The organism is Paracoccus haematequi, assembly GCF_900631945.1.
GTDB classification, from domain to species: domain Bacteria; phylum Pseudomonadota; class Alphaproteobacteria; order Rhodobacterales; family Rhodobacteraceae; genus Paracoccus; species Paracoccus haematequi_A.
In genome coordinates this window covers 1-113,176 of the sequence record NZ_UZWE01000024.1, presented here as the reverse complement: position 1 = coordinate 113,176, position 113,176 = coordinate 1, and the positions used below count along the sequence as shown (strand labels likewise).

The following is a 113,176-nucleotide window of genomic DNA, read 5'->3' as shown; positions in this document are numbered from 1 at the left end:
CTCCATGTTGTGCGAGATCAGGATGACGCCCAGACCCCGGTCGCGCACGCGTTCGATCAGGTTCAGCACCTCGGCGGTCTGGGCCACGCCCAGGGCGGCGGTCGGCTCGTCCAGCATGACGATGCGCGGATCCAGCAGAAGCGAGCGGGCGATGGCGACCGTCTGGCGCTGCCCGCCCGACAGCGAGGCGACGGGTTCGCGCACCGAGGGGATGCGGGCGGAAAGCTCGCGCAGCAGGGTCCAGGCCTGGACCTCCATCTGCACCTCGTCAAGGTTCCAGGGCGACAGCTCGTGGCCCAGGAACAGGTTCGCGACCACGTCCAGATTCTCGCAAAGGGCCAGATCCTGGAACACCGTGGCGATGCCCAGTTCCAGCGCCGCGCCGGGGCTGTCCATCGTCACCGGGCGGCCCATGAACTGGATCGTGCCCTCGGTCGGCTGGTGGACGCCCGCCAGCACCTTGACCAGGGTGGACTTGCCCGCGCCGTTGTCGCCGACAAGGGCGACGACCTCGCCCGGATGGATGTCAAGCTGGATGTCCTTCAGGGCCTGCACGGCGCCGAACTGCTTGGAAATGCCGCGCAGGCTCAGGATCGGCTGCGACGGGCTTTGGTTTTGGGTCATGACGTGCCTCCTTCCGTGGCGCGCGCCGCAAAGGGCGCGCGCTGCGTGGATCATTCGAGGATGCCCAGTTCGCGGCAGGCCTCGGCATAGTCTGCGGTGCAGATCTCCTCGGGCGTCTGGATACCCTTGTCGAAGATCTCGGCCTTGATGTTTTCGCGCGTGACCACGTCTGGCACGAACAGTTCCGACGGGGTGTCGTACAGCGTGGTCTTCGCCTCGGGCGTCTCGCCCTTGAGGAAGGCCACGGCGACCTCGGCCGCGGCACGGGCCACGATCTCGGACGGCTTCGAGATGGTGTTGTACTGGTCGCCCGCGATGATCAGTTGCAACGCGGCGATGGTGGCGTCGTTGCCCGTCACCGGCGGCAGCGGATCGACGCCCGCCGCCTTCAACGCCGCGATGGCCCCGCCCGCCGTGCCGTCATTGGCCGCGACGATGCCCTTGATGTCGGCGCCGAAGCGGTTGATCTGGCCTGCCGTGAATTCCTGCGCCTTGGGCGGCGCCCAGTCGGGCGTGTCGTATTCGGCCAGCGTCTTGTATTCGGACGCGTCGAGCGCGGCGTCGATGCCGTCGCGGATCAGCCCGGCCGCCGCGTCGGTGGGCGATCCGTTGATCTGCAACACGCCCGCGCCGGCCTCGATCCCCTCGGCCTTCATGTGATCGACCAGCGACTGTGCGATGGCCTGGCCGATGCCCTTGTTGTCGAACGAGACATAGTAATCCGCCGGAACGTCCGGGATCGGCCGGTCATAGGCGATGACCTTCACGCCCTGGGACTGCGCCATCTGCACCAGCCCGGCGGCCGCAGCCGAATCGACCGGATCCAGCACCACGATCTTCGCCCCCTGCGCGATGACCGAGTTGAACTGCTGCTGTTGCAGCGACACGTCGGCATTGGCGTTCTGATAGATCACCGTGCAGTCCGGGCACAGTTCCTCCAGCGCGGCCTTGAAGCCGGGAAAATCGTGCTGTTCGTATCGGGTCGATGCCTGGTCGGGCATCAGAAAGGCGATGGTCGCGGCCTCTTGGGCCAGGACCGCGCCGCCCAGCAGGGTCGTCAGGGCCAGCGACGATGCCGCAAGGGTGAATCTTGTCATGCTGTCTTCCTCCTCATGTCGGGCACGCCCGCAGGCCGCACGGCGCCGTGGATCACGGCACCCGCAGCAGGCCGGCCAGCCGCCCCCCCAAATGTCACGGCGCCCTCCCCCGGATTGCGCCATCGATGCAGCGTCCATGCTCAATCGATGAAGCGAGATTGCGCCAGCTTCGGATTCGTGTCAAGATCGCTGTCACGGCCGGTCATGCTGCGCCCTTCTTCTTCAGTCGGGGAACCATGGCGGAAATCGGCGACAATCCAGCAAGACGGCCCACGATCTATGATCTGGCGCAGATCGTCGGGACCAGCCCCAGCGCAGTCAGCGCGGTCCTGAACGGCACCTGGAAAAAGCGCCGGATCAGCGCCCGGCTTGCCGAACGCGTGACCCGCATTGCCGAGGAACAGGGCTATGCCGTCAACCTTCAGGCCAGCCTGCTGCGCCGCGAAAGGTCGCGCATCATCGGCATGATCATTCCGAAATACGACAACCGCTATTTCGGCGCCATCGCCGAAGGATTCGAGGCGATGGCCCGCGAACGCGGCCTGTTCCCGATCATCACCTGCACGCAGCGCGACCCCGCGCTGGAGGTCGAGGCCGCGCGCGAAATGATTTCCTATCAGGCGGAATGCCTGATCGCGACGGGTGCGACCGATCCCGACCGCATCGCCGGGGTCTGCGCGCCATCGGGGGTGCGGACCATCAACCTGGACCTGCCAGGAACCGCCATGCCGTCAGTCGTGTCGGACAATTTCGGGGGCGCGCGGGATCTGACGCGGCAGATCCTGGATCGAGTGAGGGACGAATTCGGCGTTCTGGCGCCGCTGTGGTTCATCGGCGGGCGGGCGCAGGACCACAACACCCGCGAACGCCTGCGCGGCTTCATGGCGGCCCATGCCGATCTTGGCCTGGGGGTTCCGCCGGACCGCTGCATCATGCGCGGATATTCCGCCACCAAGACCGAAGCGGCCCTGGCCGGGGCCCAGATCGCCGAACACAGCGGCATCTTCGTCAATTCGACCATCGCGCTGGAAGGGGTGGTGCGGTGGATCTATGACCATCCCCGGCTGCCCGCGTTGCGCTTTGGCTGCTTCGACTGGGACCCCTTCGCCCGCTTCCTGCCCCAGAACATCGGCATGATGCGCCAGGACACCGGCGCCATGCTGGCAAAGGTCTTCGACTTCGTCGAACACCCGCCCCCAGGCGCCCCCAGGGTCGAGACGCCCTGCATCTTCGAACCGGCGAATTGAGAGGAGATCTGCCAAGAACGGATCGTCGATGGACCACGAGGTCAAAGAAAAAGGTGACATCGCTGTCCTTGGGGGAACCGCGCCGCCGCGCCCGCGTTCACAACCCGAAGCCCAGTGGCCGGAGGATGCGGCCACACTCTCCTCCCTCCTCTCTCTGATGCCCCGGCGTTTTCCCGCGCCGGGGCTTCGTTCATCCCCGGCCGTGAGGCGCGGTCCAGTCCAGATCCGGGCCGATGGGGATGATCCGGTGGGGGTTCACCGTGTCGTGGCTGAAATAATAATGGCGCACGACATGATCGGGGCGCACCGTCTCGGCCACGCCGGGCCATTGATACAGTTCGCGCGCCCAGGCCCACAGGTTCGGGTAATCGACGATCCGCCGCCGGTTGCATTTGAAATGCGTGTGATAGACCGCATCGAAGCGCGCGATGGTGGTGAACAGGCGCCAGTCGGCCTCGGTGATGCGGTCGCCCAGAAGATAGCGGCTCTCGGCCAGGATGCCCTCGATCCAGTCCAGGCTGTCGAACAGCGGGTGGACGGCCTTGTCATAGGCCTCTTGGGTGGTGGCGAAGCCCGCCTTGTAGACGCCGTTGTTCACGGTGTCGTAGACGCGCTTGTTCACGGTCTCGATCCGGTCGCGCAAGGATTCCGGCCAATAGTCGTCGCGGTTGCCCGTCACCCCGTCGAAGGCCGAATTGAACATGCGGATGATGTCGGCGCTTTCGTTCGATACGATCCGGTCGCCGTCGCGGTCCCACAGCACCGGCACCGTCACCCGCCCCGAGGCACGGGGATCGGCGCGCAGATAGATGTCGCGCAGATAGGGCAGGCCGAACAGCCGGTCGCCGGTCGCGCCGTCGAAATCGGTGCGGAATTCCCAGCCGTTCCACAGCATGTCGGGATGAACGGCGGACACGTCGACATGATCCGCCAGCCCCTTCAACGCCCGGAAGATCAGCGTCCGATGCGCCCAGGGACAGGCATAGGAGACATACAGGTGATAGCGCCCGCTTTCCGCCTTGAAGCCGCCCTGTCCCGTGGGGCCGGGGCCGCCGTCCGCCGTCACCCAGTTGCGGTGACGCGAGGTGTCGCGGACGAATTCGCCGCCGCTGGCCTCGGTGTCATACCATTCGTCCTTCCAGACGCCCTCGACCAGCTGGCCCATCGTCCTGTCCTCCGTCTTGGCTGCCGAAGGCAACGGGCCAGCGGGTCGCCGGGTTTCAGGCGATGGCCTGGTCGCGGGTCTCGGACCTGATCAGCAGCAGCGCCAGCGCGCCCAGCAGCAGCAGGCCCGCGAAGGCGCCGATGGCCACGCCGAACCCCTTGGCAAAGACCACCGCCAGCAGGCTGGGCGCGAGGATCCCGCCAAGCCGCGCCACGGCGCTGGCCGTGCCCATGCCGGTGCCGCGCAGATGCGTGGGATAGAGCTCGGGCGTAAAGGCATAGAGCGCGCCCCAGGTGCCCAGCAGCGCAAAGCTCATCAGGATCAGCGCGGTCGCGACCATCGCGGTCCCGGTTGCCACGGCGAACAGCGCGCAGCCCGCGGCGCTGAGCAGCAGGAAGGCCAGCAGCGTCGCGCGCCGCCCCACCGCCTCGACCCCCCAGGCGGCCAGGGCGTATCCCGGCACCTGCGCCAAGGCCAGGATCACCAGGAAGCCATAGCCGCGCACGAAGCCGAAGCCCTCGGTCGCAAGCTGGCCCGGCACCCAGACGAAGACGCCGTAATAGGACAGGGACACCAGAAACCACACCGCCAGCACACCGATGGTCCGCGCCCGCAGCAGGTCCGAAAAGATCGAGCTCTCGGATCCCGTCGGCACCTGCGCCGGCACCAGTTCCGCGTCCGACGGCAGCGCCTGGACGCCGTTGGCGACCAGCACCCGGTCCACGACCGCCCGCGCGCCCAGCTGATCGCCCTTGCGGATCAGGAACATCGGCGATTCGGGCAGCCACAGCCGCAGGAAGATGCCGATCACGGCGGGAACCGCCGCCACCGCGAAAATCCACCGCCACGGCGCCGCAGCCCCCTGCGCGGTGGCGATCCAGGCGGTCAGGGCCACGATGATGGTGCCGATGGCCCAGAACCCCTCCAGCCAGACCAGCCAGCGGCCCCGGTTCCGGGGCGGCAGGAATTCGGCCATCATCGCGTAATCGACCGGCAAGGTGCCGCCCACCGCCACGCCGGTCAGGAAGCGCAGCACCAGAAGCAGCGTGAAATCCTGCGCAAAGACCGAGGCCAGGCCGAAGATCGCATCCATTCCCACAGTCAGCACCAGAATGTTGCGCCGCCCGATCCGGTCGGCCACCCGGCCAAAGACGAAGGCGCCCAGGAACATGCCCAGGAAGAACACCGTGCCGATCTGGAAGGCGGTCACACGCTCGACCCCGAAGGTCGCGGCGACCGAGGGCGCGGCAAAGCCCACCGCGATCACCTGCATCGCATCGGCGGCCCAGACCAGCCCGAAAATCCCCAGAAGCCGCCACTGGAACCGCCCGGCCCCGCCGCGCGCCAAAGCCTCGTCCACCGTCAACCGCATCGCTGTCCCCCTGGCCGTGCCGGATGGCGCTGCATAGCCGCAGTTTTCCCGATCACCAAGCGCGTATTGATCTTTCAAGACAATTTCCTGCCGCAGCGTCAACTCGACAGCGCCCGGCCGCGCCGCTAGGGTCCGCGGCAAAGGAGCCCGCCATGTTCACCATCGCCACCTGGAACATCAACTCGGTCCGCCTGCGCGAGGGGCTGGTCGCACGCCTGCTGCGCGAGGAGGCGCCCGACATCCTGTGCCTCCAGGAATGCAAGTCGCCGGTGGACAAGATCCCGCTGGACCAGTTCCGGGCGCTTGGATATCGCTGGATCGTCGCGCGGGGCCAAAAGGGCTATAACGGCGTGGCGATCCTGTCGCGGCTGCCGCTGACGGACGCGGGCGACCGCGATTATGCCCGTCTTGGCCATGCCCGCCATGTCGCGGCGCGACTGGAAAACGGCGTGACCATCCACAACATGTACGTGCCCGCGGGCGGCGACATCCCCGACCGCACGGTGAACGAGAAATTCGGCCAGAAACTGGATTTCGTGGCAGAAATGCGCGACGTGTTCCATGCTGACAATCCGCAGCGCTCGATCCTGGTGGGCGACCTGAACATCGCCCCGCGCGAGGATGACGTCTGGTCCCACAAGCAGCTGCTGAAGATCGTCAGCCACACCCCGATCGAGGTCGACCACCTTCTGTCCGCCCAGGACGCGGGCCGATGGGTGGACGTGACGCGCCAGGACATCCCGTCCGGGCTGCTCTATTCCTGGTGGAGCTATCGCGCCAGGGACTGGGACGCCGCCGACAAGGGCCGCCGCCTGGATCACATCTGGGCCAGCCCCGACATCGCAAACGCCGCCCACAACAGCCGCATCCTGCGCCCGGTGCGCGGCTGGGACCAGCCCAGCGACCATGTGCCGGTGCTGGCCAGCTTCGATCTCTGACCCTTTCACCTTTGCGCAAATATCCACGGGGCTTCCGAGCGCCCGGAAAAAGGTCCGGTGGACCTTTTTCAGCGAGGAAGGGGCCGGCAGGCCCGAGGGGGGACGTGAAGTCCCCCAGCGGTGCCGCCCCAAACAACCCTTCCCCTTCCGCGTCCCAGCCCCCATATTGCCGCCAACCGTTCCGAACCATTCCGGGGACATCATGACCATGCTTTTCGACGGCGCCCCCGCCGCGCCCAAGACCGCCGATTTCATCAAGGACGTGACCGAGGCCGACTTCATGGCCGAGGTGGTCCAGGCCTCGATGCAGGTGCCGGTGATCGTGGATTTCTGGGCGCCCTGGTGCGGCCCCTGCAAGACCCTCGGGCCGCAATTGGAAGCCGAGGTGGCGCGCCACAAGGGCCGGGTCCGCATGGCCAAGGTCAATGTGGACGAAAACCAGATGATCGCCGCGCAGCTTCGCGTCCAGTCGATCCCAACCGTCTATGCCTTCTTCCAGGGCCAGCCGGTCGATGCCTTCCAGGGCGCCATCCCGCAAAGCCAGATCAAGCAGTTCGTGGACAAGCTGGCGGGGCTGTCGGGCGATGACGGCGGGCTGGCCGAGGCGCTTGCCGCCGCAGAACAGATGCTGGAGGAAGGCGCCTTCTCTGATGCCGCGGAAACCTTCGCCGCCATTGCCGAGGAAGACCCGTCCAGCACCGAAGCCTGGGCCGGCGTGGTGCGCGCCCATCTGGCGGCGGGCGACGCGGACGCTGCCCAGACCGCGCTTGACGCCATCCCCGCCCCCGCCGCGACCAGCGCCCCGGTCGAGGCCGCGCGCGCGCAGCTGCACCTGGCCCGCCAGGCGGCCAAGGCCGGTCCGCTGGCCGACCTGCAAGCCCGTGTCGACGCCGCCCCCGACGACCAGCAGGCGCGGCTGGAATATGCCCAGGCGCTGCACGCGGCGGGCCGGGTGGAGGAGGCCATCGACATCCTTCTCGACAGCTTCCGCCGCGACCGCGACTGGAACGAGGGGGCGGCCAAGGCGCAACTGCTGACCATCTTCGACAGCCTCAAGCCCAACGATCCGCTGGCCCAGAAGGGACGCCGCCGCCTGTCGTCCCTGATCTTCGCCTGATCCCGGCCATGCGGTTCCGCTTCGACCTGCCCGCGCGCATTCCGCTGTTTCCCCTGACCGGGGCGGTGCTGATGCCGCGCGGGCGGATTCCCCTGCATGTATTCGAACCGCGCTATCTGCAAATGCTGGACGATGCGCTGAGGACCGACCATCGCCTGATCGGCCTGATCCAGCCCGAGGGCGAGGGATTGGCCGCGATCGGCTGCGCCGGCCGGGTGGTGGCCTTTTCCGAAACCGACGACGGACGGCAGATGATTTCCCTGCTGGCCGTGTCGCGTTTCCGCCTGACCGAGGTGCAGGAGGGCTTCACCCCCTATCTGACGGCCGAGGTGGACTGGTCGTCCTTCGCCCGCGACCTGAAGGGCCCCGAGGACGACCCCGGCCTGGATCGCGACACGCTGTTTCCGCTGTTGCGGCGCTATATGGACGCGCATGAGCTTTCGACCGACTGGGACGCCGCCGCCGAGGCCCAGGACGAGGCGCTGATCAATTCCCTGTCGATGGTGCTGCCCTTTTCGTCCGGCGACAGGCAAGCGCTGCTGGAAAGCCCCACCCTGGCGGACCGGCGCGAACTGTTGCAGGGCCTGATCGAATTCGCCCTGCATGGCGGCGATACCGAGGACCGACTGCAATGACCCAAAGCCCCCCGCCCGCCTTCGACCGTCCCATGATCGAGGCGCTTGTCTGCCCCGTCACCCATACCGCCCTGTCCTATGACGCGGCGCGCCAGGAACTGGTTTCCAAGGCGGCGGGGCTGGCCTTCCCGATCCGCGCCGGCATCCCGATCATGCTGGTGGCCGAGGCCCGCCAGATCAAGGCGGATTGATGGTGGCCCAGTCCGGTCCCATCGCCGAAATCCGACGCGAGATCCGGCCGCTGCTGCCCCTGTGGGTCAAGGTCGTGATCGGGCTGTGCTGCGCGATCGAGGCGCTGCTGCTGGTCAGCGACCTGCTGAACTGGCGCCTGACCTTCGTCATCGCCCAGCAGCCCGGCATCCTGTCCTATTTCACCCAGCAGCGCATCGGCGTCCCGATCCGGCAGATAGTCGACTATCTGTTCGGCTTCTGGTCGGCGCAGATCCATGCGGGCCACGGTCTCTATCCCGGCCAGCCCGCAGCGATGTTCGCGACCTATGGATTTCTGCACGCCGGGCCGATCCACCTGGGCATGAACATGCTGTCGCTGGTGGCCATCGCGCGGGAACTGAACCGCCTGATCGGCGCCGCGCGCATGGCCCTGGTCTATGCCGTCACGCAGGTCGCGGCCGCGCTGCTGTTCGCGCTGATGACGCCGCAGGGCGGGCCGATGATCGGCGCTTCGGGGGCGATCTTCGGGCTGGCAGGCGCGCTGATCGGCTTCGCCGCCGTGACCGGCTGGCGCCACCGCCGTCCGTTGGGGCAATTGTGGCGCGGGGTCGCGATGATGGTGGTGCTGAACGTCGCGCTGACCGTGCTGATGCCCTCGATCGCGTGGGAGGCGCATCTGGGCGGCACGCTGGCGGGCCTGGTGATGGGCGCCTGGATGGCGATGATCCGCAGCCCTCGCACCTCAGCCTTCTGAGGGGGCCTCCGCCTCGGCCTGCCCCTCGGCCGCGGCGATCCGGCGCAGGGTCTGGCGGAACGGCTCGGACGCCGCCGTGGCCATCCCGGCGGCGCTGTCGCCGGGATGCTGCGCCAGGTGATCGGCGATGATCCGGTGGCCCAGGCTGTTGCCCGTGCCCTTGCGCAGGTCGCCCTTGCCGCCGAACCAGCGGCCATGGTCGTAATCGCGCCGCGCCCATTCGTTCATCGCCTGCCGCATGGCCCCTGCCGCGGGGCGGACGGTATCGATCGCATCCGGCTTTCCGCCCATCACCTGCAGCACGAAATGCCCGGCCAGCCCTTCGCTGACCAGAGCCTCGCCCAGCGAACGGCCATAGCCCGGCCCGTCCCAGCGGATCAGATGCGCCATCTGCCGGACCAGGGCGCGGGTGAAGTGCAGGGGATCGAAGCGGTCGGGGGTCAGCGCGATCTCGATCACGCCGGGCGTGCGGCAGCGGCCCTGGATCGCGCCATCGGCAGAACGGTCCGCCTGCGCGCGCACCACCAGATCGAAATCCGGCAGATCGGCATGGTCCGAGGCCCGCGCCACCGCCTGGCGGCTGGCCTGCCGGACTTCAGACAGGACCGGCGTCAGGGCGTGGCGCGCATTCAGAAGATGAAGGGTCCAGAGCGTCATGGGGTCTGGATATAGCGCCTTGCGAAGGGGCGCGCCAGCGGCGGGAACAGGGTTTGCGGCAGACCATGCGGAAGGCGCGGGGCGCGGGCTTCGTCGGAGCGTTGGAACAGATGCGGCCGGTCCCCAGGAACGCGCGAACATACGGGAACCGGCCTCTTTCGCGCGGGCTTTGCCCCCACGAAAGTCCGAGGCGCCAGGGCATCGCCAAGGGCGACGGCCTGCGCTATGGTTTGAAGACCGGCCCCCAGGAACGCGCGAACAGGACGGGGGCCGGTCTCTTTCGCGGGGCGCGGGCGCCGCTGCGAAAGCTCGGGTGGTCCGGGCGGGGTTATTCCCCGCCGCCCAGACCGTGGACATAGGTGGCGACGGCGCGGATCTCGGCCTCGGACAGGCGCGCGGACCAGGACGGCATCACGCCATAGGGGCCTTCGCTGACGATCCGGGTGAGGGTCGCGTGGTCATTGCCGTACAGCCAGACCGCATCGGCCAGGTTCGGGGCACCCTGGCTGCGGTCGCCGGTGCCGTCCTCCATGTGGCAGGCCGAGCAGTTGTCGGCATAGACCTGCGCGCCCTCGGCCGCCTTGGCCGGGTCATGGGGCAGATCGGACAGCGACAGGACGTGGTTGACCACCTGGTCGATCTGCGTGCGGTCCAGGATGCCGTCGCTGCCGAAATGCGGCATTTCCGAATAGCGGGTGTCGCCGTCCTGAGGATCGCGGATGCCGTGCTGCACGGTCAGGTGAATATCCTCCAGCGTGCCGCCCCACAGCCAGTCGTTGTCCAGCAGGTTGGGATAGCCCCGCGCCCCGCCCGCGCCCGAACCGTGGCACTGCGCGCACCAGGTGCGGAACACGGCGCCCCCGGCATTGGTCGCATAGCTGAGCAGTTCCGGGTCGGCCGGGATCGCGGCCAGCTCGACCTCGGCCAAGCGGGTCTGGATGGCGGCGTTGGCTTGGTCGAAGCGGTCGATCTCGGCCGCGACTTCCTGGCGATAGTCGGTGCCCAGCAGGCCTTGGGTCGCGCGGTTGACCAGCGGGATGGCCGGATAGGCCACGACATAGCCCACCGCCCAGATGATCGTGGCATAGAAGGTCCACAGCCACCAGCGGGGCATCGGGTTGTCGTATTCGGTGATCCCGTCCCATTGATGGCCGGTGGACCCGACCTCTTTCACCAGGCGGCCGCGGCGTGCCGGCTTGCGCATCTTGGGCGCGACCGGCTGGTCGGGCCTGGGACGCTCGGGGATTTCGCCCGCGATCTTGGCGGCGTGTTCGCTGTCGGCCGCGTGGCGTTCCAGCGACACCCGGTTGTCGGGATTGGCGGGGTCGATATGCGGATCGACCGGCTTGTCCTTGTCTTCGGCCATCACCGGCCCTCCTTCTCATCCGTCCGGGCGGGACGGTTCTCGTGCCGGAAAATGCTTTCGGCGGCGTCTTTCTGGGCCTTCCTGGCGCCGGGGCGGAACACGAACAGGATCACGCCCACGAAGAACAGCACCAGGAGCAGCAGCGCCCAGCTGTCGGCCAGACCGCGCAGGAAGCTGTAGGTTTCCATGCCCGCCCCCTTACCGCGTCGGATCCGGTTCGAAGGTCGAGAAGTCGACCATCGTGCCCAGCACTTGCAGATAGGCGACCAGGGCGTCCATCTCCGTCAGCTGCGGCTGGCGGTCGAAGTTGCGCTGCTGCGCGCCCGGATAGCGTTCCTGAAGGCCCGAGGCATCGGCGTTGGGATCGGCCTGCGCCCGGAAATCCTCGGCCGCGGCGGCGATCATGTCCTCGGAATAGGGCACGCCGACCAGGGCATCGGTTTCCACGCGGTCCCGGATGTATTCGGGGCCGATGATCCGGTTCATCAGGTGGCCATAGCTGGGCATGATCGATTCCGGCACCACCGATTGCGGGTCGCGCAGGTGATCCAGGTGCCATTCGTCCGAATAGCGCCCGCCGACGCGCGCCAGATCCGGCCCGGTGCGCTTCGATCCCCACTGGAACGGGTGGTCGTACATCGATTCCGCCGCCAGCGAGTAATGGCCATAGCGTTCGACCTCGTCCCGCATCGGACGGATCATCTGGCTGTGGCAGACATAGCAGCCCTCGCGGACGTAAACGTCGCGCCCGGTCAGTTCCAGCGGGGTGTAGGGGCGGACCCCCTCGACCTTCTCGATGGTGTTTTCCAGGTAGAACAGCGGCGTGATCTGCACCAGGCCGCCGATGGTGACGACCAGGAAGGAAAAGATCAGCAGCAGCGTCGCGTTCTTTTCAAGGATCTTGTGCTTTTCAAGGATTTGCATGGCTGGCTTCCCCCTATTCGGCCGGCACGGCGATGGCCGTCGAATGGGCTTTGGGCTGGCGGGCCACGGTGGCCCAGAGGTTGTAGGCCATGATGATCCCGCCGGTGAGGTACAGAACCCCGCCCAGGGCGCGCACCACGTTCATCGCGAACTTGGCCTGGACCGCATCGGCGAAGGCGTTGACCAGGAAGCCCTGGCTGTCGACCTCGCGCCACATCAGGCCCTCCATGATGCCCGACACCCACATGGACGCCGCGTAAAGGACCAGACCGATGGTCGCCAACCAGAAGTGCCAGCTGACCAGCGACAGCGAGTACAGGCGTTCCCGGCCCCACAGGCGCGGCGTCAGGTAATACAGCGCGCCGAAGGTGATCATGCCGTTCCAGCCAAGCGCGCCGGAATGGACGTGGCCGATGGTCCAGTCGGTATAGTGGCTGAGCGAATTGACGGCCTTGATCGACATCATCGGCCCTTCGAAGGTCGCCATGCCGTAGAAGCCGACGGCCACCACCATCATCCGCAGGATCGGGTCGGTGCGCAGCTTGTCCCAGGCCCCCGAGAGCGTCATCAGCCCGTTGATCATCCCGCCCCAGGACGGCATCCACAGCATGATCGAGAACACCATCCCCAGGGTCGAGGCCCAGTCGGGCAGCGCGGTATAATGCAGGTGGTGCGGACCGGCCCAGATGTACAGGAAGATCAGCGCCCAGAAGTGGATGATCGACAACTTGTAGCTATAGACCGGACGCTCGGCCTGTTTCGGGATGAAGTAGTACATCATCCCCAGGAAGCCCGCCGTCAGGAAGAAGCCTACGGCGTTGTGGCCGTACCACCACTGCACCATCGCGTCCTGCACGCCCGAGAACACCTGGACCGACTTCGATCCGAAGATGCTGACCGGCACCGACAGGTTGTTGACGATATGCAGCATCGCGATGGTGACGATGAAGGCCAGGTAGAACCAGTTGGCGACGTAGATATGGGGTTCCTTGCGCTTGATCACGGTGCCCAGGAACACGGCCAGATAGGCCACCCAGACGACCGTCAGCCACCAGTCCACATACCATTCGGGTTCGGCGTATTCCTTGGACTGCGTGGCGCCCGCGATATAGCCGGTCGCGGCCAGCACGATGAACAGGTTGTAGCCCCAGAACACGAACCAGGCCAGGTTCCCGCCCCACAGCCGCGCCGCGCTGGTGCGCTGCACGACATAGAAGGACGTGGCGATCAGCGCGTTGCCGCCAAAGGCGAAGATCACCGCACTGGTGTGCAGCGGGCGCAGCTTGCCGAAGTTGGTATAGCCATGGGTCAGGTCCGACAGGTTCAGCACCGGGAAGGCCAGCTGGAAGGCGATGACCACCCCCACCAGGAAGCCCACCACGCCCCAGAACGCCGTGGCGATCACCCCGAACCGGACCACGTCGTCCATGTATTGCGAGGTATCGACCGCCCGCACCGGCTCGTCCACCCGGCGCAGCGCCCAGACGAACATTCCCGCCGCCACCAGCATGACGACGATCGCATTGACCATATAGGCCGGATCGCGCGCCATGTTGGCGCCGATGGCGGCCAACAGCGCGATCGTGCCCAGCAAGATCAGCTTTACATAATTCCACATGGCTTCCACCTGCGTCCCTTGGTCGGAATGACCGGCGGCACGAATCGCCGCCGGACAGATTCCTTCGTCACCGACCGCAATAAGGCGGCGGCGACACACGAAACCTTGATCTGCATCAAGTTCGGCGGTTTGATTCCGGTCAAGGCTGCGGCGTGGCAAATCCGCCATCCTGCGCCCCGACATGATCAAGGAGACCGAGATGGGTTACAAAAGCATCCTGACCGTCCTGTCCGACGCCCGCCAGCTGCCCCAGCTTGACGCGGCGGCGGCCCTGGCCGCGCGCGAGGACGGGCATCTGTCGGTCCTCAGCCTGGGGCTGGATCACACGCAGGTGGGCTATTACTTTCCGAACGGGATGCCTTATGCGTTCCAGGACGCCATCGACATGGCGATGGACCAGGCCGGGACGCTGGATCAGACGGTCCGGCAGCACCTGGCCCGCTTCGGCGATCTTCGCTGGTCGTCCGAGGCCGCAGTGGCCCAGATCGGCGGCATCGCCAACCTGGTGGGAATGCGCGCGCGGTTTTCCGACCTGACCGTCCTGTCCCGCCCCTATGGCGAGGACGCCCCCGGAGAGGCCGAGGCCGTGGTCGAGGCCGCGCTGTTCGAGGGCTGCTGCCCGGTCCTGGTCCTGCCCGGCACCGAGCTGCCCGCCGATCCGCCGGGCAAGGTGCTGATCGCCTGGAACCAGTCGACCGAGGCCCTGGCCGCCGTGCGCCGCGCCCTGCCCCTGCTGAAGGCCGCCGGCTCGGTCGAGATCACGGTGATCGACCCGCGCGCCGGCACCGACGGTTCCGAACCCGGCGCGCCCCTGGCGCAGATGCTGAACCGCCACGGCGTCCATGCCGACATCGCCGTGCTGGCCCGCACCTCGGGCACCGTCAGCGAGGAACTGAACCGCCGCGCGACCGAAATCGCCGCCGACCTGGTGGTGATGGGCGCCTATGGCCATTCGCGCTTCCGCCAGGCGATCCTGGGCGGGGCCACGCGCAACATGCTGGAAAAGGCCAAGGTGCCGGTGTTCATGGCGCGGTGAGGATCTGCGCCAAGGGGCCGCAGGCGGGATCAGGAAACGCCCTGGGTTTCCCCCCGCCAGCTTACGCCACCAGCCGCGCCCCGTCATGACCGGCGATGCGCAGGTCCATCAGCGCGCCTTCCGGCTGGTCGCTGGCAAAGGCCACCTCGGTGAACTGTTCCGTGCGGCCCAGCCGCGGGCCTTCGGTCAACACGCGATGGGTCCGGCCCACCTGCCCGTCCAGATGGCGGCGCAACGCGGCCTCGCCCGCCTCGCGCAGTCGGGCGGCGCGGTCGCGGATCACCGGCCCCTTCACGGCGGGCATCCGCGCGGCGGGCGTCCCCTTGCGGGCCGAGAATGGAAAGACATGCAGGAAGGTCAGCCCGCAATCGCCGACCAGCCTGACGCTGTTTTCGAACATCGCATCGGTTTCGGTCGGGAAACCGGCGATGATATCGGCCCCGAAGACGATATCCGGGCGCAGCCGCCGCGCGTCCTCGCAGAAACGGATCGCGTCGTCACGCAGGTGGCGGCGCTTCATCCGCTTCAGGATCATGTCGTCGCCGGCCTGCAGGGACAGGTGCAGATGCGGCATCAGCCGGGGTTCCGAGGCGATGGCCAGCATCAGGTTCTCGTCCGCCTCGATGCTGTCGATGCTGCTGATGCGCAGGCGCGGCAGGTCGGGCACCAGCCGCAGGATCCGCATGACCAGATCGCCCAGCCGCGGCGTGCCCGGCAGGTCGGCGCCCCAACTGGTCAGGTCGACGCCGGTCAGCACGACCTCGTTGAAGCCGCGCCCGACCAGCCGCTTGATCTGCTCGACCACCACGCCCGCCGGAACCGACCGCGAATTGCCGCGCCCATAGGGAATGATGCAGAAGGTGCAGCGGTGATCGCAGCCGTTCTGGACCTGGACATAGGCGCGGTGCCGCCCGAAGCCGTCGATCAGATGGCCCGCCGTTTCGCGCACCGACATGATGTCGTCGACGCGGATCTTCTCGGTGTCGCCGATCAGGTCGGGGGCGCGCAGGCCTTGCCACGTCTCGGGCTGCATCTTCTCGTGATTGCCGATGACGCGGGTGACCTCGGGCATGGCCGCGAAGGTGTCGGGTTCGGTCTGGGCCGCGCAGCCGGTGACGATCACCGGCGCGCCCGGATTCTCGCGCGCCAGGCGGCGGATTTCCTGGCGAGCCTTGCGCACCGCCTCGGCCGTGACGGCGCAGGTATTGACCACGACCGCGCCCGACAGGCCCGCCGCCTCGGCCATCTCGCGCATCGCCTCGGTCTCATAGGCGTTCAGGCGGCAGCCCAGCGTGGAAAAGACCGGCGCGGTCATGACGCCAGCCATTCGGGCGTCAGCACGCCGGAAAAGACATGGGCGGCTGGCCCCTGCATCCAGACGCCATCGTCCCGCCAGTCGATCAGCAGCGCACCGCCCGGCACGTTCACGGTGACGCGCCGCCCGGTCAGCCCGCGCCGCGCCGCCGCCACCACCGCCGCGCAGGAACACGACCCCGAGGCCAGCGTCGGCCCCGTCCCGCGTTCCCAGATGCGCAGGATGATCTCGTCCCGAGAGACGACCTGCACGACTTCGACGTTCGTGCGCTGCGGATACAGCGGGTGATGCTCCATCGCGGGGCCGAAGGTTGCCAGATCGACCGAGGCCGCGTCCTCGACGAAGAAGGTCGCATGGGGATTGCCCATCCCGGTTGCCACGGGATCGCCGTCGATCGGCAGGCGGTCGATGTCCACCGCGCGCGCCAGGGGAATCGCCCGCCAGTCCAGCACCGGCGGCCCCATGTTCACCCGCGTCAGCCCGTTCCCCGCATTCTCGGCCAGCAGGATGGCGTGATCGGTGCGCAGGCTCAGCCGGTCGCGGCCGGTCTGATCCATCACATAGCGGGCGACGCAGCGCGTGGCATTCCCGCAGGCCGAGCTGACCGAGCCGTCGGCGTTCCAGAACCGCAGCCGCAAATCCGCCCGGTCGTCCGCCTGGATCGTCGCAAGCTGGTCAAAGCCCACGCCCCGGTTGCGGTCGGCGATGCGCGCGACCAGCCCTGCCGCAGGCGGATCGCCACCGGCACGCAGATCCAGGACGACGAAATCGTTGCCGAGCCCATGCATCTTCATGAAGGGCAGGCCGGAGGCGGGGTTGCTGTTCATGAGAGGCCGTATAATCCCTGCGGGAAATTTCCGCCAGTGGGCGCGACTTTTCCGCTTGACGCCCCCGGCAGCCCCCCCTAGTAAGCGCCGGTGTTGGGCCCGTAGCTCAGTTGGTAGAGCAACTGACTTTTAATCAGTGGGTCACAGGTTCGAATCCTGTCGGGCTCACCATATTTTCGTTTAATATCAGACAGTTGCGGCTTTAATGCAGTTGCAACTGTCCGATGAAAATGGTCGTCCGACAGCGTCCAATGTCGGACGGTCGCGCGGCGAAATGTGCGCCTGGCAAAAACCGCTGGCGATTTGCGCGGCCCTGTGTCTATCTGACCAGGACGGGCAACCCGGTTCACTCCGGGTCCAGACGACAGCAGGAAAGACCGCCGGGTAGGCCCCCGATAAAAGCCAGGGCAGGTCCGGTGCCGGGCAACCTCTCCGAAAACTCACGCATCATGTCAGTTTTCAGCGGAGCGGCTTATGCCTGCACATACCGTGTCCCGAGAGTGGACAGCCCCCCTTGAGCTTGCCGCAGGGGACATCCTGCAAAATCGCGGCGTGAACAAGATCCTGATATCCCGCAGCGATCCGGCATCCGAGCTGGACGCCTTGTCGCTGGCCCCGGGCGAAGCGTTCCGTCTGCGGTCCGCAATGTCGGTGCGCGCCTCGACCGCTGGCCCGACGATCAGCCGCCTGGTGGTCGTGCGCGGCCTGGCCCTGACGGATTGAGGGGACGATCATGCCTGCATACCTGACCAGCCTTGCCTGGACCGGCCCGATCGCTGTCGCCGCCGGAGACGTTCTTCAAAATAGCGGCACGCGGTCCATCCTCGTCTGTGCCGAGGATGATCCCGATGCCGATGACAGCCTGCTGATCCGACCGCGGTCCTGGTATACCTGCGCGGCCGCGATGACGATCCGCGCCGCAACCCACGGGGTCGGCATCGGCTGCCTGTCCATCGCATCCGGCCTGGGCGAGGATGACGGCGTCGAGCCGGTCGAGCCGACAGCCCCCGGCACTTTCGCGCCGCATCAGTGGACGGTTTCGACGGGCGCCGCGCCTGGCGCCGTCATTATGGACATTTCCGGCCGACCCAGCACCGGCGGCGCGGCTTTGATCGCCCTGGAATATACGGTCCAGGATGGCGAGGATGCGCCGGGCACCGCCCTTGCCGGCCTGGGGACAGGTCAGCGTGTCCTGACCATGCCGGATGAGGACACGGAATATTCCTTTAGGGTCCGTGGGCGGAACAGCGTTGGACCAGGCCCATGGAGCGAACCCAAGGCCGCTGTCAGTGGCGAGGCGGCTGAACTTCCCTCGCTTGAAGCCACCATCACCCCCAACCCTCTGGTGGCGGGCGATGATTTCGAGATCCTGTTCAGCGCCGCCCCCGACAGCGTATCGCCCCTGACCCTGGTGCGGGACGCGAACGATCCGCGCAGATATACCGGCACCGCACCGGCCAGCGGCATCGTCACCATCGGCGCGACAAAGGCGGGTTATACGGCCTACAGCGCGACCTTCGAAGCCAGCCCGGCGCTGCCCGACCTGATCGTCAGCCCTGCCGGCATCTTCGCCATCGCCAACGCGACAGCAGCGTCTGAACCCGAAACCATCAACCTGTCCAGCCCCACGGCGCCTGCGGAGATGATGGGCGAGTGGGAGATCGACTTCGCACCCCTGGCATCAGGCCCGGTCCTGCTGCGCGATCCCTACATCACCGGCACCCCGGCTGTGGGCCAGACGATGACGCTGCACCTGCCGCCGCCGCTGAGCCTGATCGCCGGGTCCGATCCTACTTTCGATTGGTCCTGGCCGGATGGGTCGAAAGGCAAGACCTATGTCATCCGGGCCGAAGACGCAGGTGTGCCTTACGACGTGGAAGTAACCCTGACTGACGGGAACGGCGCGCGCAGCTATACGACCAATGCCGTGTCGGTCCCGGCTGCGGCCGGGTGGTATGCGCCGACCTGGAAGCGCAATGGAGAGGTTGCATCGCGCGGCACGATCACTGGGCCGGATGGCAATGGCGACCTGACCATTGGATCGGACGGCATCGCGGGCGGCAATACACAGGGCAACCCACGCGTCTATTTCGACGTGGTGCCGGGCGACACCTATGAGTTGGAAACTCACATCGAGTGGGGCAATGCGACCCGCGTGATCGGCCGCTTGTCAGACATGACCAGCTACAATACCGCGATACACGTCAATGTTTTCGACGTGACCAAGCCCGCGGGCGACACGACCCTTTCTCGCACCGACACCTTCACCCCCGCCGCTGGTCGGGTGGCGATGTATTATATCTTCACCATGGACGTCAGCGGCACGGCCAAGATCCTTTCCAACACTCGCGTGAGGCAAACAGCATGACCGCATATCTTTACCCCGGCGACCTGGCCGACCATCAGATCACCGCGACCCTGCGCGGCAAGTCTCTGACCATTGAGAAGTATGGGGATGTGCCGGATGTGGTCGAACTGTCTGCGTTCGGCGGACGGGTTAATGAATTCCCTGATCTCGCCTCTGTCTCGCCGGATTATGCACCCCTGTTGGTGCAGCAAGCCGACGGCAGCGCAACCCTTGACCTTAAAACGGTGCATCAGCCTGTCGTGATCCCCGGCACGTTGCAAGACGGCCGTGTCTGCTCCGTATCGGTGTCTCGGATGTCCAGCAAGAACGGCTGGGGCCGGGCCGAGTATTACATGCTGGAAACGGATGATAATGGCGATCTCGTTTTGGAGCCGGGGGACTATCATCGGGAAATCTGGGTTAGTGGCGATCCTTCGGCATGGACGCGCGCCAGTATTGCTGCTGCGCAAACACCCCCCATCGCTGAAGCGTCCGTCACGGGTGCCTGGCTGCTACAGCGGCCGTTCTACGGTAGCACGGAAGCCCAAAAAGTATCCGGTGCCGTTGCGCAGCTTATCATCGAGGCCATGCACGCCGCAGTTGCGAGTGACCGCATTCACCCCTCATGGTGGCTTTATGTGGAGCGGGGCTACGACTACACGGGACTTGATATCAAGATCAATTTGCACGGCGAAAGCCCGCTCCATCCGCGAGTAATCCGGGCGTTCGGAACCGGCTCTGTCCCCAAGGGTATAAAATACGGAAACAGCGGGGCTTATTGGCCCGCCAATCTCGTGTCCATTGGTGTTGATTTGGACATCACCTTAATGCGCACCTTCGAGAATTGGCTTACTGCCGACACTGACTTCATAGGACGGCATCGGGAGTTTTCGGGCGATAAGTCGAGGGGGCTGACACTTTACCGAACCAAAACCTTTGATGGTGCGAGGCAAGTTCCGGTTAATGGCTCGACCTGGACGGCTCATCCGGATCGGTCATCCGGGATTTATTTTTCGGATGTTCTTGGTAGCCTCTTTCTCGACACTTTTTGGGACAAAAACGGATGGGTCCAAGATCAGGTTGTCGATGGCACATGGAATAATGGCCAATACGGACAACCGCCGTCGATCTATAGTCACAACGTCTATACGTCAGAGGGGCAGGTCGATATGTCCTGGCATGGGATGTTGACCATGCGCGGCGCGTCTTTGGGCGGGCAAATGCGCATCGGCGGTTGGCAGATTGACTGCACAGCCATTGACAACATGCTGGGCCTGCAAAACTCAGGTCTGCGGTGGAGTGATGTCGAGGGCAACCTAGCCACGCAGACCGGGTTCTTCCCGATCAATATCCGCACCGTTGCAACTTCAGGTCGCGACGGAAATTACATTACCTCCGCCGGGGCCAAGAAAACGGGACTGGACTTTCTGGGCGTTCAGAGTGTGGACGTTGACTGCTTGGTCTTGCACGTCTCGAACCCGGATGACGCTGCGGAAGTGGCCGCTAAGAACAATCATCAATTCAGCCCGAACAACTCTTATTACGCTTATAAACACGGTCGCGGGTCACTCTGGTCCAATCTTGTTGTCCGTCGCTGGAACGGCGACCTGAACCTCGCAGGTCTTGTCACCAGTTTCATAGATACGATCACGATCCAGCGGTGGGCAGGGCAAAAACTGGGTAAGGCATCGGCTACAATTGCCGAATACGCCACCTACTGCCGAGGTCTTTCGCCTCGCCAGTTGCAGTTGGAAATCAAGGCGGTGAACCGCTACCTGCTTTCTGCCCGCGAACCCAACTTGGAACTGCCGATGGAGGACCGCACAACACCGCAGGTTCTGACGTTCAAGCCCGACTTCCGGGGCGAAGGCTTCCGGTCGGACAACCCGCTTAATTGGTCGAGCAAGGACACCCCGATCAATGGCGACAGCTTGGAGATCGGAGACAACATCGTGAAGTGGGTTAAGGACAGCCGATCCCTGGAGGCGCTGTCTATGGGGGAGCAGGGCATCTTCCAAGCATCGTCGGGCAAGGTCAGTTTCGAGGCGGTGGATGCTGGCTCTCATATCGAAGTGGGGGAATACGGTAAGTTCTACGCTGACAGCTTCGACGGGTTTGCGACGGTGCGCGGGGGGCGCTTTGCTGTTAACGGGCCTTCTGCTGGCGATTTCGAGGCCAGCGGTCAGGGCCAATTGATCCTCGGGCCGGATTGCCGGATCCGTGACGGGGAAACCTTGCGGATTGTGGGAGACATGGGCAAGGTCGGATGGGATGCGATCAGCCCGTCCAGTGTCCTGACGGTGGAGGCTGGAGGCACGCTGGAATTCCATGCGACTGCCTTGATGCGTTTTGACGCCTTCAACCTGACTGCCTGGGATAAGGCTCTGTATGATTTCCTAGGGCAAACCAGTGGCGCATCGGGAAAATTTGATAGCTGGCGGCGCATCGAGCGTAACGGCTTTGTTCGGATTCGCGATCTGATCGGCACACCGATTGTCGGGGAAAAGACCACGGAAGGCGGCTTCTTCAAGCCTGCGAACGGCACCATCTCCGCAATCCTGGGTGCCACTATTGGCAAGATCGAGTCGAGCTGGCGGGGCCGGGCCGGGACTGCTGTATCAGGCGCAAACCATAACATCATCTTGAAGCCCGGTTCTTTCCTTCGCCTGACAGGAAGCCCGCTTACGCCCGGTCCCACGCGCGACCTGACTGGCGTTGGAATTGTTGTCACCGACGAAGGGGCGATCAAAGACACCGGCCTCTCCGTCACAGGCGACAAGTTGGTCCTGGCGGTTTAAGCTGAACGGCGGCGCCTCCGCATCAGTGCGAGGGCGCCCATCCCGAGCGGCAGAAGGGCGACGGTAGCGGGAAGCGGGATGGGGGCTATGATAGAAAACTCTGCCGTTGGATCACGGTAGTATACCTCGCCAAATTCTAGCTTATAATAATCGCCAGCATATCCACCTTCGGTCTGGAAAATAGTGTCTCCGTCTTTCATGATCAGAAACAGATTCCAGATATTATAAAGGTTGAGGCCAGGTTCAGCACCCTTTACGAAAGCCGAGCAGTTAAAGCTTCCGATAAGACAAACCGGCGCCCGACCGCCATTGCCCTCGCTGTCATAGATGGGATTGTGCGGTATTTCCGCTCGTATATGGAGATTGACATAATCTCCGACGGCTAGGTCGGAAAACCGATGCGGAAGCCCAAAGGGATCTGCCGAACTATGGACAGTACCATACTCGGTTCGTGTTTGAGTTTCATACTCGCTGTAGGCCACTGATCCGAAGGTCGTCCCTTCATACCGCAGGCGGTAGTCATATTGTTCGATCGTAGCCGCCTCTGCCGCTGACCCCACCCCGACCATCACGGCAGCCGCCGCGCACAATGCCCTGATACCCAATGCAACCTCCTAAATCGCGAATCATCACCGTCGCGTGACCATCGGATCATCGCAGCGCGCTTGAGTCTCGGGGAAAAGCTTTCGCCTCGATCAACCGCCGCGATAGCGGCGTTGCGATATTTTGTCTGGTGCCATGAGCGGCTTTGTGTATAGCTGACCAGGACGGGCAACCCCTTGCATGAGGGGTCCAGACGACCGCGGGAAAGACCGCCGGGTAGGCCCCCGTCTAAAAGCCAGGGCAGGTCCGGTTGCCGGGCAACCTCTCCGAAAACTCACACATCATGTCAGTTTTTAGGAGCGGGTCACACCTGCCGGGATAGATGCCTGAAATCGAGAAACGTATCACAACCGGGAACATCTGGTCGATCATCGGCACGATCGGCAGCACGTTGGTCATCATTGCCGGTCTGTTCGTCTGGGGCGGGCGGCAAAGCCAGCGTCTGGACACGTTGCAGGCCAACGATGCCGTCATGCAGACGACCCTGGTCACCCACGAAACCCGTATCCGCGCGATCGAGACCAGTTCAGCCCGCCAGGATGAACGGCTGCTGCTGATCCTGGACAGCGTGCGCAAGATCGAAGCCAAGCTGGAAAGGGATCCCAAATGAAGAAGCCCTGGATCGGCGCGGCGCGGCGCCTTTCGAGCGACGCTTTCGCGGTCGCCGCGCAGGAACTGGATCTTGATCCGTCCATCATCACGGCCGTGTTCGAGGTCGAGAGCAGCGGCCAGTCGTTCCGGCCCGACGGATCGCTGGAGCGGCGCTTCGAGCCGCATCATTTTCCCGCAAGGCACTGGCCCCGACTGGGGTTCACGGTCCCGAAAGGCCAGGAGCCGTGGCGCGCATCCCTGAAGCTGAAGGCGGCCGCGCGCGAAGCGATGTTCCTGGCGGCCTTCGAGATCGACCCCGAGGCCGCCCTGGCCGCCACCAGCTGGGGCGGTCTTCAGGTCATGGGCTTCAACGCCGCCGCCGCAGGCTATGCCAGCGCCTGGGATATGGTTGTTGCCCTTGCCAACGATGAATGGGCGCACCTGGGCGCCTTTCTGAACCTGGTGGGTTCCTGGGGCCTTGTGACGGTGCTGCGTGCCCATGATTGGGCGCGCTTTGCGGCACGATACAACGGCAGCGGCCAGGCCAGGGCCTATGCCGCCAAGATCGAAAGCGCCTATCGCCGCCACAGCGGCCGAGCGTCGCCGGTTGTCCTGCGCCTGGGCCGCGCCAACGATCCAGAAGCCGTCGAACAGTTGCAGGCCGCCCTTGGCATTCGCGAGGACCGGGTTTTCGGCCCCGAGACGGACAAGGCCGTCAGGGCGTTCCAGGAACGGGAGGGCCTGGCTGTCGATGGCGTGGTGGGTGCCGAGACCTGGGCGCGTTTGCGCGCCAAGCGTGATGCCGCGCCGCCCGCCCAGGCGGCGCAGTCGGACCGCATCGCCCATATCGGTGCCGTCAGCGGCGCCGTGACGGCTGGCACCGGCGCTGTGGCGGCCTTGGGCGACGCGCTGCCCGATGGCGCGATGACGATCCTGGTGGGTGGCGCGACCGTGGCGGGGCTGATGGCCTTGGCCGCGATCATCTATACCCGCCTGCGCAGCGGCCGGGCTTTGGTCTGATGCTGACCGCGCTGACCGGACGCTGGCTGCTGCCCCTGGGGGCCGTGCTGGCGGCCTGTCTGTGCATCTGGTGGCTGATCGACAGTCGCGCCGATCTTTCGGCCGAGAACGACGCGCTGCGCGCGCGGATCGAGGCACAGGAAAGGATGGATCATGTGGAAGATGATTTGCGCGGCCGCGACAATGACGGCATTCGCGACTGGCTGCACCGTCGCAGCCAGTGATGCGGCGATCTGCGCGGGCACGGCAGGGGATCGCACCGCCCATGCCCGCGCCCTGGTCCAGGACGGCGGGCCGCAGTCGCGCAGGACCGGGGCGCTGCTGATCGCCAAGGTGGATGCAGGCTGCGCCAGCTGATCAGGGCAGCGGGTCATCCGGCGCGGTCATCGTGGCCCTGGCAATCGCCGTCGCCTGCCGTCGGGCATCGGACATGACGTGGTCGGCCGCCCGGATCAGGCCTTGGGCGACATCGAGGGTATCCAGTAGCGCCTCGGCACGGTCGTAAATGGCCTGCAAGCAATCATCACATTTGGACATCTGGTCTGTTCCTCCTTCCAGGAGCATCAGACCAAACCGCAGGCATTTTAGTCTATATGTCTGTAAATACAGAACAACCGGAAGAGTGTTTGTGCGTTCCGGTCGCGACCGGCAAACTGGCGCCTTGCCATGATGTTCCTGTTGTGTTCTTTCTGGCCCGTTCAGGAACCGAGGGATCGCCATGGCCTATCGAATACATACTCCCGACTTCCCTGAGGATTTCGCGCTGTACATCATCTGGGCAGAGCGGCCCGGCAGGCGTCAAACCACCGTCGCGGCCGGATGCCTGGCTGCGATGGACGCGGCCTGGTCTGCAATTCAGGACAGATATCCCGACGAAGAACTGCGCCTTCAGCAGGGGGCGCTTGTGATGCAGCGCCGTGCGCCGATCAGGTAGGGTCGCATCAGGCGGTCTTCTTCGGCCTGACCGGGCGCTTGATCGCTTCGACCGCGCGGCTGGCGGTGTCGAGTTGGCTGGGCATGTAGGTGTCGGCCAGCTGCGGGTTGGTCGCGGCGCTGTTGCCCAGCACGTCGGCCGCGTCGTCCTTGGTCGCGCCGCCCGACCGGGACAGGATCCCGAAGGTGCGCCGCAGGTCGCGAAATTGCAGTGTGGCGAGGCCCTGCAACCGACCGAACCTGTCCGCCTGGACCGCAGCGTCGCGCACCTTGCGCCAGCGGCGGACGAACAAGTCGTCGTCGTAGTCCGCGCCGGTTTCCTCGTCGCGCAGCAGGCGGCGGTGTGGATCGGTGGAGCCGTCGATCAGGGCATCGACGCGGCCCTGAACTTCGTCATGGAGCCACATGGCGCCGGTGTTGCCGCGCTTGGACCGCGTGACCGTCCACTGGATGCGCTGCACCAGCTGGCCGCCGCGGTGAACCAGGTGGTCAGAGAAGTCACCGACCCGCGCCATGAACACGTCGGTCTGGCGCTGCCCTTGCAGCAGCGACAGCAGGATCGCGGTGCCGATCGAGGGCAGGCCGATGCGATCGGCCGTGGCGACCAGCAGATCGACCTCGGCCCAGCTGGCCGACCGCTTGCGCGGCGTCGGCGTCTTCATTTTCAGGCGGTGGCACGGGTTGGTGCCCTCGGGCCGCCAGCCGATCATTTCGGCATAGGACATCAGCAGCGACATGGCGCGCAGCTGCGCGATGGCCATGGATGGTCCCTTGCTGTCCAGCAGTGTTTCATACCAGGCGCGCATCACGGGCTTCGTGAATTCGCGGGTCTGGTGGCTACCCCATTTACCGATGATCAGGCGGAAATGGCCTTCGTAGCTTTTGCGCGTCTTCGGCGCCAATTCGGTGTAGAGGCGGGATTTGCGATAGGCTTCGATTAGCGCCTCGATCGAGCGGCCACCGGCCGAGGGAAGCGGCCGGGGCTTGCCCGACTTCTGCGCGGCCGCCAGTTCGCGGTTCAGCCGTTCCGCCTCTCGCCGCGACCAGGTCAGGCGGCGTTCGTCCAGCTCCACGCCGGTAAAGCCCAGCTTGCGCGCGGCTGCGGACGGTTCCCACCAGATGCGGACGGTGCCGTCGGCGCGGGGCCGTTCGCGCAGGCCCTGGGGTGCGTCAGGAATGAGGCGGGCGGGGCGTTTCATCGCTGTCCTGTTCGGGCTGGCGTTTGCGGTCTTCGGCCGTGTCGTAGACATCGACCGTCATCATTTCCCAGATGGCAGCGCGCAGGCGCCGCCAAGCGCGGACCAGTAGGGACATCACGCCCTCCGGGCTTCGGCCAGCAGGATCACCTGCCGGGATCTTATCAGGGCGGGATCGATCCGTTCCTCGACATCGCGGGGCAGGCCCTGCATGTCGATCCAGGCATCGACCTGGTCGGCGCGCCACAGCATCGGGTGGCGCGTGTGCGGCATCGGCTGGGGAAAGCCGTGCTGGTCTTCCAGCAGCTGGCGCTTGGCGCGGAAGGTTTCCGTGCTGATCGAAAGGCGCTGGGCGATGTCCCCGGATCGGATGAAGGTCGCGGTCATGCCGACCCCCCGGCTTGCAGCCGTGCGCGCAGGGTCAGTTCCGCCCGCGCCAGGGCAAGCTGTTCGGCCTTCATCGCGGCGACGAAGGCTTCGGGATCTTCGATGCCGCCGGTCAGGTGCTGGCCGATCGCGCAGCACATCCGTCCGGCCGCAGCCTTGTCCAGACCGGACAGCCTGTCGGCCGTGCCCTGCATCATGGCGGACAGGACGGTCGAGATCGACGGATGCTGTCCGGCGGGCATGGATGTCGCCAGCACCTCGGTCATGACGGTAATCATCAGGTCGATGACCGTCCCGACATGGTCAGCCTGATCGTCGCCGATCGGAGAATGCTCGATCGTGATTTCGCGGATGCGGGTCATTCCCAGTCCCCCTGGATGGCAGCGCGGACCAGGTCGCCCAGGGCGATCAGCATCAGGAATTCGCCGATGAAGGTGAAGAAGGCCATGGGGTATCCCTGTGGCTTGGCCGGTCGCGCCGCCCTGCGACGGGCTTGGTGGCGGGGGCGGGCGAGCAGTGCCCGCGGGCGGCCCCCGGGCAGTCAGTTCGGCAATGCTGGGCGGATCGGCGCAGGCAGCTGGTGTTCGACCTGGTCAACGCAGAGGGCGACGCTGGTCGCGCAGAGGCGCAGAATGTCGTGGCGCGGCATCTGGACCGGCGCCGGGGTCTGATCCGCCGGGTCGGCGTTGGACAGATGCTGCGCATAGCGCATCATCCGCGCGCCTTCCTGGCGGATCATCTGACAGGCGGCTTGGAAACCAGCCCGTTCGGCTGCTGTCATCAGCTGGACGGGAAACGGGGTAACGAACATGAAACGCTCCTAACTCGCAGGGTGGTCCCTGTTAGTTAGGAGTTAGAACGCCTCACTGTCAACTCACAATGTGAGAATTATTTCTGGTGGGCTTTGAACGGCCAGCGGTGTTTGAGCCATTGCTCAATTCCCTCACGGCCTGCCACTAACGCAGTCTGCACGATGACGACCATGCCGGCGGCAATGTCCGGCCCCATCCAGTCAGTAAGCCATCCCCAGATCGGCCAGAATATAGCCCCAGGCAAAACAAAGATTGCCAGGATAATTGCCCAAAATTCAGCGGTGCTAAGTTCAGAGAAGAACAGCCTTTTTTGCGATCTTTTTCGGGTCATGTGGCCCTCCAACTCGCAATCACCCGGCCCACGATGACGACATTGGCGCCATCCACCACGTGCACCCGCCGTTCGCCCGGTTGGGCTGATGCCGTGATCAGGACAGGCGGCTCGTAGCGGCGCATGATGGTCGTCGCTGACCCTCGCGAATTCTCGTAAACCTGCGCAAGAACCACATCGCCAGCAGCAGCAGAAGCGGCTGCATGCCCATCGACCAGAATGAAATCACCGGGAAGATAGCCTTCGGCGATCATGGCCCCCGTGGAAACACGCCAGATGTCTATGCCCGGCCGATTGTCGACGACTTCCTTTGCGGCCGCGGCGAGCTGATCCGCCATGTTCATCGATCTGGACCGGTTGCTGCCCACCTCGCTGAAACCCTGCCAAGGGTGGACATCGCCTTCGGCAAAACCAGGCACCAGCATGTCTATGGTCTGATCGTCCGCAACCCCAGCACGGCGCAGGACCTCGTCGATGGGAACCTTCAGAACCGAAGCAAAGGCCTTGGCCCAGGCAAGGCTCATCTTCTGGCGGCCGGTGTAGATGTGGGAGACGGCAGTTCGATCGCGGCCCATCCGGCGCGCAATGTCCTCGGTAGTCACCCCGACCTTGCGCTGCTGCGCCTTGAACCATTTGTCGTCGATCATGGGCCGCAAGTAAGGTTTTCTAACCTCACATACGAGTTAGTTTTGCTCACTTAATGATGGACTGCCTCACAATGATCGGTTAATTGTGAGGCATGACCGAGCAAATAGCCCTTGAAGAGACTGCCTGTCAGCACCTCCCGCCATTGGAGGTCGCGGAAAAGTTGTTGGGTGGTCTTGCCGCAGTGTCTCGCATCGCGGGCCGCAGTGAAAAGGTCGGCTACCAGTGGCGGCACAAGAATTACACACGCCAGCCCGGTGATCTGCCGAGCGCCGACGTGATGCGAAAGCTGCTGGCCTATTCGGACCGGCACGGGCGCGGCCTGAAACCCGAACACCTGATCTGGGGCGCCCCTGCGGCCGAGATCGAGGCGCTGCTGGAACAGATGCGAGCGCGACCCGCCCCCGGCATCGAGGCGGCCGAATGATGGCGCCCTTATCCCGCTTTGGTGATTTTGCGGTCCTCGCGCGCCTTCACGGCCCGCGCGATCCGCGCCGGCAGCTCGTATGTATAGACGAGATAGAGCCGAACGAAGTCGCGGCCGTTGGCCACGTCTTCCATGTCGGGGTCATCCTCGTCATGGGCGCCGTCGTTCCCGAGGAAGCGGACCTGATTGGCCATATCGATGATGGCGTCGGGAAGGGTGCCCTCGAGAGCCTTGATCCTGTCGGCGAGATTGCCCTTGAGGTCCGGATGTTCCTTGCGGAGCGACCGCTCCATCACGCGGCGATAGGCCATGGCCGCGGTTCCCGCATGACCATTGTCGAAGCTATGTTCCGCTTCGATCCATGGTCCGCGAACATTCTCCGGCATTGCTTCGATAATCGTTGGCGCCGGCATTTCGGGTGCGGTGCCAACGAGGGTGAAAAAATTTCGAAAGGTCTGCAGTTCCACATTCGCCGGTTGGAGACCCAACCTTTCCGAGTCCAAGAAGTACGCAACCGTTCCGCCCTGACAGTCTCGACACTGCAGATACAGGTTCCAGATCTGGCCTTCAGGCTGCGGCACAGCCTGAGAAACAGCCAGCACGCTATGGGTCATGTTCTTGGCCCTGCAAGTCTTGTGAACGCAATCGAGGGTAATGAAATCCATGGATATCGCCGCTCGTTCCAATCGGTATCAGCACGTTGTCAACAATGCCTTGGCTGCAAGTTCAGATCCAGTCGAAAGGTCGCGGCACCTGACCGGCGTGCTTCTTTCCCTGGAAGGCGACGAACTCCTGGCCTTCGCCTATGTGCTGCTTCGCGAAGTGTCTCTGACACCTCCGCGCTGAACCTTCCTCGAGTTCGGTCCTACCCGATCGGCAGCCTGCAGGCTGCCGAGTGAATACGCCTGCGCGGGCCACGACATCTGCGCAAGCCTGCTGCCCCTGCCTCGGGGCCACCTGACCGGCGGCGGTTCCCCCCCCCTCGACCCACCGTCGCCGGTCTTTTTCCATCAACCCGGAGACGGCCCATGAACACCCCGATCCGCCTTACCCCCGCAGACCATGTGCTGATCCATGGCTGCGGGACGCTGCTTGTCGATCATTTCGTGACCGAGGAGCGGGAACGCGACAACGCCATGATCCAGACGATCCTGCGCCGCGTCCTGGACGACACCAACCAGGACAACCTGGCGCTGGCGCATTTCCATCGGATCGCGCCCGAGCTGGTCGAGGCCAGCGAACGGCATCTGCACATCCTGCGGTCCCGCCACGCCCCGCTTATCCGCGATTACCACCGCGCCAAGATGGCCGCCGCCTGGGACATGATCCGCGAGAGGTATCCCCATGCGTGAGCCGGTCGTTTCGCTGTCCGACATCGAGCGCGTGGCGGCCATCGCCCCCGATATGCCCGCGCACCAGGTCGCGGAGATGATGCGCTGGATCACCGAGCTGCAAACCGGCTGGCCCAATGAGGTGCCGATCCAACTTTCCGAGCCGAAAGTTGGAAGTTCTCAGAAGCCTGAAACTTGCGTTGGGTCGGTCCCGGCCCCGACCGAGGTCCACACGCTCGACATGGGCGATGGACGCGTCCTGGTCAGCCCCGGCCCGATCCCCCAGCCCATCATGCCGCATCCCGCGTCGCCGCCGGAAGCCGCGCCCGTCCCGGAACCTGCTCCTGCGGCCGTGGAAACACCGGCCGCACCCCCCCCTGCCGTCCCGGATCGCGCCGGGCTGCCCTGGGAGGATTATGAGGTGCAGATCGCGCTGGACATGCACCACAAAGGCGAAACGGGATCGGCCATCGCCCGCCGTCTGAACCGGCCGGTCCCGGCGGTCTATACCGCGCTGCGGAAATTCAGGACCGGCTGGCGCCCGAAGGCGCTGCCCCCTGCGCCGCCCGTCGAACCGCCCATCACCGTGATCCCGACGGTCACGCCGGTCCCTCTGCCCTCGCAGGCATTGACCGGCGCGCAGCGCGAGCTGATGACCCGGATCATCCAGCTGCCCGACGATTTCACGCCGGCGGACGATCTGTATCTGGCCGAGCAGATCATCGCCCGCACCGGGCTGGAACTGATCGCCGACCAGCTGGGCTGCGACCGGCAGGCGGTCCTGGCCCGTTGGGCCGCGCTGCTGGGTATGGATCCGGCCGATCTGCGCCGCGGGGTGCCGCTGCAAGTGCAGACCGACCTGATGCTGGTGCTGCGCCAGCTGGCAGGGGAGGCCGCGGCATGATCCCCGCCGCCACCGTTCCGGGCGTCGGCCTGGCGCCCTGCACCCCCGCTGCGCCCTGCTGGATCGCGGGCACCGGCTTTCGCGCGGTGGTCGACAACGCCGAGGCCTGCGCCATCGACGATGCGCCCCTGGCGGGCAAGGTGCCGCCCGGATCGATGCTGACGGCGCTGCCGGTCGATCCGCTGGCGGTGCTGCCCGCCGCTGTCCTGGGCGCGGCCTCGACCCCCAGTCCGGCCATTGCCGGTGTCCTGGGCCTGCCGCCGCTGATCGGCGGCGATGGCCCGTGCTGCATCATCCGCGAGCCTGCCGAGCCGATGCCGCCACTGGCCCCGGTGCCGGTCATGGCGGGCGGCGCGACGCTGCTGATCGCCGCGCTGGCGCTGCTGGCCCTGCTGCGGGGGCGGCGATGACCCGCCAGACCTACAGCCTGGACGAAATCAAGGGCCTGCTGCTGGCCCAGCGTCATGCCGTCGCGCGGCATTATGCGCCCGCCGCGCCCGGCAGCTATACCGATGGCGGGCAATACTGGACGCTGAACCCCGGCCGCGCCGACAACAGCGTGGGCAGTTTCGTTGTCACGCTGGAGGGGGCCAAGGCGGGCCGGTGGAACGACTATGCCACCGGGGACCACGGCGACCTGATCGACCTGATCGCACTGTCGCTGGGCTGCACCCTGTCCGAGGCGGTGCGCGAGGCGCGGTCCTGGCTGGGCCTGGCCCATGACAGCCCCGAGGATGCCGCCCGCCGCAAGGCCGCCGCAGAACGCGCGCTGCGCCTGGCGGCCGAGGCCAGGGCCAAGGATGCCGAGGCCAAGGAGCGGCGGCGCAGGGGCGCCCTGGCGCTGTGGCTGTCGGGCGAAGAAAAGATCCGGGGCACGCCGGTCGAATTCTACCTGCGCGACACCCGCTGCATCGACCTGGCGCGGCTGGGCCGCCAGCCAGGCGCGCTGCGCTATCACCCCGCCGTCCGATACCGGCACCTGGACCGCAAGACGGGCGAGGTCTGGGACGGCGAGTATCCGGCCATGCTGGCGATCGTCAATGACGGCCAGGGCCGCGCCGTCGCCTGCCACCGGACCTGGCTGGCGCCGGATGGCCGGGGCGGCTGGGACAAGGCCCCGGTGCCCAAGCCCAAGAAGGTGCTGGGCGATTATGCGGGCGGGTCGATCCACCTGTGGCGCGGCATCGGCCCGCGCGGCGGGGCGGGCAAGCCGCTGTCCGACGCGCCGGACGGCAGCGCTGTCTGGATCAGCGAGGGCATCGAGGACGCGCTGTCAGCCGCCATCCTGCTGCCCGAGGCGCGGGTGATCGCCGCCATCAGCCTGACCAACTTCGGGGGCGTCGCGCTGCCCCCGGCGATCGCCGAGGTGACGCTGATCGCCGACAACGACCCCAAGCCCGAGCAGCAGGCGGCACTGGCCCAGGCGGTCGCCGCCCACAGCCGCGCCGGGCGCACGGTGCGGGTCTGGCAAAACCACGAGGGCGGCAAGGATCTGAACGACGCGCTGCGCGCGCGCATACTGCGAGAAAGGGACAATCATGCTGTTGCGTGAGGCAAACCGGCTGCGGGCCGGTGTATCGATGTTTGCCGACCGGCTGCCCTGCCTGATCTGGGGCGGCCTGGGACTGTGGATCGTCGCGTTCTGGGTCCTGGCCGGCATCGGCGCCGCGACCGTGCTGGGGTGGGTGCTGGGATGATCGATTTTTGCAAGCTGTATTGCATCGATGGCATTGGACAGGTTCTCGCATCGATCGAGGACAATGATAAGGGACAGGCCTCCCTGCGCTTTCGCATTCCCGATCATGACGGCATCGGGTTTTCGATGTCGCTTTGCCTTGGATCGGAAGACGAGGATGAAAACGAAGCCTTTGCGCACCGCTGCCTTGGTGAACTGAACGAAGAGACTGCGCTGAAGGCCATCCGTCCGCTGCTCGATGCCAAACGGCGGTTAATGTCATGACCGAGTGGCGGACCATCCCCATGCGGGACATAAACTGGGCCGCGCTGAAGCCGTCCTTCGGCCACTGCGTCTATCGCCTGCGCAAGTTGTCGGAACCCAACAGCCTGCCCTACCGCCCCTATTGCAGCGGGTGCTGGGCCGACATGACGCTGGGCCAGGTGGCCGATCTGGGCCGCGCCGAACTGCTGCGCCACGACGGCATGGGCGAAGGCACGATCGCGATCCTGGAGCAGGTCATGGAGCTGGCCGCAGCCGGTCATTCGCTGACGCGGCCCCGGCCGGTGCGGGCGGACTGACCATGGCAGACCCGATCCACGACCTGGGCCAGCAGCTGGCCCACGCCCCCGTCGCCGCCGAGGCCCATGCGGCCCCTGAAACCGCCGCCCAGCCGCCGCAGGACGGCCCCCCGCCCCCGGATGCGGGCGATCCCGGCCCCCAGCCCGGCGAAATCTGGCCCGACTGTCCGGTGCGGGCGCTGGGGGTCAATGGCGATCTATATTTCTACCTGGACCGCCTGGGCCAGATGCGGATCGTCAAAAAACACGAGGGGCAGACGATGATGTCGCTGTTCCAGGACCGCATCGAGCTGCTGTGCCGTCATTACCCGGCCTATGCCAGGGGGGATGGCCAAACGATCATCCAGGGCAAATTTAATCAGATGCAGGCCAGCACGGCGATGATGACCGCCTGTGCCGAAAGGGGTCTGTTCAACCCCGACGGCACGGTGCGCGGCGTCGGAGCCTGGAAGGATGACGACGGCCGCCTGATCTATCACTGCGGCAAGGTGCTGCTCACGGCCGAGGGCGAGCGTCCGCCCGACGACATCGACGGCAAGATTTACCCGGCCTATCCGCCGATCCCGGCCCCCGCGCCCCCGGACAGCAAGGGCGATCCCGCGCCGGACATCATCGCCATGCTGTCCACCTGGTCCTGGCAGCGCCCCGACAGCGATCCGATGCTGTCGCTGGGCATGATCTGCGTTCTGATCCTGTGCGGCGCCCTGGACTGGCGCCCGGCATACTGGCTGACCGGCGACAAGGCGTCCGGCAAATCGACGTTTCAGGATTTCATCGCCTGGCTGCTGGGCGGCGACAAGGGCATGGTCAAGTCCACCGACGCCACCAAGAGCGGCATCACCAGCCGCCTGGGCCATTCGTCGCTGCCCGTGCTGCTGGACGAGCTGGAGCCGGGCGACGAGGGGTCAAGCAAAGAGCGCGACATCATCCTGCTGGCCCGCGTCGCGTCGTCGGGCGGGCAGTGGGTGCGCGGTTCGGCCGACCAGAAGGGCGCGTCGGGCAACGTGTATTCGGCGTTCCTGTTCAGCTCGATCCTGATCCCCGGCAGCATGGGGCCCCAGGATCGGTCCAGGCTGATCATCCTGAACCTGGACACGCTGCCGGCCGACGCGCCCAAGCCCGCGATGGACGCGCGCACCTGGCGCGCGCGAGGCGCCCGGCTGAAGCGGATCCTGATCGACCGATGGCCGACCTGGGAAGAACGGCTGTCCCTGTGGCGCGTGGCGCTGGCAGAAGCCGGTCTGGGCGGGCGGAACGGCGATAACTACGCCACCACCTTGGCCATGGCCGACATGGCCCTGTCCGAGGCGCTGCCCACACCCGACACGCTGCAAGGCTGGGCCGCCAAGATCGCCAAGGCCGCCAGGCGCGACACGGACGAGATCGGTTCGGACGCCGAGGACATGATCCAGCACCTGCTGGGCCAGCCCTATGACGTGTATCGGCGCGGCGAGATGTTCACGGTCGCCCACTGGATCATGGCGGCCGCCGCGCTGCCCTCGGCGCCCAGGGAGCTGATCAGGACGGGCGACAGCGGCCTGACCGAGATCGACGACCAGGAGCGGCGCGACGCCGCCAAACGGGCCAACGAAAAGCTCGCCAAGGCCGGTTTGCGGGTCAAGGGCGCCGGCGACACGGCCGAGCTGTTCATCGCCAACAAGCCGTTGCCCGGCCTGTGTAAGCTGTTCGAACACAGCCGATGGGCGAACGGCGTATGGTCGCAGTCATCCAGACGTGTGCCGGAGGCCCACCCGGTCGAACAGCCCCTGACCCTGGCAGGCCAGCGCGTGCGCGGCGTCTACATCCCGCTGCGCTCGATCGGCGGGCTTCTGGCCTTCCCGATGGATCGCGCGCCGGTTGTTCATGCCCCGATGGGCGACATGCCCTCAACCCCCAAGGATTTCGAGGACTACATCTGACATGCGCCCCCCACCCGTTTTCAGGCCCTTGAAATCCCGCCGTTCTTTCCCGTGGCCCGCACCCCGCAGATATGCCATAATTCGCCAGACGGTCCTGCGCGATACAACCCTTCCGCGCATGGGTCAGGGGTCCGAAGGCCACAACGGCACAACGGTCCGACCACCCTGCCGTTGTGCCCACCGTTGTGGGTTTTCTTCAAGCGAAATCAAAGGGTTGACCGTTGCCCACAACGGCACAACGGTGTTTTCCCCCGCGCGCGATTTATGCGCGCGCGCGCGCACACACACATGTGAGGGATATGAAAATATACCGTTGTGCCGTTGTGACTTAGATAAAATCCTTTCTGACCAATGGATTAACCCACAACGGCACCCACAACGGAAGGATTTTTACCGTTGTGCCCCCCTGAATTATGCAGCGTCGTCAATGGCTTGGCCCACAACGGCACTGAAAAATAAGGGGTTTTTGCTGTGACCAAGCCGAATGACCAATTCGAGGCCCTGGCCCGCGATGCCGCCGAGCGGATCGAGGCCAGCCGCGCGATGCAGCAGCAGCTGACCCTGCTGCCCGACGAACAGGCCGACCAGGGCGGCGAGGTGCGGCGCGGCCGTGGCGCGGGCCGCGCCATGTCGCAGATGCGCGAATGGCTGGCCTCGCGCGGGCTGCGGCTGCCCGAGGAAGTCCTGGCCGAGATGGCAGGCCTCCAGCACCGCGACGAGGTGATCCTGGCGACCATGGCCGATGCCGAGCGGATCGTTGCCTGGGCCGAAAGCGGCGCGGGCAGCGTCAAGGGCGCGCCAGCCGTCCAGACGCTGACGCAGCGCGTCAACGTGTTCATGCAGCTGTTGGCGATGCGCCTGCGCGCGGCGGACGCCCTGATGCCCTATGGCGCGCCCAAGGCCACGCCTGACGCCGCGCCGGTCAATGTGACCCAGATCGTCGTTGCAGGCGGCCAGCAGGCGGCCCAGCGGCCCGCCCAGGTGATCGACCAGGCGCGCGACGTGACGCCTGATGCGCGTCGGATCGGCCCGCCGCCGATGCCCCATCAAATCCAGCAATATCAAACACTTGGCGATCAGCCATCCGAAGCGCCCCGCACGGATCGTCGGACGGACGATGGAGACCTTTGAAATGATTGGAAAAAATCGCCACCCGCAATTGATTGAAAATCAACTGCCGACCGCCTCGACCCCCCGGGGGGTGGTCGCGCGCGCAGTCCTTCCGCCCCTGGCTGTGAGGCCATCCCCCATTTCGGGGCCAATCGGAAAAAATTCGAACCCAGGATGCCAGCAGGCGGGGTCGGGGGGGCGTGCCCATGTCTGAACCCAGGGCGACCGAAAACGGGGTCGGGGGGGCGGATCACCTGGATCCCGATCAGCTGGCCGCGATGACCGCAGCCGAGGCGATTTCCTTGCTATCGCCCCCGGTCACGGGTGGCAAGTTAGAACTTCACACGCCTGCCTTCCCCGGCCCGATCGCCGAGGCGGCCTATTGGGACGACAGCGCCGTGGTCGGCGTCCAGGGGCCGGTGGGCAGCGGCAAGACCACCACCATCCTGAAATCGCGCACCAGGCGCGCCATGTCGATTCCGCGTTCGGTGATCGACGGGATGCGGCATTACAAGCTGCTGGTGGTGCGCGAAACCTATCGCCAGCTGTGGTCGACCACGATCCCCGACTTCCTGAAGGTCTATCCCAAGCACCTGGGCGACTGGTCCGGCGGCAAGGGCGGGCCGGTCAGCTTCGTGATGCGGTTCAACGACGGCACCCACGTCCCGCCGCCGCCCGGACACCAGGGCACCTGGTCCGACGACATCGTCATGACGGTCGAGTTCATGGCCTTCGGCGACGACATCGAAGGATCCATGCGCGGTCTGCAAACGACCGACATCTGGCTGCACGAGATGGACACCAACCCGATCGAGGTGATCCTGAACGGCATCACCCGGATCAACCGTCATCCGGGGATGGAGCATTTCGCGGGCTATCCCAAGGAACTGCTGGATTTCGGGCAGATCGTCGGGGACTTCAACGCGCCCGAGCCGGATAACTGGCTGGCCGAGCTGATCCTGAAGCCCGAGAAGATGGACGAGATCGTCAAGACGATGAACGCCGATCTTCCGGCGGGCGCGCGGCCGATCCTGTTCCGGTTCCACTTCCAGCCCGGCTATGGCGAAGACGGGGCCGAGAACCTGCAAAACCTGTCGCCGGGGTATTATTCCAAGCAGATCGCCCTGCTGCGCGCCCTGGGGCGCGGCGACAAGGTGGACCGCCTGGTCTTCAACAAGATCGTCCATGCCCGCGCCGGTGAACCCGTCTTCCAACGGGAATTCCGCCGCCGCCTGCATGTCGCCGACGAAACCCTGAAACCCTGGCCGGGGGTGCCGCTGCGCATCGGCCTGGACCAGGGCTTCAAGGGCGCGGCCGTCATCGGCCAGGTGGTGGTCGAAGGCACGGGCCTGCATCGCCGGATCATGTGGCAAATCCTGGGCGAGCTGCATTTCCCAAAGGAACGGCTGATGGCGCAGGTGTTCGGCACCCGCCTGGCCGAGGCGCTGGAAACCCGCTGGCCGGGCGCGCGCATCGAGGGCGGGTGGGCGGACATGGCGGGCGAACACGGATCCTCGCAGGCCGCGGACGAAAACGACACCTGGAACCTGCTGGTCGGACGCGCCTGCGGGTTCCGCGTCCGCCCCCAGCGGATCGGCACCAACCGCATCCAGCCCCGCCTGGAGGCCGTGCGCGCCGCGCTGGAGGCCCCGATCCATGCCGGGCGCGTGGGCCTGCTGATCGACCCGTCCTGCGCCTTCCTGATCGCGGGGTTCGAAGCCCGCTATGTCTGGACGGACGAGGTCAACGCCCAGGGCGACAAGCGCAAGGTGCCTGACAAATCGCTGACCGAGGCGAACGTCATGGACGCCCTGCAATACCTGCTGCTGTCGGAACACAAGGCCGACGGCACCAGCGTCGGAAGCTTCCCCGGACAACCCACCGGCCTGATCGGCCACAACGGCGGCCCGCCCCTGTCCGGGGGCGATGGCGGGCTGCGCACCGGGTTCGACGTGCTGAACCCCTATGGAGGACGATGACCATGGATAGCCTGAAACTCGGGGACGCCGCCGCAGCTGCGGTTTCGAAAACCGATAACCGCGTCACGCTGGACAGCATGATCGCGAAGGTCGAGGCAACGGAATACCTCTGGCCTGACGTGATGCCGCACATGACGATCTGCGTCATCAGGCTGAAGAACGGCTTTTCGCTCGTCGGGAAGTCGGCCCCGGCCGACCCGGAGAACTTCGACCTCGATCTGGGTCAGAAGTTCGCGTTCGAAGATGCCGTTCGGCAGATGTGGCCGCTGGAGGGCTACGCCCTGCGTGAGCGCATGGCCGGGGAGGCCTGACCCATGACCACGAAAACCGAACTGGACGCCGCCAAACTGCGCAGCCTCGCGGCCGAGATCGAGGAAAAGCACAAGGGCCAGTTCCTGGACCTGCGCGCCCGGTTGGAGCGGGAAGAGGGCATGAAGCTGACCCCGATCCGCAACGGCGCGGGCGGCAGCACCTGTCGCATGGCCGGGATCACCGCCACCAGCACCAGCGGCGCCCACGGTGCCGTCACCAACTGGGCCAACGCCGCCCGCCGCAAGGTTCTGGCGCTGGATGCTGAACTGCCGCTGGAGGCTTCGGCCGAATGATCAGCCTTCGCCCCTTCGACGATTTCGCGGCCATGGAGGTGATCCGTCACCTGGACCCGTTCGACCAGCTGGAGGCCGAGGCCACGCGCGGGGCCAGATCCTCGCACCTGGCGATTTGGGCCGACTGGCGCGCGATGCAGGGGGCGACGGTGAAAAGCTGGGTCGTCAACACCGGGGCGGGCACGCCGTTCGCCCTGGTCGCCCTTGGCCATACCGGCCAGGGGGGCGTGGCCCAGGCGGCGATGCTGGCCCGCGATCATCGCCGCTTCCGGCGCGAGCTGGTGGCGGTGGCCGTGGCGATCCGCACCAACATGCCGGGGCTGTGCGACGATCTGGGCATCCACCGGATCGAGGCCCGCGCCTGGGCGGGCCACCCGCGCGCCAGCACCTTCCTACGGCTGGTGGGCTTTCAGCATGAAACCGACATGCCGGGCTTTGGCCCGGACGGAACCGAAACCTTCCGCCAGTTCGCCTATGTGGCGGGGGCGGTCCCTGATCTGGAGATCGAATGATGCCCTTGGATTACACGGTCGAATGCCGTTGCGGGTGGACTGGAACACGCCGAACTTTGGCCAACGTCAATACCGAAGACGTGTGCTGCCCGAAGTGCAGACAGTGCGAAGGCCTGCGCGATGGTCCGAATGCTCGGGAAGAGGCAAAACGTTCTCTCGAAAACGAAAGGATCTGACACATGTGCCTCATGAAAACCCCGAAAACCCCGGCCCCGGCGCCCATCGCGGCTTTCGACAACACCGAAAGCATCCGCAGCGCCGATCTTGAGGCGCGGTTGCGCCGCCGCCGTGCCGGGGCGGCCGCCAACGTGCTGACCAGTGCGTCGGGCATCCCGCACACGCCCACGCTGGGCGGGGTGGCGCAGTGATGGACAGCCACCGCAAGAACCATCCTGCGGCCAAGGATGCCATCGACCGCTGGTCCGAACTGAAGGCCCTGCGCGGCGGTCACGAAAGCGATTGGGAAGACATCGCCCGGCTGATCCGTCCGCAGCGCGGCGGCTTCGCCCAGGACAATCCGACCAATCGCGATCACGTCAAGGCTTTGTCCAGCCAGCCCATCCTGGCCGCCAGCAGCTTCGCCGCCGGGATTTATTCCGGCCTGACCAACCCGGCCAACCGCTGGTTCGGGCTGGAAACGCCGGACGAGGATCTGAACGCCTGGCAGCCCATGGCCGAATGGAACGACATCGCCACCGCGCGGGTGCTGTCGTCCTTCAAGCCCGCCATGTCGTCGTTCTATTCCAGCACCTTCCAGTGCTATTCCGACATCGCGGCCTTCGGCAACGCCGCCGCCTATGACGAGCTGGACGAACGCGAACAGAAGTTCATGGACGTGTCGCTGTCCCTGTCCGAGCTGGTCTGGGACATCGACGCCTGGGGCCGGGTCAGCGAGGTGGTGCGCAAGTTCCACCTGACGCCCCGCCGCGCCCTGGCCTTCTTCCGCGATCGGGGCGAACTGCCCCCCCGGATCCACGACCTGGCCGAGAAGAACGACCAGACGAAGCTGCCCTTCTATCACCACGTCTTCAACAACGCGGATTGGCGGCCGGGGCGGCTGTCGAACCAGAAGCCCTGGAAATCCATGTATGTCTGCGACGAAAACGCCTGGCTGGTCAGCGAACGCGGATACGAGGAAATGCCCTATTACGTCCCCCGCTGGGACGTGGACAGCGGCCACACCATCGGCACCGGGCCGGGTTTCATCGCGCTCGCCTCGGCCCGCGTGGTGCAGCAGATGGAACATGCCACCATCAAGGCCGCGCAATGGGCGTCCGACCCCACCCTGATGGCCCCGTCGCGAGAGGACTGGCCTCTGCACGGCCATATCCGGCCCGGCGCCATCGTCTATGGCGGCATGGACATCCGCGGCCGTCAGATGATCGCGCCGTTGCAGATGGGCGGCGGGATCGGCCTGACCGATGCCGAAAAGCAGAAGAAGGTCGAGGAGGTGAAGGAAGCCTTCCACTATGCCCTGATGACCGTGCAGGGCCGCACCGGCCTGACGCCGCAGGAAACGCTGATCATCGAAGAAGCGAAGATGCGGAACTGGGCGCCCCATTCTGACCGCATCATGGAGGAATACGCCGCAAAGAAGGTCGAGCGGCGGTTTCGTATGCTGTGGCGGGCCGGGCAAATCCCGCCGCCGCCCAAGGAAGCCACCGGCCTGCCGCTGGGGATGCGGTATCAGTCCGCCGCCAGCATGGCGATGAAGGCGCGCGAGGGCATGGCGATCGTGCAGTTCCTGGGCAACCTGGCGCCGCTGGCCCAGACCGATCCCCGGTATTTGCAGCGCCTGGACCCCGATGCCGTCATCGAGGCCCTGCACGAGGCAAGCCCGTCCCTGCCCGCGCGGATGCTGCGGTCGCGGGAGGAGGCCGACGCCATCGCCCAGGCGCAGGCGCAGGCCCAGCAGCAGGCCGCGCTGCTGGAGAATGCCGGACCGCTGGCCGGGGCGGTGAAGGATCTGGCCGGCGCCGGGGCCGAGATGCAGGGCGGGGGGATGGTGCAGTGAGATCTAACCTGATCGACCTGGAGGCCCGGCTTATCCGGGAGACAGAAAAGGCCCGCTGTTTCGATTTCGGGCTCGACGCCAACGTCTGGTTGCCGAAGAGCCAGCACGAATGGGACGCCGGTGGCAATGTCGTCACACTTCCTGAACCAGTAGCGGTCGAAAAGGGGATCGTATGATCTGGGACCGCTTCACCGTCATCCGGGCACTGATCCCGCACAAGCCCTCGACGGGCGACACCGCCCGCCGATGGCGCAATGCCCGGGCCGTCGCGCCCGAGCTTGCCGCCGATGTCATCAGGTTTTCCGGCCTGCTGACCATGCAGCCCGCCCGCTTCGTGGACGGGTTTTCGACACCTGAACTGGACCCGGCGCGGCTGGCCTATGAGGCCGGACGCCGCGATCTGGGTCTGCAACTGCTGGCGCTGATGGGCGTCAGCCAAACAGAGCTTAATGCCATGATGGAGGACAGATGATGTTCATGCGGAACCTGGGACATGTGACCCGATATTTCTCGGCCGAGGGCGCGGACGGCGGCGCCGGTGGCGATGGTGGCGCTGCGGCCGATGCCGCAGCCGCCGCGGCGGCAGCCGGTGCCGAAGCTGGCGCGGGCGATGGCGGTGCCAAGTGGTTCGAAGACGCCCGGATCCCCGAGGATGCCCGGACCTGGATGACGGCCAAGGGCGTGACGGCCGCCGCCGATCCGTCCGAGGCGATCCTGAAGATGGTCGGCATGGGCCAGGCCGCCGACCGCCGGTTCGGCCGCCCCATCGACCAGGTGATCGACAAGCCCGGCAAGGATCAGTCCCTGGCCGAATGGCGCCGCGCCCATGCCGACGCCTTCGACCTGCCCGCCGACGCCTCGGGATACGAGATCACGCGCCCCGAGGGCCTGACCGACGACATCGCCTGGAACGACGACCTGGCCGGGAAATTCCGCGAAAAGGCCTTCGAGCTGGGCCTGTCGCCGCAAGACGCCCAGGAGGTCGCGAACATGTATGCCGGCCATATCGCCGAGCTGAACGGCAGTATCGAGCGCGACATGCGCGAGGCGGAAGCCAAGCTGTCGGCCGAGCTTGACCGCGAATGGGGCAAGGATGCCGAGGTCAAGACGACCCGCGCCCGCCAGGCCGCCGCCGCGCTGGCCGAACAGGCAGGCCTGGACGCCGAGGGCATCAAGGCGGTGGTCGGCCTACTGTCCAGCGGCGCGCCGGGTCAGACCCTGGCGATCAAGATGTTCGCCGCCCTGGGCGAGGGCATGGCCGAGGACAAGGGCATCGGCCTGCGCGCCGGGGCCAGCGGCTTCGGCATGTCGAAAGAGGAGGCGACGGCCGAGTTCAACAAGTTCATGGCCCCGGACGGCGAATGGGCCAAGGCCAGCGCCGCCCGCGACAGCGAGGCCATCGCCCGCCTGCGGCCCCAGTTCGACCGGCTGGCGAAAATGGCGGCGGGGGCCAAGTGAGCCAGGGCCACGATCTTCTGGGCCAGATCGCCCATGCCCGCGCGCAGCTGATGATGCGCGGGCATGAGGCCGTCACGGTCATCATCGGCCGCGCCACCCTGGACCGGCTGAAGCGCGAGGCCTGGCCCTATGCCCCGCATGAGGATCAGATCATCGACATGTCGTATGAGGTTCGCGAGGATCTTGAGGGGTGGGTCGTTCGATCGAATTCAGGGTTGGAAAGGTAACCGATACTTAACCGGGGCTGAAACAGTCTTTCCTTTACCCAAGTCGTAAGTTTCGTTCAGGCGGCACTTTTTGAGCCGCCCTTTCTGGATTTCAAGAAGAGGTTTGAGTGAGCGCGATCGAGCAAAGCGACCAGGTGGGGCAATAACATCGACTTGCTTTGTACCGCTGAGTTGTCGCGCCATGTCGATCGCGCTGCACATGTCGGTATCTGCGGAGATGATGATCGCCCTGTCATAACTGTCTTGCAGAGTGTCCCGGACAAGATGAATCGCGATGTTTACGTCTGTCTCCTTTTCCTCGTGTGTCCAGTACTGGGAGGAACAGGTGCGACACTTGAGCGACTTCTTCTTGAAATTGCCTTCGACGAACTTCACGCCTTCGGCCATCAGAGCTTGCACATAGTCGCGATGCCGAGCGTGCGCATCGGGCATCCAAGTCGCGTAGGCAGAGAAATACTTTACCTGCTTCAGTTCCTCATCGTGCCTAAGAAACGACTCTGACAGGCGTCGCAGGCAGAGCCATTTCAGGCTGTCGTCCCGCAGTTCGTCAAGAGCATGATAGAGGTTAAAACCGTCAACATAGACAATTGTACGCTTAGGCATCTAGTTGTTCCACAACAGAAAAGAGCCGCATCCAGTCCTAGGATGCGGCTCTCTATCTTACAGGATATACCTGCAAGGTGGATGAACAGAATCTAGGTCGTGCAGTGTGCATAGTCAAGCGGGGTAAGCAGTGCGAACTGCCAACTTCCCTAAATTTAAGTGCAGCACCCCAGTAACGCTAGGCTTTTCAGTCTCATTTTTTTCTGGCGCAACGCCCTGACCTGTGGCTATTTCTGATCCTTGACGGGCAACCCCTTGTTTGAGGGGTCCAGACGACAGCGGGAAAGACTGCCGGGTAGGCCCCCGACAAAAGCCAGGGCGGGTCCGGTTGCCGGGCAACCCCTCCGAAAAACCATCATTCAGTTTTTCAGGAGGGGGCTATGCCTCAAGAAATGCTCGTTGAGCAGCATCACAAGATCCAATACGCGGCCAGCGTGCAGATGGTCGCGCAGCAGACCAAGAACCCGCTGGACGGCGCCGTCAACGAAATCCCCGCCTCGGGCGAGGCGATGGCGGTTTCGGACCTGATCGGCGAGGCCGAGTATCAGCGCGGCGAACAGCACAGCCGCCGCAACCCGGAAAACCCGATCGGCAAGACCCGCCGCTGGGTGGTGTTTCAGGATCCCATCGAGTCGGGCCAGTACATCGAGAAGGAAGAAAAATTCAAAACCGCGATGGACCCCACGTCCAATTACGTCACTGCGCATACCAATGCGGTGCGGCGCGGCAAGATGGACCTGATCCTGGGCGTCAGCAAGGGCGACGATGGCAACTTCTATGTCACCGAGGGCGGGATCCTGGGGCGCGCGCGCGAGGGCAAGACCCCCGGTGTCGCCACCCCGCTGCCCTCGACCCAGTTCATCACTCACAACAGCCAGGGCCTGACCATCGAAAAGCTCCGGGCCGCGCGCCTGCAACTGAAGACGGATGAATTCGGGCTGGAAGACAACGATGCCCTGTATGGCCTGATCACGCCGCAGCAGGAAGACGATCTGCTGGCCATCGCCCAGCAGAGCGGTCCGTCCCTGAACGCCTTCACCATTGAGCAGCTGAAATCCGGCAAGGCCACGTCGCTGCTGGGCATCAACTGGATCGTCACCAACCGCGCCCCGATGAAGTCGAAGACGGATGATGACATCCGCCTGTGCCCGATCTGGTCGAAGAACAACATCATCGCCGCCCGGTGGCAGGGCATCGAGGGCAAGATCTGGAACGACCCCCACGCCAAGAACCTGCCCTATGTCCTGGTCGATGCGTATTACGATGCGGTCCGGGCGCAGGACAAGGCGGTCATCGTGATCGAATGCAAGGAACCGACCTGACGGTCAGATGACGGCCGGGTCCGCCCGGCCGTGTCCTTTCCCCCTGAAATCTGGAGAACATTATGGCTATCGTGAAAGGCCAATCCGATCTGATCAGCGACCCGGCGACCCTGTATTCCGGCGCCGATCCCGAAATCGCCCGCGGCCGCCCCATCGTGTCGGCGGGGCGTGTGACCAATGCCGCCAGCGACAGCGCCGGGTCGAGCTATCACCTGGTGGACCTGCCGGCCGACGCGCTGCTGGACGCGCTGACCTGCTTCAAGGTCGATACCTGGGGCTTTGCCACCGTGTCGATCGGCACGGAAACCGACATCGACGCCCTGGTCACCGTCGCCAAAAGTGCGGGCGCCACGGTCACGCCGATCACCCGGCTGGGCGCAACGCACCAGAAACGGCTGTGGGAAATCCTCGGCCTGGCTGCCGCCCCGAAATCCGGGGTCATCAGCCTGTATGCGCATGGCCCCGCCAATGCCACGGCAGCGGGGTCGATGCTGTTCGAAATCCATTACCGCTTCCGCTGACGCGGGCGCGAGGGGTCAGCCGCCATGTCCACATCAATGGCCATCGCCACCATCGGCGCCGCCGCCTTCCAGGCGATGGAGCTGGCCCCGTTTTCGTCTTTCGCAGACGATACACCGCAGGCACAGGATGCCGCCTCCCAGTATCCTGTCGCGCGACGCATGTGCCTGGAGGCCTGCGACTGGTCCTTCGCTTCGACCGTGGTCAACCTGCCGCAGGTGGCAGTCAGCGGCCAGCTGGTCGATCCATCCCTGGTCCATGCCTTCGCCCTGCCGGGCGATTGCGTGATCTTCCGTCACCCGCTGGATCTGGACACCGGCTGGCGCCTGGACGGTCGCACCCTGCGCACGGATCGGCCTGGCCCGCTGGCAGTCCGATACACCCGCGACGTGGACAACGAGAACCTGATGCCGGCCAGCTTTCAGACCGCCCTGGCGCTGCGGCTGGCAGCCATGCTGTCGCCCCGCTGGGTTGGTTCCGACAGCAAGACGCAATCCCTGGATGCCCGCGCCGAAATGGCGCTGAAGACCGCGATGCGCATCGACGCCCGGTCCGCCAGCCTGGAACGCTATGACGGCGAAGATTACGGCGTCACCGACTGGGTCGGATGGGCAACGCGATGAGCAGGGTTTCCCGCGACCAGCTGTCCTTTTCGTCGGGCGAGGTTTCGCCGCTGCTGTATGGCCGGCCCGATTACCAGCGGTATCAGACCGGCCTGAAATCCTGCGTCGGCTTCCTGCCCCTGCGGCAGGGCGGCGTGACCCGCGCGCCGGGCACGATCTTCCGAGGCTATACCCGGAACAACGCCAAGGCCCGCCTGATCGCCTTCGAGTTCGCGAAGAACGACAGTTTGATCCTGGAACTGACGCCGGGCTGGATGCGCGTTTGGCGCTATGGCCAGCTGGTTCCGGCGGCTGGCGGCGGCGTCTATGAACGGACGCATCCCTATACCGCGGACGATCTGGACACCTTGCAATGGGTCCAGTCGGCGGATGTGATCTATCTGGCGGGCGGCGGCAAGCCGATCCAGCGGCTGGCGCGGATGGCATTGAACAATTGGTCGATCGGTGCGGCCAATATCCGCAATGGCCCCTTCAGGGTGCAGAACCTGGACAAGGCCCGCACCATCCAGGCCAGCGGGATCACGGGCAGCGTCACCCTGACCGCCAGCCAGTCGCTGTTCACGGCACAGCATGTCGGCAGCCTGATGCGCATCGAGGTCCGCGATTACGCGAACATCCCGCTGTGGACCGGCAACACCGATGCCAGCGTCGGACAGAAAATGCGTTATGACGGCCGCATCTATGAGCTGGTGACGGGCAGCAACACGGGACCGAATGCCCCCACGCACGACGAGGGGACAGAACAGGCCAGTCTGGATCCGGTCGTCAGGTGGCGATATCTGTCCGACGGCGTCGGCGTTGTGCGCATCACGGCAGTTGCCAGCGGCACTTCGGCCACGGCCCAGGTGTTGCGCGCCTTGCCGGACGCGATCGTCGATACCCCCAGCTATCGGTGGTCCGAGGGGGCCTGGTCGAACGTCTATGGCTGGCCGACCAGCCTGGAAATCCATGATCAGCGCCTTGTCGCGGCCGCCACGCCGTCCGAGCCGCGCACCCTGTGGTTTTCCGTGATCGGCGATTACCTGGACTTCGAACCCGGCACCGATGCCGACAGCAGCTTCGCCTATTCCATCGCGGGCGGCAGCAGCCAGAACCGGGTGATCTGGCTGAAGACTGGTCGATCTGGCCTGCATATCGGCGCCTTGGGCGAGGAATATTCGGCACGGGCCGAACGGTCCGAGGCGATGAATGCGACCAATGCCTATTTCGGGTTCGACAGTTCGATCGGGTCCAAGGAAGGCATCCGGCCGATCAGCCCTGACGGTCGGCCGATCTTTATCAGCAAGGATGGCGCGCGCGTCATCGAAATCGCCTATGACTTGCAATCGGACGCCAACAAGGTGGTCGAGCTGTCCATGCCCGCCGAACACCTGGGTGCGGCTGGCTTTAACGAAATCGTCTGGCAGTCAGCCCCCTTGCGATTTGCTTGGCTTCGGACCGGCGATGGCCAGCTGGTCGCGATGGTCTATGACCCCAGCGAGGACGTGCTAGGCTGGGCGCAATGCCCCGTCGCGGGCGGCTTCGTCGAAGCCCTTGCGGTCAGCACGGATGCGACGGGCAGCACCGACACGCTGACCATGGTGACGCGCCGCACGGTCAACGGCCAGGTTGTCCGCATGGTCGAGGACCAGGCCCAGAATTGGGGCGTGGTCAGCGGCAGCGCGGATATCGCGGATGCCGTCCATCTGTTCGCGTCTAAGATCTTCACCGGCGCCGGATCCAGCGCCTTCTCTGTGCCCCACCTTGCAGGCGAGACGGTCAGTATCTGGACCGACGCCGGCGAGTTCGGCCCCCTTATCGTTCCGTTGGACGGCACCGTCACCATCCCGGCGGAGGTGACGCGCGCGGTGATCGGCCTGTTCGAGGCTGGGGCCGTGGTGGAAACCCTGCCGTTGCAGCCGATCGCGAACGACGGTGCCGCGCGCGGGCGGCGGAAGCGGCTGGGACCGCAATCAGGGGTCACCCTGCACCGGACCGCAGCCATGCGCGCCGCAGCTGTCGAATGCGACCTGGGTCAGGCGGACAGGACATGGCCGGCCATGAACCTTTTGCCCAGGCCGGTCGCGGCCGATCTGTCCCAGGCATTTTCGGGGACGGTTCGGTCGCAGCTGACATCGGGCTGGGCGCAGGATGTCACGCTGCGCTTCTGGCCGGTCGGCGGGGCGCCCGCCACGCTGCTGGCGATCACGCCGATCTTGCATGAGGGGGGTCTGTAATGTGCGTCATCGCCGGATTGGCGGCCATCGGGAACATGGTCGGGAGCCTGGGCGCGACAGCGGCCGGGGCGACGGCCGGGGCCACCACGGCCGCCGCGTCGGGCCTTCAGGCGGTCGGCACCGCGATGGCCGTGGGCGGATCCCTGGTCCAGGGCATCAATGCGAACCGCATGGGCAAGGCGCAGGCGCGTGCCCTGGAACAGCAGGCCCGCGATGAACGCAGCCTTGCCGCCGTTCAGGAAAGCCGCACCCGCCAGCAGTTCCGAACCGCCATGCGCCAGCAAATGGCCCAGCTGGCGGCGCGCGGCGTATCGCTGGACAGCCCCACGTCGATCCTGCTGGGCAGGACAGCGGCCCAGGAAATGTCCTTTGAAAGCCAAGCGATCCGATCTGGGGGGCAGGCCAGATCCACCGAACTGACCGGCGCGGCCCGGATCGCGCGCGGTCAGGCGCAAAGCAGCCTGCTGAAAGGCGGGTTCGACGCGGCAGGATCGTTCCTGACCGCCGCACCCAAGCTGTGGCCGGGGCTGCTGTCATGACCCTGACCGTTCCAAAGGCCGGCGTCATCGGTGGCGCCACCGCATCGCCCCGGTTCGAAGCGGACCAGACCGGCGACATGGTCGCCCAGTTCGGGCAACGGATGCTGGAAATCGGCAGCCAGATCAAAGCAGACAGGCTGGACCGACAGATGAACAGGGTGCAGGTCGACATGACCCGCGACCTGGGCGAGGCGCGCAACGAATTCGACCAGATGGGCGACCCGGACGAGATCGACAGGCTTTGGCCGCAACGCGTCGACGAAATCCGCGAAAAGCACCGTCAGTCCTTGGATCCCGAAAATGCCGATCGGTTCGATTTGGCCTATGATGATCTGGCCAACCGCCAGGCTTTTGCCATCGGGCGAAGGTCCATTGATCTGCGGCAAAGCCAGCGGATGGCGACCTGGAGCGATTATCGCGCCGTGGCTGGGCAGCAGGCGGTTGCGGTAGACGCTGACACCCGCGAAGCCCTGTATCAACAATTCGATGCGCAGACGGACAGCCTGGTCAGCAACGGCATCATGACGCCGGAAAAGGCCGCCGAGGAAAAGCGCCTGTTTCGAGAGCAGACCCAGAACACCCATGTCATCGGCCAGATTTCGGATGATCCGCAAGGTTTCCTCGACCGCGCAGATGCGGGGGAATATGGCTACCTGCCGCCAGAGCAGGTAGCCCGGTATCGTGCCCAGGCCACCAGCAACATCGCGGCCGCCGAGGCGAGAGCCATTAGGCAAGCCGACCTGGACGCCAAGGAGCAAAGCGCGCTGATCGGGCGCCGTCTGGTTGAAATCGCCCAGATCGCCGACGCGGATCGCATTGCTGTCGATGAAAGCTTCCTGGCCTTGCCCGAGGTCCAGGCGCATCCAGACTTTCCCAAGGCCAAGGCTGCGATCGATCTGCGCACCGAAAGGGCCGACCTGCCGTTCATGACCCCGGCGCAGATGGATGCCCTGATCGCACAAGAGGAAAGCAAACCGATCGACGCCCCCTTTCGGGCCGCGCGGCTGAAGGTTCTTGAGGAACGTCGGGACGCCGCGCTGGAAGGCTGGGCTCGCGATGCCATCGCCTTTGCCGAAAAGTCGGGTTTTCGCGTGCCGGAGATGCCCGATATCGAAGCGGCCCCCGTGGCCGAGATCGAGGCTGCGATCCAGAAACGCGCTGCTTTCGCAGAAGGCTTGCTAGAGGGTGGTTTCACCAAGGGTGTGCAAGCCTTGACGTTGGATGAACGCGAGGCCCTGAAATCCGCCCTATCGGTCGATGCCGATCCCGCGCGTAGGGCCGAGCTGGCATCGGCCCTGGCCCGCAACAACGCCGCCCATCTGATCGAAGACCCCGTCGCGCAGCATGTCGGAGGCCTGTTGGTCAGCGGCGGCAGCGAGGCACTGGGCCGTTCCATTCTGCGCGGCCAACAGGTTCTGGCCCAGGACAACATTGTTCTGCCGGCCCTGAAGGATCGGCTGGACCCGGCCTTCGACCAGATCGGCGCCCTGTTCGCGGATGCACAGGGGGGCGAAGCAACGCAAGCCAGCATCGTCGCCGCAACGGATGCGCTGTATGCCGCCCGGCAGCGTCGAGTCGATCCGGCGGCGCCGATCAACGAAACCGTCTACAAGCAGGCCCTGCACGAGGTGATGGGCGGGACGGGAACATTCGACAGCGATGAGGCGACGGGAGGGGTCGCGCGGGTTGCCGGTCGTCTGACCGTGATACCTATGGGTGTCAGCGCAACATCCGCCGAACGTGCGCGAAAGCTGCTTTACCGTGACTTGATCGGCGTCGGCGCCGGGGGTGGGCCGACCGCAGACCCCTCGGCGAAGATGAGGCAAGGCCAGGACAGTATGCGCCAGGTGTCCCTCTCTGGCGGGGTGCCCACGATCGGCGGCGAGGTCATCGGCGCGGACGATTGGGATGATGCAGAGTTCGTGGCCACAGGACCGGACGAGTATCAGCTTGTGATCCCCACCCAGGACGGCGTGATCACCGCTTTGGACAGCGACAGCAAAGAACCCTTCGTGTTCAGCCTGACGCGTCTGATCCGGAGGTACGATCAGTGAACTGGTTCGTCAAACCCGCTGATCCCGACAGTTTCCGCCCGGCCAAAGATCCGGTCCCCACCTTTTCCGAACGTCGCCGTGCCGCAACGCGGATGCAGCGGATCGAGGATGACAGCTGGGGAGACAGCGCACGGTTCAGCGAACGACTGGTTGATGACATGGCGCGGCAGATGGGCCTGTCCTTCGACCCGAAGCAGCACCGCAATGTGGGGGCCAAGCGGGACTTCCTGTTCGGGGAAATAGCCAGGGCCCGCGATATGTCGGCTGACGCTTGGCCCGATCTTCCGACCAACACCGACGAATTCAATCAGCGGGCGCTGGATCTTCAGAAGGCGGATCATGCCGCCAACCAGCAGGTCTTGCAGAACGCACCGGCGGGCAGTTGGGGCGCCGAGGTTCTTGGGCGGACATGGGGCGGACTAACCGATGCGTCGTCTGTTGCCACCTTGCCGCTGGGCGCGGCCGGTGGTGCGCGGATCGGAGCCACGATCCTTGCCGAGGGCGCGGCTGCGGCTGCGGGCGAGGCGATGATCGCCGATCAGCGGCGCGAACAGGCGGATCGGCTGGGGTTGCCCCAGCCGTCGGTCGTAAGCGATGTTGCCGGGGCTGCCGCTACTGGCGCAGTTCTGGGTGGTGTCATCGGCGGCGCGGGTCAACTGATCGGCCGTGGTATCGACGCCCGCGCAGCCGGTCGCCGCAAGGCCGCAGGCGATGCCGCATCCGCCGAAAGCTTGGGGGTTTCGACAGAGGAACTGGCCGAAGCCAGGATCGCGGGGCTGTCGCCAGGACGACAAGAGGCCGCCCTGGCTGCCACACGCCACGCGATGGAAAACGGCTATGACATCCCCGCGCCCCCAGGCCCACATGGCTATAACGAGGCCGCGACGCTGCGGGCCATTATCGGCGCTGAAAGCGGGGGAACCCGCGACCCTGCACGCGCCCAGAACCCGAACAGCAGCGCGCGCGGATTGGGCCAGTTCACGACGGATACGTGGTTTGAAACCCTGTCACGTCATCGCCCAGATTTGACGCAGGGCAAAGATAAGTACCAGGTCGCCCCGTTGCGGGATGATCCGGCGCTGAACGCTGAAATGACGCGCCTGCACATGCGCGACAATGCGGAACACCTTCAACGTAACGGGATTTCCACCGGGCCGGGCGAAATCTATCTGGCCCATTTCATGGGGCGCGGCGGCGCCGTGCGGGCGCTGCGCGCCCCCCTGAACACGCCAATCTCCAGCCTGATGACGCGCCGGGAAATCGCCGCCAATGCCGGCATACGCCATCGCGGCAAATCCTTCGCCCAGTTCACGGCAGGCGATCTGGCCGATTGGGCGCGCCACAAGATGCGGTCAGCCTATGATCCGAACGCCAGCACCGACATGCCCCAATGGGACGGTTACACCACGTCGCGCGGCTATACCGGCAGCGGCCAGGTCACGGCGGGCGACAACTTCCGCCTGGATGCGGATTACGAGGTTGTGGACGCCCGGCTGCTCACCAGGGCTTCCGGCCCTTATCAGCCCCGTGATCGCGGCCGCATCAGTTCGGATGCCTGGGTTGCCGACACGGCCGCGAGGCTCGATCCGGCGCAGTTGATGCCCGCGCCGACCGCCGACCGTGGCACGCCGCTGGTGGGGCCGGACGGAATGATCGAAAGCGGCAATGGCCGGTTTTCCGCCATCGAACGGGCCTATGACCGGCACCCTGATCGGGCAGCAGCATATCGCCAGCAGATCGAGGCGGCAGGCTATACCATACCCGAAGGGGTAGAACGTCCGGTGCTGATCGCCAGACGCAGAACCGAACTGGATGACGCGCAGCGCCAGGCGCTGACGGTCGATGCCCAGGACAGCGGCGTCGCACGCATGACGCCCACCGAAATCGCGCAGACCAGCTCGCGCGCCATGACCGCGCAGCGTTTGGCCGGATTTGTTCCGACCGCGCGGATCGCTGATCCTGACAATCAGGGCTTCGTGCGCCAGATCCTGTCGGCACTGCCGCGTTCTGAACGCAACGCCCTGCTGGACAAGGCCGGTGCGCTGAACGCCGAGGGCGAACGGCGGTTGCGCCAGGCATTCTTCGCGCGCGCATGGGACGACCCCGATCTGGTTTCGCGCTATGCCGAGGCCGAGGACGCAGGCGATCTGAAATCGCTGATGGATGCGCTTGAGGATGCTGCGCCCGAATGGGCCACGCTGCGGGCCGAGATCGAGGCCGGCAATGTGCGGGCGGAATTCGACATCACCGGCCACGTCCTTGAAGCGATGCGGCTGATCGGCCGCGCCCGATCCGAGGCCGCTGCCGGGCGCGGCCAGATGGCCCGCATCCTTGCCGATATCCTGGACGAGATCGATCTGCTGGATGGGGCGCTTAGCCCGCTGACCGTTCGCCTGGTCCAGAAATTCTGGCGCGATGGCCGGGCGGCGCCCGCTTCCGAGGTCGGATCGTTCCTGTCTCGTTATGCCGCCGAAGCGCGGAAGGCGGGCCGGACTGGCGACCTGCTGGGCATCAGCCCCACTGATGCACTGCGCACGATCGACGACAAGACGTTCGGCGATCTGCCGCAGGAATTCGGCAGGGTGCGCGGACATCCTGCGCCGACGGTCCAGGATGCCGCCATGCCGGAAGATGCCTATGCCAAAGGTGCTGATAGCCCCGAGGCCATTGATGCCGATCAGGTCGCGGCCGAGGAGATGGCTGCCGATCTGGAGGCCGCGCGGGGCGAATATTCCGACATGACATGGCGGGCCGATCCGAACGGCCCGGAAATCACGGCGCGCGATCTGCTGGACGATATCGGCGACGATATCGAGCTGGCCGAGGTTCTGCGCCTGTGCAACGCAGGGGCGGCGGCATGACCAATATCCACGACTGCATCCAGCGTGCGGTGGACGCCAAGGAATTGAACCCCGTGCGCGGCCGCGCGGCGCAAGGGCAGTATGACCAGCTGGTCGCGCGGTATCGATCCGTCATGTCCGAGGACCAGGCGCAGCTTGCCGCCGCGGCCGACCTGAAGGAGGCCACGCGCCGTGCGGCGCGGTCCCGGTACCACGCGGTGATCAACCAACTTCAGGCATTGCGGCGCATCAAGGCCCTGATCGAAACCGCCCCCGATCCGGCGCGGGCCGTGAAATACCTGATTGAGTACTCGGACGGACCGGGCTTTTCCGGGGAAAGCGTCAGGTCTCTGACCGATGCCTATCACAGCTCGATCGCCGCCGGACTTTACGAGATGCTGACCAAGGTCGGGCTGAACGTGTTGGGCAACAGCCGCGACAGGATCCTGCTGGAAAACCTGATGGATGAGCTGCACGGCATCGCCACCGGCAATGCCGATGCTGCCAAGCTTGCCGAACTGGTCCGGTATCAGCAGAACCGGATGCGGCAGCTGTTCAACGCCCATGGCGGCGACATCGGCGAGTTGGCGGATTACGGCGTGCCCCATGCCCATTCAGTCGAAATGCTGCGCACGCGCGGTTTCGACGCCTGGGCCAACACCATCGAAACCCGCTTGGCCTGGGACAAGATCATCGACCTGGGCACCGGCAAGCCCTATGCGGCGCAGCCAGGAACGATCCCCGACCGCGCGCTGACCGACCGTTTCCTGCGCGAGGTGTATGAGAACATCACCACAAGAGGCTGGAATACTCGCGACCCCAGCCTGACCACCGGCGGGCAGGCCCTATATAACCAGCGTGCCGATCATCGCGTCCTGCACTTCAGATCCGGCAAGGACTGGCTGGCCTACAACAACGACTTCGGCAATGCTGATCCGTTCAGCGCCATGATGAACGGGCTGTTCGGCCTGGCCAACGATGTGGCGATGATGCGGGTGCTGGGGCCGAACCCGCGCGCCGGACTGGAATTCGCGATCCAGGTCGCGCAGCGGCGCGCGGCCGAACTACGCGATCCCAAGCTGGAAAAATCAGTTCATGCGCAGGCCGCGCTGGCCCGCACTATGTTCAACCATCAGAGCGGCGCCAACAACATTCCCGAGAGTGTAGGGTGGTCCACGTTCTTTTCCGGTGTTCGGGCCTTCAATGTCTCGACGCAGCTTGGCAGCGCCGTGCTGTCGTCAGCATCGGACATGGTCACCATCGGTCTGGCGGCGAACCATATCGGCATGAACCCCACCAATGTCGCGGCGCGAACAGCCCGGCTGGTCGCCAGCCATACAACCCGGCAGGAAGCCGCGCGCATGGGGTATGTCGCGGCAACGCTGGCGGATGCCGGCGCCGGACAGGCGCGGTATTTCGGCAAGTTGATGGGCACCGGCATCACCAACCGGATGGCTTCAGCTACCCTGCGCATGTCCGCCCTGACCTTCATGACCGACATGCGCCGGATTTCTTTCCAAATGGAGTTCTCGGGCTATATGGCCCAGAACGCCGACCGCGCCTTCGCCGACATTGATGCACCCTTGCGCCAGGTGCTGTCGGATCGCGGCATCACCGCACAGGACTGGGACTTGCTGCGCGATCCAGCCGCGCGGTTCGTGTCGCAGGATGGCGCGGATTTCATTGCGCCCAGCTATTGGCTGGAGAACCAGACGGCCCTGCCGCGCATGGAAGCGGAAGGCTTGGCGATGCGGTTGCAGATGATCACCCAGGAGCATCTGGAAATGGCGGTGCCGACCGCAAGTCTGGAGGGCCGCGCGCGAATGATCGGCGATACCAAAGGTGGGTCGGCATCGGGTGAACTCCTGCGCAGCGCGATGGTTTACCGAAGCTTTGCCCTGTCGCTGACGATGAACCAGTATCGCCGCTGGCTCTACAAGAAGAGCGGCTGGAGCAAGCTGGGCTATGTCGGCGCCCTTGGCGCCGGGCTGGTCCTTACCGGCGCCTTGACGATCCAACTGAAGGAGATCGCCAAGGGCAATGACCCCCGCCCCATGAACGACCGCAAGTTCTGGTTCGCGGCGCTGATGCAGGGCGGTGGCCTCGGCATCTTCGGAGATTTCTTCTTTTCCGAAGCAAGCCGGACGGGCGGTGGCTTTGGCGAGACGCTGGCCGGCGCCACCGTCAGCTTCGTCGGCGACGGGATGGGTCTCGTGGCGCAACCCCTTGGCCGGTTCATCGCCGGCCAAGAACCCAACTTCGGCCGCACCGTGTCTGATTTCGGCCGGTTCAACACCCCGGTTATCGGAACGAACCCGCTAACCCGCGCCGTCGTCTCGCGCGGCATCTGGGACAATGTGCAACGGTTTTTGGACAATGATGCCGAAAGCACCTGGCGACGCCAAGACCGCCAGCGCGAGCGGGAGTTCGGCACCCGCAGCTTCTTCGACAGAGGAAGCGCCACCCCATCTCGCGCCCCCGACCTGACCAACATCCTGGGAGATCAACGATGACCGTAGAAGTCTTCGACCCCGCGCCGATCTATGTGATCGCAGGGACCGGCCCTTATGCCGTTCCGCACCCCTATGCCGCCGGCGCGATCCGGGTGTCTGTCGTGACCGAGCGGGAGGTGATCCAGCTTGACCAGGACGACTTCACGATCACGCCGGAAGCGTCCTTTGTTTTCGGCGACGTGTTTCTGTCGGCGCCCGCCGCTGCGCTGCATGCTGGACAGAGCCTGCTGATCGAGCGCGAAACGCAGGACGAACAGGGCTGGGCGGGACTTCTGGGCGAACGCGAACGCGGGTTGGAGCGCCAGCTGGACCAGCTGACGATGGCGAACCAGGAGCTGCGCCGCCGCCTGGCGACCAGCCTGCGCAGCATCGCGGCCATCAACCCCGTGATCCCCGCCAATGGCCGCGCGCTGATCTGGGAAAACGACCAGCTGGTCCCCGGACCCTCGGCGGCGGCGATTGCCGAGGCCGAGGGCATTCTGACCGGTGTCACCTCGCCGCCCTATGCCCCGTTTGAGACACGGGCACAGGCGATGGCCACGGTCGTGCCGGATCGGATCGGTTACATCGTGGTGGGCGGATTGCCCTTTGCCGCCACCACGGACGCCGACCACGCCGCGCTGACCACGGCTGGGGGGCGCATGTGGACCCCGGCCGGCGTCTGGACGCCCGCGCATTTCGACAGCTTCGAGGACTTCATCGCGAAATCCGGGGTCGCCGCCGTGGCCGAGCTGGACAAGGCCGAGGTGGTGCGATCAGCCCAGGTCACCGGCTTCGGCCCTGGGCAAAAGCTCGTCGGGGTGGGCGCTGACAAGTCCATCATTCGCCGGAATTTCAGTCGCGGCAGCTTGATCAACGTTGACGGCCAGGCCGGAATGCGGATCGAAGGGCTGACCCTGGACATGGGGACTGGCGCCGAAGGCGGACACGCGATCCGCAATCTGGGCGATTACAGCATCGTGCGCGATCTGATTGTCAGAGGATATTTCCATCCGACCGGCGGCGCCGGCGGCACGGGCGTTCTGGCGGCCGGTACGGCTGAAATTCCGGTGCGCGGGGTGCGCATCAGCGATCTGATCCTGTCCGGCGCGATCAACCCCAATGCCCTCGAAACCTTCGGCTGGATCTTTTCGGACGTTTGGCACGGGTTTGCGCACCACATCTATTCGGAAAATGCCCTTGGCGATGTCACTGCCATGGCGCATGAGCTGAAGAACGATGCCCGGTGGAACAACCTGCATGCCCTGACGGCGTTCAATTCGATCTATGGTCTGGGCTTTGGGCAGACGACCGTAGGCATCAATGGCGCGAAATACAACGTCGCGCTGGGCCTGCTGGCACATGCGTGCGACCGTGGATTTTCCGCCAGCGAAGGCGCCCGCAACCTTATCATCGGCCTGATCCACGATCCGACGGACGGCCCAGGCCGGATCGCACCGGCCGCAGTAGAGTTGCGCAATTCGTCCGAGCGCAACATCGCCGAAAGCATCATGTCTCTGGGCGGCAGCAATTCGCGCGGCGCGCTGATCGACAGCAGCTTCGGGAACTTCGTGTCGCTGTATATGATGGGCAATGGCGCGGCCAAGGTGGCCGATATCACCGGCGCAACGGCCATTCGGAACGTGATAGAGGTTCGGCATCCAGGCGGGTCCAATAGCGTGCGCGACCGGGTCACGGACACCTCGGGGGCCAGCCGCCGCAGCGGAAACGCGAATGTCGTCTATTGTCCTGCAACGGGCGAACGGATCGGATCGATCAGCGGGACCTTCCATGACGTTCTGTCCGCGAGCGGCGACCTGGGGATCCAGTGGAACCCTGCCCACTATTGGCGGTATGAAGCCGACACGCGGACCATCCATGCCCTTGGCACAGATGGATCCCTGGGCAACATCGCCGGGATAACCCACGCCACACCCGACACGGAGGAACGGGGGTCGATCTGGCATCAGCTGGGCGCGACACCCGCCGGCGATTTCTGGGCAGTCCGGGGCTGGGGAAAGGGGACGACCTTCGCATTCCTGGCCGACGCATTTCAGCCGGCCACCACCTATTCGGAAGCGCTGGACCTCGGATCATCACAGGGACGGTGGCGGGCGGTCTACACCACGCTGGTCGATTACGGCGGCGGGGTTCGCGACATGGTGGGAAATGGAGCGCCTGAAGGGGTGGTGCCGGGCGGGAAGTCGTCTACATACCGCCGACGCGACGGTGCGGCGGGCTCGTGTTTCTATGTCAAGGAAAGTGGCACCGGAACGACCGGCTGGATCGCGAAGTAAGCGCATCGGCCGAAAACGCCTTGTCTAAGGTATTGATGTTATTCAATGCCAAAGTGACGGAATATCTTGTCAACTAATTGATATTCAATGTTATGCGGTTGACTTTTAATCAGTGGGTCACAGGTTCGAATCCTGTCGGGCTCACCATTTTTCTCCTTGTGAGAACAGGCTGCTATGAGGAATTGCAGGATAGGCAATTCTGATGTTGATTGCCCCTCAGCGGACATCTTGAGTTTGGTGAGTAGCGCGCGTTTACCTTGATCGTGCGCCCCTCCAACCGGCTGCCACAATCTCGGCTTCGTTACAGAACCAACCCTCGCCCTTGCTCATCGATTTGGGTTCCGCCACAGGCCGATGACCAGGGCGCGTGATAAATGCGCTCGCCCTTGGTGGAGATGTGCCCCTTGAGAGTGCATCCGTCCGGAGCACCGGCGACTGCACGCTGCCATCTGTTCGCTCGATATTCCCAGGGAGCTTGTGCTGTGGCATAGCGCCACAAGGCCGCCTCGGTCTTGCCGGAGCCGGTGTCGGCCTCCAGAAGCACCAGGTCGCTGCCAGGGTCAGCGCCGCCGATCAGCCGCTGAGCCGCACGGTGCGAAGCGCGCCCCGGCCACGCTGGCGAAATCGGTGGGCGGTCTGGCCGCCTCCAGGGCGTGAAATCCGCCCTGCCCGTCGACCTTGCCCCAGGCTTTTGGTTTGCGAGACTTGAAAGCCTCCTGAAAATCCATCTGACCCCACGCGGACCGGCATCTTCGTAAAACCGCATCGCATTCCGACTTGGCGCGCACCCAGCGTCAAGGTCTAAAAGATGCTGCAAGATGAACGAACATCCGCTTCGGCCTGATGCTGCGGCAAGCCGTCATGTCCCCATGGGAGTCGATGGGCTTGGCCGCCACCATGATCCGCACCCGGCTTGACATGGCTGACCTGTGGGGCAATTTCGGGCCTGAAAAATGGAAAGCCCCAAGGATTCTAAATCCTTGGGGCTTTCCATTTGGTGCCCAGAAGAGGACTCGAACCTCCACGCCTTGCGGCACACGGACCTGAACCGTGCGCGTCTACCAATTCCGCCATCTGGGCCAACTGGTGTGAGGCGGGTCTCTAAAGGCAGTCGCGGGGGGCGTCAATGGGGTGTCGCAGAAATCGTGCGAAAAACTGTCACGCCGTCCCAGCCCGCCTGCCGCCCGCCTTGCCGCGCGTCCCGTGCTTGGGTAAGGAACGGACGGATATCGGCATTCAGGAGGCGGGACGCCCATGGCGAAACTGGTCACGATTTACGGCGGATCGGGCTTTGTCGGCCGGCAGGTCGCGCGGCTGATGGCCAAGGACGGCTGGCGCGTGCGCATCGCCGTGCGCCGCCCGGACGAGGCGCTGTTCACCCGCACCTATGGCGCGGTGGGTCAGGTGCAGCCGGTGCTGTGCAATGTGCGCGACGATCTGTCGGTGCGCGCCGCTATGGCCGGGGCCGACGCGGTGGTGAACTGCGTCAACATCCTTGCGCCCAAGGGCGAGAGCACGTTCCAGGCCGTGTTCCACGAGGGCGCCGAGCGCATCGCCCGGCTGTCGGCGGAAACGGGCGTGGCGCGGGTGGTCCATATCTCGGGCCTGGGCGTCGATCCCGAATCGGCCAGTGCCTATATCGCGGCCAAGGGGCGCGGCGAATCGGCGGTGCTGAAGCATCGCCCCGACGCGGTGATCCTGCGGCCCTCGGTCATCTTCGGGCCGGGCGACAGCTTCTATAACCGCTTTGCCGCGATGACGCGCCTTGGCCCGGTGCTGCCGGTGATCGGCGCAAGGACACGGATGCAGCCGGTCTTCGTCGACGACGTGGCGCGGGCCGCCGTCAAGGGCGCCACGGGCGAGGCTGCGCCCGGCATCTATGAACTGGGCGGTCCCGACGTGCTGACCGTGAAAGAGGTGGCCGAACAGGTGTTGCGCGCCACGATGCGCAAGCGCGCGGTGGTGAACCTGCCCTTCTGGGCCGCGACTCTGGGCGCGCGCGTGCTGGGCCTTGCCCAGCTTCTGACCGGCGGGCTGTTCACCAACTCCATCCTGACGCGCGACCAGATCGCCCTGCTGCGCGCCGACAACGTGGTCTCGCCCGGCGCGCGCGGCTTTGCCGATCTGGGGATCCAGCCCGTGGCGGCGGAAGCGGTGATCGAAGACTATCTGTGGCGGTTCCGCCCGTCCGGGCAGTACGACGCGATCAAGCAGTCGGCCAAGAACCTGCGCGCCGACTGATGTCCGACAATACCATTGCCGCCGCGATCCTCGGGGTTCTCGAAGGGCTGACCGAATTCATTCCGGTGTCCTCGACCGGGCATATCCTGCTGGCCGGGCATTTCCTGGGCTTCGATTCGCCGGGCCGGTCGTTCGAGGTGCTGATCCAGCTTGGCGCGCTGCTGGCGATCCTGGGCGTTTATTCGGCGCGGATCATCCAGATCCTGTCGGCCGCGCCGCATGACCCGGCTGCCCGGCGGTTTGTCGGCGCGGTGCTGCTGGCCTTCACGCCTGCCGTGGTCATCGGTCTTCTGGCGCATGGCTTCATCAAGTCGGTGCTGTTCGAGACCCCGGTGCTGATCGCGGTGATGCTGATCCTGGGCGGGATCGTGCTGTTGTGGGTGGACCGCAGGGCCGACCATCCCGTCTATGCGCGGGCCGAGGATTTTCCCCTGTCGATGGCCTTCAAGATTGGCCTGTTCCAATGTCTTGCGATGATTCCTGGCGTGTCGCGGTCGGGCGCGACCATCGTCGGCGGGCTGCTTCTGGGGGCAGACAAGCGCTCGGCTGCCGAATTTTCGTTCTTCCTGGCGATGCCGACGATGCTGGGGGCCTTTGCCCTGGATCTGTTCAAGAACCGCGACATCCTGGACGCAAGCGCCCTGGGCAATATCGCGGTCGGCTTCGTTGCGGCCCTTCTCAGCGCGCTGGTCGTGGTCCGCTGGCTGCTGAACTATGTGTCGCAGCATGGCTATGCCCTGTTCGGCTGGTGGCGGATCGTGGTTGGAAGCGTGGTTTTGCTGGCGCTTTGGGCTGGTTGGTAAAAGATGCTGACCTAATTTCTACCATCCTTCGGCATTTATTTGTCCCGTGCATCAGAAATATAGGGTTTAGGTCAGCATAGCTGACTTTTAATGAATTCCGCCTTGGTTTATTGCGGCTGCAAGTGTTCCTGTTTCGGAAGGTCGCGCAGCCATGGCCACGCAAAAGATGCTCAAATTCGTCTCGACTCCGCGCGAGATGCCGGTCAAGCGCCCGGCAACCGAACGCAGCGAGGACTTTCACGAGATCTACCGGGAATTCGCCGACGCCAAGGCGGCCGAGCAAGCCAGCCGGTGCAGCCAGTGCGGCGTGCCCTATTGCCAAAGCCATTGCCCGCTGCACAACAACATCCCCGACTGGCTGCGCCTGACCGCCGAAGGCCGGCTTGAGGAAGCCTATCGGGTCAGCCAGGCGACCAACACCTTCCCGGAAATCTGCGGCCGCATCTGCCCGCAGGACCGGCTGTGCGAAGGCAACTGCGTGATCGAGCAGTCGGGCCACGGCACCGTCACCATCGGGTCCATCGAGAAATACATCACCGACACCGCCTGGGAACGCGGCTGGGTCCAGCCCGCCGCCCCGGTGATGGAACGGTCCGAAAGCGTCGGCATCATCGGCGCCGGGCCGGGGGGGCTGGCTGCGGCGGACATGCTGCGCCGCCAGGGCTTCCAGGTCACGGTCTATGATCGTTACGACCGCGCGGGCGGGCTGCTGACCTATGGCATCCCCGGCTTCAAGCTGGAAAAGGACGTGGTGATGCGCCGCAACGCGCTGTTGCAGGATGGCGGCGTGGACTTCGTGCTGAACTGCAACGTCGGCCAGGACATCAGCTTCGACGCGATCCGGGGCAAGCACGACGCGGTGCTGATCGCCACGGGCGTCTACAAGACCCGCGACCTGGATATCGACAACGCCGATGCGGGCGGCGTGGTCCGCGCCATCGACTATCTGACGGCCTCGAACAAGGTCGAGTTCGGCGACGAGGTGCCCGATTTCGAGGATGGCGAACTGAACGCGCGCGGCAAGCGCGTGATCGTCATCGGCGGCGGCGACACCGCGATGGACTGCGTGCGCACCGCGATCCGCCAGGGCGCGCTGTCGGTGAAGTGCCTCTATCGCCGCGACCGCGCCAACATGCCGGGGTCGCAGCGCGAGGTCCAGAACGCCGAGGAAGAGGGCGTCGAGTTCGTCTGGATGTCGGCGCCCGGTTCCTTCATCGGCCATGTTCCCGGCATCGCCATGCAGGCGCAGGAAGCCGACGTGGACGGCCCGACCGGCAAGCTGGCGCAGATCGCGCAGGTCCGCGTCCAGAAGATGCGGCTGGGCGCGCCGGACGTGTCGGGCCGCCAGTCCCCCGAACTGATCGAGGGCGCGGATTACGACGAACCCGCCGATCTGGTCATCAAGGCCCTGGGCTTCGAGCCCGAGGATCTGCCCAAGCTGTGGGGCGTCGACGGGCTGGAGGTCACCCGCTGGGGCACCATCAAGGCCAATTTCCAGACCCATCAGACCAGCCTGCCCGGCGTCTTCGCGGTGGGCGACATCGTGCGCGGCGCATCCCTGGTGGTCTGGGCGATCCGCGACGGGCGCGAGGCTGCCGAGTCCATCGCCGGATACCTGACCGGCGAAGCCCGCATCGCGGCGGAATAGGGGGCGGCGATGCTGCGGATCCCCCTGATCCTGGGGCTGGCGCTGGCCGCATCGGCGGGCCATGCCGCCAATTTCACCCCGCCCAAGGGCTGCCAGTTGCAGGCGACGGTCCAGAACCGGGGCTGTTCGGTCAACCAGTATTATCAATGCCAGGCCGATCCGGCGGGCCATCAGCGCACGGCGACCTTTGGCAAGGACGGGCTGCGCCACCTGTCGCGCATCGACGGGGAAACCCGCTGGATCGAAAGCAGCGATCCCAATACCGGCCTGGCCGATTTCCTGGTCGAACGGTCCAAGGATCACGCCAGCTTCAAGACGCTGCTGGAAACCGGCCAGGACGATTTCGATTTCTGGACCGAATCCAACACCGGCGAACGCCTGCGCAACGTGGGCCAGGACATCCTGACCGGCGAGACGGTCGAGATCGACGGCCAGCCGCTGGAGGTGACCCGGTTCCAGCTGAAGACCTATGACGCGAACGGCGAATTGCTGATCGAACGCAGCGGCCAGCAGTTCATCAGCCGCAAGATGGGCCGCTTCTATGGCGGCGTCGAGGTGCAGTCCGACTGGACCGGGCAGCGCCAGGAAACCAATGACAGCCCCGTCACCTTCGCCTTTCCCGGCGAGGAAGGCTTCGGGGACACCGAACCGCAATTCGACTGCGATCAGTTGCTGACGCAGCTTCTGCACGAAAGGGCCTGACGATGAGCAAGGATTGGCAACAGGAAGAACAGGCCCGCCGCGACTGGATGGCCCGACACAGCCTGTACCGCGAGGAGGACGAGCATTCGTCCTGCGGCGTGGGGCTGGTGGTCAATATCGACGGCAAGCCCTCGCGCAAGGTGGTTCAGTCGGGCATCGACGCGCTGAAGGCGATCTGGCATCGCGGCGCGGTCGATGCGGACGGCAAGACCGGCGACGGGGCAGGCATCCATGTCCAGATCCCGGTGCCGTTCTTCTATGACCAGGTGCGCCGCACCGGGCACGAACCGGACCAGTCGAAGCTGATCGCCCTGGGCCAGGTGTTCCTGCCGCGCACCAACTTCGCCGCGCAAGAGGCCTGCCGGACCATCGTGGAATCCGAGGTTCTGCGCATGGGCCATTACATCTATGGCTGGCGCCACGTCCCGGTGAACACCGCCGTGCTGGGCGAGAAAGCCAACGCCACCCGCCCCGAGATCGAGCAGATCCTGATCCGCTGCGAAAAGGACATCGACCAGGTGCGGTTCGAGCGCGAACTGTACATCATCCGCCGCCGGATCGAGAAAGCCGCCGTCGCGGCCCAGGTCGCGGGCCTGTATTTCTGTTCGCTGTCCTGCCGGTCGATCATCTACAAGGGCATGATGCTGGCCGAACAGGTCGCGGAATTCTATCCCGACCTCAAGGACGACCGCTTCGAATCGGCCTTCGCCATCTATCACCAGCGGTATTCCACCAACACCTTCCCGCAATGGTGGCTGGCCCAGCCCTTCCGCATGCTGGCCCATAACGGCGAGATCAACACCCTGAAGGGCAATCTCAACTGGCTGCGCAGCCATGAAATCCGCATGGCCAGCAGCGCCTTCGGCGAGGCGGCCGAGGATATCAAGCCGATCGTCCCCGCCGGGTCGTCGGATTCGGCGGCGCTGGACGCGGTGTTCGAGGTGATGGTCCGGTCGGGCCGGTCCGCGCCGATGACCAAGACCATGCTGGTCCCGGAAAGCTGGTCCAAGGCCACCACCGACATGCCGCGCGCCTGGGCGGACATGTATGCCTATTGCAACGCCGTGATGGAGCCTTGGGACGGCCCCGCCGCGCTGGCGATGACGGACGGCCGCTGGGTCTGCGGCGGGCTGGACCGCAACGGGCTGCGGCCCATGCGCTATGTCGTGACCGCCGACAACATGCTGATCGCCGGGTCCGAGGTCGGCATGGTCCCCGTCGACGAGATGAGCGTACGCGAAAAGGGCGCGCTTGGGCCGGGGCAGATGATTGCCGTCGATATGTGGGACGGCAAGCTGTATCACGACCATGCCATCAAGGACCGCCTGGCGGGCAGCCAGCCCTTTGGCGAATGGCTGGAAAAGGTCGTGGACCTCAGCCACAAGATGAAGGATCTGCCCGAGAACGCCGCCTACACCGGCGAAGTTCTGCGCCGCCGCCAGCTTGCCGCAGGCTATACGCTGGAGGATATGGAGCATGTCCTGTCCCCCATGGCCGAGGATGGCAAGGAATCCATCGCGTCCATGGGCGACGACACGCCGCCCGCGGTCCTGTCGAACCAGTATCGGCCGATGTCGCATTTCTTCCGGCAGAACTTCAGCCAGGTGACGAACCCGCCCATCGACAGTCTGCGCGAAACGCGTGTGATGTCGCTGAAGACGCGGTTCGGCAACCTCAAGAACGTGCTGGACGAAAGCAGCGCGCAGACCGAAATCCTGGTGCTGGAAAGCCCCTTCGTCACCAATTCCGAACTGGACGACATGTGCCAGATGTTCGGCGAGACCGTGACCAAGATCGACTGCACCTTCCCGGCGGGCGCCGGTCCCGACGCCCTGGGCGAAGGCCTGGCCCGCATCCGGGCCGAGGCCGAGGATGCCGTGCGGTCTGGCGCGGGCCATCTGGTTCTGTCGGATGAAGCGCAGGGCGACGACCGCGTGGCGATGCCGATGATCCTGGCGACAAGCGCGGTGCACAGCTGGCTGACCCGCAAGGGGCTGCGGACCTTCTGTTCGCTGAACGTCCGGTCGGCGGAATGTCTGGATCCGCATTACGTCGCGGTCCTGATCGGCTGCGGCGCGACCACGGTGAACCCCTATCTGGCGCAGGATTCCATCAGCGACCGGATCGAGCGCGGCTTGATTCCCGGCGATCTGTTCGACGCGATGGAATCCTATCGCGAGGCGGTGAATGCGGGCCTGCTGAAGATCATGGCGAAGATGGGGATCTCGGTCATCTCGTCCTATCGCGGCGGCCTGAATTTCGAGGCCGTGGGCCTGTCCCGCGCCATGGTGGCCGAGTATTTCCCCGGCATGCAGTCGCGCATCAGCGGCATCGGCCTGCATGGCCTGCAAGCCAAGCTGGAGGATCTGCACCGCCGCGCCTTCCACGGAGACAATGCCGACCTGCTGCCGGTCGGCGGCTTCTACAAGATGCGCCGGACGGGCGAAAAGCACGCCTGGGAAGCCAGCACCATGAAGCTGTTGCAGGTAGCCTGCGACAAGGCCAGCTATGACGTGTGGAAGCAGTACAGCGCCGCCATGCGGGCCAATCCGCCGATCCACATCCGCGACCTTCTGGACATCAAGCCGCTAGGCAAGCCCGTGCCCATCGAGGAAGTCGAATCGATCACCAGCATCCGCAAGCGTTTCGTGACGCCGGGGATGAGCCTGGGTGCGCTGTCGCCCGAGGCGCACATGACGCTCAACATCGCCATGAATCGCATCGGCGCGAAGTCCGATTCCGGCGAGGGCGGCGAGGATCCGGCCCACAGCCACCCGCTGCCCAATGGCGACAACCCCTGCGCCAAGATCAAGCAGGTGGCCTCGGGCCGGTTCGGCGTGACGGCGGAATACCTGAACGCCTGCGAGGAACTGGAAATCAAGGTCGCCCAGGGCGCCAAGCCCGGCGAGGGCGGGCAGTTGCCCGGCATGAAGGTCACCGACCTGATCGCCCGGCTGCGGCATTCGACCAAGGGCGTGACGCTGATCAGCCCGCCACCGCACCACGACATCTATTCGATCGAGGATCTGGCGCAGCTCATCTATGACCTGAAGCAGATCAACCCGCGCGCCAAGATCACGGTGAAGCTGGTGGCCTCGTCGGGGGTGGGGACGATTGCGGCGGGGGTGGCCAAGGCCAAGGCCGACATCATCCTGATCTCGGGCCATAACGGCGGCACCGGGGCCTCGCCTGCCACGTCGATCAAGTTCGCGGGCCTGCCCTGGGAAATGGGCCTGACCGAGGCGCATCAGGTTCTGGCGATGAACCGCCTGCGCGAACGCGTGACGCTGCGCACCGACGGGGGCCTGCGCACCGGCCGCGACATCGTCATGGCGGCGATGATGGGGGCCGAGGAATACGGCATCGGCACCGCCGCGCTGATCGCGATGGGCTGCATCATGGTTCGCCAGTGCCAGTCGAACACCTGCCCGGTGGGCGTCTGCACCCAGGACGAGCGTTTGCGCGCCATGTTCACCGGCAGCGCCGACAAGGTGGTGAACCTGATCACCTTCTATGCGCAAGAGGTCCGCGAGATCCTGGCCAGCATCGGCGCGCGGTCGCTGGACGAGGTGATCGGCCGCGCCGACCTGCTGACCCAGGTCAGCCGGGGTGCCGCGCATCTGGACGACCTGGACCTGAACCCGCTGCTGATCACGGTCGATGGCGCGGACAAGATCGTCTATGACCGCTCCAAGCCCCGCAACGCCGTGCTGGAAACGCTGGACGCGGAAATCGTCAAGGACGCCGCCCGCTTCTTCGAGGACGGCGAGAAGATGCAGCTGTCCTATGCGGTGCGCAACACGCACCGGACCATCGGCACGCGCACGTCGTCGCTGATCGTGCAGAAGTTCGGGATGCGCAACAGCCTGCAACCCGACCACCTGACGATCCGGTTGACGGGTTCGGCGGGACAGTCGCTGGGCGCCTTCGCCGTGCCGGGGTTGAAGATCGAGGTGTCGGGCGACGCCAACGACTATGTCGGCAAGGGCCTGTCGGGCGGCACCATCGTGGTGCGTCCGCCGATGTCCTCGCCCCTGGTCGCGGCGGACAACACGATCATCGGCAACACGGTGCTGTATGGGGCGACCGACGGCTATCTGTTCGCGGCGGGCCGCGCCGGGGAACGCTTCGCGGTGCGCAACAGCGGCGCCACCGTAGTGATCGAGGGCTGCGGGTCGAACGGCTGCGAATACATGACCGGCGGCGTCGCGGTGATCCTGGGCCGGATCGGCGCCAATTTCGGCGCGGGCATGACCGGCGGGATGGCTTACCTGTATGACCCGCAGGGCGTGGCGCGCGATTACATCAACCCGGAAACCCTGGTGATGTGCGCCGTGACCAAGCAGCATTGGGAAGACCAGTTGAAGAGCCTGGTGGAACGGCACCTGAAGGAAACCGGATCGCGCCGCGCCGCCGAAATCCTTCAGGACTGGGAGGCCGAGAAGGCCAACTTCCTGCAGGTCTGCCCGAAAGAGATGCTGATCCATCTGCCGCATCCGATCATGGATGTGGAAGAACCCGCCGCCGTCCCGGCCGAATAGGCCGGGGCTTGCACAACCCCCTCGGGCGTGTCTGAAGGGGGTTTGGGCATATTGGCGAGGGGAACAAGCGCCTCCTGTCAGCCCCATCGGCTGACAGGAGGTCTTGATGTGGATGTTGCTGGTCTGAAGCACGCCGCCGAGGTCGGATTTGTTGGAACTGCCCGCCCGCAAACGCTTGCTCGTCGTTTCCTTGTTTCCGAAGGCCAGCAGGAAGGCATAGGGAAATTCAGCCGCGTCGAAAGGCTGTTCGGCAAGCTGGGAAATGGCTTCTGCGATTTCGACGGCGGTCACTCAGGTATTCCACGGGTTGATCAGGTCGATGCCGCAATCGGCAAAAGCGGGCGTGTTGCGGGTGGCAACGGTGGCGCCATGGACCCACGCGATGGCAGCGATCTGGCAGTCGGCATGCAGGATCGGGCGGCCGATGGCGCGGCGCGTGGCGGCGATGGTAGCAAAAGCCTCGGCCGCCGCACTGTCGAAGGGCAGGACGCGGCCCGCGAAATCCTCGCGCACGATCTGATCGATCATCACGGACAGGCCATCGCGGCGCTTGCCCTCCGGCAGAATGCCGACACCGTGGCGCAGCTCGGCCTCGGTGATGACCGTCAAGTAGACGGCGGCGCCGTCCTGTGCCGCCAGCCAGTCGACGACACGGTGTTCCGGGGCCAGCCGCAGGATTTCCGACACAACATTGGTATCGAGGATGATCATTGATCGAAGGCGGACGGGGTGCGTATCGCGTCGCGGGCGGGGAGGTCAAGATCAACGCCGCCAATTCTTTCCGCGCGTGCGCGGAGTCGGTGGGCTAGGTTCATGGGCGGACGCGTATCGCCGACCACATCGCGGAGGATTTCACGGGCTTCCTCCTCCATGGATCGGCCATGCTCGGCCGCGCGCACGCGCAGGCGGCGCTTGATGTCATCATCAAGATTTCGGATCGTAATGCTCGCCATCTGCCACCCCGGTTTCCGCCAGAGACAGAATAGGCAGCGATTGCATTGCAATCAACACTATCTTCCCCCAACCGACCCTTCTATCACCCAACCGGAGAGCTTTGCGCCCTTTCCGCGCCGGTCCGCACCTGCTCTCCGGTCCTGAAAACATCTCGTTGATAAGGCGGCACTTCTACGCATGTGTCGGATCGCAGAACGGAGATTTGAGCCTTGCGAAACCGAGAGAGATTGACCGAGAAGCTGGTCCGGGCGGCCGAGACCCGGCCGAAGGCATGGCAGATTTTCGACACCGAGATGTTGGGCCTGTCGATCAGCGAGGCGCTGGGCGCGGCCGAGGACCAGCGTGCCGCCGGCATCATCCGCATGTGCATGCTGACCGGGGCCCGGTTGGGCGAGGTGCGCACGGCCCAGTTCCAACATTTCGATCTGGACTGCGGCGCATGGGTCAAGCCGGCGGCCAATACCAAGCAGCGCCGCATCCACGACCTGCGCCACACCTTCGCCTCGCTTCTGGTCAGCGGCGGGGTGTCGCTGGAGATGATCGGCAAGCTGCTGGGCCATTCGCAATCCAGCACCACCATGCCCTATGCCCCTCTGATGGACTCGCCCCTGCGCGCCGGGGTGGATGCGGTCGCCGAGATGGTGCGGATACGGCCGAGGCTCGTGCATTCCGCACCCTCGGCCGACGACGTCACGCTTCGGCGTGCAGCATCCGCCAGATCGGCCTGATCCGTTTGCGGATCATGCTTTCATCCGGGGCATCGCCATCCGCGCTGCTGGCGATGAACCATTCCTGCATTTCGCCGACCAGATCGGCTTGCTTCTCGGGCAGGCCGCTACGGAAAATACGCAGGATCATCGTGCCGTAGAAGCCACCCCAATCATTGCTCTTGCCAGCACTGGTGCCGACCCGACGAAACACCCCGTGCGCCTCCTCGAAGCGCGCCAGTGCGTCAGCGAGAATCAGCAGGTCGTCGCGCATGATCGGCAATCCGGCCTCCGGCGGTTCGATGTGCATCCATTCACCCTCACTCAGCGCGCGGGCGCGCCGGATCAGCCCTTCGCGCGGGCCGGTTCCGCAGCGGCGAAACATCGCCAGAACGTCTCCGGGTGCAATCACCACCAAGTCCGAGGGGATCACGCCGGCGAAAGAGGTGGGGGATGGCGATCATGATTTCTAGCTGACCGGACATGGCCCATTCTGCAATATCCGTAATATGGCCGCCCCAGCGTGCGGCAGCCTCGGTCAGCATGAAAAATACTCGTTTAGGTAGTAGAATCGGTAAATTCCTAAACTGTTGGGTCTTCTGAAAGGCTTGCCTTTCAGCCCGGTAATCCTGGCCGCTTCACACGCATCGGTTGATCCGGCGCTTCGGCGCACCGCCAGCGCGGCGAGGCACCCACTGTACCGCCCTGCCCCGAATGCACCTGCACCCCCAGATATGCAACCGGCGCGAATGTGGCGTTTCCCGCGCCGGTCCGTTCCGCGCCGCCCGTCCGCCGCTTGTGCTCTCGCTTGCCCTGCAATCACGAGCGAAGGACCGGATCATGACCGATCAGACCGCGACCACCCCAGAGGTCACCCCAGCGGGGCTTCTCGACGACTGGATGCCGCGAAGGGAACTGGCTGGCATCAGCGGTGTCAGCGCCGATACGCTGAAACGCTGGGAGACCCCACGGATAGGGCCGCCCTGCATCCGGATCGGGCGCAAAGTGCTCTACCGGCGCAGCGCCGTGCGCGCCTGGCTTCTGGAACAGGAGAGCCGCGAGACATCCGGCCGCGGGATGGCGGGTAAATGAGCGGCAATGGCAACGGGCCCGGCGTGGCTCCGATCTGGGGCATCGTCTTTGCCCTCATGCTGATCATGTTCGCCCTTCTCACCGGCACAGAAGCCGGCATGAGCAACCTGATCTCGGCCTCGGTCCAGCGCCGTGTCGTCGGCTCGGCCACGCGCAAATCGGTGCTGCTCTACATGGCCGACAAGGTCGCCGATAATGGCAGCGGCACCCGTTCCGATGGCGAGGTTCTGGGCTTCACCGATCACGACCGGGTGCTGTCGTTCGGCGGCACGGATTTCGAGCCGGAAAGCGGCTTTACGGCATCCGAAATCCGCGGCGGCGCTGACCTCGCGGTGGATTCGCAGGATGCCAAAAGGGTGCTGACCTCGGATCGGATCACCGAGACCGATATCATCGACGGGCGCTGGGACAATGCGCTGGCCGAGGTCTGCCGCGTGAACTGGCGGGCGACCGGGCAGCGGGTGCTGCTGCGGCGCGGCTCGATCGGCGAAATGCAGCGCGGGCGCGTGGCCTTGGTGGCCGAGATGCGTTCGCTCGCCCATGTCCTCGGCCAGACCGTGGGCCGGGCCTATCAGGGAACCTATGACGCGGCGCTTGGCGACAGGCGATGCGGGATCGACCTCGATGACCCAGTCTACAGCGCCACCGGCGCGGTTGAGGATGCGATCCGCGACCGGGCGTTCACTGCGATAGGGCTTGGAACCTACGCCACCAGGTGGTTCGCCTTCGGATATCTCGAATGGACGGCCGGGGCGAACACCGGGCGGCCGGCCGAGGTCATGCTGCACGAGAAGGCATCGGACGTCGTCACCATCACGCTGCTGGAAGCGCCGGTGCGCCCGATTAGCGGCGGCGACGGCTTCACCATCCGGGCGGGCTGCGACAAGCGATCCGCGACCTGCGCGGCGAAGTTCGCCAATATCCTGAACTTCCGCGGCTTCCCGCATATTCCGGGCAGGACACGGTGATCCGCTATGCCAGCGCGGAGGGAGGGCATGAAGGGGCGGTACTGTGAGACCCGCCGATCCGAAGAAGGTCGTATCTACCGCGCCCGGCTGGCTGGGCACCCCGTATCACGATCAGGCCAGCGTCAAGGGCGTCGGCTGCGTCTGCCTGGGGCTGGCGCGCGGCATCTGGCGCGAACTGGTCGGGTCCGAGACCCTGCCGGTCCCGCCCTACAGCCGCGATTGGGGCGAGAGCGGGGGACGCGAGGTGTTGGCTGACAACGCCGCGCAGGTGATGATCCGCATCGACCCTCCGAGGCAGGCCCCGGCGCGGTGGTTCTGTTCCGCATGCGCGCGGGGCCTTCATCTTCTCGGCCATCTCGCTGGAGACGCCCGGACGCTTGCCGCTATCAACCTCGGCCTTCTTGACCCAATCGTTCAAGGTCTGCGGCGCACAGCCGATCTTCGCCGAAATCGACATGACCGCCTGCCACCGCGATCCATGCTGACCCTCATTGTCCAGGACCAACCGCACCGCGCGGTCACGCACTTCCGGAGAAAACTTGTTCGTTGTCTTGCTCATGATGCTCCACCTTACTCAGGAGTTGGAGCCTCCGGCAAATCCGGCGCGGTTCATATCGCATAGACCGTCTCTATGAAGAGGACTACAAGGTCGTGGTGTCAAAGTCGCATCCGTTGTCTGAACTAAATGCGATCTCTCTTTCGACTCTTGCTAAAACTGACATGCTTGACCGCCTAAATTGCGAAATGCGGGATGTTTTGCATGGGACCTGCGCGGATCATGGTCACGAACTCTACGCGGCGTATCGGTCCAACCGCGTGGATTGGTTAGTTGAACTTGCTCGGCAAGGGTCAGGTGCGCTGATCTTGCCGGCCACTGCTATTCCTTCGGACATAGGCCTGGTGTCGAAGCCCATCGAGGGCCTTCAATTATCGAGAACTGTTCTGGCCCTCCGATATCGGCATCAAACGTCGAGACCAGAGACAAATGATCTGATCGGTGAGATGATGCGGACGCAAGAGTCGTGAGTTCGGCAATCGACAGTCGCCCATCGTGCAGCATTCGTCACTTTGGGCTCAGACTAAAGGTTTTCGACATAAGTCACGTAGAAACCACGGACCATCCGGTGCTCCTGCATCCGTTCTCCCAGCGAGAAACCGTTCATCTTGCGAGGCGTTGGCTGGAAAATATCCAATCCGCGATCCAGAACCATCTTCCAGCCAGTATCCGTCGTGATGTCGCATGCATGGAGAGTGCCGCTCCCATCGAAGGCCCAGACGGCCATCACGTTAACGCCATAAGATGATATGCATCATGAATATAGCGATGCCCGGCCGAAAGAACAACGAAAGCCTCCCGACCGGAGTGCGGCCGCAGCCTGGCGGTCGCGCCGGTCCTTCCTCCTCCTCCCCATGACCTGCAGCAGAGTTCCCGAATGAACAGCGAAATCCTCTTCCGCCCGCTTACCGTGAAAAGCCTGACCGTCGCGAACCGGATCGTGATGGCCCCGATGACGCGCGGCATGGCGCCCGCCGGCATACCCGGCGCCCCCCAGGCGGGCTATTACCGGCGCCGCGCCGAAGGGAACGTCGGCCTGATCCTGACCGAGGGCACGGTGATCGACCGCCCCGCCTCACGCAACCTGCCGGGCATCCCGTTCTTTCATGGTGAGCCCGCTCTGGCCGGCTGGGAAAGCGTCGCGCGTGAGGTCCATGCAGCCGGCGGCAAGATCGGGCCGCAGCTCTGGCATACCGGTTCGACCCGTGCCGGCGACTGGCAGCCCGAAGCGCCGGTCGAAAGCCCCTCGGGCCTCGTCGGTCCCGGCGATCCCCGCGGCAACGTGATGTCTGAAGAGGACATCGCCGATACGGTCGGGGCCTTTGCCGTTGCCGCGGCGGATGCGAAGCGGATCGGTTTTGACCTGGCGGAACTCCATGGCGCGCATGGCTATCTGATCGACCAGTTCTTCTGGGGGGGCAGCAATCAGCGCACCGATCAATGGGGGGGGGGCCGGCATCGCCGGACGCTCGCGCTTCGCAGCCGCGATCGTGCGGGCGGTGCGGGCAGCGGTCGGTCCGGACTTCCCTATCTCGCTCCGGGTCAGCCAGTGGAAACAGCAAGACTATGCCGCCCGCCTCGCGGCCACCCCTGATGAGATGAGGGCATGGCTCCTGCCGCTGGTCGAGGCCGGGGTCGACATCCTCCATTGCTCGCAGCGCCGTTTCCAGGTTGCGGAATTCCCCGAAATCGACGGCGAGAGCGGGCTGAATTTCGCCGGATGGGCGAAGAAGCTGACAGGCGCCACCACGATCAGCGTCGGCTCGGTCGGGCTGAATTCGGATTTCGGCACCGCTTTCCGTGGTGAGGGCGGCCAGACCAGCCCGCTGGACGCGCTTATCCGGCGGATGGAACGCGAGGAATTCGATCTGATCGCCGTCGGGCGCAGCCTGATCACCGATGCCGCCTGGCCGCAAAAGATCGGTTCGGGCCGGCTTGACGCATTGAAGGGCTTCGACGCGAAGGATATTGCCGAACTGGTCTGACCCCGGTTCAGCCTTCGGATCGCGCCGCCCGGGCGCGGCTCAGGATCGCCTCGGCGCGGCGGATGACCGGCGCGTCGATCATTCCGTCGCCGCCCGCGACGGCACCCTTCGCCCCGCCGGCCGCCAGGATCACCCCTTCGGCCCATCGGATCTCGGCCTCGGGGGGGCGCAGCTGCTCCCGGATCACCGGCAGCTGTGCCGGATGGATCGCCGCCACGGCATTTGCCCCGAGCGAGAGGCCGCGTCCGATCTGTGCGCCATAACGCTCAAGATCGCGGAAATTCGCGATCGAGCCGGGAAAGCCGATCGCCCGGAGCCCGCGCGCGGCGCAGGCGGCGGCGATCAGGGTCACCGGCAGATCCAGGCCCCCCTGGTCGGGGCTGACACCCAGGCCGGCGCAATAATCCTCGGAGCCGAGCATCAGCCCGGCGATCCGGGGATGAGCCGCAATCGCCGGCAATGCCGGCAATGCGCTTGGATGTTCGATCAGCGCCAGAAGCTCGGTCCCCTCAGCCGCCAGTTCGGCGGCGTTTTCGACCTGACGCAGGCTGTCGCATTTGGGCAGCAGCAGCGCATCGGGCGGCGCATCGGCGCAGGCATCCAGATCCGCGACCAGATCGCGCAACCCGGAATTGACCCGCAGGATGCAGGCCAGGCCCGCGCCGGCAACCATTGCCCGCGCAGCGCCGAGCGCCCGTCTCGCGGCGGGCTTTTCCCCGGGCGCGACGGCATCCTCAAGATCGAGGATCACGGCATCGGGCCGATGGCGCAGCGCGCTGGCCAGCAGCCGCTCATTGCCGACCGGCACAAACAGAAGCGCCTGCAGCGCGGCGACCCGGCTCATCCGCGCCTCGCAAGGCCGCTGGCCTCGACCGGATCGGGGCCGAATTCGGCCGCCACCGCCCGGCTGTGCTGGCCAAGCCCGGGCACCGCGCCGCCCGGCAGTTCCTGCCCGTGATGGCGCACGCCGCGCCCCATCATCTCGACCGAGCCGGTGGCGGTTTCGGTGCTCAGATGTCTTGCCTGCGGATGGGCGATCAGGTCATCAAGGCTTGAAAGCCGCCCGCAGGCGATCCCCGCCGCCGTCAGCCGCGCGATCGCGGTCTCCCGGTCGAGCGCCGCCAGAACCGGCGCGATCACCGCATCGGCCGCCTCGCGATTTGCGACCCTGGCGACATTGGTCGCGAATTCCGGCGCCTCGGCAAGCTCGGGCCGGTCCAGCAGCTTCTGGCACATATTGCGCCATTCCCGATCGCTTTGCACCGAAAGCAGCACCGCCCCGCCATCGGCGCAGTCATAAGCGCCATAGGGCGCGATCGAGGGATGGCGCAGGCCCATCCGCTCGGGTCCCTTGCCGCTGTAGCGCGCCTGCAGATAGGGCACATTCAGCCAGTCGGCCATGGTATGGAACAGCGAGACCTCGATGGCGCGGCCCTTGCCGCTCTGCTGCCGCCCGATCAGCGCCTGAAGAATCGCCGAAAACGCATTCTCGCCGGCCGCAATGTCACAGACCGAAATGCCGACCCGTGCCGATCCCTCGGGGGTACCATTGACCGACAGAAGCCCGCTCTCGCCCTGGATGAGCATGTCATAGGCCTTCTGGTCGCGGTAAGGCCCGTCCTCGCCATAGCCGGAGACCGAAACATGGATCAGCCGCGGATTGAGCGCCAGCAGATCCGCCGCGCCAAGCCCGAGCCGGGCTGCCGCGCCGGGCGCAAGGTTTTGCACGAAAACATCGGCGCGGGCGATCATCCGCAGCATCTGTTCCAGGTCACCGGGGGCCTTGAGGTCGAGACAGATCGATTCCTTGCCGCGATTGGTCCAGACGAAATACGAGCTTTCACCATGGACAAACCGGTCATAGCCGCGCGCGAAATCGCCCTCGGGCCGTTCGACCTTGATCACACGTGCCCCCGCATCGACAAGGCGCGCGGTCGCATGGGGCGCGGCCACCGCCTGCTCCAGCGAAATGACCAAAATTCCGGCAAGATCCTGCATGAGACGCTCTCCCCTCTCTCAGCGGCAGGGTAACGCCCGGATAAATGACTGAGAAATAGCCCTTTCCTTGACGGGCCAGAGCCCGCGCGCCTAACGTGCGCCCGCGGGCATCGGGGGGAAAGCCATGGATATAAGGCATCTGCGCTATTTCATCGCTATTTCCGAGGAGCGTTCGCTTTCGGCCGCCTCGCTGCGCCTTGGCGTGGCGCAGCCCTCGCTCTCGCAGCATGTGATCCGGCTGGAGGAAGAGCTTGGCGTGCCGCTTGTGGTGCGCAGCTCGCGCGGGATCACCCTCACCGATGACGGCCAGCGCCTTGTCGGCCATGCGCGGGCAATCTGCGACCGGATGGATCTTTGCCTGCATGAAATGCGCGAATCGGCCGATATCGTCGCCGGGCCGGTGATCTTCGGCCTGCCGCCCTCGGTCTCTATGGTGATGTCGGTCCCCCTGGCCGAGACGGTGCGCATCGAGCTGCCCGATATCCGCCTGACCGCCACCGAGGCCATGAGCGGCTTCATCCGGGGCTGGCTGGCCGATGGCACGGTGGATCTGGGCTTCCTTTACAGCCGCGACCAGGCAGAACCCTTCCGCCATACCCATATCCTTGACGAGGACCTTTTCTTCTTCTCCTCTCCCGAGGACTGGCCGCTCGACACGCCGCCCGGCGAGCCGGTGCCGCTCTCGGCGCTGGCGGGCCTGGAGCTGATCATGCCCTCGCCCGGCCACGGGCTGCGCATCGCTTTGGAAAAGGCGGCAAAGGCCGGCGGGATCGCGCTGAATGTCGTGATGGAGATGGATGCGATGACCCAGATCAAGGAGCTGGCGGCGCGCGGCTCGGGTCATACGATCTTTGCCCCTGCCGCCGCGCATGATTTCGTCAGCCGCGGAGAGCTGGTGCAATCGCGGATCATCGATCCGGTCCTGTCGCGGCCGGTCTATCTGTGCAGCAGTTCCGCCCGGCCGCTCAGCCGCGCCGCGAAGGCGGTCGAAGAGGCCACCATCGCCGTCGCGGTCGATCTGGTGCGCCGCGGCATCTGGGAGGGGCGGCTGGTGCCCGCTTTCAGTGAAAAGACCGGGGCCTGACCCCGGTCCTGACGCAAAGCCGCGGCAAAGTGCCCGTGAAAAAGCCTGTGCTTCAGAGCGGCGGCAGCGCCTGTGCCTGCATCGTCACCACCCCGTCCGCACGCCGGATGCGCAGTTCCAGTCCGTCCTGCCCGTCGATCTTTGCCGGACGCTGTTCCATCAGCGCCGGCACGCCCGCGATCAGCGGCGAGAGGCCCCGATAGTCAAAACGGGCCGGCAGCGCGCCAAAACTCCCGGTTGCCGCATTCATCATGAACAGGGCCTGCATCGGCCCGTGCACCACGAGCCCCTCATAGTGCTCGACCCCGGTCGCATAGGGCAGGTCGTAATGGATACGGTGGCTGTTGAAGGTCATCGCCGAATAGCGAAACAGCAGCACCGGACCGGTCTCCAGATCGCGTGATATCGCCCCGGGCCAGGCCTCACCCGCAACCGGCGCGGCGGCGCCGGGCGCCGTATCATCGCGATAGACGATGTCCTGGCGTTCGCTGACATGCAGCCTGTCGCCGACAAGGCAGTGATGGCTCAGCGTAACGAAAGCCAGCCGGCCCGAGCGCCCGTTCTTCTCAGAGACCGCGGTGATCTCGCTTTCCCGCCGCACCTGATCGCCGCTCGCAAAGGGCAGATGGAAGCGCAGCTGCCCGCCGGCCCACATCCGGCGCGGCAGGCCGGGATCGGGCAGATGGATGCCAAGGCGCGGATGACCGTCACGGCCCATCTGATCGGGCGTCGCCGCCTGTGGGCTCAGGGCCCAATGCAGGCCAGGCGGCGCCTCCATATCGGCGAGCCAGTCGCCGAAGGTGATCTTATGCTCATCGATCAGCCGCGGGGAAAGCGGCGCTTCGGCCAGGGTTTTGCGGCCGATCCAGTCCTGCAGGCTCATGCCGGCGCCCTGATCAGCGCCCCGAGGTCGCGGGCGCTCCGGAGCGAGGCCCCCTCGATCGCCTGCCAGAGCGCATCGGCGCGCTGCGCCCCGATCAGCGCAATGGCCTTGGCGCGCAGGCTCGCGGCAAGGCTGTCATCGGGAACCGGCGCGGCGAGATCCCAGGACAGCGCCAGCCGCTCGCCCGTTTTCAGCACAATCTCGCCCGCAGCCTGCATCTCTCCGACTCCGGGATCGCCGGTGACCTCGACCTGGCGCGCAAAGGCCGCAAGCGCCGGATCCCCTGCACAGGAGTCGGAGAAGCTCTGATCCGAACCGGTCGGAATGCCGCCAAGCACCATCCCGGCCAGCCAGACATAGCTGAATTTCACCTCCAGACCGGTGCGCGGCTCCCTGATGTCGCAAACATTGAGCCAGCGCGGGCTGGTGCGCAGCGCCACTTTCGCCACCTGATCGCGGGTCAGGGAGTGTTCCGCGATCTGCAGCCGCAATGCTTCGATCATCGCATGGGTGCCGTGGCAGCAGGCATGGAGCTTGTAGCGGATATCGGTGAACAGGAACTGCCCCGGAGCCGGCGCATGGGCACGGGCGGGGTCCGGCTGATCGGCATGGGTTGCGACGAAGCCAAGCGGCCCGTCGAAACCGTTATCGGCAGAGGTCAGCCCCGCCAGCGCAAGGCCCGCGCATTCCACCCCGTTCGCCGCCGAAAGCCCGGCATTCAGCGGCTTTCCCATCGTGCCGAACTGGTTCTTCAACCCCGAGGCCCGGCTGGAGCACAGGCCGATGGCGCGGATCATTGCCTCTCGTGACAGGCCGTAGAGCCGCCCCGCCGCAACCGTTGCGCCAAAGGCGCCGGCGGTCGCGGTCTGGTGGAAACCGCGGTCATAATGCGCGGCACCAAGATGCAGCCCGGCACGGATGGCGGCCTCGGCGCCCAGCAGGAAGGCGTCGATCACTGCATCGGCGCCCTGGCCGGTTTCCTCGCCGACCGCCAGCGCGGCCGGGCCGATGCCGACCGCAAGATGGCCGATATGGGCGAAATGGGTGTCATCATAATCCAGCGCATGCGAGGCGGTGCCATTGGCGAGCGCCGCCGCGCGCGGCGCCGCCAGGCCGCCGCCGATCAGGCTGGCCTGGCCCCGGCTGCCCTCGGCCGCAACATAGGAGCGCAGCGCCCTGGCAACCGGTTCCGCATCGGCCGCGATGCCGCAGACCATCTGGTCGAAGAGCGAGAAGCCGGCCAGCCGGCGCGCCGCGGCCGGCAGGGCGGGCGCCGGCATCGCTGCTAGATCGCAGATCAGATCAAGCGTCGTCCTCATGCCGCGGTCCCGTAGGATTTCGGCAGCCCGAGCACCTGTTCCGCGATGAAGCAGAGGATCAGGTTGGTCGAGATCGGCGCCACCTGGTAGAGCCGTGCCTCGCGGAACTTGCGCTCGACATCGAATTCCTCGGCAAAGCCGAAACCGCCATGGGTCTGCAGGCAGGCCTCACCCGCGGCCCAGCTGGCATCGGCCGCAAGCATCTTGGCGACATTGGCCTCGACGCCGGGATTGAGCCCCGCGCCATACATTTCGGCAGCGCGATAGACGATGCCCTCGGCGGCCAGCATCTGCGCATAGGCGCGTGCCAGCGGAAACTGCACGCCCTGGTTCTTGCCGATCGGGGCGCCAAAGACCTGGCGCTCCTTTGCATAGGCACTGCCCTTTTCAAGGAACCATTTCGCATCGCCGATACATTCGGCTGCAATCAGGATGCGCTCGGAATTCATCCCCGACAGGATGTAGCGGAAGCCCTTGCCCTCTTCCCCGATCAGGGCCGAGGCCGGGATGCGCGCCTCGTCGAAGAACAGCTCGGTCGTGGCATGGTTCATCATGGTCCGGATCGGCCGGATGGTCAGCCCGTTGCCGATCAGCCTGCGCATATCGATCAGGAAGACCGAAAGCCCGTCGGTCCGCGACTTCGCCTCTTCGCGCGGCGTCGTCCGCGCCAGCAGCACCATGAGATCGGAATGTTCAGCGCGCGAGATCCAGATCTTCTGCCCGGTGACGACATATTCATCGCCCTCGCGCCGCGCGAAGGTCTTGAGCGAGAGCGTGTCGGTGCCGCTTGTGGGCTCGGTCACGCCAAAGGCCTGGAGCCGCAGGCTGCCATTGGCAATCCCCGGCAGATAGGCGGCCTTTTGCTCGGCATTGCCATGGCGCAGCACGGTGCCCATCGTATACATCTGTGCATGGCAGGCGGCGGCATTGCAGCCATTGCGGTGGATCTCTTCGAGGATCACCGCAGCGGCCGCCAGGCTGAGCCCGGAACCGCCATATTCCTCGGGGATCATCGCCGCGAGCCAGCCCTCGCGGATCAGCGCGTCGACGAATTCGGCCGGATAGGCGCGGCGCTGGTCAAGATCGCGCCAGTAGCAGCCGGGAAATTCGGCGCAGACCTTCGCCACTCCGGCGCGGATCTCGTCATATTGCTTGGTCGGGTGAAAATCACCTGCTGTGGTCATGGCTGTCTCCGTCTTCTGCGCGACCCTCTCAGAAGCCGGGGCCGGTGTGAAATATCGTCCTGCGATCCGGGCTATGCCTTCAGGCTATAACCGGCGGCCGCGCCGGGCTCAGAGAAAGCCCTGGCCGTTGCGGCGGATATCGCGGGCCCGGGCCTCGATCAGCCCGGTAAGGCTGTCGGGACAATCCGGACCGCTGCGGTCGCGGATCAGGGTGATGACCCGCTGCATCCCCTCATCGCGGATGAAACAAATCCCGAGGCTGCCCTCTTCGGCCTCGGTGCTCACCGAATTGCAGGGCAGCACCGTCGCATAGCCGCCGCGCCGGTCCGAGAGCATTGTCTTGACCGAATTCAGGCTGTCGATCTCCAGCGCCGGGCTGAGGCGGATGCCGTTCCTTTCGGCGGCGCGGTCGATCAGCCTGCGCAGCTGATGAATGCGCGAGGGCAGGATCAGCCGCAGCCCGGTCAGATCCGCCAGCGACAATTCCGCTTCGGGAACCGGCGGCGGCGCCGCCATCACAAGGCGCTCGGTCAGCAGCGGCGTCACCGCAAGCCCGGTGGTCTCGGAGGGCATATAGCTGAGCGAAAGATCGATGCTGCCCGCCGAAAGCAGGCTGCGCAGATCGCCGGAATAGGCCTGGATGACGGAAAGCTCGATCGCCGGGCTCTGCTTGCGCACCGCGTCATGAAGCGCGGGAAAGAACAGCGGCGCGATGGTCGGGCAGACGCCGAGCGTCACCCTGACCGGCGGGCCGAGCAGTTCCTCGCGCACCCTGCGGATCACCTCCTCCAGCTCTCCCATATGCTGGCGCACATGGCGCAGCAGATAAGCGCCGATCTCGGTCGGCACCGCATTGCGGCCGTTGCGGATGAACAGAGCCGCGCCGATATCATTTTCCAGCAGCTTGATCTGCCGCGTCAGAGCCGGCTGCGCGATCCCGATCGCCACCGCCGCACGCGAAAAGCCGCCATGCTCGCAGACATCGAGGAAATAGCGCAGGCGCCGCATATCAACGCCGACCGGGCTCATCGCGATCATGATGCCTGCCCTGTCATGACAAGCGCCCCGTGACCCGCGCCACACCCGCGGCGATCCAGTCCGGCGCGCGGGCGCCCCGCATCGCAAGGCCGGGATCCGTCAGAGAGATGCGGCGCAGATGCGCGTCGCTGGTCACACCCAGCCCGGAGCGCCCGGCAAGCCACCAGACCAGCATGACGCCGATCAGCCAGAAGAGAAGCTGCCAGATCATCAGCGAGGGCAGGCCCGGCAGGATCTCGGCCCCGGCGAAAACCGGTTGCGTAAAGAACCAGTTTCCGAGAATCGCCCCCGGGCCGACGGCCAGAAAGGCCCAGATCAGCGTCAGCGACCAGAGCGCGGTGGCGCCTGTCCGCCCGATGGCCGGGCCGCGGCGGTTTTCGGCGAAGGCCCGGTGCAGGCGTTCGCGATGCGCGCGCTCCTCGCCGCCTTTCGAGAAGATCGAGGCCAGCAGCACGACGGCAAGATTGAAAGCCAGGCCCCAGGCGGCGGAATGGATGGTCAGCGGCCAGCGACCCCAGGGCAGGTCAAGGAACAGCGCCTCGAACAGGATCAGCCCGGGCGGCTCGGTGAAAAAGACCAGGAGCGCGCCGAAGACCAGGCCCGCCAGCACCGCGCCGCGGCTGATCCATGGCACGAAGCAAAGGCCGAGCAAGGCAGGCAGCAGTTGTAGCGAAAGGGGCAGCGCAAGGCTTGCAAACAGGGCCGAGAACAGCGGCGCAAAGCCCGCAAGCACCGCCAGCGCGAAAAAGGCAAAGCCAAGCCCGATCCGCGCGGCAAGGCGCTGTGCCTTCGCATCCAGCCCCGGCAGCACGAAACGGCAAACCAGTTCGCGCATCACAAGAAGCGTGCCCGATGTGGCAAAGAACCCCGCCGCCATCTGACCGGCCAGGATCAGAAGCAGGATCAGCGCAAGCCCCGCCAGTGGCTCGGCGGCCCTGAGGATTTCGGCATAGGGGCCCGGTCCGGCGGAAAGCCGGGCGGCAAGGAAAGGCGCCGCAAGCAGCAGGATGCCGGCGCTTAGGCCCGCGCCCAGCCAGACCAGCCCGAAGCCGCCCTCACGCCCGGGGCGGGCGCTCTGCGCCAGCCACAAAAGTCCGGGTGAGATGGCCAGCCCGACCAGCGAAAGCGATGCCGAAGCGATGCCGAGCGTGGTAAAGATCCCCTCTGGCAGGTGGTCCTTGCCGATGCCGGCGGAATATTGGAACACGCCCGGAATCCGGTCGGCGGCCATGCCTTCGGGAACCGCGATGCCCACCGAAAGAAAACCGCCCGGCAGCCGGATCAGTTCCGGAAATCCAACCGTGAAAAGGATCAGTGCCAGCAGCAGAGCCGACTGGACCGCCAGGACCAGCACGCTTGCGCGCCAGCCGCCGATCACCGCCGGCAGAAAAAGCGCAAAGGCCAGCACCGCGATCGCCGCCGTGCGCGGCAGGGCGCCGCCGGTGGCCGTTTCCAGCAGACCGCCTGCGCCGGACAGAAGATGCGCCGCGAAAGGCAGGGCAAAGATCACCACCAGGCTCAGCACCACCACCCTGAGCGCGACCGAGCCGTAATAGAGGCCAAGCGCCTCGCCCGGTGATCCCAGCCCGGCAATCCGGGCCGCAAGCCAGAGCCGCCCGCGAAACAGAAGCCCGCCCATCGCGGCCAGTACGAGGCCGATGCCGATATGGGATGCCTGAAGGCCATAGGTGCCAATCAGCGCCAGATGCGCCGGCAGGTCGATGCCCGCCAGCAGGATGCCAGCAGTCGCGAACATCACCGCCCAGCCAGGCAGATCGCCACCGGCATCGCTGAAGGATCCGGCATCCGCGCTCACCCTTGCGCTCAGGGCAGCGATATAGACGGCAAGGATCGCCAGACCGCTCAGCGCGGCCACCAGAAGCGCGGTCATCTGCGGCCCCCCCGATGCGGCAGCCGTGATCCGTCGCGCGGATTGTTGTCACGGATGATATCGAAGCGTTCAAAGGCGCCGCGCGGGCCGAAAGCCGTCACCATGGCAATGACCACCGCTGCGGCCAGCACAATCAGCCCGCCGGCAACCGGCAGGAAGAAACTGCCCGCGAAACCCGGCGAAAGCAGGCTGAACAAGGCCAGCGCCAGCACCGCCAATGCGAAAGCACCGGCCCCGACCGCGACCTCGCGGCCATTGAACCATGTGCCAAGAACGGCATTGACGATCACATGCAGCACGAAAGCGGCAAGGACCGCGCCGAAGCCCGCCGCAAGCCAGGCCGCGCCGAAACCGGCAAATCCGCGGTGGAACAGCGCCAGCGCCAGGAAGCCGAGCGGCAGCCAGACCGCCAGCACCAGGGCATGACGCTCCAGTCTCATCAGATGGCTGCGCGCCGGATCGGGCCGGGCGGCGGGATCAGGAAGATCCGATCTCTCGGTCGCGGGCTGCATTCTTCACCTCGGGCAGGGGTTCGGCGGGCTGGGTTTCGGCCATGGCGGCCGGAGTCCAGGCGGAAGCAACAGGGAGGAACGGGCCGTGAGGCGATCCCCGCGCCGGAACGGGAGCCTGTTTCCGGCACGGGAACCGCCACCCCCGGCACGCCGGGGGAAGCCCTCCGTTCAGCGGTCAGTCGTCATCCTTGCCGGATTTCGCCCCCGGCACCGCCGGGAAGTTCCGGAAGGACATGCCGCCGGCCGAGCCGAGATTCTTCAGCGGCAGGCCGATCTCTTCCATGAGCCCATCGACGAAGGCGACCTGGGTCCGGTATTTCATCGCCGAATTCACCACCTGATCCGAGACATTGCCGCCACCGCCGGCACCGCCGGTTTCCGAAGGGCTGTTCAGGCCCGGCAGGCCATCGACCTGCAGGATCTTGATGGATTCGATATTCTCCATCGGCTTGACGCTTTCGCGGATGATCTGCGGCAGCTGACTGACCAGGTTCTCATAGATCGCCGAGCGGCGGCTCTCCTCATTCCTGAGATTTTCCGCTTCATTGAGCTTGCGACGGCCATCGGCATCGGTCTGATAGCGGATATCGGCGGCCTTGGCTTCGGCGATCTCGGCCTCGGCACGGCTCTCGGTCGCGGCCTTCTCGGCCTCAGCCTGACGCGTCACCCGCAGAGCATCGCGTTCGGCGCGGCTTTCGGCCTCGATGATCTCGACCCGTTTCGCGCGGGAAGCGGCCTCTTCGGCGCGGGCGGTTTCGACCTTTTCCTCGGTCTCGGCCAGTTTCACGCGGGCATCCGCCTCATTGGTGCGCGCCACCGCCTCGTCGATCGCCTTGTTGATGACGGTGATCAGGCGCTGCTTCTCGGCAAGCTCGATCTCCATATTCTGTTCAATCTCGAAGCGTTCGATGTATTTGCGCGCCGCGACACGCAGTTCCTCGATCTCGCGGTTGGCGACGATAGAGGCATCCTCGGTCTGCCGCAAAGCCTTGGTCTCGGCCATTTTCAGCGTCTGCGCCCGGGCGATATCGCGCTGGCGGATCGCCTCTTCGGTGGTCAGACGCTCGGTCTCGATGAGCTTGCGGCGTTCCAGCGCGGCGCGTTCCTTCTCGGCCGAGGCGCTCTCATCGGTGACGCGCAGCTCCTTATCCTTCTCGATGGCACGCAGCGCGATGGTCTTCTCGGTGGCAAGGCGGGCGGATTCGACGCCTTCCTGCACGGCAAGCTTCTGGTTCTCGATCTCACCCTGGCTGCGGGTCTCATAATTCGAAAGCTCCAGCTTTGATCGGATCTCGGCCTCACGCACCGCATGTTCGCGCTCGATGCGTTCCGCCTCGATCTTCTGGCGGGTCGAGATGCGCTCGGTCTCAAGCCTTGTGCGAGCCGCAATCTCGGTCAGTTCGGTCTCACGGCTCCGCTCGATCTCCAGCGCGCGGGTCTCGTTTTCCGAGCGGATGCGCTCGGCCTCGACGGCCTGGATGCGGGCAAGACGGATGCGTTCGGCTTCCTCCTCGGCTTTCGAGCGCGAGCTGGTTATGGCAACCTGTGCCTGCTGGCGCTCGGCCTCGATGCCGGCGGCCTGGGCGGCCTTGCGGCTTTCGATCGCCTGGGCCTGGTCGATGCGCGCATATTCCAGATCACGGTCGATCTCGATGGCGCGGGCCTCGGTCTCGCTGTCTTTCAGCTTGATGTCGATCCGGGCCTGGTTCTCGATCTCATTGCGCAGCCTGCGGCGATCCTCGATCTCACGCGTCAGCTGGGTCAGACCCTCGGCATCGAAGGCATTCGACGGGTTGAAGACACCGATATCCGCCTGATTGAGCGAGGTCATCGCCGCGGTTTCCAGCTCCAGCCCGTTGCGGCCCAGGGTCTTTGCAACCAGTTCCGAGACGCGGGCCATACAGCCGAGCCGGTCGGTATGGATCTCTTCCATGGTCATGGTGGCGACCACGGCGGCGAGCGCATCGATGAAACGGCCCTGAATGATCTCTTTCAGCGCCATCGGATCCTGGGTCCGCGCGCCAAGCGTGCGGGCAGCGGTCGAGATCCCCTCCTCGCTCGGGATGACGCGAACGAAGAACTCGGCGATGATATCGACGCGCATCTTGTTACGGGTGATCAGCGACTGCTCACCGGTGCGGCGGATCTCGACCGGGATCGCATTCATGTTCACGACGGTGATGTCATGGATGATCGGGATCACCAGTGCACCGCCCCCCATCACGACCCGCTCGCCGCCCGAACCGGTGCGGACAAAGCTCTGATCTTTCGAGGAATGGCGGTAAAGCCAGTGCAGCAGATAGACCCCGACCGCGATCAGGATCGTCAGCAGGATAATAAGGGCGATAGCATCGGCGCCGGTCATGGTGGTTTCCTTTCTGGGGCCGGAAGGGGTCAGTAGCGATCCTGGCCGGCAACGGCCAGGACGATCATCGCGGGGATGATCAGGTTCACGATGTCAGCAAGCGAGTAGAGCACGACCACGCCGGAGGCCTGGCCCGCGCCGATGACCACATCGACGAAGTGCAGGATCGGCCAGATCGCCCATCCGATGGTCATCAGCAGGCGGATCCAGAAGAAGCCGAGCCGCACCGCGCGTGAGGATTTGCGGATGGCGCCGGGCATGGCGCCGAAATACATCTCGCCGAGGATATAGAGCCAGAAGCCGATCGACAGCAGCACGCCAAGCGTGGGGTTGAAGAAAGAGGCATCGCCAAGCCAGCGGGCGAAGACCATCAGAAGCGCGGCGCCGGTCATGCGCCAGAAGATGCCGACCGGGATCCTGCCCTGCGTCCTGACGAAGAACCAGGTCGCGGCGACCTGCAGGGGAAGGGCCGTATACCAGGCCGAGAAACGCGGGCCGGCACTGGCGCCGCCACCCGAAAGCCAGAGCGCCGCGGCGCCGCCATAGGCGATGGCGGTGGCAAGCGCCGCGACGCCCATCATGGCAACCGGCACCCGCCAGCGCTCATTCGACCAGCTCAGGCCGACAAAGCACAGCACCGCAGCGGAAAAGCTCATGAGGAACAGGCCGGCAAGTGCGCTGCTCGTCACGTCCTGCGATGTGTAAAGCACTCCGAACATGGTGGTTTTCCCTCAGACAGTGGCCCGGATATGCGGTGACCGGCCATAAAGCGCGACCATCGGCAGGATCAGGAGACCGAAGATGAATTGTTGCCATTCGTAGCTGAGCCCGATCCCCAGAAGGAAAGAGGTCAGCACCTGCAAAACGAGGACGCCGATCACGGTGGCGCCATAGCCGCCATTGCCGCCCAGAAGCGAGGTGCCCCCGATGACGACCGCGGCAAGCGTGGTGAAGAGATAGGGGTCGCCGACCCCGATAAAGCCGCCGCCCGACCAGCCGAGAAGCAGCGCACCGGTCAGGGCAGCGAAGACGCCCGAGATCACATAGGCCAGAACCCACCAGCGCAGCTCGGAAACGCCGATCAGCCTGGCCGATCGCCGGTTGCCGCCAAGCGCATAGATATAGCGGCCATAGGCGGTCTTCCTGAGGCCCACGATCACGATGATCGCCAGCACGATCCAGATCAGGATCGTGGGCGGGAAGGACAGGCCAAAGGTCTTGCCGTTCATCGCCGCCAGGTTCGACAGCCAGCCCGGCACGGTGCCAAAGACATTGCCGCCATAGGCCGATCCGATCGAGGTCAGGATCTGCGTCAGCCCGGCGACGGCAAAGCCGGTGCCTAGTGTCAGGATCAGCGCCTGTCCCTGCAGCTTGTAGCTCAAGAGCCCGTTCACAAGGCCGATCAGCCCGCCCAGAATCAGGATGAAGCCGAAGGCCACGAAGGACGGCACGCCCAGCGTGGTCAGGAACAAAAGCCCGATATTCGCCGAGCCGATCACGAAGGGGATCGACAGGTCCAGCCCCCCCATCAGCGCCACCATGGTCTGGCCGATACAGGCGATGCCAAGGAAAGAGGCGAAGAGGAGGATCGCCTTGACGTTGTTCCCCGACAGGAAGCCGTCGATGGTGAAGGAAGAGATGATGATCAGCGCCAGCAGCACGATCAACCCGACAAAGGCGCTGCGGCCGCTGGCGAATTTCCCCGAAACCTTGAAGGCGAAAAGAAGGATCAGCTCCAGCACCAGGAAGGCGATCAGATTGGTGATCGACCGGAATTCCGGCACGGTCGCGGTGACCAGCAGATAAAGCGCCAGCAGCGCCAGCATGGCGATCACCATGACGCGGTTCTCGCGCCAGACCTGACGAGCGGGGCGGCCCTGGGGCTCCTGGCCGGCGGCAAGCATCGCGGCCCGCTCTGCCGCGCGGGTCTCGAACGAGACCGCGACGTAATTCAGCAACCACAGCAGAACGGCCGTGGTGATGACGGTGAAAAGGATCACCTGTTGCGCCGGCATGCCCTGGCCGAAGCCGACACCGAGGCCGATGGCGGCCACGATCAGCGACAGCGCGATATTCACCCAGATCAGCGCGACCGAGCGCGGGATCGGAAAAAGCTGCATCCGGGACTCGGGCTGGCTCATGGCGCCGCACCTCCGAACAGGGTCGCATCAGGCTGCAGCGTCACCGCAAGGAAAAGACCGGTCAGCAGCAGCGCGACAAAGATGTAAAGGAAAAGACCCATGCGCCGCGCCCTCGCCTCGGCATTGATCAGCCGCGCCGCAAAGACGAGGCTCAGCAGCCCCGCCACCGCGAGGAAAACGAAGGTCTGGAAGGGCGAGACCGACAAAGCGGGCAGGCCCGCACTGGCGGGCTCGGTCAGCAGATAGCGGCTTAAGGTCGGCGCGCGGTCCGCAATCGCCTCGGCGGGGGCAAAGCTGCCCCGGCCCGCAATATGGAGCATGATCGCCACCACCACCGAGCCGAGGACAACAAAGGCGCTCCATGGCGAGATGAAACTGACATGGCGCGAGATGACCGGCACCAGAAGCGTCAGCAGCAAGGACAGGACCAGGATGATCCCGTAGCTCATCTGGGTGACAAAGGCCTGGATGGCACCGAAGTTGAACGTCGCCAGCACATAGCCGATCAGATAGAGGTTAAGGGCGCCCAGAAGCGCACCGGCAGCACCGCCGCGCCCGCCCGAAAGACTTACGCCGCCAAGCACCACCGCGGTGACCGCCGTCAGGGTCATGTTCGTGCCCTGGGTCGGATCGCCCGAGGAAATCAGCGCCGTGTAGCACAGCGCGCCAAGCCCGGTGAAAAGCCCCGCAATGACATGGGCGCCGATGCGGACGATGTTGATCCTGACCCCCGAGGTCCAGGCCGCCCGCTCGTCATAGCCCATCATCCGCAGGTTGGAATAGAAGGGCGACAGCGTGAACAGGAGCCAGGCGGCGGTGGCGATCAGGATGATCAGCAAGACCGGCGAGAAAATCGTAGTGCCGAGCCCCCAGCTTTGCATGAATTCCGGCGCGAGGCCGCCCGGGCGGGGCAGGATCACCAGATTGATGCCGGTCAGCGCCAGAAAGCCGGAAAGGGCGACGATGATCGGCTGCACCCGCACCCAGATCACGATCGCCGCAAACAGCAGCTGGTAAAGGACGCCGATCCCGAGCGCGACGATAAAGACCGCCAGCGGGCTCGTGATGATCCCCGCCGTGTTCAGCTGCACGACAGAAACATTGATGAAGGCCAGCAGCGGCCCGACCGAAAGATCGACTGTGCCGCGCCCGGCCACCGCCAGCACCATCAGCGCATAGGTGGCGAAGATCAGCGGCGCCGCCACGATGATCGCGCTGCCAAAGCCCGACATCGAGACCAGATTGGGCGCACGGATCGTCGCCGTCGCGAGCAGAACCGCGATCAGCAGGATCGGCACCAGCAGATAGGTACTCGGATTTGACGCACGCTCGGACATCGGGACCCGGGATCAGGAAGCGGAAGGGGGGCGGGATGCAGCGGGCACGGGAAGCGCCCGCTGCGGTTTCGCAATGACGATCAGAGCGTGATCGTGCGACGGGTCTCAGGGCGCGAGGCGCCGCCGTTGCGCGCCGGTGCCTGGCCCTGACGGCCGCCCGGCAGATCACGCCCGCCCGAGCGGCGCTCGGGGTCGTTTTGCAGGATCTTGCGCAGCACCGGCATGATCACTTCCTTGAACTTCACCGGATCCTCTGAGGTCGGGAAATGGCCGCCGCCAAAGATCGTGACCTCGGAATTCTTGACCTTTTCCGCAGTGCGGATGGTCATTTCCGGGGTGCAGGCGAAATCGTATTCGCCGGTCAGGAAGTAGATCGGAATCCTGCCCGAGATCTTGTGCGCCTTGTCACGGAAATCGCTGTCGACCGAGTAGAAATAGAGATCGCCCTTGAAGATTCCGGGGCCTCCCTGCGCGTAATACCACCAGGTCTCCCAGCGGTACTCATCGGGGCTGGTCGGCGACATAAGCCCGAAGACCGAGGTCGCCACCGCCTCGCCGCCATGGATATGCGGGTGATGCAGCGGGTCAATCCACCATCCGGTGGAATGGTCGCAGGCCTCAAGCGCGATAAGGGCCGAGAACTCGTTCTCATAGCGCAGCGCCAGATCGAGGCAGATATTGCCGCCCATGGACTGCCCCATGATGACCGGCTTGTGCAGGTCGAGCGCGCGGCAGAAGGCAAGGATGAATTCGGAATAGAAGTTGGTGGTCAACTTGTATTCGTCTTCCATCAGATACCAGTCGGCCGGCGGGATCGACTTGCCGTGCCAGGGCAGATCGAAGGCGATGATGCGGAAATTCGCGGTCATATCCGCATCGCACATCTGGTGGCGGTATTCGCGCCCGTCGGTGCCGGCCGTGTGCAGGCAGACGATCGGAATGCCCTCACCGGCCTCTTCGTAATAGGTGCGATAGGTCTTGCCCTGCACCGTGATATAGACATAGCGCCCGACGATGGGATCATGCTGGTTCATCGCTCTGTCCTCCTCAGACTGCGCGCATCAGGGAAAGCATCCGGCTCAGGGCGCGCAGATTCTGCCAGAACGGCAGCTGATTGCCCTCGATCACCAGTTGTTTGTGAAGCGGATGGGCCATGGCCCAGATGTCGTTGAACATCGGCGGCGGGATTTCCTGGGCGAATTTGGCCCAGGCGGTCGAGGGGGCGCGCAAAGCGAAATCATAGCCGAAATCGCTGGGCTCCAGCCCTTCCGAGATGCGCCCGACCTTGCCGCCGTTCACATGAACGAGGAAATCGGTGTCGTCGATGCCGATGACGAAACGGCCGTTGAAGAACCTGCCGATCACCGGCAGGATTCGGTCGTCATTGACGCAACGGGCCCAACGCTCGATCCAGTCCAGATCGAAGGCCTTTCTGCTGCCATATCTACTCATGGAGTCCTCCTGTCGCTTCGGCAGTTCATGCGGATGGCAAGGGTTTGCGGGCCGGGCCGTAAACTGCCGTGAAGCTGGCCTGGTCGATGGTAAGTGGCAGGACTGCCGCAGCGAATGCGGTCAGATCCGCATCCTGGGGCAGGTCAAGCCGGGCGGCCTTCAGCGCGTAAAGCGTGAAGACATAGCGGTGGCTCCGGTCCGGCGGCCAGGGGCCGCCATAGCCGCGGCCAAAGCCTGGAATGCCGAAGGTCACATAATCGGAATTCAGTTCAATCGCGCCGGCGGGCATCGCTCCGGTCTGCGGTGCGCCGGTAGCAGAGGCGCCCTCGGACAGGCTGCGGATATGGGCCGGGATGCCATGCACCATCCAATGCGCAAAGCTGCGCGGGAAGTTGAACTCTGCCGGCAGATCGGGATCGGTCACCGAGAGCGCGAAGCTCTGCGTGCCCTCGGGCACCCCTTCCCACTCCAGCGCCGGCGAAATGCGGCTCTCTTCGGTGAAGCGCCCGGGAACAACGGCGCCCTGCGCGATCGCCGGGGCGATCAGGATGAAACGGGACTGGTTCAGATCAGCCTCCCTGATTCTGGTTACGGTCAGCGGCGCCGGCCGCGCAGCGGGGCGCCCCTCGCCGGCCCGGTCGCGGGCATCGCGCCAGGCGGCCGCGCTGCCGGCATCCCCGGTGGTGCCACCTGTGGCCTCCTCGCCCGGAACGGCGGCGGTGGCCCGGCGCCCGAAGGTCGCGTTCAGGATCACATGCGGCTCGAAAGGCGGGTCGAAGCTTGCGGAAACCGTGCCGCCGCGGAACACCACCACCCGCGAGCAAAGGCCGACGAATTCCTCGATCTCGGAGGAGAGGAAGACGACCCCGTGCCCGCGCGCCGCAAAGTCACGCAGATTGCGGTACAGGTCGTATTTCGCACCGATATCAATGCCCCGCGCCGGATCGTTCAGCACCAGAACCGCGGGCTTTTCCGCGAAAGCGCGGGCGATCAGCACCTTTTGCTGATTGCCGCCCGAGAGCGAGGTGATCAGATTGCCCGGGTCGCCCATCTTGACGGCAAGCTTCTTCGCCTCCCAGTCAAAGATCGGGCCAAGCTTGGTGCGATTGATGAAATTCAGCCAGCCACCGGCGCGGAAATCGCGGTAGATCGGCAGGACCATATTCTCGAAGATGCCGAGATTGGGGAAGATCCCCTCTTTCTTGCGGTCGCCCGAGACGTAAGAGATCTTGTTCTCTCTTGCGCTTTGCAGGTCGAAGACCCGTTCCGATACCCCGTCACGCACCACGGCGATCTGTCCGGAAACCAACCCCTGCACCCCCGCCAGCGCGCGGACGAAATCGGCCTGGCCCTGACCGTCAAGGCCGGTCACGCCGACCACCTCTCCGGGGAAGAGCGTGAAATCGAAAGCCTCGCCATCTGCCCAGACCTGGCCATCGGTCAGGCGCAAGAGCGGGCGATCCGATGAGCGTGTCGCATGTTCGAGCGCCTTCTGCTCGCGTTCACGCGCGGCGCCGGCGATCAGCGACAGGATGTTCGCCTCGGTGATCTCGGATTTTTCCAGCGTTCCGACGGTGACCCCGTCGCGCAGAACCGTGGCGCGGTCGGCGATCCGGGTCAGCTCGGCGATACGATGGGTCACGATCATGATCGCACAGCCCTGCGCCTTCATCTCGCGCATCTTGCGAAACAGCCGCTCGGTGGATTCATAGTCAAGCGCCGCAGAGCTTTCGTCCAGGATCAGCACTTTGGGATTGGTCAGCATACCGCGTGCAATGGTGATCCATTGCTTGACCGACAGTGGCAGCTCACCAACCTTGACGTTCAGATCAAGATCGAAGCCCAGCAGTTCCGACATGAGCTTCGAGGCGCGTGCAAACCGTTCTTCGCGGATGCCGTTCGACCCAAGAAGGCCGTCGGCGCCAAGGAACAGATTGTCATAGACCGAGCATTCATCGGCGACGAGCACTTCCTGGAAGACATTCGCGATGCCGAGGGCGCGAGCCTCATAGGGGCTGGTCGCGGATTTTCCGAGGATCGAGACCTGACCCTGATCGGGGACCAGCACCCCCGAGATCACCTTGGCCAGGGTCGATTTGCCCGATCCGTTGCCGCCGATGATCGCATGGACCTCGCCCGCCCAAGCCCGCAGCGTGCAGCGCGCCAGCGCCACCGTCGGACCAAAGGTCTTGCGCACGTCAGAGATGTCGATCGCGACGGATTGCATCGAAAACTCGGATTCCAGCCAAAAACAGGGTGAGGGATTCCATGTCGGCACTGCCGCTTGCAGCAGGGCCGATCACTGAGGTTCTCAGAGCAGGTGTTACTGCTTCACGGGATGGGAAGCCGCGTCATAGGCTTCGGGATCCGCGGGCCGCAGGAAGAAGTTGTCGAGATAGGCCTTGCCGGCCCAGGCCTCGATCCCGGGATGATACCAGCCGTCTGATTGCTCCGAGCAATCGGCCGGGATCTGCGCCAGCATGTCTTCCTTCGTCATCACGACCGGCTTGGTCAGGATCGACTGGATCTTCGGCCCCTGCCCCTGCAGCGTGCGCATCATGATGTTCCAGATCATCTCGAAGTCATCGCCGGGCGGCCAGGCATGGATCGCGGCCGAGACGAAATCGGGATTGTTGCGCCAGAAGCAGAGCGGCCCCATCTCGGAGCCCAGCGTGAAGGGGATCATATCGCGGCCCGATTGCTGCAGGGCGCGCAGGGCCCCCAGTTCGGAAGCGGACTGGATGATGATGCCGTTCAGCTCGCCCGGATTGGTGGCGAGCCAGCGCTGGATCTCGGCCTGGGCGACCTGATCGGTCCACATGCCGGTGACTTCGCCCGCAACCTTCACATCCGGGAATGCGGTCAGCGCTTTTTCAATGCCGACATTCTGGCTGTCCGAGGCAGAGGCGCCGGGAATGCCCTCGACCACAAGGATATTCCCCTTGCCGCCGATCTCATTCGCCATCCATTCGCCCATCATATTGCCGCCGACGACGAAGTTCGCCGAGGAATTGACTGCATAGGGGCTGGTCAGATAGCCGATGCCGGAAAACACCGGCACGTCATGCTGATAGGCATATTCCACCGAGGCATTCAGCGCGGTCGGGTTCGAGCAGCAGACGATGATCGCGTCGACGCCCTGATCGACCAGCTGGCGGATCTGCTGGATCTGGGTGGCGTCATTCAGGTTCGACTGGGTGATGATCACTTCCTCGATCAGTCCCAGTTCCTTCCATTTCGGAATGATCTCGCTTTGCAGGCGATCCATCACGCCAGCACGCCAGGTATTGCCGGCATAGGAAGAGGCAAAGCCGATCTTCCACGGCGGCGGCTTCGGAGCGACCCAGTCGCGATAGGCGCTGTCGCCCAGCGGCTGCATCGGGTCCATCATCTCGGGATTATAGAGTTCATCGCGGATATCGGCGGGCAGCTCGCTCACATCTGCCTGCGCCGTCGAGACGGCGACAGCTGCAAGACAAACCCCGGCCATCCGCAGCAATGCTGCGTTGAGAATGGTCATTATTCCTCCCTCGTCACGAATCTGCCGGCAGCCTCCCCGCTGCCCGTCGGACTTTAAGCAAAGTCCGGGCAGAGGGTAAAAATCGGAAATACCTTTTCTGTATATGTCCCATACCAATAATCTATGGCTAAATATATCATTGATATATAATGATATTTTTAAATGCGGAACGCTGTTCCAACCTGCCCGGACCGGCAAAACCGGGCTTCAGAGCCGGGCGGTGACGGTCTTGACCTGACAGTAGTGATGCAGCGCGACCCGCCCCTTTTCGCGCCCGAGACCGCTTTGCTTGTAACCGCCGAAAGGGGTCTCGACGCCGCCGGCAAAATACTCGTTGATGAAGACCTGCCCCGATTGCAGACGCGAAGCGATGCGATGCGCGCGGCTCAGATCCCGGGTCCAGATGCCGTTCGCCAGGCCGTAATCGCTGTCATTGGCAATGGTGACGGCCTCTTCCTCATCGTCAAAGGGAATCAGCGCCGCCACCGGACCGAAGATCTCTTCGCGCACCAGCGGATGATCATTGCTGAGCCCCAGCAGCAGCGTCGGCGGCACATACCAGCCCTCGCCCTCCGGGGCTGGTCCCTCGCAAAGCGTCACCCCCTGCCCGCGCGCGCCCTCAATCAGCCCCGAGACCCGGCGGAATTGCGGCTGCGTCAGGATCGGCCCCATGCGGCAATCGGGGCTGCGGCCGGTCCGGATCGCGGCGATCGCCGTGCGCAGCCGGGCGGTCACCTCTGCCTCGATGGAGCGGTGGACCAGGATGCGCGTCCCGGCCGAGCAGAGCTGCCCCGCATTGGCGGTGAACCCCTGGATGACGCCGGGGATCGCCGCCTCCAGATCGGCATCCGCCAGAAGGATGTTTGCGGATTTGCCGCCCAGTTCCAGACTGCAGGGCACGATGCGGTCGGCCGCCACCTCTCCGATCCTGCGACCGGCCCGGACGGAGCCGGTGAAAGAGATCATCCTTGTGCCGCGATGCGCGACAAGGGCCGCACCGGCCTCTTCCCCGGTACCGGTCACCACGTTGAAAAGGCCCGGGGGCAGGCCCCAGTCCTCGGCTGCGGTCAGGGCCAGCAAAAGCGTTCCGACCGAGGTGAATTCCGACGGTTTCACCACCACCGCATTGCCCGTCGCCAGGGCGGGGGCGACCGCGCGTGCCAGCTGCGTCAGCGGCGAATTCCACGGCGTGATCACCGCGACCACGCCCCAGGGTTCATGGCGGATGTAAGAGTGATACCCCTCTCCGAGGTCGATCACCTCGCCGCCCATCGTGTTCACCAGGCCGGCATAGAATTCGAAATACTGGGCCGCCAGCTCGACCTCGGCCCGGCAAGCCGGCAGCGGACGCCCGGTTTCGCGCTGATCGGTCAGCGCAAAGACTTCGGCCTTTTCGCGCAGCCCGGCGGCGATGCGCGACAGGATCCGGCCGCGCGCGATCGGGCGCAGCGCGGCCCAGGCCGGCCAGGCCGAGCTGGCCACCGCCACCGCCAGTCCGACCTCGTCGCTTCCGCCTGCCGAGATCCGGTAGCCAGGCGTGCCGCGTGAGGGGTCAAATTCCTGCAGGAGCCGCAGCGAAGGCGGCGTCATCCGGCCGTCGATCACATGCCCCCGGGCCGCCTGATCCTGATATGCCGTGCCCGGTTCGGTCCGGGCTGCAGAAATCGGGGCCTGTCCCTGGGTCATCGCGGTCCTCTCCTGCTTGTGGTCCTGGCCGGAGAGCCCGCCCGAAGGCCAGCAAAGCAATCTTATCTCCCGGCAACCCCGATGTTACGGGGGCCGGACCGGCCGCGTCCAAGTGGCATTTGCTTTGACGATAAGAAGCAGGCGCTCTAACGGGCCATGCGGCAGGCCGGGAGGGGCTCAGGCCTGCTCGGTGTGGCCAGGCCGCTCAGGCGGAGCACCGGACACGCGCAGCCGCGCGCTCCGGTCGCGCCGCAACCAGCGCAGCATCGGCACCAGCATCGCCACACGCCGGTAAATGGCGAGGTAGACCAGCGTCAGCAAGGCAAGGCAAAGCCAGATTGCCGGCGTGCTGTCGGCGAAATGCACCAGCAGGGCGGTCGAGGTCAGCGGCAGCACCCAGATCACCAGCGCCGTCATCGGGTTACGCAATTGCGGCGCACCGATTGCCCGCGCCAGGCGCCGCGCAAAGTCACGATAGACCAGGCTGTGCAGATGCAACCGGTCCGGCTGCCCCGGATGGGTGCCCTGCCGGATCATCCTGCGATGAATAGAGACCATCGTCTCGATCACCGGATAGGCCAGGGCCAGCAACCCCAGGATCGGCGAAAGCCCGGTATTGCGCAGCGGCAGAATGACCGCGATCACCGCCAGCACGAAACCGGTCGCATAGGCCCCTGCGTCGCCGAAGAAGATCCTGCCCAGCGGGAAATTCATCAGGAAGAACCCGGCGATCGCCCCGATCATCAGCAGGCAGATCGCCAGAACCGCATCGTCCTGAACCTGCCATGCGATGAGGGCAAAACCACTCAGGATAATGATCGCCGTTCCCGATGCGAGGCCGTTCACACCGTCTATGATATTGATCGCGTTTGCGATTCCACCCATCGCAAAGGATGTGATCAGCAAAGAGACCAGCCAGAATCCCATCAGCTGATCAACACCCGGCAAGCCCGGGGGGCCAAGCGTATAGCCGCTGACAAGACAGAAGATCAGCCCGGAGACTATGGTCGCCAGCAGACGGGTCCTGACGCTGACGCTTTTGGTGACGTCCTCGGCGAAGCCGGTCAGAAAACCGGGCAACGCCGAAAGGCAGATCGTCCACCACAGGGCCGCGGCCTCTGCGGGCAGGATCAGGCCGCCGACCACCGCGCCGAAATACATCGTCACCCCGCCGATCCGCGGCGTCGGGCGCTGATGGAGCGGCTGTGTCCCATGTGGTGGTGTAGGAGGCCGCGCGCGGAGCCTTTGGCGTAGCGCGAGCCGCGCGGCCATAGGTAACGCTGGCGGTCATCGCCGATCTTCGGAGTAGGTTTGGGTTGCAAGACCTGAAACCTGGAATGGAGACGACGATGACCAATGACAGAATGGCGCTAATCGAGCTGGTTGAGAAGCAGGCTGATGGCGATCTCGTGCGCGAGATGCTGGCCTTTGCGGCCGAGCGGATCATGGAAGCCGAAGTTGAGGCGCGGACCGGGGCTGCCAAGGGGGCGCGAACGGCCCTGCGGGAGGTTCAGCGCAACGGATACCGTGACCGCGATTGGGACACCCGTGCCGGGCGGATCACTCTGGAGATCCCGAAGCTCCGGAAGGGCAGCTATTTTCCCAGCTTCCTGGAACCACGCCGCACAGCCGAGAAGGCCTTGGTGGCGGTGATCCAAGAGGCTTATGTTCACGGTGTCTCAACCCGCTCGGTCGACGACCTGGTCAAGGCCATGGGCGCGGGCGGCATGTCCAAGAGCCAGGTCAGCCGCCTCTGCGCCGAGATCGACGAGCGGGTGAACGCGTTCCTGAGCCGTCCGTTGGAGGGCGCGTGGCCCTATCTGTGGCTCGACGCGACCTATCTGAAGGTGCGCGAAGGCGGGCGGATTGTCAGCCGCCGTGATAATCGCCGTCGGGGTCAACGAGGACGGCAAGCGCGAGGTGCTGGGGGTCGCGACTGGCCTCTCTGAGGCCGAGGCATTCTGGATAGAGTTCCTGCGATCCCTTGCCGACCGCGGTTTGCGCGGCGTGAAGCTGGTAATCGCCGACGACCACAAAGGTCTGCGGGCCGCCGCGCGCCGGGTCTTCAACGCAACCCACCAGAGATGCCGGGTTCATTGGATGCGCAACGCCTTGGCCCATGCTCCAGCCAAGAGCCGCACCGCCATGGCGGCGATGCTGAAGACGATCTTCGCCCAGGAAACCAAGGCCGAGGCGGAAAAGCAGTGGGATATCGTCGCGGATGCATTGCGTGAGAAGCAGCCGAAGCTGGGCGCCCTGATGGACGCCTCCCGTGACGATGTGCTGGCCTACATGCCCTTCCCCCGCGAACACTGGGCTCAGATCGCCAGCACAAATCCACTGGAACGGGTGAACCGCGAGGTGAAGCGACGCGCTGACGTGATCGGCATCTTTCCGAACGACGATGCAGTCATTCGTCTCGTCGGCGCGCTGATGCTCGAGACAAACGACGAATGGACCGTCGCCCGGCGCTATATGAGCCTTGAAACGCTCGCTCGCGTCACCGACAATCCCAACGTCAGGTTGCCCGCCGTGGCATCCTGATCGAACCCTGACCTTTCCGGGGGTCGGCGCTCATACACCATGCCCCGGGGCACTATCGATGGAGCTTCTGCACCCCCCTGCTGCTGTCGAGCGTCAGATGGCCATGCAGCCGACTTGTAGTGACAACCAGAATCGCTGCCAGAAGGCTCACGACAAAAGCAAGAATCTGCGGCGAGAGGGAAGACTGTTGAATCTCACGCGGAACTGAGCCGGTTTTGTCACCGAGAAGTGAGCCACCTCTGATTATGGATTTCGTTTCAAGCTGGGGTCAAGGGCGGGTGTGTCTCCTTCTTTTTCCTATCTGCAGCTGCTGAGCTTGCCTTGAAGCGGAAGCTGTCGTTTCCGGTCTCCAGGATGTGACAGCGGTGGGTAAGGCGGTCGAGCAAGGCAGTGGTCATCTTGGCATCACCAAAGACGGTGGCCCATTCGCTGAAGCTGAGGTTGGTGGTGATCGCCACGCTGGTGCGCTCATAGAGCTTGCTCAGCAGATGGAACAGAAGTGCCCCGCCCGAAGCGCTGAAGGGCAGATAGCCAAGTTCATCCAGGATCACGAGGTCGAGCTTGGTCAGGCCCTCGGCAATCTGCCCTGCCTTGCCCTTGGCTTTTTCCTGTTCGAGGGCGTTGACCAGTTCGATGGTGGAGAAGAACCTGACCTTTCGGCGGTGATGTTCGATAGCCTGGATGCCGAGGGCGATGGCAACATGGGTCTTGCCGGTGCCCGGGCCGCCGATCAGCACCACGTTCTGAGCGCCATCCATGAACTCGCAGCGATGCAGGGTTCTGACGGTGGCTTCGTTGATCTCACTGGCGGCGAAGTCGAAGGCCGAGAGGTCCTTGTAAGCCGGGAAGCGAGCCGACTTCATGTGATAGGCGATCGAGCGCACTTCGCGTTCGGCCAGTTCGGCCTTCAGCAGTTGGGAGAGCATCGGAATTGCAGCTTCAAATGCTGGCGCGCCCTGCTCGATCAGGTCGGTGACGGCCTGGGCCATGCCATACATCTTGAGGCTGCGCAGCATGATGACGATGGCACCAGCGGCTGGATCATGACGCATGACGGCCTCCGGAGATCTGGCTGCGAAGGCCGTCATAGCGCTCAACGTTAGCCTTGGGTTCACGATGCAGGGCCAATGCCTGTGGCGTATCCAGTGGTGGCCCGCCGATCACCTTTCCATCTACCAGCCGATGCAGCAGGTTCAGCACATGGGTTTTAGTTGGCACACCCTCGGCCAAGGACAGCTCCACAGCAGTGAGCACGGTTTGTTCGTCGTGGTGAAGCACAAGTGCGAGGATATCGACCATCTCGCGATCACCGCCGGGCTTGCGCAGCATGTAATCCTGCAACTGCCTGAACGCAGATGGTAATTCCATGAAGGGTGCGCCGTTGCGAAGCGCGCCTGGTTTTCTCTGCACGACAGTCAGATAATGCCGCCAGTCATAAATTGTCCTTGGTGGCAGCTTATGACTGCGTTCGATCACGCGGGTATGTTCGCACAGGATGTTGCCCTCGGCCGCAACGACCAGACGGTCCGGTAGATCCGCAGGCTTACAGGCCGGTTCGCAAATGACGCCGGAACACTGTAGCGGCTGCGCTCGAAGCTGATCAGGCAGGTGGGCGAGACACGCTTGCTCATCTCGATGAAGCCATCGAATGCGACCGGCAATGGCATCAACTCGGCCTGCTCCTCGGCCCAGACATCGGCGATGGTGCCAGGCTGTTTGCCATGTGGGGTCTCCCGCCACAGCTCGAGGCAGCGTTCTTCCAGCCAGGCATTCAGTGCGGGGAGGTCGGGGAAGTCTGGCATCCCCTGCAACATCTGATGACGGGAATCCCGAACGTTTTTCTCGACCTGACCCTTCTCCCACCCTGCCGCTGGATTGCAGAACTCGGGCTCATAGACATAGTGGTTCGTCATCGCGAGGAAGCGCATGTTGATCTGTCGCTCCTTGCCGCGACCGACACGATCTACCGCCGTCTTCATGTTATCGTAGATACCCCGACCAGGGACGCCGCCAAAGACCCGGAAGCCGTGCCAGTGGGCATCGAACAGCATCTCGTGGGTTTGCAGCGAGGAGAATGGTTGCTAAAAATAGCAGCTTTCATTCCATCCTATTCCGAACAGCAGCGTGAGTATCGGTTACACTACAACTCAACCGCCACGTTTTCCCGGCGAAAAATCCGGCACTGCGCGCCGAACGCGGTCAGCGCAGGTTCGTTTGTCATCTGTCACCTCTGACCGACCTGGAACGGGACGTAGGACATCGCCATGCAACTGCGCCCTCAGTTCCAGCCAACGCGCCTTGAGAACCTGCCAGTTGTGATCGTCGTATGTGCCACTGACGACAACAGGGTGAACCCGAATGCGGGGCGGGAGACCATCACCATGATCCCTCCATTTCCGCCATTCGCGAAGCCAAAGACTGTTCTTGCGATCCACACGCCCAATCTGCTGCTCGACAATGCCGGGATTCCACTCCGCGTGCAGTAGAATCACTGTGCGACAGGCCTCATGCAGATTCAGGCCCTCACGCCCGACGCGGGATTGCGCGAGGAGCACCATCGGCCAACTGGACGACCGGTTGAATGCAGATTGCAGCATACGCCGCGTTTGCGGTGCGGTTGCGCCTGACATCATCCTGGCGAAGTTGCCCTCGCGCCCGGAATAATCGTTCAGCCAGGCATCCAGCCGGGCTTTCTGCGTATCGTTGTTCTCTGCTTCATCATCCCCGGCAAGCTCCATGAGCAGTTTTTCGAACAGCCCGAGCATTTCCCGCCCCGTCCAGGAAGCGCCCGCAACTTCCCGCCTGCCACCAAGTGCCTCGAGCAATGCCCCGAACTGAAGGTCTTGTTTGCCGTCCTCATGGCGCAGAATCTCTGACAGAAATGCAGCAGCTCCTCCCTCCAGCGCAAGGTCTTCCAACTCCCGATGAAGCCGTGCGAGTTCAGCCCGGCGCTCGCTCGCCCACTCCTGATAGCGGGTTTTCAACATCACATCGATTTCGTCGACCCCACCCGACACCGCAAGATCAGGATCCCTCATCGCCGCAATGACGGCTGCTATATTGCTTTCCCCGATCCCACTGGCAGGCCAGTGCTGTCCGTCTCGCAAACGACGCAGCATCTCACGTGCGTCCAGCAGTCTGGTCAGCACATTCATCGGCGTCAGGAACCTGCCGAAGACGAGCACTTTCTCGCCGGCCCGTGTATAGGCCTCGATTTGTCTCACAGCCGCCAGGATCGCAGGGTGGCTATAGATGTCGTTGCTCTCAGCGGTGAAAGCTTCCGTCCAAAACCCCGCCGGACCAACGAGGTTTGCATCTGTCATGCCTGAAGGGCTGTCTTCCTCATCCTCTCCAAAGCCGCACCCATACCCCTGGGCAACGGCGAGCCTGACCCGTTTCACACGCGGATCATCCTGAGGGAGTAACGACAGCGCCTCAGCCGCACAAAAGCGGCGCAACCAGTCACGGGTAAAACCGTCTGCCTCCGGCGAAACCGGGATATCGGTGACCTCACGATAATCACCATGACTGTCTTTGAAGACGCAGAATTCGGGGTCACTTCGTTTGTCCCGGCGCAGGACGTGTGGTCGCAATGCTGCGTAGAACTGCCGGGCGGAGGTCTCGAATTCCCCGGTCAGCGTCTCGTCCAGTTCTTCGGTTTGAATCCGACGAACAACATCCACATAGCCGGTGATCCATTCCGTCAGCTCTGCGAGCGCAGTAATATCCTGATCGTCATCGCGACCATTGAGTCGCTCCAGCGTGTCGATCCACTGGCTGGAGTCCAGCTCGACCGGGGTTGCGGTCATGCCCAGACGAAAAGGATCATCCGCTTCCCAGCTTACCGGGCCGAGAATGCGCGAAAGGCTTGAATCTGCGCCGCGCGCCTTGTGGGCTTCGTCAACGACTATGAGATCAAACTGACCCAGGCCATAGCCGATCAGCGGCAGGATCCTGTTCTTGTAATCGTCCGCCGAAAGCCATTTCTGATCGCCGTTAATGGCATCGCGCGGCAGTTCGTGGTCCAGAATCATTTGGGCAATGTGCCGCGCCGCACGGCGACTGGCATATACATAGCCCACCTCACCCGAATGGAAATTTTCGCGCATGAAGTTGCGCCGTCGGCCTCCAATCAGGCGGGCGACGTTGGGTAAGAGTTCCCGGCGCCAGCCTCCAGCGGGGCCTTCTCCACGATTGGGAAACTGCATGTTCGCGAAGGAATGAGAGATCATTATGATCTCTTCGGCGGCCCAGCCGTTCTCCGGCAACTCACGCTGCTTGCGGCGATCCGAAAGCCACTCCTTATGGCTGTGTAACCGTCTTGCGCTCCCCTCCGCATCGGTATCGTGCAAGAAACCGGAGATAAAACCATCATAGCTGCGCAGCGGCAGCAATGTCTTGTCGTCGGCGTTGAACCGTTTCAGTTCCTGTTGCCATTGTGCCCCAAGGCCCGCGGGCAGAACAATGGCGCTGCGCCCGCCCGCCTCCCGCACCGCTGCGATCAGCGCCGCCGCAATGCGGGTCTTGCCCATACCCACCTCATCAGCCAGCAGGGCCGAGCGTTGGCCCGCCCGGATACGGCACGCTAGTTCTGTGACACTCGCCTTCTGGCCATGATCTAGCAGGGTATCATCAGACGTCCCTGCGATACGATCCAGAATGCTCGCGACCTCGTTCCAGTCCACCATCACGCGGCCTCCCGTTCCCAGAGCGATGGGTAAGCGCTGAGCTCCCACGCGACGGACACTGCCAAAAGCGCATCTCTCAATAGGTCTGGCGAAACCTCTTCCGGGCGCATACGCGGATCTGCCAGAGCAGGCAGAGGATTTGCCCTGGCGTTCCGGAAGAACTCGAGCATCGTTTTTTCGCGAGACGCGATAGCGCAAAGGTTCTGTTGCAACTCCCGACACCACCTTTGCCAGTCCCGCGGGTCCAACCTTGCCTGTGTCTCACAAAGACTCACCAGAAGTTCCATCATCCTGCGAATGGGATAGGCAGCTGGCGGAGCTTCGGTGGTATCTGAGGCGTCGGTGAGCGGCTCTTCGCCTTCCTCACCCTCATCTTCGCTGTCAGCATCACCTGGCTCGGGAAATGAGCCAAGGCTGGCAAGGATATCTTCGACCGACATATCGGAGGGGCGAGCGACAACAAGTGCTTCGGAAGAAATGACAGGCAGCCGCCAGCCGCCCTCCGCGAGTGTCACAATCGCTGGAGCCGGTGCAGGCCATGGACAAGGTGTCTGGGCCTGAGCCGCATCGACACCAATCACCATCACCGATTTGTCTTCGGGGGCCGAGACCACCCCGTCTTGCCATATAAGCCACGCAACTGGCGGCTGGGTTTCTGGCTCATCGGGGCGCACAAAGCCTTCCCCTTGCTGCAGGGCTTCGGGCGTCACCACATCAGTGAACTGGATCGGCAAAACAGCGGCGATACCGTTCCGCGTGTCTCTGCGTCGCGGCCATTTCAGTCCTCCCGGCAGATCGACGATCACACCTGCCTCAAGGTTTCCCCCGGCGCTTGCGGCACGCTCAAACCCGTTCATGCTCAGATTGCCGGATCCAAGATAAGCCCGTCCCGAGGCCTCGGTCTCGCCCGACGCCAGCACCACAAATTTTGCATGCAGGCACCCATCAGTTCCATGCAAGACAGAGCGCGGAGGGCGCAAGTTCCAGCCTGCGTCAATCAAGGCACCGGCCCGGGCAGCAAGCCCCTGACAGGAGGACGGGTTGAGAAACAGGTCGAGAGCCGCTGTTTTCGTCAGGGATTTCTCCTGCACCAATGCGCGGCGCAGTAGCTCTGGCAGGCCAGCAGCACCATCGCCGTCGCTCTCGAAATAGCCAGACCCGAGGATGAGACGGTCGGCCTTCTTTTTGGTACCCAGGCGCTCGACCACCTGAGGAAACAGCGCCTGATTGCGGCTGTCGATGAAGCGGGGACGCGCGGATGACGTGGGCAAGGCTGTGATCGCGGCCTCCAGCAGGGCGTCTGGCCGGTGCCCGTCAAAACTGCGTTCGATCAGGGCGCAATCTGCCCGCTCGCGCAGCCATCCAAACATCTCATGCGCAGCGCGGATATCGGCAATGTCCTGTGCGCCAGGCACAGCAGAGTCCAGATCGATCGACCAGAACAGGTCGATGCTGCGAGTAAGCGGATCCTGTGTCCAGTTCCCCGTGCTGACAGCGAGGCGAATGACATAGCCATCTCCGCCGCGCTTGCGAAAACCCAGAAGCGCTACCTTGGCATGGAGAAGGTTGTAGCCGCGTCCCTCGAGGCGCATCCACATCCAGGCAAGTCCCGGAACGTCCGAGATCGCATTCATGGTTGGATGGATGAAGGCGGCCAGCACCGGGCGCGCCATCTCGCCAGTGAATGTTCGGCGGATCTGCCCCAGGACCTGCCGCGTCGCGGTGAAGCCGCACATAAGGCCAAAGTCGCCATAACAATCCTCGGGCGGCATGAAGAGGGAGTAGAGCGTCGTGTTCTGCATCAGACGGCCTCCGATCCCGCGTCACGGCTGCCCGGGTTCACCTTTCCGGACAGCTCCGTCACCAGACAATGAAGATTGTGCAGCCGGAAAAGCTGCGGCGCGAAGGCCTCGTCCTGAGGGGGCCGGTTCTCGTCCTGGGTCTCCGAGCTGCCCCGCAACTCGCTCGCAGCCGGCCCGAGAAAAATGTGGCCTTCGCGCTGACAAATCACGGTAGAATCGCGCTCGGCCAGCCTCTGGATCAGCTGCTGATCGGACAGATGTCGGATTTCCGCGATAAATCTGCGGCTAGTCTCCTCATTGCCCTGATCGACAAGCGCGCCTTTTGCCGAGGCCAGATCTCGCAATTGTTTCAGCGGCTCGGTGGCGACTTCGGCTGCCTCCGCTTCTGACAGGCGCACAGGCTGATTATCGTCGCGAAGCTTCAGCAGGTGCTGTTCCAACTGGTCCAACACCGTCAACGCGGCATCGCGAATATCCATAAATGCCGCTCCGGCGCGCAGATCCGACCAGTGATCCGGCGCAACCCCCGCCAATGCGGTTTCTTGGTCCAAATACGCGGAGCTGGGGCCAGTGCCGAGGCGCGCCAGGGCCCGGCGCCGGGTCGAGCCGGGATCATTTCCGTCGAGCAATCGGGCAAGGATCAGTTTACGCACCGCTTCCGGGACAGCCCCAACCGGGGAAAGCACTGTCAGGGCCTCCTTCAGGCCATGTGGCTGCCTGCCATGCGCCAGGCACCAAGCAAACGGCGCGGTTCTTTCATCGCATTCAGCTCCAACAGCTCTCTGCCAGCGCTATGTATGCGAAACGCGCCGTAGCGGCTGCCCTGCACGAACCCGAGTGCGACCAGAGGCTGCACCATCGCCATGCGGATCGGCTGAACCACATAAGTTCCGCGACGCCTGAGATTGTGGAAACTGCTATCCTTCAAGCCCTGCATCTTCCGCGCCCCTCGCACGCGGCGATCCTGCGGACCCGCGATGACTTCAAGCATGACACGCGCTTCGACCGCGTTGCCGACAGGCAGTGCCGGCACACCAAGTTCCTCGGCGATAGAGATCGCCAGAACCGACCAAAGGATGGGCATGGGAAACCACATGCCGCCGATTCCGGGGACCGCCCGATCATTGAAATGACGAACCGCCGCCGCAAGCCCGAGGTTCTGCTGGCGCCGTTGCGAAACCACGGTATCGGGAGCAAGTATTCCCCAGGGCATCAGTTAACTCTGGCCTGTGCGAAAGCTCCCGCCGACGCGCCCTCATCTGCCAGTTCCAGCCAACCGTGATCGACCCAGAACACCGCCACGCCCTGCAGCGGATGCTGCGGGTATAGTCCGGCCAACAGTCCAGCATAGCTGGAAAGCTGTGGCCAATAGGGGCCAAACCCGTCACCGCCGCCGCCGGATTTATGGTCGATCAGCATCGCGCCTGCCGGGCCGATGGCGAGAAGGTCGAGGGCACCGGGGATCTCTGCACCCTCGGGCGTGTGGCCAAGCACCGGAATCTCGGCGCGCAGGTCCGTATAGCCCTGATCGGCAAGCCAGGCTTTCAGCGCCGTGGCGCGCTCGGCCACTAGCGCAAGAGTGGCGTCGTCAAGCCCGGTCGCGAGAGCCAAAGTCGGGGCCAGATCGGGCCGGGTCAGGTATGTGCGCAGCGCCAGATGCAGTGCTGTGCCGCGGTAGGCATCGTTCAGTGCCTTTGGCCAGGGTGCTCCGATGTTGATACGGCGGGACACGGGCGGCACCCCCGCACTACGGGTTTGCGAGGGCTGCAGCCGCCAGGGCGTCAGCGGTGTCACGGGCAACGGCGCAGCGGCACCGAATCGCAGCGCTGAGGCTGCCGCACCGCCTGCGTACTCGGTAAATCCCGCCTCTTCAGGCAGTTGCGTGATCAGCGCCGGGCAATCCACGCCATTGATGCGCAGGCTGCCCGCCCCGATCTGCGGCGCGCAAGTATCGGACAGGATATGAAACAGGTTCGTAGCCTCGGGCGCGTCTTCTTCGCGGTCCTTCAGAAAACCCGGCCATTCCAGCACCATCCGGTCACGGGCACGGGTCAGGGCGACATAGAGAAGGTTTTTCGCATTGGCTTCAAAATCGGCGCGACGGTCTTCGATGAAACGGCGGGTCGCCTCGGGCGCGGCAAAGCCGGGCGTGTGGATCAGGCTCGCGGACCCCAGCACCACCGCCATATCGTCGATGCGGTCCAAGGCATCGAAACGGGTCGCAGTGGCCCCCGCACGTTCCTCGATACCATAGTCGAACTCTGCGACGACAGTGATCGGCCATTCCCGCCCTTTGGAGGCATGCCAGGTGACGATCTCCACGGCCTCGGCGCTGTTGGCGGAAGGATCGGGATGACGGTCGAAATCGCGCTCGCCCCCACGGGCGTCGAGCCAGCCGAGAAAGACCTTGGCAGTCTCGCCGTGGAACCCCGAGGCGGATTTGAGATCGCGATGCGCGGCTTCGAACTCACCCGCCTCAGCCTCTAGCCGCAGAAGATCGGCGCGGGACTGGGCGGCATCGGGCTGACGTTCGGCCCAGAGACGCAGGTCGGCGGCATCCAGCACCAGATCAAGCCCCGCCCCCACTGGCGAGCGGGCCAGAATGTCCGAGAGCGCGGCCAGCAGCATCAGCACCGGGTCATCCACCAACCGCCCTTCGATCTGGGCGGATAGCGCCTCCTGCAAGGGCAGCGGGTCCGGGCCAAGCGTGCGCAAGAGCAGCCCGGCATGGATATCCGCCGGATTGGCGGCAAAGGCCAGCGCGGCGCGGGCGGCAACAATCACCGGGCTTTTCGCCCAGCCATCCTCGGCGATCCGCACCGGAACGCCGCGCGCGCGCAATTCCTCGGCATAGCGGGCGGCGGTGGTGTGGCGGCAGACCAAGAGCGCGATATCCGAAGGCCGCGCCGGCCGGACGGCCTTCGTGTGGCGGTCGGTGATGGTCTCAGTATCAGTCAGGATACGGGCGATGCGCTCGGCGATGTGTTCTGGGGGCTGCGAATACTTTTGTGAGCGCCGTCCCTGCGTAGCGTTCAGAACCTCGATCGCGGGAGCTGCGACCGCATCGCGGGTCGGCGCCAGCGGGTTATAGCCCTGCCCAAAGAGGCCAGCCCCCATCGCATTGACGAATTGCATGATGGCTGGGGTCGAGCGCCAGTTGCGGTCCAAAGGCTGGGTCGCATCGGGATTTGCCGCCGCCAGCGCTGTCGATAGGCGCGGATCGGCACCCTGAAACCCCATGATCGACTGTTTGACATCGCCCACCAGCAGTGTGCGCGGCGCGTGCTGGCCCAACTGCCATAAAAGCGCGAATTGCACGGGGTTGGTGTCCTGGAATTCGTCGATGATGACGCAGTCGATCTCGTCCAGCACCGCTTGCCGCACGGCGAGGTCGGTGCGGAGCAGGTGCTCAGCCCCGGTGATCATGTCAGCAAAGTCGATCAGGCCGAGCGCCTTCTTGCGGGTCTCATAGGCCGCCATCACCTCTTGCGCGCAGGCGATCAGGCAGGACAGGTGCAGCTTAGCATCGGCCAGCGGGCCGGGATGGCAGGGCAGCACATCCGCCGCCGCCATGATCGCCGTGGCAAGGTCGTCATATCCCGCAGGCGTCTTGCTGGAGCGGTTAGAGATGAACAGGCTGCGCAGATCGTTCCAGACCTGCCAATCCCAATCCAGAAGATCGGGCGCGCGATCAACACGTTTGAAAAGCGCGAGGTTTTTCTCCAGCTTCTCGACATTGGTTTTGGCGGTGATCCCGGCCATGCCTCCCTCGGGAAAGGCTGCGATCATGACCTGCACGGCCGTCTGCAACGCGGTGGTCGCGGCGATAGGGTCATCCAGAACCGGCCCGTAAACCGCATCCAGCCGCGTCAGTGCCGGAGCGATCAGGCCAGCGTCGCGCCCCTTGTCCCCAAGGCCGCGCAAGAGGTCGATCATCGATAGCACCCGGGCGCGCAAACTGTCTTCGACCGTCTCGCCCTTCACGAAGTTCGGGGCGTAACCGAACCGCTCGGGCGCGGCCTTGATCGGGTCCAGCGCCTTGGCATGTGCCAGTGCCTGACGGATCAGCAGATCCCGCTCGGCATCGCCCAGATGACGCGGCTGCGGCGAGGCACCAGCCGCCAGAGCATGTTCGGTCAAAAGCCGCAGGCCCAGTCCATGTATGGTCGAGACATAGGCGCGCTCGACCGCCATCGCCTCGGCGACCAGTCCATCGGCCAGAAGGCCGGCACGGATCCTTTCGCGCAACTCGCCAGCCGCGGCCTCGGTAAAGGTGACGGCAAGGATACGTTCGGGCCGGACAATGCCGCGTTTCACCCAATCGGACAGCTGGGTCTTGATGCGGTGGGTCTTGCCCGCGCCGGCACCCGCGGGAACGATGACCAGACCTTGATCTGCATTGACGGGGGCCATGGTCATTCCTCCTCGAGCGTGCGGATGAAGGCGGTGACCAGGGCCGAGCCATCGGTCAGCGCATAGGGGGTGAAGCCGGCTTCTTTCTTGAAGAAGGCCGCATCCTCAGAGGTGTTCAGCACGACCCGGCCTGCACCAAGTTCGGCCAAGCGTTCCGCCAGCTTGGCTACCGCCCCGGCATTCACCGCATCGCCCATGTCGCGAGCGGGCGAGCCCTCGGGCAAGACCAGACCCGAAGTCAGCAGCCCGCCATCATTCATCAGGTGATAGGCGACCGCCACCTTGCGGCCGATCAGCGGGTCCATGCCGTCACCCTCGCGCCGCATGGGCCGCGCTATCATATCGGCGTAAAGCCCTGCCTGCAGATCCCAGCCCGCCTCCATCCGCTGCCGCCGGCCCTTGGTGCCGCTTTTCTTGTGATCGATGATCAAGAGCGCACCATCAGGCAGTTCAAGGATCGCGTCGGCCTTGCCATGCAGATTGATGCCATGCGCCTCACCGGCCAGCCAGATTTCATTGCCGATGATCTTGGCATTGAGCGCCAGCAAGTGGTCGCGCCAGCGCAGGGCCGCCGCCATGATCTCACGCTCCAAACCGCGGCGCTCCATCTCCCATGACGGGCTGCGCAGATAGCCCGCGTGACGGGTGAGCGCGCGGTCATAGGCCTCGGGGATCAGTTCTGCCAGCGCCTCGGTTTCCGGGAACGGCTGATCCTTCAGGAAGACATGCTCAAAGACATCATGGGCGATATTGCCCCTTGCCATCACGTCGAGTTCTTCGGTCGACCAAGACATATCCTCGGCCCCAACCTCGGCCAGAAGCCAGGCGAGCGGGCTGACAAGCAGCGTCTCGAGCCGTGAGGGCGATTGCGGTTTGGCGGTGCCGTCATCGCGCCGACGAAGGGACAGAAGGTGATGCCCCGGGAAAGTAAGCTCCTCAGGCAATTCCGCGGGTTCCGACACCGGCATCAGATGGTGATACGCAATCGGCCATTCCGCAGGGCTCTGACGCGACAGATCGGTGATCAGATCGCTGGCATCCTCAACGCCCGCCACCGCCCGCGCCACCAGCGACAACCCGGCCGAAGGTTGCAAGCGCCCGCCCGCCAGATCGCGCCATGGGATGAGGAAGGTGACGCTGCCGGAAACCGCCTGAAGCTGTTGATCAAGTAACGCGAGGCTTTGCGCCAGCCCCTCGGCCCGACCGCGAAGGTGAACGCCGGTTCCCGCGTGTATCGCAGCGATCTCGCTGTCAAGAAACAGCGGATTGGCACGCGGGCGAGTTGGGTAAAGCCCGTCGGTGAAATCGCTGACGATCAGATGGCGGCATGGGCGCCACGGGCTTTCATGCGCGGACCAGAGGCTGACGCCTTCAAGATTGCGGTCGGGGTCCGCAACCATGGGCGGCGCGATCTGAATGCCACGCAGGATTATCTCCCAATCCGGCGTGCCTTCGCCGGGGGGGACAGTCAGCCGCGCGCGGACCTGATCGCCTTTTCCGATCCGCTCGCAGATCCGGTCCAGCAGGAATCGCAGCTGCGGCAAGCTGCCGGCCGAGGCGCGGATATCGTCCCACAGTTCCTTATGTGCGGGCGTGTCCGTGAGGATGGCGCCTCGGAAATCGCCACCCATGAGGCTTTCGGCAAGATCGCGTCCGGTCTGTGCCGCCCAGGGCATCAAAGGAGAAAGCGCGAGGCTCGCCAAGACCATAGCCGGAGTTGGCGGTCGCTTGGCCAGCGCCAGATGTAGCGCGGCCTCGCCAATGACATCTCGCTCAGGTAATTGGCCCGGAAGGCCCGAGAGCGGCACTCCCTGGGCTGAGAAAGCGCGCGCGATCTGGCGCAGATCATCGCCCGACAGCACGGCGATTTCACGGGCCGAAACGCCGGACTCAATCAGCGCCCGGGCTTGGGCGGCGGCGAAATCGGCGCAGGCGGCGGGATCGCGCAGACCATAGAACGCGAGGCTGTCATCCAGAACCCCGGCCTCGATATCCTGCGCTGAAACACCGCCCTGCAGCGCGTGCAGACGGCTGCCGATTGCGGCCCGGGGCGTATAGGCGCTTGCGGGAACAGTGCCGAACTCGTCCCGCAACCGGGCAAAAAGCGCCTGCAGCGCCGCAGGAGCTAGAGGATCCAGCGAACCTTCAACCACCGGCAACGAGCCCAGGAACGCCCCATGCGGCAGGGCCAGCACATGGGAAATCGGTGCCAGCCCCTCTGGCAGCGCATCCCCCAACCTTTGCCACAACGTAACCGCCCGGTTGCCACCGCCTGCCTGAGCGTGGGGTGATCGGCTAAGACACGTGCATAGCGACGTCGTTAACGACGTATCTTATGCGGGGCTTTCG

The 113,176-nt window shown here is 64.9% G+C and carries 107 protein-coding genes, 2 tRNA genes and 5 pseudogenes (1 of these 114 cut by a window edge); 59 read left to right on the top strand and 55 right to left on the bottom strand.

Features of this window, described 5'->3' with window-relative positions; all coding sequences use genetic code 11:
• Both PARHAE_RS05720 and PARHAE_RS05715 read right to left on the bottom strand, forming a co-directional pair.
• Positions 1-624, bottom strand: the 5' portion of a protein-coding gene (locus PARHAE_RS05720) for an ATP-binding cassette domain-containing protein (protein WP_126153641.1). Its footprint begins 168 nt before the window's first position; only the first 624 of its 792 coding nucleotides appear in the window; its start codon is at positions 622-624; its stop codon lies beyond the left edge, outside the window.
• Positions 625-674: 50 nt separating this feature from the next.
• Positions 675-1,721, bottom strand: coding sequence for an ABC transporter substrate-binding protein (locus PARHAE_RS05715; protein ID WP_126153640.1), 1,047 nt, complete (start codon positions 1,719-1,721; stop codon positions 675-677).
• A 236-nt stretch (positions 1,722-1,957) separates the two neighbouring features.
• On the opposite strand from PARHAE_RS05715, the gene PARHAE_RS05710 reads away from it, so the two are divergent.
• A complete protein-coding gene (locus PARHAE_RS05710) occupies positions 1,958-2,968 on the top strand; it encodes a helix-turn-helix transcriptional regulator (RefSeq protein ID WP_126153639.1) in 1,011 nt (336 codons plus the stop codon).
• A gap of 190 nt (positions 2,969-3,158) precedes the next feature.
• Here PARHAE_RS05710 and PARHAE_RS05705 read toward each other — a convergent pair whose 3' ends face one another.
• Entirely contained in the window at positions 3,159-4,133 is a 975-nt protein-coding gene (locus tag PARHAE_RS05705; RefSeq protein WP_126153638.1) for a glutathione S-transferase family protein, read from the bottom strand.
• Between the two features lie 55 nt (positions 4,134-4,188).
• Positions 4,189-5,583, bottom strand: a complete 1,395-nt coding sequence (locus PARHAE_RS05700) for an MFS transporter (protein WP_241232684.1) — start codon at positions 5,581-5,583, stop codon at positions 4,189-4,191.
• A 74-nt stretch (positions 5,584-5,657) separates the two neighbouring features.
• Here PARHAE_RS05700 and PARHAE_RS05695 point away from each other — a divergent pair, with 74 nt between their 5' ends.
• The 5 genes from PARHAE_RS05695 to PARHAE_RS05675 all read left to right on the top strand — a co-directional run bounded on the left by PARHAE_RS05695 (position 5,658) and on the right by PARHAE_RS05675 (position 9,120).
• Positions 5,658-6,443, top strand: a complete 786-nt coding sequence (locus tag PARHAE_RS05695) for an exodeoxyribonuclease III (RefSeq protein ID WP_126153637.1) — start codon at positions 5,658-5,660, stop codon at positions 6,441-6,443.
• A gap of 208 nt (positions 6,444-6,651) precedes the next feature.
• The gene (gene trxA, locus PARHAE_RS05690; RefSeq protein WP_126153774.1) at positions 6,652-7,560 is read left to right on the top strand and encodes a thioredoxin; all 909 of its coding nucleotides are present in this window, start codon (positions 6,652-6,654) and stop codon (positions 7,558-7,560) included.
• Between the two features lie 8 nt (positions 7,561-7,568).
• The gene (locus tag PARHAE_RS05685; RefSeq protein WP_126153636.1) at positions 7,569-8,195 is read left to right on the top strand and encodes an LON peptidase substrate-binding domain-containing protein; all 627 of its coding nucleotides are present in this window, start codon (positions 7,569-7,571) and stop codon (positions 8,193-8,195) included.
• Complete coding sequence (locus PARHAE_RS05680; protein ID WP_126153635.1) at positions 8,192-8,386, top strand: Trm112 family protein; 195 nt, start codon at positions 8,192-8,194, stop codon at positions 8,384-8,386. Before PARHAE_RS05685 ends, PARHAE_RS05680 begins: the two co-directional genes overlap by 4 nt.
• Positions 8,386-9,120 (top strand): rhomboid family intramembrane serine protease, encoded by a 735-nt coding sequence (locus PARHAE_RS05675; RefSeq protein ID WP_126153634.1) that lies wholly within the window; start codon positions 8,386-8,388, stop codon positions 9,118-9,120. Before PARHAE_RS05680 ends, PARHAE_RS05675 begins: the two co-directional genes overlap by 1 nt.
• Here the strand turns inward: PARHAE_RS05675 and PARHAE_RS05670 are convergent.
• The 5 genes from PARHAE_RS05670 to ccoN form a co-directional block, all read right to left on the bottom strand.
• Complete coding sequence (locus tag PARHAE_RS05670) at positions 9,109-9,777, bottom strand: DUF2268 domain-containing putative Zn-dependent protease (protein ID WP_164555166.1); 669 nt, start codon at positions 9,775-9,777, stop codon at positions 9,109-9,111. The genes PARHAE_RS05675 and PARHAE_RS05670 overlap by 12 nt on opposite strands.
• A gap of 328 nt (positions 9,778-10,105) precedes the next feature.
• The gene (ccoP, locus tag PARHAE_RS05665; RefSeq protein WP_241232694.1) at positions 10,106-10,981 is read right to left on the bottom strand and encodes a cytochrome-c oxidase, cbb3-type subunit III; all 876 of its coding nucleotides are present in this window, start codon (positions 10,979-10,981) and stop codon (positions 10,106-10,108) included.
• Between the two features lie 161 nt (positions 10,982-11,142).
• The gene (locus tag PARHAE_RS05660) at positions 11,143-11,331 is read right to left on the bottom strand and encodes a cbb3-type cytochrome c oxidase subunit 3 (RefSeq protein WP_126153631.1); all 189 of its coding nucleotides are present in this window, start codon (positions 11,329-11,331) and stop codon (positions 11,143-11,145) included.
• A 10-nt stretch (positions 11,332-11,341) separates the two neighbouring features.
• The gene (gene ccoO, locus PARHAE_RS05655) at positions 11,342-12,067 is read right to left on the bottom strand and encodes a cytochrome-c oxidase, cbb3-type subunit II (RefSeq protein ID WP_126153630.1); all 726 of its coding nucleotides are present in this window, start codon (positions 12,065-12,067) and stop codon (positions 11,342-11,344) included.
• A gap of 13 nt (positions 12,068-12,080) precedes the next feature.
• A complete protein-coding gene (gene ccoN, locus PARHAE_RS05650; protein WP_126153629.1) occupies positions 12,081-13,685 on the bottom strand; it encodes a cytochrome-c oxidase, cbb3-type subunit I in 1,605 nt (534 codons plus the stop codon).
• Between the two features lie 199 nt (positions 13,686-13,884).
• On the opposite strand from ccoN, the gene PARHAE_RS05645 reads away from it, so the two are divergent.
• Entirely contained in the window at positions 13,885-14,721 is an 837-nt protein-coding gene (locus PARHAE_RS05645) for a universal stress protein (RefSeq protein WP_126153628.1), read from the top strand.
• A 61-nt stretch (positions 14,722-14,782) separates the two neighbouring features.
• On the opposite strand, the gene mtaB is transcribed toward PARHAE_RS05645, so the two are convergent.
• Both mtaB and dapF read right to left on the bottom strand, forming a co-directional pair.
• On the bottom strand, positions 14,783-16,036 hold the full coding sequence (mtaB, locus tag PARHAE_RS05640) for a tRNA (N(6)-L-threonylcarbamoyladenosine(37)-C(2))-methylthiotransferase MtaB (protein WP_126153627.1): 1,254 nt from the start codon (positions 16,034-16,036) through the stop codon (positions 14,783-14,785).
• Positions 16,033-16,863 carry a diaminopimelate epimerase gene (gene dapF, locus PARHAE_RS05635; protein WP_164555165.1) on the bottom strand — a complete coding sequence of 277 codons (831 nt, stop codon included), beginning with the start codon at positions 16,861-16,863 and terminating at the stop codon, positions 16,033-16,035. The genes mtaB and dapF overlap by 4 nt, the downstream gene beginning before the upstream one ends.
• 95 nt (positions 16,864-16,958) lie before the next feature.
• Here dapF and PARHAE_RS05630 point away from each other — a divergent pair.
• The 4 genes from PARHAE_RS05630 (at position 16,959) to PARHAE_RS05615 (ending at position 22,008) form a co-directional block, all read left to right on the top strand.
• A tRNA-Lys gene (locus PARHAE_RS05630) sits at positions 16,959-17,034 on the top strand.
• A 381-nt stretch (positions 17,035-17,415) separates the two neighbouring features.
• Positions 17,416-17,586 (top strand): hypothetical protein, encoded by a 171-nt coding sequence (locus PARHAE_RS05625; RefSeq protein WP_164555164.1) that lies wholly within the window; start codon positions 17,416-17,418, stop codon positions 17,584-17,586.
• 10 nt (positions 17,587-17,596) lie between these two features.
• Positions 17,597-19,231: a fibronectin type III domain-containing protein gene (locus tag PARHAE_RS05620; RefSeq protein WP_126153625.1), complete on the top strand. Its 1,635-nt coding sequence runs from the start codon at positions 17,597-17,599 to the stop codon at positions 19,229-19,231.
• Positions 19,228-22,008 carry a hypothetical protein gene (locus PARHAE_RS05615; protein WP_126153624.1) on the top strand — a complete coding sequence of 927 codons (2,781 nt, stop codon included), beginning with the start codon at positions 19,228-19,230 and terminating at the stop codon, positions 22,006-22,008. The genes PARHAE_RS05620 and PARHAE_RS05615 overlap by 4 nt, the downstream gene beginning before the upstream one ends.
• On the opposite strand, the gene PARHAE_RS05610 is transcribed toward PARHAE_RS05615, so the two are convergent.
• Positions 22,005-22,613 carry a hypothetical protein gene (locus PARHAE_RS05610; RefSeq protein ID WP_126153623.1) on the bottom strand — a complete coding sequence of 203 codons (609 nt, stop codon included), beginning with the start codon at positions 22,611-22,613 and terminating at the stop codon, positions 22,005-22,007. The two genes, PARHAE_RS05615 and PARHAE_RS05610, sit on opposite strands and share 4 nt — an antisense overlap.
• Positions 22,614-22,933: 320 nt before the next feature.
• Between PARHAE_RS05610 and PARHAE_RS05605 the strand changes: the two genes are divergently transcribed.
• Genes PARHAE_RS05605 through PARHAE_RS21015 form a run of 4 tightly spaced genes read left to right on the top strand, consistent with a single transcriptional unit; the run spans position 22,934 to position 24,579 of the window.
• Entirely contained in the window at positions 22,934-23,221 is a 288-nt protein-coding gene (locus tag PARHAE_RS05605; RefSeq protein WP_126153622.1) for a hypothetical protein, read from the top strand.
• Positions 23,218-24,222, top strand: a complete 1,005-nt coding sequence (locus tag PARHAE_RS05600; RefSeq protein ID WP_126153621.1) for an N-acetylmuramidase domain-containing protein — start codon at positions 23,218-23,220, stop codon at positions 24,220-24,222. Before PARHAE_RS05605 ends, PARHAE_RS05600 begins: the two co-directional genes overlap by 4 nt.
• Complete coding sequence (locus PARHAE_RS05595) at positions 24,222-24,446, top strand: hypothetical protein (protein ID WP_126153620.1); 225 nt, start codon at positions 24,222-24,224, stop codon at positions 24,444-24,446. The genes PARHAE_RS05600 and PARHAE_RS05595 overlap by 1 nt, the downstream gene beginning before the upstream one ends.
• Positions 24,406-24,579 carry a hypothetical protein gene (locus PARHAE_RS21015; RefSeq protein ID WP_164555163.1) on the top strand — a complete coding sequence of 58 codons (174 nt, stop codon included), beginning with the start codon at positions 24,406-24,408 and terminating at the stop codon, positions 24,577-24,579. The genes PARHAE_RS05595 and PARHAE_RS21015 overlap by 41 nt, the downstream gene beginning before the upstream one ends.
• Here PARHAE_RS21015 and PARHAE_RS05590 read toward each other — a convergent pair whose 3' ends face one another.
• Positions 24,580-24,759: a hypothetical protein gene (locus tag PARHAE_RS05590; protein WP_126153619.1), complete on the bottom strand. Its 180-nt coding sequence runs from the start codon at positions 24,757-24,759 to the stop codon at positions 24,580-24,582.
• A gap of 181 nt (positions 24,760-24,940) precedes the next feature.
• Between PARHAE_RS05590 and PARHAE_RS05585 the strand changes: the two genes are divergently transcribed.
• Positions 24,941-25,156: a hypothetical protein gene (locus PARHAE_RS05585; protein WP_126153618.1), complete on the top strand. Its 216-nt coding sequence runs from the start codon at positions 24,941-24,943 to the stop codon at positions 25,154-25,156.
• Positions 25,157-25,163: 7 nt separating this feature from the next.
• Here the strand turns inward: PARHAE_RS05585 and PARHAE_RS05580 are convergent, their stop codons facing one another.
• The 7 genes from PARHAE_RS05580 to PARHAE_RS05555 all read right to left on the bottom strand — a co-directional run bounded on the left by PARHAE_RS05580 (position 25,164) and on the right by PARHAE_RS05555 (position 28,528).
• Positions 25,164-26,354: a site-specific integrase gene (locus tag PARHAE_RS05580; protein WP_126153617.1), complete on the bottom strand. Its 1,191-nt coding sequence runs from the start codon at positions 26,352-26,354 to the stop codon at positions 25,164-25,166.
• Positions 26,326-26,469, bottom strand: a complete 144-nt coding sequence (locus PARHAE_RS21010; protein ID WP_164555162.1) for a hypothetical protein — start codon at positions 26,467-26,469, stop codon at positions 26,326-26,328. The genes PARHAE_RS05580 and PARHAE_RS21010 overlap by 29 nt, the downstream gene beginning before the upstream one ends.
• Complete coding sequence (locus PARHAE_RS05575; protein ID WP_126153616.1) at positions 26,469-26,738, bottom strand: hypothetical protein; 270 nt, start codon at positions 26,736-26,738, stop codon at positions 26,469-26,471. Before PARHAE_RS05575 ends, PARHAE_RS21010 begins: the two co-directional genes overlap by 1 nt.
• Positions 26,735-27,100, bottom strand: coding sequence for a hypothetical protein (locus PARHAE_RS05570; protein WP_126153615.1), 366 nt, complete (start codon positions 27,098-27,100; stop codon positions 26,735-26,737). The genes PARHAE_RS05575 and PARHAE_RS05570 overlap by 4 nt, the downstream gene beginning before the upstream one ends.
• A 179-nt stretch (positions 27,101-27,279) precedes the next feature.
• Positions 27,280-27,549: a hypothetical protein gene (locus PARHAE_RS05565; RefSeq protein ID WP_126153614.1), complete on the bottom strand. Its 270-nt coding sequence runs from the start codon at positions 27,547-27,549 to the stop codon at positions 27,280-27,282.
• A gap of 77 nt (positions 27,550-27,626) precedes the next feature.
• The gene (locus PARHAE_RS05560; RefSeq protein WP_126153613.1) at positions 27,627-27,881 is read right to left on the bottom strand and encodes a hypothetical protein; all 255 of its coding nucleotides are present in this window, start codon (positions 27,879-27,881) and stop codon (positions 27,627-27,629) included.
• Positions 27,878-28,528, bottom strand: a complete 651-nt coding sequence (locus PARHAE_RS05555) for a helix-turn-helix domain-containing protein (protein WP_126153612.1) — start codon at positions 28,526-28,528, stop codon at positions 27,878-27,880. The genes PARHAE_RS05560 and PARHAE_RS05555 overlap by 4 nt, the downstream gene beginning before the upstream one ends.
• 182 nt (positions 28,529-28,710) lie before the next feature.
• Between PARHAE_RS05555 and PARHAE_RS05550 the strand changes: the two genes are divergently transcribed.
• A complete protein-coding gene (locus tag PARHAE_RS05550) occupies positions 28,711-28,953 on the top strand; it encodes a hypothetical protein (RefSeq protein ID WP_206436876.1) in 243 nt (80 codons plus the stop codon).
• An 8-nt stretch (positions 28,954-28,961) separates the two neighbouring features.
• Here the strand turns inward: PARHAE_RS05550 and PARHAE_RS05545 are convergent, their stop codons facing one another.
• Entirely contained in the window at positions 28,962-29,618 is a 657-nt protein-coding gene (locus PARHAE_RS05545; protein WP_126153610.1) for a DUF4145 domain-containing protein, read from the bottom strand.
• On the opposite strand from PARHAE_RS05545, the gene PARHAE_RS05540 reads away from it, so the two are divergent.
• From PARHAE_RS05540 to PARHAE_RS05450, 20 genes are all read left to right on the top strand, one after another.
• On the top strand, positions 29,617-29,799 hold the full coding sequence (locus tag PARHAE_RS05540) for a hypothetical protein (protein ID WP_126153609.1): 183 nt from the start codon (positions 29,617-29,619) through the stop codon (positions 29,797-29,799). The two genes, PARHAE_RS05545 and PARHAE_RS05540, sit on opposite strands and share 2 nt — an antisense overlap.
• A gap of 182 nt (positions 29,800-29,981) precedes the next feature.
• A complete protein-coding gene (locus tag PARHAE_RS05535; RefSeq protein ID WP_126153608.1) occupies positions 29,982-30,305 on the top strand; it encodes a hypothetical protein in 324 nt (107 codons plus the stop codon).
• Positions 30,298-31,188, top strand: a complete 891-nt coding sequence (locus PARHAE_RS05530; RefSeq protein WP_126153607.1) for a hypothetical protein — start codon at positions 30,298-30,300, stop codon at positions 31,186-31,188. Before PARHAE_RS05535 ends, PARHAE_RS05530 begins: the two co-directional genes overlap by 8 nt.
• Positions 31,185-31,598 (top strand): hypothetical protein, encoded by a 414-nt coding sequence (locus PARHAE_RS05525; protein ID WP_126153606.1) that lies wholly within the window; start codon positions 31,185-31,187, stop codon positions 31,596-31,598. Before PARHAE_RS05530 ends, PARHAE_RS05525 begins: the two co-directional genes overlap by 4 nt.
• Positions 31,595-32,740 (top strand): DUF7146 domain-containing protein, encoded by a 1,146-nt coding sequence (locus PARHAE_RS05520; protein ID WP_126153605.1) that lies wholly within the window; start codon positions 31,595-31,597, stop codon positions 32,738-32,740. Before PARHAE_RS05525 ends, PARHAE_RS05520 begins: the two co-directional genes overlap by 4 nt.
• On the top strand, positions 32,727-32,885 hold the full coding sequence (locus PARHAE_RS21005) for a hypothetical protein (RefSeq protein WP_164555158.1): 159 nt from the start codon (positions 32,727-32,729) through the stop codon (positions 32,883-32,885). The genes PARHAE_RS05520 and PARHAE_RS21005 overlap by 14 nt, the downstream gene beginning before the upstream one ends.
• The gene (locus PARHAE_RS05515; RefSeq protein ID WP_126153604.1) at positions 32,882-33,148 is read left to right on the top strand and encodes a hypothetical protein; all 267 of its coding nucleotides are present in this window, start codon (positions 32,882-32,884) and stop codon (positions 33,146-33,148) included. The genes PARHAE_RS21005 and PARHAE_RS05515 overlap by 4 nt, the downstream gene beginning before the upstream one ends.
• A 20-nt stretch (positions 33,149-33,168) precedes the next feature.
• Positions 33,169-33,444, top strand: a complete 276-nt coding sequence (locus PARHAE_RS05510; protein WP_126153603.1) for a hypothetical protein — start codon at positions 33,169-33,171, stop codon at positions 33,442-33,444.
• A gap of 2 nt (positions 33,445-33,446) precedes the next feature.
• Positions 33,447-35,363: a hypothetical protein gene (locus PARHAE_RS05505; RefSeq protein WP_126153602.1), complete on the top strand. Its 1,917-nt coding sequence runs from the start codon at positions 33,447-33,449 to the stop codon at positions 35,361-35,363.
• Between the two features lie 471 nt (positions 35,364-35,834).
• Complete coding sequence (locus PARHAE_RS05500; RefSeq protein WP_126153601.1) at positions 35,835-36,494, top strand: hypothetical protein; 660 nt, start codon at positions 35,835-35,837, stop codon at positions 36,492-36,494.
• Between the two features lie 185 nt (positions 36,495-36,679).
• Positions 36,680-38,452: a hypothetical protein gene (locus PARHAE_RS05495; protein ID WP_126153600.1), complete on the top strand. Its 1,773-nt coding sequence runs from the start codon at positions 36,680-36,682 to the stop codon at positions 38,450-38,452.
• Between the two features lie 2 nt (positions 38,453-38,454).
• Complete coding sequence (locus PARHAE_RS05490) at positions 38,455-38,763, top strand: Gp49 family protein (protein WP_126153599.1); 309 nt, start codon at positions 38,455-38,457, stop codon at positions 38,761-38,763.
• A gap of 3 nt (positions 38,764-38,766) precedes the next feature.
• Entirely contained in the window at positions 38,767-39,057 is a 291-nt protein-coding gene (locus tag PARHAE_RS05485; protein WP_126153598.1) for a hypothetical protein, read from the top strand.
• Positions 39,054-39,569 carry a hypothetical protein gene (locus PARHAE_RS05480; RefSeq protein ID WP_126153597.1) on the top strand — a complete coding sequence of 172 codons (516 nt, stop codon included), beginning with the start codon at positions 39,054-39,056 and terminating at the stop codon, positions 39,567-39,569. Before PARHAE_RS05485 ends, PARHAE_RS05480 begins: the two co-directional genes overlap by 4 nt.
• Positions 39,570-39,757: 188 nt before the next feature.
• Entirely contained in the window at positions 39,758-39,937 is a 180-nt protein-coding gene (locus PARHAE_RS05475; protein WP_164555157.1) for a hypothetical protein, read from the top strand.
• Entirely contained in the window at positions 39,937-41,583 is a 1,647-nt protein-coding gene (locus tag PARHAE_RS05470) for a portal protein (protein ID WP_126153595.1), read from the top strand. Before PARHAE_RS05475 ends, PARHAE_RS05470 begins: the two co-directional genes overlap by 1 nt.
• On the top strand, positions 41,580-41,759 hold the full coding sequence (locus PARHAE_RS21000; RefSeq protein ID WP_164555156.1) for a hypothetical protein: 180 nt from the start codon (positions 41,580-41,582) through the stop codon (positions 41,757-41,759). Before PARHAE_RS05470 ends, PARHAE_RS21000 begins: the two co-directional genes overlap by 4 nt.
• On the top strand, positions 41,756-42,055 hold the full coding sequence (locus tag PARHAE_RS05465; RefSeq protein WP_126153594.1) for a hypothetical protein: 300 nt from the start codon (positions 41,756-41,758) through the stop codon (positions 42,053-42,055). Before PARHAE_RS21000 ends, PARHAE_RS05465 begins: the two co-directional genes overlap by 4 nt.
• A complete protein-coding gene (locus PARHAE_RS05455) occupies positions 42,055-43,041 on the top strand; it encodes a hypothetical protein (protein WP_164555155.1) in 987 nt (328 codons plus the stop codon). Before PARHAE_RS05465 ends, PARHAE_RS05455 begins: the two co-directional genes overlap by 1 nt.
• Positions 43,038-43,268, top strand: a complete 231-nt coding sequence (locus tag PARHAE_RS05450) for a hypothetical protein (RefSeq protein ID WP_126153592.1) — start codon at positions 43,038-43,040, stop codon at positions 43,266-43,268. Before PARHAE_RS05455 ends, PARHAE_RS05450 begins: the two co-directional genes overlap by 4 nt.
• Here the strand turns inward: PARHAE_RS05450 and PARHAE_RS05445 are convergent.
• Complete coding sequence (locus tag PARHAE_RS05445) at positions 43,251-43,871, bottom strand: NYN domain-containing protein (protein WP_126153591.1); 621 nt, start codon at positions 43,869-43,871, stop codon at positions 43,251-43,253. The two genes, PARHAE_RS05450 and PARHAE_RS05445, sit on opposite strands and share 18 nt — an antisense overlap.
• 380 nt (positions 43,872-44,251) lie before the next feature.
• Between PARHAE_RS05445 and PARHAE_RS05440 the strand changes: the two genes are divergently transcribed.
• The 9 genes from PARHAE_RS05440 (at position 44,252) to PARHAE_RS05400 (ending at position 58,773) form a co-directional block, all read left to right on the top strand.
• Entirely contained in the window at positions 44,252-45,193 is a 942-nt protein-coding gene (locus PARHAE_RS05440; RefSeq protein ID WP_126153590.1) for a phage capsid protein, read from the top strand.
• Between the two features lie 62 nt (positions 45,194-45,255).
• Positions 45,256-45,714 carry a hypothetical protein gene (locus PARHAE_RS05435; RefSeq protein ID WP_126153589.1) on the top strand — a complete coding sequence of 153 codons (459 nt, stop codon included), beginning with the start codon at positions 45,256-45,258 and terminating at the stop codon, positions 45,712-45,714.
• Positions 45,715-45,738: 24 nt separating this feature from the next.
• Complete coding sequence (locus PARHAE_RS05430) at positions 45,739-46,335, top strand: phage connector family protein (RefSeq protein ID WP_126153588.1); 597 nt, start codon at positions 45,739-45,741, stop codon at positions 46,333-46,335.
• Positions 46,332-48,551, top strand: a complete 2,220-nt coding sequence (locus tag PARHAE_RS05425; protein WP_126153587.1) for a phage tail protein — start codon at positions 46,332-46,334, stop codon at positions 48,549-48,551. The genes PARHAE_RS05430 and PARHAE_RS05425 overlap by 4 nt, the downstream gene beginning before the upstream one ends.
• Positions 48,551-49,090: a hypothetical protein gene (locus tag PARHAE_RS05420; RefSeq protein ID WP_126153586.1), complete on the top strand. Its 540-nt coding sequence runs from the start codon at positions 48,551-48,553 to the stop codon at positions 49,088-49,090. Before PARHAE_RS05425 ends, PARHAE_RS05420 begins: the two co-directional genes overlap by 1 nt.
• A gap of 212 nt (positions 49,091-49,302) precedes the next feature.
• Positions 49,303-51,144 carry a hypothetical protein gene (locus PARHAE_RS05415; RefSeq protein ID WP_126153585.1) on the top strand — a complete coding sequence of 614 codons (1,842 nt, stop codon included), beginning with the start codon at positions 49,303-49,305 and terminating at the stop codon, positions 51,142-51,144.
• Positions 51,141-54,005, top strand: a complete 2,865-nt coding sequence (locus PARHAE_RS05410) for a hypothetical protein (protein WP_126153584.1) — start codon at positions 51,141-51,143, stop codon at positions 54,003-54,005. Before PARHAE_RS05415 ends, PARHAE_RS05410 begins: the two co-directional genes overlap by 4 nt.
• A complete protein-coding gene (locus PARHAE_RS05405) occupies positions 54,002-56,497 on the top strand; it encodes a hypothetical protein (RefSeq protein WP_126153583.1) in 2,496 nt (831 codons plus the stop codon). The genes PARHAE_RS05410 and PARHAE_RS05405 overlap by 4 nt, the downstream gene beginning before the upstream one ends.
• Positions 56,494-58,773: a hypothetical protein gene (locus PARHAE_RS05400; RefSeq protein WP_126153582.1), complete on the top strand. Its 2,280-nt coding sequence runs from the start codon at positions 56,494-56,496 to the stop codon at positions 58,771-58,773. Before PARHAE_RS05405 ends, PARHAE_RS05400 begins: the two co-directional genes overlap by 4 nt.
• A 995-nt stretch (positions 58,774-59,768) precedes the next feature.
• Here the strand turns inward: PARHAE_RS05400 and PARHAE_RS05395 are convergent.
• Positions 59,769-59,853, bottom strand: a tRNA-Leu gene (locus tag PARHAE_RS05395).
• A 174-nt stretch (positions 59,854-60,027) separates the two neighbouring features.
• Here PARHAE_RS05395 and PARHAE_RS05390 point away from each other — a divergent pair.
• From PARHAE_RS05390 to gltB, 5 genes are all read left to right on the top strand, one after another.
• Positions 60,028-61,014, top strand: a complete 987-nt coding sequence (locus tag PARHAE_RS05390; protein ID WP_126153581.1) for a complex I NDUFA9 subunit family protein — start codon at positions 60,028-60,030, stop codon at positions 61,012-61,014.
• A complete protein-coding gene (locus PARHAE_RS05385; RefSeq protein ID WP_126153580.1) occupies positions 61,014-61,817 on the top strand; it encodes an undecaprenyl-diphosphate phosphatase in 804 nt (267 codons plus the stop codon). The genes PARHAE_RS05390 and PARHAE_RS05385 overlap by 1 nt, the downstream gene beginning before the upstream one ends.
• A 151-nt stretch (positions 61,818-61,968) precedes the next feature.
• Positions 61,969-63,465, top strand: coding sequence for an NAD(P)-dependent oxidoreductase (locus PARHAE_RS05380; protein WP_126153579.1), 1,497 nt, complete (start codon positions 61,969-61,971; stop codon positions 63,463-63,465).
• Between the two features lie 9 nt (positions 63,466-63,474).
• Positions 63,475-64,167, top strand: coding sequence for a hypothetical protein (locus PARHAE_RS05375; protein WP_126153578.1), 693 nt, complete (start codon positions 63,475-63,477; stop codon positions 64,165-64,167).
• Positions 64,168-64,169: 2 nt separating this feature from the next.
• Positions 64,170-68,708, top strand: coding sequence for a glutamate synthase large subunit (gene gltB, locus PARHAE_RS05370; RefSeq protein WP_164555154.1), 4,539 nt, complete (start codon positions 64,170-64,172; stop codon positions 68,706-68,708).
• A 99-nt stretch (positions 68,709-68,807) separates the two neighbouring features.
• Here the strand turns inward: gltB and PARHAE_RS22080 are convergent.
• From PARHAE_RS22080 to PARHAE_RS05355, 3 genes and pseudogenes are all read right to left on the bottom strand, one after another.
• Positions 68,808-68,999: pseudogene (locus PARHAE_RS22080) on the bottom strand (type IIL restriction-modification enzyme MmeI); the annotation flags it as partial.
• Complete coding sequence (locus tag PARHAE_RS05360; RefSeq protein ID WP_126153576.1) at positions 69,000-69,419, bottom strand: type II toxin-antitoxin system VapC family toxin; 420 nt, start codon at positions 69,417-69,419, stop codon at positions 69,000-69,002.
• Positions 69,416-69,661: a FitA-like ribbon-helix-helix domain-containing protein gene (locus tag PARHAE_RS05355; RefSeq protein WP_126153575.1), complete on the bottom strand. Its 246-nt coding sequence runs from the start codon at positions 69,659-69,661 to the stop codon at positions 69,416-69,418. The genes PARHAE_RS05360 and PARHAE_RS05355 overlap by 4 nt, the downstream gene beginning before the upstream one ends.
• Positions 69,662-69,970: 309 nt before the next feature.
• Between PARHAE_RS05355 and PARHAE_RS05350 the strand changes: the two are divergent.
• Positions 69,971-70,390: pseudogene (locus PARHAE_RS05350) on the top strand (tyrosine-type recombinase/integrase); the annotation flags it as partial.
• Here PARHAE_RS05350 and PARHAE_RS05345 read toward each other — a convergent pair.
• Positions 70,353-70,802 (bottom strand): hypothetical protein, encoded by a 450-nt coding sequence (locus PARHAE_RS05345; RefSeq protein WP_164555153.1) that lies wholly within the window; start codon positions 70,800-70,802, stop codon positions 70,353-70,355. The pseudogene PARHAE_RS05350 and the gene PARHAE_RS05345 sit on opposite strands and share 38 nt — an antisense overlap.
• 407 nt (positions 70,803-71,209) lie before the next feature.
• On the opposite strand from PARHAE_RS05345, the gene PARHAE_RS05340 reads away from it, so the two are divergent.
• Together PARHAE_RS05340 and PARHAE_RS05335 are read left to right on the top strand one after the other, a co-directional pair.
• On the top strand, positions 71,210-71,461 hold the full coding sequence (locus tag PARHAE_RS05340; RefSeq protein WP_126153573.1) for a helix-turn-helix transcriptional regulator: 252 nt from the start codon (positions 71,210-71,212) through the stop codon (positions 71,459-71,461).
• On the top strand, positions 71,458-72,429 hold the full coding sequence (locus PARHAE_RS05335) for a DUF2163 domain-containing protein (RefSeq protein ID WP_338142916.1): 972 nt from the start codon (positions 71,458-71,460) through the stop codon (positions 72,427-72,429). The genes PARHAE_RS05340 and PARHAE_RS05335 overlap by 4 nt, the downstream gene beginning before the upstream one ends.
• Before the next feature lie 334 nt (positions 72,430-72,763).
• Here PARHAE_RS05335 and PARHAE_RS05330 read toward each other — a convergent pair.
• Positions 72,764-72,988 (bottom strand): annotated as a pseudogene (locus PARHAE_RS05330) (transposase); the annotation flags it as partial.
• Between the two features lie 92 nt (positions 72,989-73,080).
• On the opposite strand from PARHAE_RS05330, the gene PARHAE_RS05325 reads away from it, so the two are divergent.
• Positions 73,081-73,455: a LysR family transcriptional regulator substrate-binding protein gene (locus tag PARHAE_RS05325; RefSeq protein ID WP_338142915.1), complete on the top strand. Its 375-nt coding sequence runs from the start codon at positions 73,081-73,083 to the stop codon at positions 73,453-73,455.
• A 53-nt stretch (positions 73,456-73,508) separates the two neighbouring features.
• On the opposite strand, the gene PARHAE_RS05320 is transcribed toward PARHAE_RS05325, so the two are convergent.
• A complete protein-coding gene (locus PARHAE_RS05320) occupies positions 73,509-73,712 on the bottom strand; it encodes an MIT C-terminal domain-containing protein (protein ID WP_241232682.1) in 204 nt (67 codons plus the stop codon).
• A gap of 150 nt (positions 73,713-73,862) precedes the next feature.
• Between PARHAE_RS05320 and PARHAE_RS21530 the strand changes: the two genes are divergently transcribed.
• Both PARHAE_RS21530 and PARHAE_RS21525 read left to right on the top strand, forming a co-directional pair.
• Positions 73,863-74,579, top strand: coding sequence for an oxidoreductase (locus PARHAE_RS21530; protein WP_241232681.1), 717 nt, complete (start codon positions 73,863-73,865; stop codon positions 74,577-74,579).
• Positions 74,476-74,970 (top strand): beta/alpha barrel domain-containing protein, encoded by a 495-nt coding sequence (locus PARHAE_RS21525; protein ID WP_338142914.1) that lies wholly within the window; start codon positions 74,476-74,478, stop codon positions 74,968-74,970. The genes PARHAE_RS21530 and PARHAE_RS21525 overlap by 104 nt, the downstream gene beginning before the upstream one ends.
• 7 nt (positions 74,971-74,977) lie before the next feature.
• Here PARHAE_RS21525 and PARHAE_RS05310 read toward each other — a convergent pair whose 3' ends face one another.
• Together PARHAE_RS05310 and PARHAE_RS05305 are read right to left on the bottom strand one after the other, a co-directional pair.
• Positions 74,978-75,814 (bottom strand): HpcH/HpaI aldolase/citrate lyase family protein, encoded by an 837-nt coding sequence (locus PARHAE_RS05310; protein ID WP_126153572.1) that lies wholly within the window; start codon positions 75,812-75,814, stop codon positions 74,978-74,980.
• On the bottom strand, positions 75,811-76,968 hold the full coding sequence (locus tag PARHAE_RS05305) for a CaiB/BaiF CoA transferase family protein (protein ID WP_126153571.1): 1,158 nt from the start codon (positions 76,966-76,968) through the stop codon (positions 75,811-75,813). The genes PARHAE_RS05310 and PARHAE_RS05305 overlap by 4 nt, the downstream gene beginning before the upstream one ends.
• Positions 76,969-77,092: 124 nt before the next feature.
• On the opposite strand from PARHAE_RS05305, the gene PARHAE_RS05300 reads away from it, so the two are divergent.
• Positions 77,093-78,052: a LysR family transcriptional regulator gene (locus PARHAE_RS05300; RefSeq protein WP_126153570.1), complete on the top strand. Its 960-nt coding sequence runs from the start codon at positions 77,093-77,095 to the stop codon at positions 78,050-78,052.
• Positions 78,053-78,104: 52 nt separating this feature from the next.
• On the opposite strand, the gene PARHAE_RS05295 is transcribed toward PARHAE_RS05300, so the two are convergent.
• The 16 genes from PARHAE_RS05295 to PARHAE_RS05220 all read right to left on the bottom strand — a co-directional run bounded on the left by PARHAE_RS05295 (position 78,105) and on the right by PARHAE_RS05220 (position 98,541).
• Complete coding sequence (locus tag PARHAE_RS05295; protein ID WP_126153569.1) at positions 78,105-78,935, bottom strand: HTD2 family dehydratase; 831 nt, start codon at positions 78,933-78,935, stop codon at positions 78,105-78,107.
• Positions 78,932-80,254 carry an MmgE/PrpD family protein gene (locus PARHAE_RS05290; protein ID WP_126153568.1) on the bottom strand — a complete coding sequence of 441 codons (1,323 nt, stop codon included), beginning with the start codon at positions 80,252-80,254 and terminating at the stop codon, positions 78,932-78,934. Before PARHAE_RS05290 ends, PARHAE_RS05295 begins: the two co-directional genes overlap by 4 nt.
• Entirely contained in the window at positions 80,251-81,438 is a 1,188-nt protein-coding gene (locus tag PARHAE_RS05285; protein WP_126153567.1) for an acyl-CoA dehydrogenase family protein, read from the bottom strand. The genes PARHAE_RS05290 and PARHAE_RS05285 overlap by 4 nt, the downstream gene beginning before the upstream one ends.
• A 108-nt stretch (positions 81,439-81,546) precedes the next feature.
• Complete coding sequence (locus PARHAE_RS05280; protein WP_126153566.1) at positions 81,547-82,476, bottom strand: LysR family transcriptional regulator; 930 nt, start codon at positions 82,474-82,476, stop codon at positions 81,547-81,549.
• 13 nt (positions 82,477-82,489) lie between these two features.
• On the bottom strand, positions 82,490-84,367 hold the full coding sequence (locus tag PARHAE_RS05275; RefSeq protein ID WP_126153565.1) for a hypothetical protein: 1,878 nt from the start codon (positions 84,365-84,367) through the stop codon (positions 82,490-82,492).
• Positions 84,364-84,879 carry a hypothetical protein gene (locus PARHAE_RS05270; protein ID WP_126153564.1) on the bottom strand — a complete coding sequence of 172 codons (516 nt, stop codon included), beginning with the start codon at positions 84,877-84,879 and terminating at the stop codon, positions 84,364-84,366. Before PARHAE_RS05270 ends, PARHAE_RS05275 begins: the two co-directional genes overlap by 4 nt.
• A gap of 175 nt (positions 84,880-85,054) precedes the next feature.
• Positions 85,055-87,244 carry a flotillin domain-containing protein gene (locus tag PARHAE_RS05265; protein ID WP_126153563.1) on the bottom strand — a complete coding sequence of 730 codons (2,190 nt, stop codon included), beginning with the start codon at positions 87,242-87,244 and terminating at the stop codon, positions 85,055-85,057.
• Positions 87,245-87,273: 29 nt separating this feature from the next.
• Entirely contained in the window at positions 87,274-87,963 is a 690-nt protein-coding gene (locus PARHAE_RS05260; protein WP_126153562.1) for a G protein-coupled receptor family protein, read from the bottom strand.
• A gap of 12 nt (positions 87,964-87,975) precedes the next feature.
• Complete coding sequence (locus PARHAE_RS05255; protein ID WP_241232679.1) at positions 87,976-89,385, bottom strand: ABC transporter permease; 1,410 nt, start codon at positions 89,383-89,385, stop codon at positions 87,976-87,978.
• A complete protein-coding gene (locus tag PARHAE_RS05250; protein WP_126153561.1) occupies positions 89,382-90,722 on the bottom strand; it encodes an ABC transporter permease in 1,341 nt (446 codons plus the stop codon). The genes PARHAE_RS05255 and PARHAE_RS05250 overlap by 4 nt, the downstream gene beginning before the upstream one ends.
• An 80-nt stretch (positions 90,723-90,802) precedes the next feature.
• Positions 90,803-91,756 carry an alpha/beta fold hydrolase gene (locus tag PARHAE_RS05245; RefSeq protein ID WP_126153560.1) on the bottom strand — a complete coding sequence of 318 codons (954 nt, stop codon included), beginning with the start codon at positions 91,754-91,756 and terminating at the stop codon, positions 90,803-90,805.
• 13 nt (positions 91,757-91,769) lie between these two features.
• On the bottom strand, positions 91,770-92,174 hold the full coding sequence (locus tag PARHAE_RS05240; protein ID WP_126153559.1) for a hypothetical protein: 405 nt from the start codon (positions 92,172-92,174) through the stop codon (positions 91,770-91,772).
• Positions 92,175-92,199: 25 nt separating this feature from the next.
• On the bottom strand, positions 92,200-94,401 hold the full coding sequence (locus tag PARHAE_RS05235; protein ID WP_164555152.1) for a YbhB/YbcL family Raf kinase inhibitor-like protein: 2,202 nt from the start codon (positions 94,399-94,401) through the stop codon (positions 92,200-92,202).
• A 96-nt stretch (positions 94,402-94,497) separates the two neighbouring features.
• Entirely contained in the window at positions 94,498-95,892 is a 1,395-nt protein-coding gene (locus tag PARHAE_RS05230) for an ABC transporter substrate-binding protein (protein ID WP_206436875.1), read from the bottom strand.
• Positions 95,893-95,901: 9 nt separating this feature from the next.
• Entirely contained in the window at positions 95,902-97,380 is a 1,479-nt protein-coding gene (locus PARHAE_RS05225) for an aldehyde dehydrogenase family protein (protein WP_206436874.1), read from the bottom strand.
• A 177-nt stretch (positions 97,381-97,557) separates the two neighbouring features.
• Positions 97,558-98,541 (bottom strand): MraY family glycosyltransferase, encoded by a 984-nt coding sequence (locus PARHAE_RS05220; RefSeq protein ID WP_241232693.1) that lies wholly within the window; start codon positions 98,539-98,541, stop codon positions 97,558-97,560.
• A gap of 188 nt (positions 98,542-98,729) precedes the next feature.
• Here PARHAE_RS05220 and PARHAE_RS05215 point away from each other — a divergent pair.
• Positions 98,730-99,924, top strand: a pseudogene (locus tag PARHAE_RS05215) (IS256 family transposase).
• 257 nt (positions 99,925-100,181) lie between these two features.
• Here PARHAE_RS05215 and istB read toward each other — a convergent pair.
• The 8 genes and pseudogenes from istB to PARHAE_RS05180 form a co-directional block, all read right to left on the bottom strand.
• Positions 100,182-100,976, bottom strand: a complete 795-nt coding sequence (gene istB, locus PARHAE_RS05210; RefSeq protein WP_126153557.1) for an IS21-like element helper ATPase IstB — start codon at positions 100,974-100,976, stop codon at positions 100,182-100,184.
• Positions 100,966-101,990 (bottom strand): annotated as a pseudogene (istA, locus tag PARHAE_RS05205) (IS21 family transposase); the annotation flags it as partial. The pseudogene istA and the gene istB, both read right to left, overlap by 11 nt.
• 81 nt (positions 101,991-102,071) lie before the next feature.
• A complete protein-coding gene (locus tag PARHAE_RS05200; protein WP_126153556.1) occupies positions 102,072-104,612 on the bottom strand; it encodes a DEAD/DEAH box helicase family protein in 2,541 nt (846 codons plus the stop codon).
• A complete protein-coding gene (locus tag PARHAE_RS05195; protein WP_126153555.1) occupies positions 104,612-106,414 on the bottom strand; it encodes a phospholipase D-like domain-containing protein in 1,803 nt (600 codons plus the stop codon). The genes PARHAE_RS05200 and PARHAE_RS05195 overlap by 1 nt, the downstream gene beginning before the upstream one ends.
• Entirely contained in the window at positions 106,414-107,067 is a 654-nt protein-coding gene (locus tag PARHAE_RS21520; RefSeq protein WP_241232678.1) for a hypothetical protein, read from the bottom strand. The genes PARHAE_RS05195 and PARHAE_RS21520 overlap by 1 nt, the downstream gene beginning before the upstream one ends.
• Positions 107,068-107,114: 47 nt before the next feature.
• Positions 107,115-107,627 (bottom strand): hypothetical protein, encoded by a 513-nt coding sequence (locus tag PARHAE_RS21515; protein WP_241232677.1) that lies wholly within the window; start codon positions 107,625-107,627, stop codon positions 107,115-107,117.
• A complete protein-coding gene (locus PARHAE_RS05185) occupies positions 107,627-110,827 on the bottom strand; it encodes a UvrD-helicase domain-containing protein (RefSeq protein WP_241232676.1) in 3,201 nt (1,066 codons plus the stop codon). Before PARHAE_RS05185 ends, PARHAE_RS21515 begins: the two co-directional genes overlap by 1 nt.
• A gap of 2 nt (positions 110,828-110,829) precedes the next feature.
• Positions 110,830-113,022 (bottom strand): PD-(D/E)XK nuclease family protein, encoded by a 2,193-nt coding sequence (locus PARHAE_RS05180; protein ID WP_241232675.1) that lies wholly within the window; start codon positions 113,020-113,022, stop codon positions 110,830-110,832.
• Between the last annotated feature and the right edge of the window lie 154 nt (positions 113,023-113,176).

Coding starts and splice junctions, on each gene's coding strand:
- PARHAE_RS05250 (WP_126153561.1), bottom strand. CDS start 90,722: ATGTCCGAGCGTGCGTCAAATCCGAGTACCTATCTGCTGGTGCCGATC.
- dapF (WP_164555165.1), bottom strand. CDS start 16,863: ATGAACAGCAACCCCGCCTCCGGCCTGCCCTTCATGAAGATGCATGGG.
- PARHAE_RS05580 (WP_126153617.1), bottom strand. CDS start 26,354: ATGAAACGCCCCGCCCGCCTCATTCCTGACGCACCCCAGGGCCTGCGC.
- PARHAE_RS05465 (WP_126153594.1), top strand. CDS start 41,756: ATGATCTGGGACCGCTTCACCGTCATCCGGGCACTGATCCCGCACAAG.
- PARHAE_RS05660 (WP_126153631.1), bottom strand. CDS start 11,331: ATGGAAACCTACAGCTTCCTGCGCGGTCTGGCCGACAGCTGGGCGCTG.
- mtaB (WP_126153627.1), bottom strand. CDS start 16,036: ATGACCGCGCCGGTCTTTTCCACGCTGGGCTGCCGCCTGAACGCCTAT.
- PARHAE_RS05670 (WP_164555166.1), bottom strand. CDS start 9,777: ATGACGCTCTGGACCCTTCATCTTCTGAATGCGCGCCACGCCCTGACG.
- PARHAE_RS05285 (WP_126153567.1), bottom strand. CDS start 81,438: ATGACCACAGCAGGTGATTTTCACCCGACCAAGCAATATGACGAGATC.
- PARHAE_RS05340 (WP_126153573.1), top strand. CDS start 71,210: ATGACCGATCAGACCGCGACCACCCCAGAGGTCACCCCAGCGGGGCTT.
- PARHAE_RS05320 (WP_241232682.1), bottom strand. CDS start 73,712: ATGGCCGTCTGGGCCTTCGATGGGAGCGGCACTCTCCATGCATGCGAC.
- PARHAE_RS05715 (WP_126153640.1), bottom strand. CDS start 1,721: ATGACAAGATTCACCCTTGCGGCATCGTCGCTGGCCCTGACGACCCTG.
- PARHAE_RS05505 (WP_126153602.1), top strand. CDS start 33,447: ATGGCAGACCCGATCCACGACCTGGGCCAGCAGCTGGCCCACGCCCCC.
- PARHAE_RS05270 (WP_126153564.1), bottom strand. CDS start 84,879: ATGCAGCCCGCGACCGAGAGATCGGATCTTCCTGATCCCGCCGCCCGG.
- istB (WP_126153557.1), bottom strand. CDS start 100,976: ATGCGTCATGATCCAGCCGCTGGTGCCATCGTCATCATGCTGCGCAGC.
- PARHAE_RS05595 (WP_126153620.1), top strand. CDS start 24,222: ATGCTGACCGCGCTGACCGGACGCTGGCTGCTGCCCCTGGGGGCCGTG.
- PARHAE_RS05455 (WP_164555155.1), top strand. CDS start 42,055: ATGTTCATGCGGAACCTGGGACATGTGACCCGATATTTCTCGGCCGAG.
- PARHAE_RS05680 (WP_126153635.1), top strand. CDS start 8,192: ATGACCCAAAGCCCCCCGCCCGCCTTCGACCGTCCCATGATCGAGGCG.
- PARHAE_RS05590 (WP_126153619.1), bottom strand. CDS start 24,759: ATGTCCAAATGTGATGATTGCTTGCAGGCCATTTACGACCGTGCCGAG.
- PARHAE_RS05405 (WP_126153583.1), top strand. CDS start 54,002: ATGACCAATATCCACGACTGCATCCAGCGTGCGGTGGACGCCAAGGAA.
- PARHAE_RS05300 (WP_126153570.1), top strand. CDS start 77,093: ATGGATATAAGGCATCTGCGCTATTTCATCGCTATTTCCGAGGAGCGT.
- PARHAE_RS05375 (WP_126153578.1), top strand. CDS start 63,475: ATGCTGCGGATCCCCCTGATCCTGGGGCTGGCGCTGGCCGCATCGGCG.
- PARHAE_RS05510 (WP_126153603.1), top strand. CDS start 33,169: ATGCGGGACATAAACTGGGCCGCGCTGAAGCCGTCCTTCGGCCACTGC.
- PARHAE_RS05430 (WP_126153588.1), top strand. CDS start 45,739: ATGTCCACATCAATGGCCATCGCCACCATCGGCGCCGCCGCCTTCCAG.
- PARHAE_RS05565 (WP_126153614.1), bottom strand. CDS start 27,549: ATGTTCGTTACCCCGTTTCCCGTCCAGCTGATGACAGCAGCCGAACGG.
- ccoO (WP_126153630.1), bottom strand. CDS start 12,067: ATGCAAATCCTTGAAAAGCACAAGATCCTTGAAAAGAACGCGACGCTG.
- PARHAE_RS05575 (WP_126153616.1), bottom strand. CDS start 26,738: ATGACCGCGACCTTCATCCGATCCGGGGACATCGCCCAGCGCCTTTCG.
- PARHAE_RS05195 (WP_126153555.1), bottom strand. CDS start 106,414: ATGCAGAACACGACGCTCTACTCCCTCTTCATGCCGCCCGAGGATTGT.
- PARHAE_RS05400 (WP_126153582.1), top strand. CDS start 56,494: ATGACCGTAGAAGTCTTCGACCCCGCGCCGATCTATGTGATCGCAGGG.
- PARHAE_RS05600 (WP_126153621.1), top strand. CDS start 23,218: ATGAAGAAGCCCTGGATCGGCGCGGCGCGGCGCCTTTCGAGCGACGCT.
- PARHAE_RS05470 (WP_126153595.1), top strand. CDS start 39,937: ATGGACAGCCACCGCAAGAACCATCCTGCGGCCAAGGATGCCATCGAC.
- PARHAE_RS05675 (WP_126153634.1), top strand. CDS start 8,386: ATGGTGGCCCAGTCCGGTCCCATCGCCGAAATCCGACGCGAGATCCGG.
- PARHAE_RS05245 (WP_126153560.1), bottom strand. CDS start 91,756: ATGAACCAGCATGATCCCATCGTCGGGCGCTATGTCTATATCACGGTG.
- ccoP (WP_241232694.1), bottom strand. CDS start 10,981: ATGCGCAAGCCGGCACGCCGCGGCCGCCTGGTGAAAGAGGTCGGGTCC.
- PARHAE_RS05485 (WP_126153598.1), top strand. CDS start 38,767: ATGACCACGAAAACCGAACTGGACGCCGCCAAACTGCGCAGCCTCGCG.
- PARHAE_RS05200 (WP_126153556.1), bottom strand. CDS start 104,612: ATGGTGGACTGGAACGAGGTCGCGAGCATTCTGGATCGTATCGCAGGG.
- PARHAE_RS05335 (WP_338142916.1), top strand. CDS start 71,458: ATGAGCGGCAATGGCAACGGGCCCGGCGTGGCTCCGATCTGGGGCATC.
- PARHAE_RS05420 (WP_126153586.1), top strand. CDS start 48,551: ATGTGCGTCATCGCCGGATTGGCGGCCATCGGGAACATGGTCGGGAGC.
- PARHAE_RS05390 (WP_126153581.1), top strand. CDS start 60,028: ATGGCGAAACTGGTCACGATTTACGGCGGATCGGGCTTTGTCGGCCGG.
- PARHAE_RS05705 (WP_126153638.1), bottom strand. CDS start 4,133: ATGGGCCAGCTGGTCGAGGGCGTCTGGAAGGACGAATGGTATGACACC.
- PARHAE_RS05275 (WP_126153565.1), bottom strand. CDS start 84,367: ATGACCGCGCTTCTGGTGGCCGCGCTGAGCGGTCTGGCGATCCTTGCC.
- PARHAE_RS05235 (WP_164555152.1), bottom strand. CDS start 94,401: ATGCAATCCGTCGCGATCGACATCTCTGACGTGCGCAAGACCTTTGGT.
- PARHAE_RS05295 (WP_126153569.1), bottom strand. CDS start 78,935: ATGAGCCTGCAGGACTGGATCGGCCGCAAAACCCTGGCCGAAGCGCCG.
- PARHAE_RS05185 (WP_241232676.1), bottom strand. CDS start 110,827: ATGGCCCCCGTCAATGCAGATCAAGGTCTGGTCATCGTTCCCGCGGGT.
- PARHAE_RS05435 (WP_126153589.1), top strand. CDS start 45,256: ATGGCTATCGTGAAAGGCCAATCCGATCTGATCAGCGACCCGGCGACC.
- PARHAE_RS05445 (WP_126153591.1), bottom strand. CDS start 43,871: ATGCCTAAGCGTACAATTGTCTATGTTGACGGTTTTAACCTCTATCAT.
- PARHAE_RS05260 (WP_126153562.1), bottom strand. CDS start 87,963: ATGTTCGGAGTGCTTTACACATCGCAGGACGTGACGAGCAGCGCACTT.
- trxA (WP_126153774.1), top strand. CDS start 6,652: ATGCTTTTCGACGGCGCCCCCGCCGCGCCCAAGACCGCCGATTTCATC.
- PARHAE_RS05355 (WP_126153575.1), bottom strand. CDS start 69,661: ATGGCGAGCATTACGATCCGAAATCTTGATGATGACATCAAGCGCCGC.
- PARHAE_RS05540 (WP_126153609.1), top strand. CDS start 29,617: ATGGATATCGCCGCTCGTTCCAATCGGTATCAGCACGTTGTCAACAAT.
- PARHAE_RS05615 (WP_126153624.1), top strand. CDS start 19,228: ATGACCGCATATCTTTACCCCGGCGACCTGGCCGACCATCAGATCACC.
- PARHAE_RS05495 (WP_126153600.1), top strand. CDS start 36,680: ATGTCTGAACCCAGGGCGACCGAAAACGGGGTCGGGGGGGCGGATCAC.
- PARHAE_RS21010 (WP_164555162.1), bottom strand. CDS start 26,469: ATGTCCCTACTGGTCCGCGCTTGGCGGCGCCTGCGCGCTGCCATCTGG.
- PARHAE_RS05280 (WP_126153566.1), bottom strand. CDS start 82,476: ATGATCGCGATGAGCCCGGTCGGCGTTGATATGCGGCGCCTGCGCTAT.
- PARHAE_RS05475 (WP_164555157.1), top strand. CDS start 39,758: ATGAAAACCCCGAAAACCCCGGCCCCGGCGCCCATCGCGGCTTTCGAC.
- PARHAE_RS21530 (WP_241232681.1), top strand. CDS start 73,863: ATGAACAGCGAAATCCTCTTCCGCCCGCTTACCGTGAAAAGCCTGACC.
- PARHAE_RS05520 (WP_126153605.1), top strand. CDS start 31,595: ATGACCCGCCAGACCTACAGCCTGGACGAAATCAAGGGCCTGCTGCTG.
- PARHAE_RS05695 (WP_126153637.1), top strand. CDS start 5,658: ATGTTCACCATCGCCACCTGGAACATCAACTCGGTCCGCCTGCGCGAG.
- PARHAE_RS05525 (WP_126153606.1), top strand. CDS start 31,185: ATGATCCCCGCCGCCACCGTTCCGGGCGTCGGCCTGGCGCCCTGCACC.
- PARHAE_RS05555 (WP_126153612.1), bottom strand. CDS start 28,528: ATGATCGACGACAAATGGTTCAAGGCGCAGCAGCGCAAGGTCGGGGTG.
- PARHAE_RS05380 (WP_126153579.1), top strand. CDS start 61,969: ATGGCCACGCAAAAGATGCTCAAATTCGTCTCGACTCCGCGCGAGATG.
- PARHAE_RS05415 (WP_126153585.1), top strand. CDS start 49,303: ATGGGCGACCCGGACGAGATCGACAGGCTTTGGCCGCAACGCGTCGAC.
- PARHAE_RS05385 (WP_126153580.1), top strand. CDS start 61,014: ATGTCCGACAATACCATTGCCGCCGCGATCCTCGGGGTTCTCGAAGGG.
- gltB (WP_164555154.1), top strand. CDS start 64,170: ATGAGCAAGGATTGGCAACAGGAAGAACAGGCCCGCCGCGACTGGATG.
- PARHAE_RS05225 (WP_206436874.1), bottom strand. CDS start 97,380: ATGACCCAGGGACAGGCCCCGATTTCTGCAGCCCGGACCGAACCGGGC.
- PARHAE_RS05305 (WP_126153571.1), bottom strand. CDS start 76,968: ATGCAGGATCTTGCCGGAATTTTGGTCATTTCGCTGGAGCAGGCGGTG.
- PARHAE_RS05490 (WP_126153599.1), top strand. CDS start 38,455: ATGGATAGCCTGAAACTCGGGGACGCCGCCGCAGCTGCGGTTTCGAAA.
- PARHAE_RS05240 (WP_126153559.1), bottom strand. CDS start 92,174: ATGAGTAGATATGGCAGCAGAAAGGCCTTCGATCTGGACTGGATCGAG.
- PARHAE_RS05605 (WP_126153622.1), top strand. CDS start 22,934: ATGCCTGAAATCGAGAAACGTATCACAACCGGGAACATCTGGTCGATC.
- PARHAE_RS05645 (WP_126153628.1), top strand. CDS start 13,885: ATGGGTTACAAAAGCATCCTGACCGTCCTGTCCGACGCCCGCCAGCTG.
- PARHAE_RS05710 (WP_126153639.1), top strand. CDS start 1,958: ATGGCGGAAATCGGCGACAATCCAGCAAGACGGCCCACGATCTATGAT.
- PARHAE_RS21005 (WP_164555158.1), top strand. CDS start 32,727: ATGCTGTTGCGTGAGGCAAACCGGCTGCGGGCCGGTGTATCGATGTTT.
- PARHAE_RS05560 (WP_126153613.1), bottom strand. CDS start 27,881: ATGACCCGAAAAAGATCGCAAAAAAGGCTGTTCTTCTCTGAACTTAGC.
- PARHAE_RS05530 (WP_126153607.1), top strand. CDS start 30,298: ATGCGTGAGCCGGTCGTTTCGCTGTCCGACATCGAGCGCGTGGCGGCC.
- ccoN (WP_126153629.1), bottom strand. CDS start 13,685: ATGTGGAATTATGTAAAGCTGATCTTGCTGGGCACGATCGCGCTGTTG.
- PARHAE_RS05570 (WP_126153615.1), bottom strand. CDS start 27,100: ATGACCCGCATCCGCGAAATCACGATCGAGCATTCTCCGATCGGCGAC.
- PARHAE_RS05685 (WP_126153636.1), top strand. CDS start 7,569: ATGCGGTTCCGCTTCGACCTGCCCGCGCGCATTCCGCTGTTTCCCCTG.
- PARHAE_RS05310 (WP_126153572.1), bottom strand. CDS start 75,814: ATGAGCCGGGTCGCCGCGCTGCAGGCGCTTCTGTTTGTGCCGGTCGGC.
- PARHAE_RS05585 (WP_126153618.1), top strand. CDS start 24,941: ATGGCCTATCGAATACATACTCCCGACTTCCCTGAGGATTTCGCGCTG.
- PARHAE_RS05290 (WP_126153568.1), bottom strand. CDS start 80,254: ATGAGGACGACGCTTGATCTGATCTGCGATCTAGCAGCGATGCCGGCG.
- PARHAE_RS05535 (WP_126153608.1), top strand. CDS start 29,982: ATGAACACCCCGATCCGCCTTACCCCCGCAGACCATGTGCTGATCCAT.
- PARHAE_RS05620 (WP_126153625.1), top strand. CDS start 17,597: ATGCCTGCATACCTGACCAGCCTTGCCTGGACCGGCCCGATCGCTGTC.
- PARHAE_RS05220 (WP_241232693.1), bottom strand. CDS start 98,541: ATGTATTTCGGCGCGGTGGTCGGCGGCCTGATCCTGCCCGCAGAGGCC.
- PARHAE_RS21015 (WP_164555163.1), top strand. CDS start 24,406: ATGACGGCATTCGCGACTGGCTGCACCGTCGCAGCCAGTGATGCGGCG.
- PARHAE_RS05265 (WP_126153563.1), bottom strand. CDS start 87,244: ATGACCGGCGCCGATGCTATCGCCCTTATTATCCTGCTGACGATCCTG.
- PARHAE_RS05255 (WP_241232679.1), bottom strand. CDS start 89,385: ATGAGCCAGCCCGAGTCCCGGATGCAGCTTTTTCCGATCCCGCGCTCG.
- PARHAE_RS05545 (WP_126153610.1), bottom strand. CDS start 29,618: ATGGATTTCATTACCCTCGATTGCGTTCACAAGACTTGCAGGGCCAAG.
- PARHAE_RS21515 (WP_241232677.1), bottom strand. CDS start 107,627: ATGCCCTGGGGAATACTTGCTCCCGATACCGTGGTTTCGCAACGGCGC.
- PARHAE_RS05440 (WP_126153590.1), top strand. CDS start 44,252: ATGCCTCAAGAAATGCTCGTTGAGCAGCATCACAAGATCCAATACGCG.
- PARHAE_RS05360 (WP_126153576.1), bottom strand. CDS start 69,419: ATGATCATCCTCGATACCAATGTTGTGTCGGAAATCCTGCGGCTGGCC.
- PARHAE_RS05515 (WP_126153604.1), top strand. CDS start 32,882: ATGATCGATTTTTGCAAGCTGTATTGCATCGATGGCATTGGACAGGTT.
- PARHAE_RS05425 (WP_126153587.1), top strand. CDS start 46,332: ATGAGCAGGGTTTCCCGCGACCAGCTGTCCTTTTCGTCGGGCGAGGTT.
- PARHAE_RS05480 (WP_126153597.1), top strand. CDS start 39,054: ATGATCAGCCTTCGCCCCTTCGACGATTTCGCGGCCATGGAGGTGATC.